This is a genomic window from Bradyrhizobium commune (assembly GCF_015624505.1).
GTDB classification, from domain to species: Bacteria; Pseudomonadota; Alphaproteobacteria; order Rhizobiales; family Xanthobacteraceae; genus Bradyrhizobium; species Bradyrhizobium commune.
On sequence record NZ_CP061379.1, the window covers coordinates 1759035 to 1871110 of the forward strand.

Below are 112076 nucleotides of genomic sequence, written 5' to 3' on the forward strand. Positions count from 1 at the left end.
AAGCTTCCGATCCTGGTCCTGCTCGGCGTGATCGGCGCCTCGCTGCTCTATGGCGACGGCGTTATCACGCCGGCGATCTCGGTGCTCTCGGCGATGGAAGGCCTCAAGCTGGTCGCGCCCGCCTTCGAGCATTTCATCCTGGCGGCGACGCTCGCCGTGCTGATCGGCCTGTTCATGATCCAGCGCCACGGCACCGGCAGCATCGGCAAACTGTTCGGTCCGATCATGGTGGTCTGGTTCGTCGTGATCGCCGTGCTCGGCGCGATCAATATCTGGCAGGCGCCGGCGATCCTGCACGCGGTCAATCCGCTGGAGGCCGTGCGCTTTCTGCTTGCCGATCCAAAAATCTCGTTCGTGGTGATCGGCGCCGTCTTCCTCGCGCTGACCGGCGGCGAGGCGCTTTATGCCGACATGGGCCATGTCGGGGCGACCGCGATCCGGCAGGCCTGGTTCGCCCTGGTGCTGCCGGCGCTGGTGCTGAATTATTTCGGGCAGGGCGCGCTGGTGCTGGCCGATCCCAGTGCCGCCGACAATCCCTTCTACAAGCTTGCACCCAGCTGGGCGCTGATCCCGATGGTGGTGCTGGCGACATTTGCCACCGTCATCGCCTCGCAGGCGCTGATCTCCGGCGTGTTCTCGCTGACGCGGCAGGCGATGCAGATGGGGCTCGCGCCGCGGGCGCGGATCACGCCGACCTCCTGGGACGAGGCCGGCCAGATCTACGTGCCCGCCGCCAACTGGCTCTTGATGACCGGCACGCTGCTCACGGTGATCATGTTCCGCTCGTCGGAGAACCTCGCCGCCGCCTATGGCATCGCGGTGTCCGGCACCATGCTGATCACCACCATCCTGCTCTACAACGTCGCGCGCTCGCGCTGGAAATGGTCGCGTCAGCTGGCGCTGCCGGTCATCCTCGTCTTCGGCGCGATCGACGCCACCTTCCTGGTGTCGAACTCGCTCAAGATCGTCGAGGGCGGCTGGTTCCCGCTGGTGGTCGGCACCATCATCGCGGCCTTCATGCTGTCCTGGCGCAGAGGATCGTTCGTCGTGCGCCATCGTCTCAACGAGATGTCGATGCCGCTGAAGCAGTTTCTCGGCTATGCCGACGCCGCCGTTGTCGGCCGCGCGCCCGGCATGGGCGTCTGGCTCACCAAGGTCGAGCATGGCGCTTCGCCGATGCTGTTGCGCCACATCGAGCACAACCGCGTGCTGCACGAGACGGTGGTGCTGCTCACTTACGTGTCGGATCGACGACCGCGCGTGCCGTTCAGCGAGCGGCACTCCGTGCATCGCCTCGGCCATGGCTTCTACGCCATCCAGGTCCGGCTCGGCTTCATGCAGACGCCGGACATTCCGCTGACGCTCGACAATTGCAACAAGCTCGGCTTCGACGCCGATCTCGAGCACAAGAACTATTATCTGGCACACGAGACCATCGTCCGCCGCGACGCCGGATCGGCGATCGATCCGGTCTCGTTCGCCATCTTCTCGTTCCTGAACCGGATCGCCAGCCGCGCGCCTGATTTCTTCAAGATCCCCCACGACGCGGTGATCGAGGTCGGCTTCCGCGTCGACGTGTGACGATCAGGCCTTCGTCTGCACCGCTGGCTTCACGGCCGCCGCCGGCTTCTTGCGCGAGCCGAGCCAGTTCTCGAACCGCTGCACCACCACGAAGAAGGCCGGCACGAACAGCACCGCGAGGCAGGTCGAGGCCAGCATGCCGGAGAACACCGTGATGCCGATCGACTTGCGCGCGCTGGCGCCGGCGCCGGTCGCGATCACCAGCGGCACCACGCCGAGGATGAAGGCGAACGACGTCATCAGGATCGGGCGGAAGCGGGCGCGCGCCGCCTCGATCGCACTTTCCAGCACCGGCTTGCCGTCGCGGCCGTGCAGCTCGAGCCCGACCTCGACGATCAGGATCGCGTTCTTGGCCGACAGCGCGATCAGGAGGATCAGGCCGATCTGGCAGTAGAGGTTGTTGTCGATCTTCAAGCCGTTGAGGATCAGCATCGGCCCGAGCAGCGACAACGGCACCGCGAGGATCACCGAGATCGGCGCATACCAGCTCTCATACTGGCCGGCGAGCACGAGATAGACCAGCAGCATCGCGAGCCCGAACACCCAGTAGATCTGGTTACTGACCGCCTTCTCCTGATAGGACATCGCGGTCCATTCGAAGCCGGTGCCGGGCGGCAGCGTCTTGTCGCCGATCTCCTCCATCAGCTTCAGCGACTGGCCGGAGGAATAGCCCTGCGCCGGCAGGCCGACGATGGTCGAGGAGGGATAGAGATTGTAGAGGCTGATCAGCGATGGGCCGGTGACCGGGGTGATCGTGGCGACGGTGCCGATCGGGACCATGTTGCCGTCCTGGTTGCGCACCTGCATGTTGGCGATGTCGCGCTCGGTGACGCGGAACGCCGGATCGGCCTGGGTGTAGACCTGGAACACGCGGCCGAACTTGTTGAACTGGTTGACATAGGACGAGCCGAGATAGGTCGACAGCGCCGAGAACACCGCATCCGTCGTCACGTGCAGGGTCTGGGTCTTGACGCGGTCGATCTCGACGTTGAATTGCGGCACCGCCGAGCGGAACGAGGACGAGACGCGCTGCAGCGCGCTCTGGCTCTGGGCGTTGCTGACCATCGCCCCGGTGATGGCTTGCAGCTTGCCGAAATCGCTGTTGCCGTCGCGCAATTCGACCTGCATCGAGAAGCCGGCGGCGTTGCCGATGCCCTGGATCGGCGGCGGCGGCAGCACCAGCGTGCGTGCCTCCATGATCACCGCAAGCTTGTCGTTCAACCCGTACACCAGCGAACGCAGGTCCTCGCCGGGGCCTTTGCGCGCGCTCCAGTCCTTCAGGATGATGTAGGCGACGCCGGCGTTGGCAAGGCTCGCGCTGCTGTCAAGCGCGGAGATGCCGGCAATCGTGATGACCTGCTGGACACCCGGCGTCTCCTTGATGATCTCGCTCGCTCTGTCGAGCACCTTCTGGGTCCGTTCGAGCGAGGCGCCGTCGGGCAGCTGGATGGCGGCGATCAGATAACCCTGGTCCTCGATCGGCAGGAAGCCGGTCGGCACCCGCGACAGGCCGTAGCCGCTGAGTCCGATCACCACCAGTGCAAATGCGACGGAGACGGTCGCGTGCTTGACCAGGAAGGTGATCAGCCGCGTGTAGCCGCGCTCGACCCGGTCATAGACGTTGTTGAAGCCGCGATAGAAGAAGTTGCGCTGCTCCGGCGGCACCGTGGGCCGCAGCCACAGCGCGCACTGGGTCGGCTTCAAGGTCGCCGCGTTGATGGCCGACAGCAGCGCGGTCGCCGCGATCACCAGCGCGAATTGCGAGTAGATGCGGCCGGTGAGGCCGGCGAGGAACGAGGCCGGCAGGAACACCGAGATCAGCACCAGCGTGATGCCGACGATCGGCGCGAACAGCTGGTCCATCGCCCTGATCGCGGCGTCATGGCCGTTCATGCCCTGCTCGATATTGTGGGCGGCGCCTTCGACCACGACGATGGCGTCATCGACGACGATGCCGATCGCGAGCACGATCGCAAACAGCGTCGACATGTTGATGGTGAAGCCGAGCGCCGCCATCGCGGCGAAGGCGCCGATGATGGTCACCGGCACCGTCGTTGCCGGCACCAGCATCGCGCGCCAGTCCTGCAAGAACACCAGGATCACGACCAGCACCAGCAGGCCGGCCTCGATCAGGGTCATGTAGACCTCGTGCACCGAGGCTTCCACGAACTTGGTGGTGTCGAACGGCGTGTCGTATTTGATGCCTTCCGGAAATCGCTTGGCGAGCTCCGTCATCTTCTTCTCGACGGCCCGCTCGACTTCGAGCGCGTTGGCGCCCGGCGACTGGAACACGCCGATGCCGGTGGCGGGCTGTTTGTTGAGCGAGAAGATCTGGCTGTAGGTCTGCGCGCCGAGCTCGACCCAGCCGACGTCGCGCACGCGCGTGACGTCGCCGCTGGTGCCGGTCTTGACGATGATGTTCTCGAACTGGCCGGTGTCGTCGAGCCGGCCGTTGACGTTGAGCGTGTACTGGAACGCCTGTCCCGGTGGCGTCGGCGGCGCGCCGACCTGGCCGGCCGAGACCTGCTGGCTCTGCTGCTGGATCGCCTGGATGACGTCCTGCGGCACCAATCCGCGCGCTTGCAGCTTGTTCGGATCGAGCCACACCCGCATCGAATATTGGCCGGCGCCGAACACCGTGACGTTGCCGACGCCGGGCAGGCGCGACAGCTCGTCGCGCAGATTGATCGTGGCGTAGTTGCTCAAAAACAGGCTGTCGAACCGCGAGTCCGGCGAGGTCAGCGTCACGAACAGCAGGATCGAGGTCGATCTCTTCTGGACAGTGACGCCCTGGTTCTGCACCGACGAGGGCAATTGCGACAGCGCGCTGGAGACACGGTTCTGCACCAGCACCTGCGCGAAATTGAGGTCGGTGCCGATCTTGAAGGTCACGGTCAGCGTATAGGTGCCGTCGGAGCCGCTGTAGGACTGCATGTAGAGCATGTCCTCGACGCCGTTGACCTGTTGTTCGATCGGCAAGGCCACGGTGTCGATCACGGTCTTGGCGCTGGCGCCGGGATAGCGCGTGGTGACCTGCACGGTCGGCGGCACCACGTCCGGATATTGCGCGATCGCGAGGTTGAACAGCGCCACGCCGCCGATCAGGATCATCAGCAGTGCGATGACGTTCGAGAGGACCGGCCGCTCGATGAAGAACTTTGAGATCATGGCGGGCGGCCTCTTACTTGCTCGCGGCCTGCGGCAGCTCGATCTTCGTCACCTGCGGATCGACCTTCTGGCCGGGGATCACCCGGAGCAGACCAGCGATGACCACGCGGTCGTCCGGCTTCAGCCCGCTTTGGATCACGCGCAGGCCGTTGTCGGATGAACCGATCTGCACCTTGCGCTGCTCGACGACATTGTCGGCGTTGACCACCAGGAGATAGCGACCGCTCTGGTCGCTGCCGAGCGCGGCGTCGGGGACGAGGAGGGCATTCTTGTCCTGGTCGAAGGGGACGCGGACGCGGGCGAAATAGCCGGGCAGCAGCACCCGCTTGTCGTTGGGCACGAGACCACGCACCGCGAGCGTGCCCGTCGATGAATTGAGAGTCGGTGCGACGTAGTCGAGGTGGCCTTCATGCGGATAGCCGGTCTCGGTCTGAAGGCCGACTTGAATTGGGAATTGCTTGAGGTCGGCCGACGTCAGGCCGCGGCGTTGTGCCTCGGCGCGAATGCGCAGCACGTCCTGCTCGTTGACGGTGAAGTTCACCCAGATCGGGTCCATCGCGACGATGGTGGCGAGCTGGGTCGGGGAGGAGACGCCGACGAGCTCGCCGATCGAGACCATATGCGCGCTGACGATACCGTCGAACGGCGCGCTCACTTTGGTGTAGCCGTAATTGACCTCGGCGATCCTGGTGTTGGCCTGGGCCTGCTGGAGATTGGCCTGGGCGTTGTCGCGGTTGGATGTCGATGTGTCGAGGGTGGCCTGCGACACGGCCTGGCGCTGCACCAGATCGACCTGCCGCTTGTAGTCGAGCTCCGCCTGCTTGAGCGAGGCCTGTGCGCCGGCCTCGGCCGCCTGCGCCTGGTCGAGCTTGAGCTTGTAGGTCTCCGGCTCGATCGTGAACAGCTGGGTGCCCTGCTTGACGAAAGTGCCGTCGGTGTAGTCGATCGATTGCAGGAAGCCCTGCACGCGCGCGACGAGATCGACGCTCTTGATCGGCGCGGTGTTGCCTGTCGCCTCGACATAGCGCGTGACCGGACGCTGCACCGGCGTGGCAACGTCCACCCTGGGCGGGGGCGGCGCCACGAAGGTGTTCTTGTCCTCGCAGCCGGCGAGCACGGTCATGGCCACTGCTGCGGCCAGCGCCCGCCCGATAGGTCTCCGCTCTCCGTTGCGCCGTGCGGGAGATGCGAGATTCACGCAGGTCATTCGACGGTCCCCGGTGGCAATGTGTCGGTGCGGCAGGCTAGCAACAAATCTCTGGCCGTGAAACACCATAGCCATGGCAGACATGGCCCCTGCACCGCAAACCGCCGCCATGGCCTTTGACAGTTTTGCCATGACAAAGCGCTTTCACCGAGCGCATGATCGACCACAATTGTGTCAAAGGCCGTGTGACGGAAATGAGCGGTCGGAAGAAGAGGTTGGGCGACATGCCAGCGCGTCTTTGGTCGATCCTTGCCGGGCTTATTCTTGCCGCGACAATTGCCATGCCTGCGCTCGCAGATGGCCTGAAAGACGAGATCGCGCCGACCGGCAAGCTCCGCGTTGCGATTGCAATCAGCCCGGCGGGCGGTGCGTTCTGGTCCACCAAGACGGAGGCCGGCTATGCCGGAGTCCCGGTCGATCTCGGCAAGGAGATGGCCGCGAGACTTGGTGTTGCCGTCGAATATGTCGTGTACCAGAATTCGGGCCAGATCACCGAGGCGGCCGGCAAGAACGCCTGGGACGTCACCTTCGTGCCCAAGGATCCCGAGCGCGAGAGCAAAATGCTGTTCGGCCCGATCTATGAGGTGAACGACGCCACCTATATCGTGAAGCCCGGCTCGAGCGTGACCAATTTTGTCACACTCGACCGGCCAGGCATCAAGGTTGCGGCCGTCAACAACACCACGACGATGCGCGGCGCGATCGCGCATCTGAAGAACGCAAAGGTCGCCGGTTACGAGAGCTATGACGAGATAGTTGGTCTATTGCAGAGCGGCGAGATCGATGCCTTTGCGCTCTCGCGCGACAAGCTCGACAGGATCGCGCTGAAGATTCCGGGCACGCGCGTGCTGGATGAGACGTTCAAGAAGACCGTCACCGCCGTCGCCGTGCCGCTCGGCCACGCCCAGGCGCAGGCCTTCGTCACCAAATTCATGAAGGATGCGATGACCAACGGCACCTTGCGCAAGGCCTATGACAATAATGGGTTGAAGGGTTCGCCGATCCGGACGGAGTAGGTTCGAGTGTCCTCGATGGGGTTTCGAAGGTTTGGTCATCCGCGAATATCATGACGCGTTAGAGGCCGTCGGCGGCAGCGTGCGTTGCGCGGCGTTCCCGGTGACGGTCATCGGCTGCGACTTTATCCCGACCGGTGGCGAGCGATCGCCGATCAATTCCTGGCCTCGCTCGACCGACAACATTGATCGGCGACGAAGTTGCCAAGCCAACCATTGAGGTTGCGACGGAATTTGATGCAGCGTGGCATGCGCGCATCCTGACAGGAGACCTGCCCTGTCGCGGGGGATCTGCTCGCAAAGAGTTCCTTCCGGGCAACCGCGCAAAGTGTCGCTTGCGCCAAACTGACACAGACCTGTCACCGGCCGTGTTTAGAATGTTTCTGCTCAAAAACATTCTTACTTCCTTCCGGGGCGTCAAATGAAAACCAAATTTCTGACGACGGCTGCGATTTTCGCGGCCGCGACGACACTTGCGTGCGCCATTCCGGTGCTCGCCAGCGATTTTGACCGCGATCATGATCGCGATCATCGCCATCCGCACGACATTCATACGGAAACGCCGATCAAGCATCTTGTTGTCATTTTCAACGAGAACCGCTCGTTCGACCATTATTTCGGAACCTATCCGAACGCAGGCAACCCGTCGGGCTCGATCCCCTTCGTGCCGAAACCGCATACGCCGAAGGTCAACAACCTCGTCACCGCCAATGTGCTGACGAACAACCCGAACAACAATGCGGCCAACGGCGCCGGCGCGACCGATCCGTTCCGCCTCGACCGTACCCAGGCCAACACGAAGTCGCAGAACCACGCCTACACGCCCGAGCAGCAGGCCGTCGACAACGGCAAGGATGACCTGTTCCCGAAATATACCGGCCGCGGCACCACCGGCAGCACCGGCGCCTTCGGCACCACCGGCCAGGTCATGGGCTATTTCGACGGCAACACCGTCACGGCGTTCTGGAACTACGCCCAGCACTTCGCCATGAGCGACAACAACTGGACCGACACGTTCGGTCCGTCGACGCCCGGCATGCTCGAGGTGGTCTCCGGCCAGACCAACGGCGCGCAGAACGTCCTCGGCACCTCGACCCAGACCGTTCCCGACACCCAGGGCGGCCTGACCCTGATCGGCGACACCGATCCGGGCAACGACGCCTGCTCGACCACGAATCCGGTGTTTGCGACGCTCCTGATGCAGGGCAAGAATATCGGCGACCTGCTCAATGCCGAGCACATCAGCTGGGGTGGCTTCATGGGCGGCTTCGACCTGACGCTCACGAATACCAACGGCACCACGGGCTGCGGGCGCACCACCTTCTCGACCGTCGTCGGTGCGGCCACTGCGGACTACATCCCGCACCACGCCTGGTTCCAATACTACAAGTCGACCGCCAACTGGACCCATGCGCGGCCGAGCTCGGTGCAAGCGATCGGCCACACCCATGACCTCAATGGCAAGGTCGATCCGGCCAACCACAATTACGACCTCGAGGATTTCTACGCTGTGATGAAGGCCGGTCATCTCCCGGCGGTCTCCTACATCAAGATGCCGGCCTACCAGGACGGTCATGCCGGCTACTCCGACCCGCTCGACGAGCAGTTCGGCAATGTCGATCTGATCAACGCTCTCCAGAAGCTGCCCGAGTGGCGCGAGACCGCCGTCATCATCACCTATGACGACTCCGACGGTTGGTACGACCACCAGTACATCGCTCCGAAGAGCGCCTCGTACGATCCGACCGCCGATCAGGTCAACGGTCCCGGCAAGTGCGGCCTTGGTGCGACCCAGCAGCCGGCGCCGAAGGGTCTGAACGGTCAGCCGGTGAACGGCCGCTGCGGTCCGGGCACCCGCGTTCCCTTCATCGTCATCTCGCCCTACGCCAAGACGAACTTCGTCAGCCACACCTACATCTCGCAGGCGTCGGTGGTGCGGTTCATCGAGGACAACTGGCTGCATGGCCAGCGTCTGGGCGGTGGCTCGTTCGATGCTACGGCCGGATCGATCATGGACATGTTCGACTTCGATCAGGACCACAGCCACGACTTCCGTACCGACGCGCTGTTCCTCGATCCGAGCACCGGTGTGGTCATGGTCAGCCCGCCGGACGACCATCATCATCACTAGTCCTACAGGACGTCATATGCACAGCCGCGCTTTGTGGCTCCTCGGCGCCGGCCTGCTCTCGCTGGCCGGCGCTGTCTTTGCGGTCGAGACGCAGGGACTGGCCGAGGCGAACTCGATTGGCCTCAATCCGAACCCCGTTCATCTCTATCGCCCGCCGGTCGAGCCGCTCTCGGCCATGGCGCAGCTCGGCAAGGAAATTTTCTACGACGTGTCGCTGTCGTCCTCCGGTGCGCTGTCATGTGGCTCTTGTCACAGCCCGGAACACGCCTATGGGCCGCCCAATGACGGACCGGTGATGCTCGGCGGCGCCGACCTGTCGCGCCAAGGCGCGCGCGCCGTTCCGTCGCTGACTTATCTCGAGCGCCATCCGAATTTCAGCATCGGCCCCGACAAGGGCGACGACGACAACGTCATCGACCTTGCGCAGATGGCGGCGCTCGGCCAGAAGACCGCGCGCACGACGAAAACCGCGGGCGGGAACACTGCGTCGGCGCAAAACATCGTGCCGCAGGGCGGCCTGTTCTGGGATGGCCGCGCCGAGACGCTCCAGGATCAGGCGCTGTTTCCGCTGCTCGATCCCAACGAGATGGACGGCGGCAGCGCCGAGATCGTCGTGGACAAGCTGCGCCGCGCGCCTTACGTCAACCGCTTCGTCGAGTTGTTTGGCGCCGGCGTGCTCAAAAACCAGCGGCTCCTGATCGCGGAGGCGATGTTCGCTGTGGCGCGTTATCAACTCGAGGAGCCGAGCTTCCATCCCTACGACAGCAAATTCGACTACTGGCTCGAGGGCAGGGCGCGGCTGTCCGAGAGCGAGCTGCGCGGGCTGCAATTGTTCAACGATCCCGACAAGGCCAATTGTGCCGGCTGCCATACCTCGGCGCCAACGCGCGACGGCTTGCCGCCGCTCTTCACCGACCATCAATACGAGGCGCTCGGCGCGCCGCGCAATGCCGCGCTCGCGAACAATCGCGACCCGAATTATTTCGACCTCGGCGTCTGCGGCCCGCAGCGCACCGACGTTGCCGAGCAGACGCAGTATTGCGGCATGTTCCTGACGCCGACACTGCGCAACACCGCGACCCGCCACGCCTTCTTCCACAACGGGGTCTTCAGCACGCTCGAACAGGTGATGGATTTCTACAATTTCCGCGACACCGATCCGGACAAGGTGTTCCGGCGCGCCGCCGACGGCACGGTGCAGAAATACGACGACATTCCACAAAAATATCACGCCAATGTCGATGTGACCGATCCGCCCTTCGATCGTCACCTCGGCGACAAACCGGCGATGACGGATCAGGACATGGTGGACATCATCGCCTTCCTGAAGACGCTGACGGACGGCTACAAGCCGGAAAAGTAGGGTTTCCCTCAGCGCGGCTTGATCTCCGCATATTTCGCCATCGCCTTCCCGAACTTCCGCTTGAACAGCCACATCGCACCGAGGATCTCGCGGAAGCTTGCCGAGCTTCGCGCCCGGTCGGCCTGCCCGAAGGCGAAGATGCTGTTGTTGCGCAGGTGCTTCATGATGGTGGGATTGGACACTCTGTAGTTCAGAAGATCGCCCGACTTGAGCGCGGACCGCGTCGGCGTCGGAATGATCTGGATCAGTTCGAACAGCTTCATCTGGTCGATCGGGTCGGGCAGCGTCTTCACGATCGCGGGGATTTCCGCAAACAGCTCCGCGTGCGCGTTCATCAGGCCGTTGCGCACATTGGTCCAATGGTTGAAGCGCTGATCGGTGCCGCGCGACCGCGCCTCCTCCTTGTCATCGCGCGCGCTTAGCCCGGGATCGTTCGCTGCAATCGCGCCCTTGATGGCGTCCCATTTCCTGCGGCCATTGCGGTCCTCCGAAGGGCCGGTCTGGAGGCTGCCCATATAGGTGTTCGAGCGCGCGTTGCGGACGTTCTGCTTGCCGTTGGTCTCGGCAAAGAACAGCCCGAGGCTGATCCGGCCGGCTGCGTCGGCGTGATCAGGTGTGAGCCCCTTGGCGCGCGCAATTGCTGCAGCGAGATCGAAGACGTCCTTGAACGGCGTCGCCGAGTTCTGCGCGCTCGCCGGCGGCGCCTCCATGATCTCGAAGAGGTCGGCGTATTCGTCGACCAGCGGCTCGATCGCGGCATCGAAATAGGCCGGGGGAATTTCGAACTTGTTGGGCTTGCCGATCCGGGACGGCATCGCGTCCGTGAGATCCTTGTAGGTGCTGATGACAGCGACGCGCGCGAGATAGAGCGTCTGGCCCGGCAGGTTCGGTAGCGGTTGCTTCGCCTCGATCTGGCTGCGTCGCTCGGCCAGGATCGATTTGAAATCGCCGAGCGCGCGGTCATAGGCCGCAAGCGCATCCGACTGCTTTGTCGTGAGCGTTTGCGCCTGGCTCGCGGCGAGAGTCGTGAGGAACAGTGCAAACCCCGCTATGGCAGCGGCGGCGTGATGTCTTGGTCGCATCGCGGGCTCCCGGGGCCTGTCGATTCGGCAGCTTTGGGGATCGTAAGCAGCAGCCCGGCCAGGCACAAATCCTGAGCGGCTTGCGGGTGCCGGACAAGGAGCCCGGCTTCGGACCTCCGTAGAACAACGGAGAAGCCGTTTCGGGTTGACAGCAAGCTCACAGGAGCGCCCTCCGAATTCCCAAGGCCTTTACGATTCAGTAGCGCCGTGTCTGCACTATGCACTGTCTTATCCGGAATGGCGTGAGTCGTCTGGTGGGGAGCTCATTATCTCCGCCGCTATGCGTTGGTCCGGGCATCCGTTTCGTCGCACTGTCCTGCAATTCATCTCAGTCGTTTCTCATCAAACAGTCGAGCGGGGGCTTGGCCATGGCAATTCTCGGAACGATCGACCGTCTTGGACGGCTGATGTCGCGGTGGAAGCGCGACACGGGCGCCAATGTCGCGGTCATGTTCGCGATCGCGCTGGTGCCGATCATTGGCTCGATCGGATGTTCCATCGACTACAGCATGGCGACGCGCATCAAGGCCAAGCTGCAAAGCGCATCGGACTCGGCGAGCGTCGCCTCGATCTCGGTCAACTCGGCCGGCTACACCGCTGCGATGGCCATGACGACAAATGGATCGGTTTCCGCCGGCGTCACCGAGGCGACCAACATCTTCAATGGAAATGTCTCGTCATTCGCCAACAGCTATACCAGTCTGGGTGTGACGAGCACCGTCACCAAGACCGGAAGCAAGCTGTCGTCGAGCGTGCAATTCAGTGCCAATGTGCCGGTCACCTTCATGCAGCTTTTCGGCTACCAGAACCTGAACGTGACCGGGGTCTCGTCCTCGACCACGACCTTGCCGCTGTATCTCGATTTCTACCTCACGCTGGACGTCTCGGGATCGATGGGCCTGCCGTCGACTACCGCGGAAGCGCAGCGCATGCAGTCGATCAGTCCCGACAACTACCGGCAATATCCGACGGGCTGCACGCTGGCGTGCCATTTCTCGCCGCAGAACAGCGCCTGCACGGATTCCGGAACGCAGGGTTATCCCACCAACAATTATTGCCTGGGCTATGCGATCTCGCGCGTCAGCCAGAGTGGTTACAAGGGCCTTCTCACCACGAAGGCCAGCAATCCCATGGGCGTTCAATTGCCGTCTTCGATCGTCTCGGGCCTGCCGAACTCGCTCTACTCGAACCTCGCGACGGTGGCGAACTGTCCGACCGACGGAACCGACGCGTGCATTCAGCTGCGACTTGACGCCGTCGGCTACGCGGTGAACCAACTGTTCACCACCGCGAACAAAACCGAGAAGGTGACAAACCAGTTCCGCATTGGTCTGTATCCCTTCATTCGCTATCTCTATTCGTATTTTCCCCTGACCAGCAGCATCAACGGTTCGACGACCAATCCGTCGACCATCAACTATGCTGCCGCCAATCTGGCGACCCTGCTCGATACCAACATAAATACCGATCTCGGCTCCGGCGGCACCCATATCGACACCGCGCTGTCGAGCGTGAACACCCTGATCACGAGCGTCGGCGACGGCAGTGCGACCAACAACACATTGCCCTACGTGTTCCTCGTGACCGACGGCGCGCAGGATCCGCAGGTGAAGGGCGTTCCGAACGGCTCCTGGTCGGGCAGCAACCACGCCACCACGATTGACCCGGCCACCTCGTGTACGCCGCTGAAGAACCGCGGCATCATCATCTCGGTGCTGTATATTCCCTACCAGACGATCAACCCGGTCAACACGTCCTTCGCCGGTGACGAGGACGATTACGCCAACTGGAACATCCCGAACATTCCGACGAGCCTGAAAAACTGCGCCTCGCCGGGATTTTTCTACACGGCAAACACGCCGGCCGATATCTCGGCGGCGTTGAACACGATGTTCAATCACGCCGTGGCGGAAGCGCGCATCACCAACTGATGGTCCGGCCGGCGAGGTAACGCGGCTGGGCGATGCCTGGAGCGTTTTCGAGCGAAGTGGATACCGGTTCGCGTCAAGGAAACGTGTCAAAACAAGAACCTAGAACCCCGTTCCGATTCCATCGGAACGGGAAAGGGTCTAGTCGTTGGCCTCCGGTGGCAGGAACTCGACCTCATGCAGGGCCGAGATGCGCACGACCTCGGCGGGGTCGGTCAGATTGTGGAGCTGGTTGAACAGCGCCTCCAGCTTCTGCATCGGCGAGACCCAGAACAACGCGCGGCACGGCTTGTCGGATTTGTTGAAATAGCCGTGCGGGATGCCGCGCGGCATACGGACGAGGTCGCCGGCATGGGCCTTGACCCATTGTCCGTCGAGCTTGAGGTCGAGGGTGCCTTCCTGCACCAGGATGAACTCGTCCTGGGTCGGATGGATGTGCACCGGCACGAACTGGCCGGGATCGCTGTTGGTCTCGAATGCGAAGGTCGATTCGGTGACGGCCTTGGGGAAATAGACTTGGCCGAGGATGTTCCAGGTCTTGCCGCCGTAACCGGTGCCGTTCGCGGTGATGCCTTTTTCGAGTGCAGTCATGTCTCGCCTCCAATGGGATTTTGGCTCTGTCGGAGTTTTGCGCAGGCAGCCGGCGGAGTCCATCGACGAGACACGTCAGCGCCCGTCTCGCTCGGATTTGCGCAAGAATCCCTCGAGCTCGGCCTGCACCGAATAGGGCGTCGGGATCGCATCGCCCGCGCCATCGACGGCGGTGTCGAGGGAGCGACGCAGCATGCGCGCGAGCTCGGCCTTGCGGTAGGGCTTTGTCAGAAGCGGCGCGCCCGCTGTCGCGCGGCCCTGCGCATGCTGTGAATCGTCAGCATATCCCGATGTGAACAGCACGCGCAGGGCGGGACGCGATGCGACCATCTGGTCGGCGAGCTCGCGGCCGTTGACGCCGCCGGGCATCACGATGTCGGTGAACAGCAGGTCGAACGGCTTGCCTTCCGCGGCGATGGCGAGGGCCTCGGTCGCATTGGCGGCCGGGATGACCTTGTAGCCGAGGCTCTCGAGCTGGACCGTGACGTATTGGCGGACGTCACGGTCGTCCTCGACGCACAGGATGGTCTCCGTGCCGCCCACGACCTTGCGCTCGTCATAGCCTGCGGGGCGCAGCGTAGAGGTCTCGGCTTTCGGCAAATAGATCGTGAATGTGGTGCCCCGGCCCTCCGCCGAGGAGACCTTGATGCCGCCGCCGGATTGCTTGACGAAGCCGAACACCATGCTGAGCCCGAGACCGGTGCCCTTGCCGACGTCCTTGGTCGAGAAGAACGGATCGAAGATGCGCTCGAGAATGGCTTGCGGAATGCCGGTGCCGGTGTCGGCGATCTCGATCTCGACATAGTCGCCGGCATAGCCCGCCCCGACCGCGACGGCTTCGCGCACGCCGAACACGACGTTGCGCGTCGCGAGCGTGAGCCTGCCGCCGTCGGACATCGCGTCGCGGGCGTTGATCGCGAGGTTGAGCAGCGCCGAGGAAAGCTGTCCGCGATCGGCGAAGGCGAGCCAGATCTTGCCGTCGAGCCGCGTCACGATCTCGATCTTCTTGTCGAAGGTTGCGAGCAGCAGCTTTGCCAGCTCTTCGAGCAGCTCGTTGACGTCGATCTCGGCCGGTTGCAGCGCCTGCTTGCGCGCGAAGGAGAGCAGGCTCGACGTCAGCGCGGCACCGCGGTCGGCCGCCTCGCTGATCAGCTTGGTGATGGTCGCAAGCGGCGGGTTGTCCTTCACCGCATCGGCAAGGATCTCGATCGTGCCGGTGATCACCGTGAGCATGTTGTTGAACTCGTGCGCGATGCCACCGGTGAGGTGGCCGACCGCCTCCATCTTCTGCGACTGGATCAGCTGCTCCTCGGCGGCGCGCTTTTGCGTCACGTCCTTGACGAAATTGTTGATGATGGTGCGCTCGCCGATGCGAAGCGCCGTGCTCGACGCCTCAATCAGGATCTCGTCGCCGTTCCGGTGCACCAGGCTCGCCTCGAAACGGATGCCGATCGGCGTATCCGACAGTTCCGGCAGGAGTCGCATCATGCGCTGCCTGAAGCCTGCGCGGAGCGGCTCGGCGACGAGCAGGTCGACGACGTCGGTGCCGACGGCCTCCTGCCGCGACCATCCGGTCAGGGCCTCGGCCTGAAAGCTCCACTCCAGCACGATGCCGCGTTCGTCGGTCTGAACGAAGGCGTCGAGCGCGGTCTTGATGACGGCTTGCGTCAGCTGCGCGCTCTGCGCGATCGCCTTGGCATGATCAGCCAGCTGCGCAGCGGCGCGCTCATCCTGCGACGTCTCGATCGCACGCAGGCAGAGACGCGCGAGCAGCATCGCGACGGCAGCGCTCGCCAGGAGCGCGATGATCTGGGGAATGCCGAACGCGCCGGCGGTTCCGGTGAGGGCGTGGGAGGCAAGCAGGGCGACAGCGGTCACGACGGCCTGCGCGGCCAGCGCGAGTGTCAGAAGCCTCCTGAGTTTCATGCGCTCACACCAAAGACGTCAGCCGCGGACCGCCCTCGGCCGCTCTGCCGAGGAGTCCGCCATCATGTGAGCTACAGATTCCGCGCTTCTGCGTCGAGGGACAATTTCCGGCAGGGCCGGGCGTGCCTCAACCTGCCGGCGAATCGGCCTGGCGCAGCGTCGTCACCCAGATCACGCGCGCGGCCTGCTGAGTGGGGTTGTCGAACATGTGGGGCACGATGCTCGGAAAGCGGAAGCTGTCGCCGGCTTCCAGCACATGGGCCTGGTTGTCGAGCCACAGCCGCAGGCTGCCGGACAGGATGTAGCCGGCCTTCTCGCCGACGTGCTGCAAAAAATCCGTGCCGGACGAGGCGCCGGGATTGAGCGTGAGCTCGTAGAGCTCGAGCTGGCCTTTTCCTTCGGGGGTGAGGGCTTCCTTGACGACGCCGCTGGCGGTGAGCCGCAGCAGCCGCCTGGAGCCCTTGCGCACGATGTAGCGCTGCACGTCGGCGGCATCGGTTGTCTCGAAGAAGTAGGAGATGGGCACGTCGAGCGCGATAGAGAGCAGGCGCAGCGTACGGATCGACGGCATCGCGCGCGCGCGTTCGAGCTGGCTGATCATGCCGTTGGAGAGGCCGGTCTTGTTGGCGACGTCCTGGATCGAGAGACCGGCGCGCTGGCGCAACAGCCGCACGGTTTCGCCGAGGCGCTGGTCGACCGCGTTGTCGGCCTCGATCGCCGCGGCGTCCTTCGGACCGTTGGTGTCGCCGCGACCGTCCATGTCGCTCTCCTATGCATCGTCGCGCCGCCGGACTGGCTGGCGGTGTGAAAAGGTCGCGCATCCTAGCAAGGCGATTGACAGCTGTATTTAGTCATGATGAAATTTTGGCTGAAAAATTTAGAAGCACTAAAGCCCACTCCTGTCCCCTTGCCGGGGTCTCGGGGCGCGAGAGACGGTGCCGCATGCGACAACGGAGAGTGGTCATGGCAGACGACACCGGCAAGTTCGGCGTTGGGTCAGTTCATCCGGGCATTCCGAATCGCCGTCAGTTCTTCCAGCTCGGCGCAGGCGCCGCGGCAGGATGGAGCCTTGCAGGTAGCGCGTTTGCGCAGACTGAGCGCCCCTCTAGTCCGCCGGACAAGCCGCGCGGCCAGGTGATCGCGGCGCTGTCGCAGGAGCCGACCGTCTTCCATCCACTGATGCCTGGCATCGAGGTCGATCAGGGTGTTTGGTGGCAGGTGTTCTCGACTCTCTGGTTCATCGATCCCGACGGCAAGTTCGTTCCCGATCTCGCCCGTGAAGTTCCGACCGTCGAGAATGGCGGCCTGTCGGCCGACGGCCTGACCTGGAAGATCAAGCTGCGCAGCGACGTGAAGTGGCACGACGGCACGCCGTTCACGGCCGACGACGTCAAGTTCTCGCTCGACCTGATCAACAATCCCGATTTCCGCGCTCGCAGCCGCGTCGGCCACAGTCTGGTGAAGGATATCAAGGTCATTGCGCCCGACGAGATCCATTGGCGAATGGAAGCTGCCTATTCGCCCTACATGTCGATCCTGGGGTCGCTGACCTTCATCGTGCCCAAGCACGTCCTCGATAAGGTGTCCGATCCGAACGCCTCGCCGTTCCACAATGCCCCTGTCGGCACCGGACCATTCCGCTGGGGCGAGCGCGTGCCTGGCGACCACATCCTGCTCAATGCCCACACCGGCTATCACGGCAAGGGACCTTACGTCGAACGCGTGGTCTTCAAATACATCCCGGATCTCACCGTGCTCTACACCCAGTTCCGCACCGGTCAGATCGATTACGCAGGCCTGCAGGGCATCCTGCCGAACTTCGTGCAGGAGGCGAAGACGCTGAAGGGTCGCAAGATCTTCGTCTCCTCGACCTCCTCGGTGGAGCATATCGCGCCCAATCTGGAATTCGGCCCCTTCGCCGATCGCACGGTGCGCGAGGCGCTCTATTTCGCCATCAACAAGCAGGCGATCATCGACGCGCTTAATTACGGCCTGCCGACCCAGACCGAGAGTTTCGTGCCGCAGCAGGCGTGGTCGTTCCAGCAGGGATTGCCTGAGCACAAATACGATCCGGCCAAGGCCAATGCGCTGCTCGATGCGGCCGGCTGGGTGCGCGGCGCCAGCGGCGTGCGCGAGAAGGGCGGCGTCAAGCTTGAATTCACCAACTCGACCACGTCAGGCAATGCGGTGCGCGAGCAGACTCAGCAGCTCCTGATCCAGGACTGGCGCGCGATCGGTGCTGCGATGCGCGTCAACAACATGCCGGCCGCGGTGATCTGGGGCGACTTCTGGCAGCAGTCGAAGTTCAATTCGGTGATCGTTGGCGTGAACTTCATGCTGGGCAGCGATCCCGACGTGACGCCGCGCTTCGGCTCGGGCGCCATTCCTGCCCAGGGCGGCCGCGGCTACAACACCTATCAGTACAAGAGCCCCGAGGCCGATCGGCTGCTTGCCGAGGGGGCCAGGCAGTTCGACCTGGCGCAGCGCAAGGCAACCTATGGCGAGTTGCAAAAGCTGATCCGCAACGACCTCGCGATCCTGCCGCTGTTCCAGGGTTTTATCGCCGAGGGCGTGAAGGAAGGGCTGCAAGGTTTCCGCCCCAATATCAACATGTCGATCAATTGCTGGAACATCCGCGAATGGTATTGGGCGTGATGCCCCGGGCGCGCTGGATCGCCTGAGATGGCCCGTTACGTCGCCAATCGACTGGCTCAGGCGGTCATGCTGCTGGTGATCGTTTCGGCGATCGGCTTCACCATCCTGCATCTGGCACCGGGCGGTCCGCTCTCGCAATTTGCGGCCTCCGCGCAGATGACGCAGGAGGATCTCGATCGCGTCACCAGGCAGCTCGGGCTCGATCGCCCTCTGCCGATCCAGTATCTCGAATGGTTCGGTCGCATGCTGAAAGGCGATTGGGGCAAGTCCTATCGCGACGGCGAAGCGGTGCTGTCGGTGATCTCCTCGCATCTCGGCGCCACCCTGGAGCTGATGGCGACGGCAACCATCATCGCGGTCCTGTTCGGCTGCTGGATCGGCGTGCTGGGTGCACTGCGCCGCTATTCGTTGTTCGACATGCTCGCAACCGTCGGCGCCATGATCGCGCTGTCGATCCCGACCTTCTGGTTCGGCCTCGTCACCATCTACGTCTTCTCGGTGAGGCTCGGCTGGCTGCCGGCCGGTAATCGCGAGACCGTCGGCGACGGCTCGCTGCTCGACCTCCTGCATCACCTGATCGCGCCGGCGCTGGTGCTGGCGCTGGTCGAGACCGCGATGTGGGGCCGCTTCATGCGCTCCTCGATGCTCGAGGTCATCAACCAGGACTATATCCGCACCGCGCGCGCCAAGGGCATGCCGGAGTGGCGCATCCTCACGGTGCACGGCTTGCGCAACGCGCTGCTGCCCATGATCACGGTGGCTGGCCTCCAGTTTCCCACCCTGCTCGGCGGCGCGCTGGTTGCCGAGACCGTGTTCACCTGGCCCGGCATGGGCCGCCTGTTCCTCGATTCCATCGGCTATCGCGACTATCCCGTGGTGATGGGCATCCTGATGTTCTCGGCGACGATGGTGCTGATCGGCTCGCTGCTCGCCGACATCCTCTATGCCGTCGTCGATCCGCGCATCCGGGTGGGCTAGGCGATGGCGACTGTGACCTGGTCCCATGTTCAGCTCGCGCCGGGCCAGGCCGCGTGGCGGCGATTTTGCCGGCACCGGCTCGCGCTTGCGGGCGCCGTGATCATCCTGGTGCTCGTCCTCGGCTCGGCGCTTGGTCCCTGTCTGCTGCCGTTCGACGACACCTATATCGACATCCTCAAGCGGTTCGCGCCGCCATTCTCGGGCGCGCATATCCTCGGCACCGACGAGCTCGGCCGCGACGTGCTGGCGCGCCTGATGATGGGCGGGCGGGTGTCGCTCTCGATCGGCATCGTCGCGATGGTGATCGCGATGGCGGTCGGCATCGTCGTTGGCGCCTTCGCCGGCTTCTATGGCGGCGTCGTCGGCGCGGTATTGATGCGGCTCGTCGATGCCGTGCTGTGCTTTCCAACGATCTTCCTGCTCTTGGCACTCGCCGCGCTCACCGAGCCCGGTCTCGTCACCACCACAGTGCTGATCGCGGCCACGGCCTGGATGGCCGTCGCCCGCGTCGTCGAGGCCCAGGTGCGCTCATTGCGCGAGCGTGAATTCGCAGTTGCGGCTCTGGCCTTCGGCTCGTCGAACCTGCGCATCATGTTCCGCGAGCTCGTGCCCAATGCGATCGCCCCGATCGTGGTGGCGGCGACGCTGAACGTCGCCAATGCGATCCTGCTCGAATCCTATGTCAGCTTTCTGGGCTACGGCATCCAGCCGCCGGCGGCGAGCTGGGGCAACATGCTCAACAACGCGCAGATCTATCTGACCAGTGCGCCCTGGCTCGCGATCGTGCCCGGCCTCGCCATCACGCTCGCGGTCACGAGCTTCAACTTCCTCGGTGACGGCCTGCGCGATGCGCTTGATCCCCGAATGAACATCCCATGACGAGCCAGGCTTGCTCGAACTGAAGTCCAGGAGTGTCCCATGTCCCCGCCGCTCAACCGTATCAACAGCGACGAACGCCTGCCGGTGCAGGCCGATGTCGTCGTCATCGGCGGCGGTGTCATCGGCGTGTCCGCGGCCTATCATCTGGCGAAGAAGGGGCTGTCCGTCGCCCTCGTCGAGAAAGGTCATGTCGGCGGCGAGCAGTCGAGCCGCAATTGGGGCTGGTGCCGCCAGCAGGGTCGCGCGCGCGAGGAAATTCCGCTCGCCCGCGAAGCGCTGCTCCTGTGGGAGGACATGCAGAACGATGCTGGCGTCGATGCCGGCTTCCGTCGCACCGGCGTGTTGTTCCTGACCAAGAGCAAGGACGAGCTCGCCGGTTGGGAGCGCTGGGCCGCGACGGCGCGCGAGATGCAGGTCCATTCGACCGTGCTGACGCCGGCAGAGGTCGCCGAACGCATGCCAGGGAATACCGACAAATGGGTTGGCGGCCTGCACACGCCGAGCGACGGACGCGCCGAGCCGTCGATGGCCGTGCCCGCGCTCGCGACGGCCGCGCGAAAACACGGCGTCACCATCCATCAGGGCTGCGCCGCGCGCGGGCTGGAGACGCAGGGCGGGCGCGTCAGCGCTGTCGTCACCGAGAAGGGGACCATCCGCACGCAGTCCGTGCTGTTGTCGGGCGGCGCCTGGTCGTCGCTATTTTGCCGCCGCCACGGCATCGAGCTGCCGGTCGGCCTCGTCAATGCCACCGCGTGCCGGACCACGCCGGGGCCGGAGATCACGTCCGGCGCGCTTGGCACCGATTTCTACTGCATCCGCCGCCGCCTCGATGGCGGCTTTACGCTGGCGCTGCGCAACCGCGGCACGGTCGAGCTGTCGCCCGACCTGTTCCGCTACGCCCGCACCTTCTGGCCGACCTATCTGCATCGCCGCAACGGATTGAAGATGTCGCTCGGCAAATCGTTCTTCGACCAGATCGTGCGCGGCACCAGCTGGGGCTTTGACAAGCCGTCGCCGTTCGAGGCCGAGCGCGTGCGCGATCCCGCGCCGGACATGTCGCTGGTCAATGCGGCGCTCGCCGCGCTGATCAAGTCGAATCCCGAATTGAAGGACATCGAGATCGCGGAAGCCTGGGGCGGCACCATCGACTGCACGCCCGACACGATTCCCGTGATCTCGCCGGTCGACGCGCTGCCGGGCTTCTTCCTTGCGACCGGCTTCTCCGGCCACGGTTTTGGCATCGGCCCCGCAGCCGGCAAGCTTGCCGCCGACATCGTGACCGGCTCGACGCCGTTGGTCGATCCCGCCGCCTACAGCCACAAGCGCATGATCGACGGCCGCCGGCTCGCGCCGGTCAGCCCGTTCTGAAAGCGGCGGTCGGCGAGATGGCATTCCTTTATAAGGCCAATCTGGTTCGCGGTGCCGAATGGGCGCGTCTCTTCGCGGAGCGCGCGCCCGATCTACCGTTCCGGCTCTGGCCCGATATCGGTGATCCCACGGAGGTACGCTATCTGGTGGCCTGGCAGCCGCCGGACGACATCGCGAAAACATTCCCCAATCTCGAGCTGGTGTTCTCGGTCGGCGCCGGCGTCGATCAGTTCGACATCACCAAGCTGCCTCCGCATGTTCCGCTGGTCCGCATGATGGAGCCCGGCATCACCGAGCGCATGGTCGAATATGCCAGCATGTCCGTGCTGGCGTTGCACCGGGATCTGGTGCAGTTCATCGCCCAGCAGCGCGACCAGGTCTGGCGCGAGCTTCCCGCGACGTACACGAGCGAGCGGCGTATCGGCGTGATGGGGCTCGGCCTGCTCGGTCAGGCCGTGCTCGAGCGGCTCAAATCGTTCGGCTTTCAGCTTCTAGGCTGGAACCGTTCGCCGCGCCGCATCGAAGGCGTCACCTGCTATGCGGGCGCCGACGCATTGCCGGATTTCCTCGCGCAGACCGACATTCTGGTCTGCCTGCTGCCGCTGACGCCGGAGACGCGCGGCATCCTCGACGCAAAGCTGTTCGCGCGTTTGCCGCGCGGCGCCCGGCTGCTCAATGTCGGGCGGGGCGGGCATCTGGTCGAGGCCGACCTGATCGCGGCGCTCGATGGCGGCGTGCTGTCGGCCGCCGTGCTCGATGTCGCCGAGCCTGAGCCGTTGCCTGCGGGCCATCCGTTCTGGAGCCATCCACGCATTCTTCTGACGCCGCACATCGCCAGCACGACGAAGCCGGAGACGGCCGTCGAGTACGTGCTTGACACCATCGCGCGTCATCGCCGTGGCGAGGCGTTGCCGGGGCGTGTCGACCGTGAGCGCGGCTATTAAGGTCATCGCATGAGCATCGGCGCAAGCAGACCTGACCAGATCGTTGCCGAGGCGCAGGCGCCGGTGCTGTCGGTGTCAGGCCTGACCACGTCCTTCATGCGCGAGCGGGAGTGGATCCCCGTCGTCCGCAACGTCTCGTTCGACATCGCTCCGCGCGAGACCGTGGCGATCGTCGGCGAGTCCGGCTCGGGCAAGAGCGTCACCGCGCTCTCGATCATGCGGCTCGTCCCGAAGGAGAGCGGCCGCAGCGAGGGCTGCATCATGCTCGCCGGCCGCGATCTGCTGACGCTGCCGGAAGCGAGCATGAAGGACATTCGTGGCAACGAGGTTGCCATGATCTTCCAGGAGCCCATGACGAGCCTTAATCCGGTGCTCACCATCGGCTTCCAGATTGCGGAGGCGCTGATCCAGCATCGCGGCCTGTCGCGCGCGGGGGCGGAAGCAGAGACCATCCGCCTGCTCGATCGCGTCCGGATTCCTGCCGCGAAATCGCGCTTCCACGAGCATCCGCATCGCTTCTCCGGCGGCATGCGCCAGCGCGTGATGATCGCGATGGCGCTCGCCTGCAAGCCGAAGCTGTTGATTGCGGACGAGCCGACCACGGCGCTCGACGTCACCATCCAGGCCCAGATCCTGGAGCTTCTGAAGGAGCTCCAGCAGGAAGAGGGGATGTCGATCCTCTTCATCACCCACGACATGGGCGTGGTCGCCGAGGTCGCGGACCGCACCGTGGTGATGTATGGCGGCCAGGCGGTGGAGACTGACGCGACGTCGCGCATCTTCGCCGCCCCCGCGCATCCCTATACGCGCGCGTTGCTCGCCGCCGTGCCGCGCCTAGGCTCGATGGACGGACGCCCCCGGCCGATGCGCTTTCCCGTCGTCGACAAGGTCACGGGCACTTCGGACGCGCCGACCGAGACGCCGGACACCGTCTCGACCACCGAGCGGCCGCTGCTCGAAGTCGCGAACCTCACCACGCGCTTTCCGATCCGCTCGGGTCTGTTCGGCAAGGTCTCGGGCCGCGTCCACGCCGTCGAGAACATCTCCTTCACGCTGCGCGCCGGTGAGACGCTGGCACTGGTCGGCGAATCCGGTTGCGGCAAGTCGACGACGGGCCGCTCGATTCTGAAGCTGGTCGAGCCGGACGCCGGCACCGTCCTGATCGACGGTCAGGATGTGCTGACGATGGGTGGCCGCGCCTTGCGCGACTTCCGCAAGCACATGCAGATCGTGTTTCAGGATCCGTTCGCAAGCCTCAATCCGCGCATGTCGGTGGGAGCGGCGATCGCGGCGCCGCTGCTCGCCAACGGCCTTGCCACCGCGTCGCAGGCGCGCGACAAGGTCGCCGACCTGCTGGCGCGCGTCGGTCTCGCCGCCGACATGGCCGCGCGCTTCCCGCACGAATTCTCCGGCGGCCAGCGCCAGCGCATCTGCATCGCGCGCGCGCTCGCGCTCGGGCCGAAGCTGATCGTCGCCGATGAAGCGGTCTCCGCGCTCGACGTCTCGGTCAAGGCGCAGGTCGTCAATCTGATGCTCGACCTTCAGGCCAGCATGGGCCTTGCCTATCTCTTCATTTCCCACGACATCGCGGTGGTCGAGCGCATGAGCCACCGCGTCGCGGTGATGTATCTCGGCGAGATCGTCGAGATCGGTCCGCGCGCCGCATTGTTCGCCAATCCGCAGCATCCCTACACCAGGAAGCTGATGGCCGCCGTGCCGGTCCCGGACCCTGAGCGTCGCGGGACGAAGCGCGGGGTCGCCAACGACGAGGTCAGAAGTCCGGTGCGCGCGCCCGACTATCAGCCGCCGGTCCGGCAGTATCGCGAAGTCTCGCCCGGCCACGTCGTCCAGGTCTGGGGCGAAGAGTGGTCGGCGTAGCGAGCGAAGGCCGCGAGTGGCCTTCAGCTGCGATTGATTTCAATAACGCACGATGACATTGCGCTGTGGTCCGTCCGACAGGTCAAGGCTGACGTCGCTCGCGAAGCCGTGCCTGTGAAATCCCGCTGAAATTACACTGAAAATCATCTTGTCGCGACACGGTGCGACAGCGCGCCAAAACAACTTCATTGTGATGTGGTGAAGCTGGACCCTGGCCGTCGATCTCCGATAATGCATCGGCCTTGGAAGGCAGAAACGTGCCTTCACCGGACGGGTTTATCGACATGACACAAGCAGGCGTCTACGGACAAAGGCTCGGGCAGGGCTTTCACCTGAAGCAGGCTCCGGTGCTGATCGCGCGCTCGCTGCGCAGCGCCGAGCTCGCGGTCACCGAAGTCCGCCATGACGATCCGGCGCCCAATCTGTCCGGCTCCCTGCCTGCGAACGATGCGTATCTCGTCAGCCTGAAGCTTCGCGATTATCCGGATTGCGAATGCTGGGAACGCGGCCGCTGCGTCGCCAAGGCGGATGTCCGCGCTGGCGCGACCTATCTCTACGACCTCAAGCGCGACCCGCGCTACGTGATCGACAAGCCGTTTCACTCGCTCTTCTTCTATCTGCCGCGCTCGGCGCTCGATGACATTGCGAGGCAGCCCGGTGCGCCGCGGATCCGCGAGCTTAGCTATGAGCCAGGCGACGGCCACGACGACGGGGTGATCCGTCACATCGGTGCCTCGTTGCTGGAAGGGTTGCGGCGGCCGGACGAGACCAACCCGCTGTTCGTGGATCACATGATGCTCGCGCTCACCGCGCACGTCGCCCAGACCTATGGTGGGTTAAGGCCCGCCGCCGAGGCGAACCGTGGCGGCCTTGCGCCGTGGCAGGTGAAGCGCGCATGCGATCGGCTCGACTCCGACCTCGCCGGCAAGGTCGCGTTGCAGCAGATCGCGGCCGAGCTCGGGCTTTCGGTCAGTCATTTCTCACGTGCATTCCGGATCTCCACCGGCCTGCCGCCGCATCAATGGCTGCTGCGCCGGCGCGTGCATGCGGCTCAACAGCTGATGGCCGTCCGCGAGCTGCCGTTGTCGGAGATCGCGATCTCGGCCGGATTTGCCAACCAGAGTCATTTTACGCGGGTGTTCTCGTCGATCGTCGGCGTCAGCCCGGGCGCGTGGCGCCGCGATGCGCAAGGCGGCGGGCCTCTGGCTTAACTGCAGACCTGCGTTCAGGCTTCGGCCGGCTCCTGTGTCTTTTCTGAAGCCGCGGTGTTTTTGTCAGATCGCGACAGGCGGCGCTTGGCCGAGCCGCGGCTCACATTCGGGCGCGATCGAAGCCCGCATGTGACGAGCTCCTGAAGTTGTCTTGTGTCGCAAGCCAGGTCGGTGCATCGCATCAACGCGCGCACAGAATCTTCGATAGAAGATTTCTCTTTTATAATAGATAATTTCTGCTAGGCTTCGTTTCGTGAAGGCGCGGATCAAGACGCCATCCAGGGACGACCACGCAAACGGGGAGGCAGCCGTGAGACTGAGGTCAGCGGTATCGGCCGCAGCTTGGCTGCTGGCCGCGGGAATGCCTGTTGCCACTGCGCAGGCGCAGCAGTTCAGAACGATCTACGGGTTCGGCGACAGCCTGCTCGACGTGTCGCGCAATTGCCCGATTGCCTTTCCGCAATCGGCGCCGTATGGCGCCTGCGGCAACGGCCGCGGTACGCTGCAATGGCTGTCGATGCTGACCAGTTACAGTTTCGACAAGGCCAACGACTACGCCTACAACGGCGTGGGCAATGGCGTGTTTCCGGCGTTCAACGGCGGTCCGACCGTCGCGCAGCAGATCGTCGAGTTCACGAGCGCCGGCAGAAGCTTCCAGCCCAGCGACCTGATCGTCGTTGGCGGCATGCCAAACAACCAGGCGGCGACCTTCCTGGGTATCCTCGACGCCAATGGCCAGCCCTACACGCCGCAAACGCTCGCCAACGCAACGCTCGCGCAGCAATACACCAACATCTCCCAGCTCATCAAAGCGGGAGGACACAATTTCATCGCGGAGAACAGCTTCTCCTCTGCGAGCTACAACTTCTATCAGATCGGCGGCTTCTATCCGTTCGGGCCACCCTATGTGTTTCCGAACATTCCGGGCGCCAGCGAATTCTTCGGCCAGGTCAATGCAAACCTCGCGGCAACGCTGGCGCCGCTGGCGCGGCCGGGCGTGCGGATTCACGTCGTCGATCTCGCAGCGATCTACACCAAGGCGTACACCGATCCGGCGAGCCTCGGCTTCAAGACCGGGACGGCCTGCATCTTCGACGGCAATTGTCTCACGGCGTCGAAGGACGTGCAGAACCAGCATTTCATGTTCGACCTGCACCCGACCGATGCGGGCTATGCGGTGATCGCACGCTACGAGGCCAATCTGCTGGCCGCGCAGGACGGGCTCGCCGCCCAGGCCGATATCGCGCAGCTCACCGCGCAGAATTTTTCCAATACGATCTTCTCGCGGCTGGATGCCTATCGCGCCGACGATCCGCGCGTCACCAGCGGCGGGACAGCGGACCAGGCCTATGCCTCGATGGACAGGCCGCGGATGGCAACCAAAGCGCAGCCACCGCGTCAGGCATCCGAGCTGCCATTCTCGGTCTATCTTGCCGCAGCCTATGGCAGCGGCAGCCGCGGCGATCGGTTCAGTGCCGACGGCAACGCGATTGGCTTCGACTATACGATGGCGGGCGGCACCATCGGTGCAGAGTACAAGGTCGATCCCAACATCCGTGTCGGTGCCGCGCTCAACTACACCAATCCGATAGCCAATCTGCATGGTGGCGCGGGTCATTTGAACCTCGACAGCTACCAGGTCGGCGGCTTTGCCTCCTTCACCTATCCGCATCTCCTGACTGACGTCGTCGCGACTTACGGCTACAACAACTACCGCATCGATCGTCCCGGCGTCGTCGACACGATCTTTGGCAACACGCGGGGCGATACTTTCACCGCCGGGTTCAAGTCCGTCTATCTGTTCGACGTCGGCCGCGTCCGCCTCGGGCCCCTGGTCGGGCTCCTCTACGACTACACCAATGTCGATCCCTACACCGAGACCGGCGACCCCATCATCACCCAGTTCGTCGCGCGGCAGAAGCTCGAGGGCCTGACGGGCAGTGCCGGCGTGCAGTTCCGTGCGCCATTTGCGGTCGGGGCGCATGCCTTCAACTCCTTCGTCAACCTGACGGCCGAGCACGATTTCCTTGGTGGCGCGCGCACGCTGCTTGCGGCCGAGACGGTGGCCCTTGCGCTCCCGATCTACACGTTGGTGCCCGGCAATCCCGACCGCACCTACGGCAAGATATCGGGCGGCCTGACGACGGCGTTCGCCGGCAATGTCAGCGGCATGCTGACGGCGGCCGGCACGTTCGGAAACAGCAATCCGCAGTTCGCCGTGCAGGGTGCGGTGAAGGTGGCGTTCTGAGAGCGATGAAAATGAAAAATCCGCGATCCACCAGGGAGGGAAATATGATCGTATCACTGCTTCGCGCGACGTCTCTCGCAGTCCTGCTCGGCGCTGTTCCCGTTGCCGCCTCTGCCGAGGATGCGCCGTTCCGCATCGGCGTGATCGACGACATGTCCGGCGTCTATTCCGGCAATGGTGGGCCCGGCACGGTGCTGGCCGCCAAGATGGCCGTGGAAGATTTCGGCGGCAAGGTATTGGGGCGGCCGATCGAGGTGGTTTCGGCGGACCATCAGAGCAAGCCCGACATCGGTGCGGCGCTGGCGCGTCAGTTCATCGAGCAGCAAGGCGTCAGCGCCATCATTCCAGGCGGCGCGAGCTCGGTCGGGCTTGCCGTGCAGGCGATCGCGCGCACGTTGAAGAAGACCACGCTGGTTAGCGGCGGTTATGCCGCGAATTTCAGCGGCGACGGCTGCTCGCCCTATGGCACGCAATGGGCGCCCTCGACCAGCGAGCTCTCCAAGACCATCGCCAAGGGCATCGTCGATGCCGGCGGCAAGAAATGGTTCTTCATCGTCGCCGACTATGTGTTCGGCAAGAATCTCGCCGCAGACGCCGGCGAGACCGTGAAGGCCTCCGGCGGCCAGGTGATCGGTCAGGTGCTGCATCCCCTCAACGTCACCGACCTCGCCTCCCAGCTTCTGGCGGCGCAAGGCTCGGGCGCCGACGTGATCGGGCTCGCCGATGCCGGTCCGGATCTCGTGCTCGCGATCAAGCAGGCCAGGGAGTTCGGCGTCAGTGCCAAGCTCGCGACCATGCTGGTGTTCGAGAACAATGTCACGGCGCTCGGCCTTTCGACCGCGCAGGGCCTGCGGCTCGCAGCTTCGTTCTACTGGGATCTGAATGACGAGACCCGCGCCTGGTCGAAGCGCTTCATGGCCCGCAACGGCAACGCGGTCCCGACCATGGGCCATGTGCTGGCCTATCTCGCCACCACCCACTACCTGAAGGCGGTGGCGGCCGTCGGCTCCGACGATGCCGCGCAGGTGCAGGCAAAAATGCTGGAGCAGCCGATCGAAGGCAATCTGATCCAGCACGCGCATATACAGGCCAACGGCCGCGTCGTCTCCGACATGCACATCTTCGAGGTGAAGAGCCCGCAGGAGTCGAAGAGCCCGGCCGACCTCTACAAGCTTGTCGCGACGTTGCCGGGCGATGGCCTGTTCGTTGCGGCCGGGAAGAGCGGATGTCCTTACCTCGCCGTGAGGTAAGCCGGATTGGGAATTGAGGTGCTGCCATGACTGCGGACGGTTCGACGCGCACGATGTCGCCGGAGGAGGCGGTGCGGGGCAATGCCCCGCATCAGCTCGAGGCGTTCAAGATGTATATCGACGGTGAGTGGTGCGAGTCGGCCTCCGGGCGCTGGCTGGAGACCAGGAATCCGTACACCGGCAAGGCCTGGGCGGTGATCCCGAGAGGCGGCGCCGACGACATCGACCGCGCGGTGCGGGCGGCAAACCGCGCCTTCGTCAGCGGTCCCTGGGCCAGCATGCATCCGAGCGACCGAGGCCTCCTGTTGAGCCGGGTTGCTGAGCTGATCGCGGCAAATGCGGAGCGGCTCGCCGAGCTGGAAGTGCGCGACAACGGCAAGCTCAAGGTCGAGATGCTCGGCCAGATGAGATATTTGCCGCGCTGGTTTCAGTATTTTGGCGGGCTTGCCGACAAGATCGAAGGCCGCATGCCGCCGACCGACAAGAAGGGCATGCTGCACTACGTCAGCTACGAGCCGGTCGGCGTCGTCGGCGCGATCACGCCGTGGAATTCGCCGCTGCTGCTGACCGTCTGGAAGCTTGCGCCGGCACTCGCGGCCGGCAACACCGTGGTGATCAAGCCCTCCGAATTTGCATCGACGTCCCTGCTCGCCCTGGTCGAGCTGTTTGCGCAGGCCGGCTTTCCGAGGGGCGTCATCAACGTGGTCACCGGCCTCGGCGCCGAGACCGGCGAGCCGCTGGTCGAGCATCCCCTCGTCGACCGGATTGCCTTCACCGGGGGCAACCTCGCCGGCCGCAAGATCTATGAAGCCGCAGCGCGGCAGTTCAAGCGCGTCTCGCTCGAGCTCGGCGGAAAATCCCCGAACATCGTCTTCGCTGATGCCAGCATCGAGGATGCGGTCAAGGGCGTCATCTCCGGCATCTTCGCCGCGAGCGGCCAGACCTGCATGGCAGGATCGCGGTTGTTGCTGCACTCCTCGATCCACGACGCGTTTCTCGCGCGTCTCGTCGAGGTGATGAGCGCGGCGCGGCTCGGCGATCCCAACAGCCCCGACACCGACGTCGGACCGGTCGCAACCGAGCAGCAGCTCGGCAAGGTGCTTCAATATATCGAGCTCGCCAAACAGGAAGGCGCCCGCTGCATCCTCGGGGGACGGCGGGCGACCCGGCCCGAATGCGGCGATGGCTGGTTCGTCGAGCCGACCATCTTCGCCGACGTCACCAACGACATGCGGATCGCGCGCGAGGAGGTGTTCGGCCCCGTTCTGAGCGTGATCAAGTTCGATACCGACGACGAGGCGATCGCGCTCGCCAACGACACGCCGTTTGGTCTCGCCGCGGGTCTGTGGACCACCGATCTGGCCCGCGCCATCGCGATGCCGAAGCGGCTGCGGGCAGGAACGGTGTGGGTCAACGCCTATCGCGTGGTGAGCTATCTCTCGCCGTTCGGCGGGTTCAAGGAATCCGGGCTCGGGCGGGAGAACGGAATCGAGGCGATCTACGAATATCTGGAAGCCAAGAGCGTCTTCATCAATCCGACGCCGTCGATCTCCAATCCGTTCACGCTGCAATAGGGCGCAGCGGCAGGCTCAGAGGCGGCGTCGTCGAATGACGAGATAGTAGGCGCACGGAGTCTTGCCGGCATTGATGAAACGATAGGACTCGCGCACATCGAAATAGAAGGAATCGCCGGTGTCGAGAACGTAGCTGGCTTCACCCGTCTGCACGGTGAGCTGGCCCTGATGCACGACCAGATATTTTTCCGTCGGCACCTTGTAGGGCGGCAGCTCGCCGGAGGATTCTCCCGGCGGAATCCTGTGCAGCAGGAACTCGAGGTCGTTGTCCAGATGCGTCGGGGACAGGTTGTGGCGCTCGAAGCCGGTTTCCGGATCCGTGAAGGCCAGTCGATTGGCTTTCCGGATCACCGTGACCTGCGCAGCATCCGGCTCCGCGCCCATCAGCGCCGACATCGAGACGTTGAGTCCCTTGGCGATCCGCACGATGATCGCAAGTGTCGGGCTCTTCTCGCCGCGTTCGACCTTCGACAGCATTGCGCGGCTGACGCCGGACTGCGCGGCGAATTCCTCGAGCGTCAATCCGGCTTGCGTCCGCAGCCGCTTCACCCGGCTGCCAACCTCGATCACGATGGCATCGTCGCCGGCGCGGCCCGCCCGCGGCTGGCGCTGCGATTTCACCGAAGCTTTGCGGGAAATTTCGCCCTCTTTTCCGGAGGCTTCCGAGGTCTTGTGTCGCCGTGTGGGCAATCTATCGTGCATGCGGCGCATATTTTCAGAAGTCGAGGCGCCTCACAAGGTTGTATGCGGCCCTACTCTCGCGGAAGCGCTGCTCCGTGGCACCGGATCGCCGGGGACCGTCCTTCTCGCGACCGGGCCGCGGCGGCTGGCCTCACGAATTGACGTGCACGAAATCCCGCAGCAGCGGATAGATCTCGTTATTCCAGCGCTTGCCGGAAAACACGCCGTAATGGCCGACGCCGGCCTGCATGTGGTGGACGCGGCGATAGGCGCGCACGCCGGTGCAGAGGTCCTGGGCGGCAAGCGTCTGGCCGATCGAGCAGATGTCGTCCTTCTCGCCCTCGACCGTCATCAGCCCCATTCGGCCGACGGCCTTGGTGTCCACCGGCCGGCCCCGGTGCATCAGCTTGCCCTGCGGCAGCAGATGCTCCTGGAACACGTCGCGCACGGTCTCGATGTAGAATTCCGCCGGCAGATCCATCACGGCAAAATATTCGTCGTAGAAGGTCTTGATGGTCGCCGCCTTGTCCTTCTCGCCCTTGGCGATGTGGTTGGCGAGATCCATATGCTGCTTGATGTGGCGCTCGAGATTCATCGAGACGAAGGCGGTGAGCTGCACGAAGCCCGGATAGACTTTGCGCAGCGCGCCACGGCACTGCACCGGCACGTAGTTGATCAGGTTCTGCTCGAACCAGTCGATCGGCCGGCTCTTGGCGAACTCGTTGACCCTGGTCGGCTGGATCCGCGTGTCGATCGGCCCCGCCATCAGCGTCAGCGTCGCCGGCCGGGACGGATGGTTGCCCTCGCACATGACGGCGGCGGCCGCGAGCGCCGAGACCGACGGCTGGCAGATTGCCACCATATGCGGCCGTGGGCCGAGCTGGCCCAGGAAGTCGATGAGGTGATCGGTATAGTCGTCGAGGCCGAAGCGGCCCTCGCTGCGCGGAATGTCGCGCGGATTGTGCCAGTCGGTGATGTAGACGTCGTGGTCCTGCAGCAGCGTCTTCACGGTGCCGCGCAGCAGCGTGGCGAAATGGCCGGACATCGGCGCCACCAGTAGCATGCGCGGCTGCTCGGCCACGCCCTCCTTCCTGAAATGCAGCAGCGAGCCGAACGGCGTCGCGTAGGCGACCTCCTCGCGAATGGCGACCTCGCGGTTTCCGACCATGACGCTGTCGATGCCATAGGCTGGACGGTCATAGGTCAGGGTGGAGCGCGAGATCAGCTCCAGCGCCGCCGAGAGCCGGCCGACCACCTGGTCGGACATGCCCTGGGGCACCAGATTGAGGAATTTGAGTGCGGACGAGGCTCCCGCCCGAAACGGCGCCGTCAAATCCATGTGGTTCTGAAAGGCCTGATAGTACATCGACATCATTCTGAAACGCCCACCTGTCCCGTGCTGCTATGCAATATCGAAGCCAAACCGGAGTCAAATCGCCCCCAAAATTGGCACGTCGCTTGCTGCTCATTTGTGGGAAGCACAGGTAATGGGCACCGCCGCGGGCCGGGCGGGGTGCAGTCACAGGCGTGAGGGAAGAGCCATATGGCGAAGGCGACACTGACCATCAGCAGCAAGAACTACTCGTCCTGGTCGCTGCGTGGCTGGCTGCTGACGAGATTTTCGGGGCTCGATTTCGAGGAGGTGATCACCGCGCCGGACGATGCGTCCGCGCGTGCCGAAATCCTGCTGCTGTCGTCCTCGATCCTGGTGCCGTGCCTGCGGCACGAGGGCGCCACCGTCTGGGATACGCTGGCGATCGCCGAATACCTCAACGAGGCGATGCCCGAGGCCGGGCTATTGCCGGCCGACCGCGTCCAGCGCGCCCATTGCCGCTCGATTTGCGGTGAAATCCATTCCGGCTTCACCACCCTGCGCGCCTCCCTGCCGGTCAATCTGAAGGGGCACTTCCCCGGCTTCAAGATCTGGTCGCGCGCGCAGGCCGACATCGACCGGGTCTGGTTCATCTGGCGCGACTGCCTGGAGAAGTCCGGCGGTCCGTTCCTGTTCGGCCAGCAGCGCACCATGGCGGACGCGATGTATGCCCCCGTGGTGACGCGCTTCGTGACCTATGACGTCCAGCTCGAGCCGCGTCTGAAGGCCTATGCCGACACCATCATGGCGATGCCCGAGATGCAGGAATGGATCGCGGCGGCCAAGGAAGAGCCGGCCGAGATCGAGGAGCTCGAGGTCGAATATTAGGCAGGTCGGGCGTCGTCCTGCCCGTTTCGGCGGCGGAGGCGGCCCACGCGCTGCCGGGAGCCATGCGACCGCCGCAATTAACTTTTGCTGCCGATCGCTTGTCCGTACCCGGTCGCATGCCTCGCAGATGTTGTACGGGCGAGCGGGGTGCCTGCGACATCTAGCCGTGAACAGGCGTGGACGGAGCTCTACGGCCGATTCGGACGCGATTCGTTCGAACCGCGTTCCGAAGGTTAAGACGGCGCGCGGCGCCGTTGCATTTTGACACAGGCGCTAGGCCGCTCCGGTGTGCTTGACGCGCGGCAGGCGCCAGCCGATCACGGTTGCTTCCACCGCGACGCCGGCTGCGTCATTTTGCCAGCGTCCCTCGACATAGCGGCAGGCGAACGGCAGTTGATACGTTCCGCTGTGATCCTCGCACAAAACTTCGACCGGCAGGCCAGGTGGCGGTTCTCCGGCGCCATCGAATTCCGCCAGACGTCTATCGCGCGTAGCCATTGCAAAAATCTCCCCTAATCAAAGCCGCGGAAAGAGCGCCCACTTCTCCCGCGCGCGGTTCAGTGCTCCCCGTCCAAGGGAACACGCCAAGCTCAACGCGAGAATGCGGTACGAGTGTGGTAGCCTCCCTGCATTGGCTGCGCGCAATCGGCGCACATTGCTGTGATCGACTTTGGCCGTGATCGATTTGACGAGGAACCGGAATGTTGCGCACGACCGCTGCCGTTTGTTTCGCGATGTTGCCGCTCGTCGCGCCGGTGCGCGCGCAGGACGTGCCCGGCATCGAGATCTGCACGGTCGAGAAGACCATGGAGCGGCGCACCAGCTGTCTCCAGAGCAACGTTGATTTCCTCCAGAAGACGATCACCAAGCTCAATGTCGATCATCAGCAAAAGATCGACGCCGCCAACCGTCAGATCGATGCGCTGAAGGTGACGGTCGTAGGCCTCCAGAAGACGCTCGGCGATCTCCAGGCCGCGCAGGCGAAGCTGGTGGAGGACGTAAAAAAGAAGCAGGACGCGCCGCCTGCGAAGGACAAGTAGACTACGCAGGGTGGGCAAACCGTAGCGTGCCCACCATGCCAGCGGCGGGTGCGGACAGATGGTGGGCACGGCGCAAGTGCGCCTTTGCCCACCCTACGAGTCCGGCGTTCGCGGCACGAGAGCAATCCGGATCAAGCGCGCTGCGGCGGCGGGGCGCATCATTCGCCTTGCTTCGAACGAGAGGCGTAACCCATGAACCCAGCCCACCGCGCGCTCTGGTACATCGAGAGCCACCTCGCCGAGCCGATGACGCTCGACGAGATCGCTGGCGTCGGTGGCGTGTCGCGGTTCCACATGGTGCGTGCGTTTGCCGCAGCCACCGGTCTGCCGGTGATGCGCTACGTGCGCGCACGCCGGCTGAGTGAAGCGGCGCGCAGTCTTGCCAAGGGCGCGCCGCACATTCTCAGCATCGCGCTGGAGGCGGATTACGGCTCGCACGAAGCATTCACCCGCGCGTTCCGCGACCAGTTTGGCACCACGCCCGAAGCGGTGCGGGCGGCAACGTGCATCAGCGATCTCCAGCTTCAGGAGCCGATCCTCATGGACTCCACCATGCTCGACAACCTCAAAGCCCCACGTTTCGAAACCGCAAAGGCCTTCCTCGTCGCAGGCCTCGCCGAGCGCATCACCTGCGAGAATGGCGCGATCATCCCGGGCCTGTGGTACCGCTTCCATCAGGAAGTCGCCGATACCCCAGCGCGCGTCGGCAACGTGGCTTACGGCGTCTGCTGCAACGGCGATGATTCCGGCAATTTCGATTACATCGCCGGCGTCGAGGTCGCGGACTTCTCTGACCTGCCGCGCGGGCTCGGCCGCATCCGTATCCCCGAGCAGCGCTATGCTGTGTTCACCCATTCAGACCACGTCGCCTCGATCCGCCGCACCGTCAACACGATCTGGAATCAATGGCTGCCGACCTCGGGCCTCAAAGCTGCCGACGCGCCGAACTTCGAGCGCTACGATGAAAAATTCGACCCCATGACCGGCAATGGCGGCTTCGAGATCTGGGTGCCCGTCAGGGAGTAAGCATGATCCGGAGAGTCTAAAGCGCGATATCTCATCGCGCTTTAGACTGCAACGCAGCATTGCGCCGGCTTGCTTGGCAAGCCCCAACGACTTTGTCATAACCGCTGGCAAAACTTGCCTGCGGGGCCCGTGCCGGACATCCCGAGCAAGCCATAACAAGCAGCCGGGAGGGTCCCCCAATGTCCAGTGCCACGCCCAACATGCGCGTTCTCGCCACCGACCTCGAATTCCCCGAAGGACCCGTGGTGATGCCGGATGGTTCGGTCGTGCTGGTGGAAATCCGCGGCCAGCGGCTGACCCGCGTTTATCCCGACGGCCGCAAGGAGACCGTCGCCAAGGTGCCGGGCGGCCCGAACGGCGCGGCGCTGGGCCCCGACGGCAAGATCTACATCTGCAACAATGGCGGTTTCTCCTGGATTCCGACCCGCAACACGATCATGCCGGGACCGCAGCCCGACGATTATCTCGGCGGCTCGATCCAGTGCGTCGATCTGCAATCCGGCAAGGTCGAGACCGTCGTCACCAAATGCGGCGAGCACGATCTGCGCGGGCCGAACGATCTGGTATTCGACAAGCAGGGCGGCCTCTGGTTCTCCGACCTGGGAAAACGCCGCGCCCGCGAGATGGACGTCGGCGGCATGTACTATCTCAAGCCCGGCATGAGCGAGATCGTCGAAGTCGTGCACGGCGTGCTGCCGGCCAACGGCATCGGTCTCTCCCCGGACGAAAACACCGTCTACATCGCGGAGACGCCGACGGGCCGGCTCTGGGCCTACGAGCTCTCCGCGCCCGGCACGCTGAAGCCGCGCGACGTGATCTATCGCGGCGAGCGGGGCAAGCCGATCTGCGGCCTCGGCGGCTACCAGATGTTCGACTCGCTCGCGGTGGAAGCGAACGGCAATGTCTGCGTCGCCACGCTCGTCTCCGGCTGCATCTCGGTGATCGCGCCCGACGGCACGCTGGTCGAGCAGGTCCCGACCGGCGACCGCGCCACCACCAACATCGCCTTCGGCGGCCCCGAGCTCAAGACCGCCTACATCACGCTGTCCGGCAAGGGCGAGCTCGTCGCCATGGACTGGCCGCGCAGCGGTTTGCCGTTGAATTTTCTGAATAAGTGAGCCAAGCCGTCATCGTACGGGAGGCGAGGCAACTCTCAGACCCTCACCCTGAGGAGCGCGCCCTTCGCGCGCGTCTCGAAGGGCGAGGCCACCAGCCGGGCCTTCATCCTTCGAGACGCGCGTTCCGCGCTCCTCAGGATGAGGAGTTGGCAGTCTGGATTGCTTCGCTTCGCTCGCAATGACAACGGAGAGAGACTTCGATGCCCTGGCCTGATCCCATCACCCTGCGCGGACAGCACGCCCGTCTCGAGCCGCTGTCGCATCAGCACCGCGAGGCCCTGGTGGAGGCCGTCAAGGACGGCGAGCTCTCAAAGCTCTGGTACACCGCGATCCCGCTGCCGGAGAACATGGGCAAGGAGATCGACCGCCGCCTCGCGCTTCAGACCGCGGGCTCGATGCTGCCCTTCACCGTGTTCGACGCCGATGGCGCGATCGTCGGGATGACGACCTACATGAACATCGATGCCACCAACCGCCGCGTCGAGATCGGCTCGACCTGGTACGGCAAGAGCGCGCAGCGCGGCCCGCTCAACACGCAGTGCAAGCTGCTTTTGCTCAGGCACGCCTTCGAAACCTTGAACTGCATCGCGGTCGAATTCCGCACGCATTTCTTCAATCACCAGAGCCGCCGCGCCATTGAACGTCTCGGCGCCAAGCAGGACGGCATTCTGCGCAGCCATCAGATCGCGCCGAACGGCACGCTGCGCGACACCGTCGTGTACAGCATCACCGCGGCGGAATGGCCGACAGTGAAGGCGCATCTCGAATTTCAACTCAACGACAAGCCGCGCTAAGGGCGGCCGGAGCACCATGGATAGATTTGACTATGTGATTATCGGCGCGGGCTCCGCCGGTTGTATCCTCACCAGCCGGCTCAGCGAAGATCCCGGTACCAGCGTCTGCGTGCTCGAAGCGGGTCCGAGCGACTGGCATCCCTACATCCATCTGCCGGCGGGGTTCATCAAGACCTTCCACATGAAGAGCATCAACTGGGCCTACCAGCAGGAGGTCGGGCCCTATACCGGCGGGCGCAGCATCTATGCGCCGCGCGGCAAGACGCTCGGCGGGTCGTCCTCGATCAACGGCCACATCTACAACCGCGGCCAGCGGATGGATTTCGACACCTGGGCGCAGATGGGCAATCGCGGCTGGGGCTATGCCGATGTGCTGCCCTACTTCAAGCGATTGGAGAAGCGGGTCGGCGAGGGCGACAACACTTTTCGTGGGCGCGACGGCAACCTCACCGTCACCACCATGGAATGGCGCGATCCGCTCTGCGAAGCTTTCATGGAAGGCGCCGTGAGCCTCGGCATTCCCCGCAACCCCGACTACAACGGCAAGACCCAGGAGGGCGTCTCCTACTGCCAGCGCACCATCAACAATGGCCTGCGCGTCTCCGGCTCGACCGCGTTCCTGAAGCCCGCGATGAAGCGCCCGAACGTGCATGTGCACACCCATGCGCACGCGACCGAGATCATCTTCGAGGGCAAGCGCGCCGTCGGCGTGCGCTACATGAAGGGTGGCCGCGGCGGCACGCCGTTGGAAGTCCGCGCCAACAAGGAAGTGATCCTGTCCGGCGGCACCTATAATTCGCCGCAGCTGCTCCAGCTCTCCGGCATCGGCTCGCCCGATCTGCTCGGCGCCCACGGCATCGCCGTGCGTCATGCGCTCCCCGTCGGCGAAGGCCTCCAGGACCACTACGCCCCACGCACGGTGGCGCGCGTGAAAGACATCCAGACCATCAACCAGCTCCGCCGCGGTTGGCATCTCTGGGTCGAGGCGCTGAAATGGGCGACCGCGCGCCGCGGCCTGCTCTCGCTGTCGCCGACCATGGTCTATTGCTTCTGGCACTCCGGCGAGAGCGCCGACAGCTCCGACCTCCAGCTCACCTTCACGCCGGCGAGCTACAAGGAGGGCGTGCAGGGCCAGCTCGAGGACGAGCCCGGCATGACGGTCGCCTCCTGGCAGCAGCGCCCCGAGAGCCGCGGCTATGTCCGCATCCGCTCCTCCGATCCGTTCGCGCCGCCGATCATCCAGACCAATTATCTCGACGCCGAGCTCGACCGCCGCGTCATCGTCGGCGGCATGAAGCTCGCGCGCAGGCTTTTGAAGAGCGCGCCGCTGTCGCCCTATTATGCCTACGAGGATTTCCCCGGTCCCAACATCAACACCGACGACGAATTCCTCGCCGCCGCCACCGAGCGCGGCACCACCACCTTCCACCCCGGTTGCACCTGCCGCATGGGCCCGGCAGATTCGACCTGGGCCGTGGTCGACGACCAGCTCCGCGTCCACGGGCTGGAGGGCCTCCGTGTCATCGACGCCTCGGTGATGCCGCGCATGATCTCGGCAAATCTGAACGCCTCCACCATGATGATCGCCGACCGCGCCTCGGACCTCATCCGCGGCAAGCAGCCGATGGAAGCCGCGCGCGTTCCGGATGCGGCGGTGGCGTGAGGATTTGTAGGGTGGGTTAGCGTCAGCGTAACCCACCACGTCTCTCGACGCGGAGAAAGAAGAGGTGGGTTACGCTGACGCTAACCCACCCTACGAGCTAACCACCTTACGGGTCTTTTCCGGAGCTGTGACGCGATGCCGACGAGGTCCGAACTGATCGATCGATGCCGGGCAATGATCGTTGCCGGGAATGGCGCGGGAGACGAGCTGATAGCCTATCTTCGAGCCGAAGGATGCCACAAGATTGAGAGCATCGCGGTTCTGCGCGAAGTCTTGAACGTCAATCTAGGTGAGGCAAAACGTCTGGTGCATTGCAGTCCAACATGGGCTGATGTGCGGCAGCGAGACGACAAATTTCATGATCAATTCTCGACAATCCTCGGAGAGCAGGAAGAGTAGTGATATGAGCAGGAAGTGGCGGCTCTTGGCTCACGAGTCGAATGAAAAGATCGAGTTCGAGAACCAGGGAAGCTTCGATGAACTCATCGTCGGTGATTGGCTGCACGTCGAGCAGATGGACGATAAGGTCTGGTGGCTTCGCGTCGGGGATGCTCGGATCTTTGTGACATTGCGGGGCGGGGAAGAGCCAATGGTCGATATCGAGCGCGGGTTCTATGGACCGGCGAACGGAATCACCAAAGTTCCGTAGCCCCGTCGGGCAAAACACCCCGCCGCCCCGTCAACCCCTCTCCACAAAAATATTCCACTTTACCGAAATTCGGAATTGCGGCATAAGTCGAAACAGCCCGGCCCGACGAAGAGGGGCGGTTCGCGAGTCGTTCGAAACGCGGGCCGGGTTGCGGTGGACGCGGCAGCGTCGTGTGCGAGTATGCGGGCAGGGCGGATTGCTCTCCGTGAGCCCGAGTCCTCGTGCGGACGAGCGATGCTGAATGCGTACGGCAAAACCGTGTGGTCCCGACCGTCGTCGCTACGGTCAAGCTCTTGCGAACGCGGCAGTCGCGTCAACCGGCGTGGTGTCGGTGAATTTCGCGGGGCGAGGGAGGCCAGAAGGAACTCGGCTCCCGGGAGAGCACGGCATAAGCCGTCCGACCACTGCGCAGGGAAGGCCGTGTGTTCGGCCGCACCTGTATGCCGCTGTGCAATTCCTTTTGCGCTACAAGCGCACAGCGGACCGCGGGTGCCAAGCCGGCACCCGGCCTTCCCTGCGCCCTCTTTCTTTCGAGGGCGATGGAGAGAGCAAAGCTCGGGCGAGATGCGCCGCGAGGCTGCGAAGGTGTGTCTGCGAGGCCGTAGGATGGGTAGAGCACTTGCGAAACCCATCAATCCGCCGCCGAGGAAAAGTTTGATGGGTTTCGCTTCCGCTCTACCCATCCTACAAGTCCTTCTACACTTCCCGCCGACTCAAGAACGCCAGCCGCTCGAACAGATGCACGTCCTGCTCGTTCTTGAGCAGCGCGCCGTGCAGCGGCGGGATCAGTTTGCGCGGGTCGCGCTCGCGCAGCTGTTCGACGCTCATGTCCTCGTTGAGCAGCAGCTTGAGCCAGTCGAGCAGCTCCGAGGTCGAGGGCTTCTTCTTCAGGCCAGGCACTTCGCGCACCTCGAAGAAGATCCGCAGCGCTTCCTCGACCAGGCGCTTCTTGATGCCGGGGAAGTGGACGTCGACGATCCGGCCCATCGTGTCGGCATCGGGGAACTTGATGTAGTGGAAGAAGCAGCGGCGGAGAAAAGCGTCGGGCAGCTCCTTCTCGTTGTTGGAGGTGATCATCATGATCGGGCGCTGCTTGGCCTTGATCGTCTCGCCGGTCTCGTAGACATGGAATTCCATGCGGTCGAGCTCGAGCAGCAGGTCATTCGGGAATTCGATGTCAGCCTTGTCGATCTCGTCGATCAGCAGCACCGGGCGCTGCTCGGCGGTGAAGGCGTCCCACAGCTTGCCGCGCTTGATGTAGTTCTTGATGTCGGACACGCGAGCATCGCCGAGCTGGCTGTCGCGCAGTCGCGACACCGCGTCGTATTCGTAGAGGCCCTGTTGCGCCTTGGTGGTCGACTTGATGTGCCAGGTCAAAAGGGGCGCGTTCAGCGCCTTCGCCACTTCCTCGGCAAGCACGGTCTTGCCGGTGCCGGGCTCACCCTTGATGAGGAGCGGGCGCTCCAGCACGATCGAGGCATTGACGGCGACCTTGAGATCGTCGGTCGCAACATAGTCCTTGGTGCCGGTAAATTTCATCGCGCGTCCTTGTTGGTCGTTGGCCGAAGCATTGCCAGTTTGTTGGCCCCGGCTGCGACATGGGAACGGCCGCACGTGGCGGCCGTTCCTGGTTCGGTCAGGCTTTCAGACCCGTTTTATCAGCGAAAGGATGACAAGCACAATCACCGCGCCAACCGTGGCATCCACGATGGAGCCCAGCGTGCCCGTGGCGAGCGCAATGCCGAGCTGCGGCAGCACCCAGCTCGCGACCAGTGCACCGATGATGCCGACGACCATGTTGCCGATCAGCCCAAATCCCGCCCCGTGGACAATCTTGCCGGCAAGCCAGCCGGCGATCGCGCCGATAATCAGTGCTGCGAGAATTCCCATTGCAAACGTCCCCAAAACAACCTCGTGAGGCGGTCAATTCTAGTGCAAAAAGCCTTCCGGTCCAGCGCCCGGCGGCGGTCTCCGCCCCTTGACGCCAGCCATCCGAAAGGCAATCTGTCACCCATGTTCCTGCAATTCTTTACTTCTCTGCGCGATGCGCAGGTCCCCGTGACGCTGCGCGAATACCTCACGCTGATGGAGGCGCTCGACGCTGACCTCGCGGACTACACGGTCGAGAACTTCTATTATTTGTCGCGCACCTCGCTGGTGAAGGACGAGCGCAACCTCGACAAGTTCGACCGCGTCTTCGGCACCGTGTTCAAGGGGCTGGAAAGCCTGCTCGATGCCATGGACAAGGCGGAGATCCCCGAGGAGTGGCTGAAGAAGCTCGCCGAGAAATACCTGACGGAAGAAGAGAAGAAGCAGATCGAGGCCATGGGCTGGGACAAGCTCATGGAGACCCTGAAGAAGCGCCTCGAGGAGCAGAAGGGCCGGCACCAGGGTGGCTCGAAATGGATCGGCACCGCCGGCACCTCGCCGTTCGGCGCACACGGCTACAATCCCGAAGGCGTCCGCATCGGCCAGGAGAAGAACCGCAACAACCGCGCCGTGAAGGTGTGGGACAAGCGCGAGTTCAAGGATCTCGACGGCAATGTCGAGCTCGGCATCCGCAACATCAAGGTGGCGCTGCGCCGCCTGCGCAAGTTCGCGCGCACCGGCGCGCCGGACGAGCTCGATCTCGACAACACGATCCGCGAGACCGCCAATCACGGCTATCTCGATGTGGTGATGCGGCCCGAGCGCCGCAATGCGGTGAAGCTCCTGGTGTTCTTCGACATCGGCGGCTCCATGGATTCGCATATCGAGCAGGTCGAGGAGCTGTTCTCGGCGGCGAAGAGCGAGTTCAAGCACATGGAGTATTTCTACTTCCACAACTGCCTCTATGAGGGCGTGTGGAAGCAGAACAAGCGCCGCTTCACCGACCGCACGCCGACCTGGGACGTGCTGCACAAATACCCGCACGACTACAAGGTCGTGTTCGTCGGCGACGCCTCGATGTCGCCCTACGAGATCATGGTGCCCGGCGGCTCGGTCGAGCATGTCAACGAGGAGCCCGGCTCGATCTGGCTCGACCGCATCATCCGCACCTATCCGCATACGGTGTGGCTGAACCCCGTGCAGCAGAAGCATTGGGACTATTCGGAATCGACCACCATCATCAAACGGATCTTCGCGAACCGCATGTACCCGATCACGATCGAGGGGTTGGAAAATGCGATGAAGGAATTGACGCACTAGCTGCACGCGCGGCCGAGAAGAGGGAGAAGCACATGCCCCAAAACATCACCCGCGGCATCAAGGCGCTGATCGACGAGGCCAATGCCGAGATCGAGACGCTCACCGCCAAGGACGCCATCGAGATCTCCAAGAACGGCGACGTCGTCATTGTCGACATCCGCGACCCCCGCGAGATCGAGCGCGACGGCCGCATCCCAGGCGCGTTCGCCTGCACCCGCGGCATGCTCGAATTCTGGATCGATCCGCAGAGCCCCTACGCCAAGCCGGTGTTCCAGGAAGACAAGAAATTCGTGTTCCACTGCGCCGGCGGATTGCGCTCCGCGCTCGCGGCCAAGACCGCGCAGGACATGGGCTTAAAACCCGTCGCCCACATCGCCGGCGGCTACGCCGCCTGGCGCGATGCCGGCGGCCCTGTGGAGCAGTGGGAGCCGAAGAAGAAGGGGTAATCGCTCTCGTCATTCCGGGGCGCGACGAAGTCGCGAGCCCGGAATCCATTCATCTACAACTCCGCGGCCCGATGGATTCCGGGTTCGCGCTTCGCGCGCCCCGGAATGACAAGAAAGACCTTGCATGACCACCGATCCCCTCGTCTCCACCGAATGGCTCGCCGCCCACATCAACGATTCCAACGTCAAGGTGCTCGACGCCAGCTTCAAGCTGCCGGGCGTGCTGCCGCTGCCGAAGGACGACTATCTCGCCGCGCATCTGCCGGGTGCCGTGTTCTTCGACGTCGATGCGGTGTCGGATCATTCCAACCCGCTGCCGCACATGTATCCGAGCGCCGAGCAGTTCGGCCGCGACGTCGGCAATCTCGGCATCTCCAATGCCGACACTGTCGTGCTCTACGATGCCGGTGGCTGGGTCGCCGCTCCCCGCGCGTGGTGGATGTTCCTGGCTTTCGGCCACGGCAACGTGCGCATCCTCAATGGCGGGTTGAAGAAATGGCGCGTCGAAGGGCGCGCCGTCGAGAGTGGGGAGGTGAAGCCGAAGCCGCAGACCTTCAGGGCGAGCTATGATGCGAAGCGGGTACGCAGCATCGAGCAGATGATCGCCAATGTCGGTACGAAGGCCGAGCAGGTGATCGACGCGCGCGCCGCCGAGCGTTTCGAAGGCCGTGCCCCGGAGCCGCGTGCGGGCATCCGCGCGGGCCACATTCCCGGCGCGCGCAACGTGCCTTACAATCTCCTGTTCGATGCCGCGACCGGCACGATGAAGCCGCTCGAGGATTTGCGCGCCGCCTTCGCGAACGCCGGCGTCAAGCTCGATGCGCCGATCGTCACCAGCTGTGGCTCCGGCGTCTCCGCCGGCGTGCTGACGCTCGCGCTGTATCGCTTGGGCGTCACCGACACCGCGCTCTATGACGGCTCGTGGTCGGAATGGGGTCAGGAAAAAGGTCCGCCGATCGCGACCGGGCCGGCGTGACGTCAGCGCGTGCGCGTGGCCGTCGCGGCGAGCGTCGGCTGTTGCTGCTGTCCGAACGGATCAGCCGACTGTTGGAGTTGCTGAGGCGGCGGGCGCCGCACGATGCGGTGACGTTTCTTCGGCTTGTGCGCACGCGGCTTGCTGTCGGGCGCCGCGCTGTCGGCCTTGGTCTTCGGCGGTGCGAGGTCGTTCAGCGCAGCGATCCTGGCCGCAGCGATGTCCGCCACGCGCGATGCCAGCGCCGGCGTCGCGGTTCGCGGCACGTCGGTGGCGCTCACTGCCGTGGCGGGCGTCGTCGTGGCGGCGGAAGCCGTCGTGTCGGCCGGGGTGAGTGTGTCGGCAGGCGCAGCGTCGCGCGCAATTTGGCTCTTGGCCGGCTCGGGCGCTGGCGCTTCAGTGGCGGGCGGAGCCGTCTCCGCAGGCGGCGTGACGGAGGCGACCTGAGGCTCAGGCTGTGCGTTGCTCTCGAGTGTCACTGCGGCCATCTGCTCGGGCGTGGTTTCGATCGCGGGAAGCCCAATGCTCGGGACCTGGTCCTGCATCGCAGGCGGCGCCTCATTGGCGGCCGGCGCGACCGGCTCCACGCGCAGCGCCGCGAGCACCGGCTGGGCCGGCTCGGAGGCTTGCGCGAACACCTGCTCCTGCGGACCGTTCCGCCAGGACGGGTTGCTGACATATTGCTCGTGGCTCGCCCGCAGCAGCGAGGCAGCCCCTAGGCCGAACACCAGGATGGAGGTTGACAGCAGGATCGCGGCAAGCAGGAAGCGAAAGCCGGGAAGCATCGGACGGGTTACGAATTTCCGCCCCGGCGGCGTGGAGACCAGGGCCCATGAGCCATCTGAACGCGGTGACGGTACTGATCGCCGCGTTCGCCGTGCGGGGAATTTGAGCTCAAAGCGGCGGCGAATCAGGCTGATTCGACCATATCGCAAGGCTCAAGCACCGTTCCGTAAAAATCAGGGCCCGAGACTCCGGCCATCTACGGCGTGATGCGATTTCCGTTCCGTGATGCAACGGAGCAACGGTGCGTCAGTACATCACAAATCGGCCAATCGACCCAAATAAGCCTGATATGTCTTGAATGTGCCGCTATCTTCGGTCATCTGGCCGTTAGCGGTCCGATAGGGCTTGGGGACTATAATAGAGCGATGATGATCAAACACTTTCTGACGATATGCGCTGCCGCAACAGTCGCTGCGGCGGGAACCTCGCTCGCACAGGCCCAGTCCTATCCGGTGCAACAGGCGCCGAGCTATGGTGCTCCGGCCGAATATCGCCCCGGCGACCGCGCCCCGAATTTCGACGCGCTGGAAGATGACGACGACGCGATGCCGCAGGCATCGCTGCCGCCGCCCGGCCAAGACCCCCGCTATCAAGACCCGCGCTATGGCCGCCCGCCCGGCGCGCCGGTTTATTCCGCTGCCCCGCCGCAAGGTCCGGTAATGTCGCCGGATGATCCGCGTTATGGTCGCCCCGCTGGCGCTCCGCCGGTCTATTCTGCGGCACCGCCGCAGGGTCCGGTGATGTCGCCCGACGATCCCCGCTACGGCCGCCCGGCCGGCGCGCCGCCGGTCGTCTATGCCGACCGTCCGGCCCAGGCGCCGGGCAGCGACGGCATGCGTCCGCCCGAAGCGGTCGGCGGTCCGGCCGCGACCGGAGCAGTCTCGCAGCCGCCCGCCGTCGGCGCCGATGGCCGGCCGATATCGATCGCCGCGCTGCCGCCCGAGGAGCAGCCTGACGCCGCCCCGGCGCAGCTGGCACCGAACCTGCGCCGCCAGGAAGTGTCGCTCGCGACCAAGGAGCCGGCCGGCACCATCATCGTCGATACCCCGAACACCTATCTCTATTACGTGCTCGGCAATGGCCGCGCGATCCGCTACGGCGTCCGCGTCGGCCGCGACGGTTTCACCTGGACCGGCGTGCAGAAGATCACCCGCAAAGCCGAGTGGCCGGATTGGCATCCGCCGGCGGAAATGATCGAGCGCCAGCCCTATCTGCCGCGCTTCATGGCCGGCGGTCCCGGCAATCCGCTTGGCGCGCGCGCGATGTATCTCGGCTCGACCGTGTACCGCATCCACGGCACCAATCAGCCCTCGACGATCGGCAAGTTCGTCTCGTCCGGCTGCATCGGCATGCTGAACGATGACGTCTCGGATCTGTTCGAACGCACCAAGGTCGGCACCCGCGTGGTGGTGATGCCGGGCAATCCGCCGCCGGGTACGGCGACAGCATCGGCCGCGCCGGCGCCGGCTCCGATGGCGGCCCAGGCCGGCCCGGTCCCGGGGACCCAGCCGACGGTGGTGCCGCCGCTGCCCGCGCCGGTCACCGTGCGTTAAGCGCTTCCAGATCATTCAGAATGCGAGAGGGCGTGCCATCGGCACGCCCTTCGTCGTTTATGCGAGCTTCCGCGGCAGCTCATTGCCCTTGGTCCAAACGTCGATCGCATCGACCATCTGGGTGTAATGGATCCGCAATCCGTCCTCGGTCGCGTAGCCGAGATGCGGCGTCAGCACGAGATTGTCGAGCTTGCGGAAGGGATGGTCGACCGGCAGCGGCTCGACCGAGAACACATCGATGCCGGCGCCGGCGATCTTCTTCTGCTGCAACGCTTCGAGCAGCGCCTGCTCATCGACGATCGGCCCCCGCGCGGTGTTGACCAGGAAGGCGGTCGGCTCCATCCGCGCGAGGTCTTCGCGGCCGACCAGCCCGCGGGACCGTTCGCTCAGCACCACATGGATGGTGACGATGTCGGCCCTGGCGAACAGCTCCTCCTTGCTGGCGTAGCCGACGCCCGCCGCGGCGCACTTCTCCGGCGTCAGGTTCGGGCTCCAGGCGATCACGTTCATACCGAACGCTTTGGCAATGCCCGCCATCTTGCTGCCGAGCTTGCCGAGCCCGACGATGCCGAGCGTCATTCCCTCGATCTCGACGCCGGCAAAGGTCTGCCAGGGCTCGCCGGCATGCATCCGCGCGTTCTCGCGGCCGATGCCGCGGGTCAGTTCCAGGATCAGGCCCATGGTGAGGGGCGCGGTCGGGTCGCGGGAATATTGCGTGCCGCCGATGGAGACGCCGCGTGCCTTCGCGGCCTCCATGTCGATCGACGCGTTGCGCATGCCTGAGGTGAGCAGCAGCTTCAGCTTCGGCAGCTTGTCGAACAGGCTCTTGGGGAACGCGGTGCGTTCGCGCATCGCGCAGACGATCTCGAAATCGGCCAGCGCGCTCGCTGCGGCCTGTTCGGAGGCAAAGGAATGGCTGAACACGGTGACGTCGACGCGATCGGAAAGTTTCGGCCAGTCGGCGACATCGAGGGCGAGATCAAAATAGTCGTCGAGAATTGCACAGCGCAGCCGCGACATCAGCGTCCATCCATGGCCAGAGGTGACGGCGCGAGCGGGGCGCCATCGTCGTAACCGGGCCATGGTTGCGCGCAATCACGCCTGCGCGCAAGACGCTCTCGTCTTCAAAAATCCGATAGGGCGGAGGCCTTAGAGGTCGCGGGGTTTCAGCCGGATCGGCGCATCCATGCCGTGCTTGGCGCGCCAGGCCGGGCCGGGGCCGCGCATGTAGTGCAGCTCGGGCCGGTAGGGGTTGAAGGCGGTGGCGAAGAAGCGCTTCCAGAAGCCCTTGACCCCGGACACGAGTCCGGCGGCGTTCCCGGCTTCGACCGGAACGGCGATGGAGTGGGTCTCGATCAGAGCCATGATGGGCCTCGCTGTTCTCCCCGTTCATTCTGAGCAGGGGGCGCTTGTGTCCGCGCATGACCGAGCTTTGGCCTGATTTATTAAAAGATAGTTTCAATTGTCCGGATTGGGCTCCGGATGGTGTCCGTCCCGTATTCATCCGTGGTGAACGGAGGGAAAACATTGCCCTTTGGGGACGGGATCGCTACATCGGCAGCAAGCAAATTTCCTCAAATCGAAGGTTTCACGGGACCGATGGCGCGCCAATTTGTCTACTTCATGGACGGCCTGACCAAGAGCTACCCGACCCGCAAGGTGCTCGACAACATTCGCCTCAGCTTTTACCCGGACGCCAAGATCGGCGTTCTCGGTGTCAACGGCTCCGGTAAGTCGACCCTGCTCAAGATCATGGCGGGCCTCGACAAGGAATACACCGGCGAGGCCTGGGTCGCCCAAGGAGCGCGCGTCGGCTATCTCGAGCAGGAACCGCAGCTCGATTCGAAGCTGTCCGTGCGCGAGAACGTCATGCTGGGCGTCGCCAAGCAGAAGGCCATCCTCGATCGCTACAATGAGCTGGCGATGAATTATTCCGAGGAGACCGCCGACGAGATGACCAAGCTGCAGGACGAGATCGAGGCCCAGGGCCTCTGGGATCTCGACAGCAAGGTCGACCAGGCCATGGACGCGCTACGCTGTCCGCCAGACGATGCCGATGTGACGAAGCTCTCGGGCGGTGAACGCCGCCGCGTCGCGCTGTGCAAGCTGCTGCTCGACCAGCCCGAGCTGTTGCTGCTGGACGAACCGACCAACCATCTCGACGCAGAATCCGTGTCGTGGCTGGAAGGCCATCTGCGCAGCTATCCCGGTGCGATCCTGATCGTCACTCACGATCGTTATTTCCTCGACAACGTCACCAGCTGGATCCTTGAGCTCGATCGCGGCAAGGGCATTCCCTACGAAGGCAACTATTCGTCCTGGCTGGTGCAGAAGCAGAAGCGCCTCGAGCAGGAAGGCCGCGAGGACGCCGCGCACCAGAAGACGATTGCGCGCGAGCAGGAGTGGGTCGCGTCCTCGCCGAAGGCACGCCAGGCCAAGTCGAAGGCGCGTTACCAGCGCTACGAGGAATTGCTCAAGCAGGCGAGCGAGAAGCAGACCCAGACCGCGCAGATCATCATCCCGGTGGCCGAGCGGCTCGGGGCCAATGTGGTCGATTTCGAAACCCTGAGCAAAGGCTATGGCGATCGCCTGCTGATCGACGATCTCACCTTCAAGCTGCCGCCCGGCGGCATCGTCGGCGTGATCGGAGCCAACGGCGCCGGCAAGACCACCCTGTTCAAGATGATCACCAAGCAGGAAACGCCGGACAAGGGCACGATCACGGTCGGCGAGACCGTGCATCTCGGCTATGTCGACCAGTCGCGCGATGCGCTCGACGGCAGCAAGAACGTGTGGGAGGAGATCTCCGGCGGCAACGAGTTGATCCTGCTCGGCAAGAAGGAAGTGAACTCGCGCGGCTATTGCTCGTCGTTCAACTTCAAGGGCGCCGATCAGCAGAAGAAGGTCGGCGCGCTCTCCGGCGGTGAACGCAACCGCGTGCATCTGGCAAAAATGCTGAAGTCCGGCGCCAACGTGCTGCTGCTCGACGAGCCGACCAACGACCTCGACGTCGACACGCTGCGCGCGCTCGAAGAGGCGCTGGAGGATTTTGCCGGCTGCGCCGTCATCATCAGCCACGATCGCTGGTTCCTCGACCGCATCGCGACCCACATCCTCGCCTTCGAAGGCGACAGCCACGTCGAATGGTTCGAAGGCAACTTCCAGGACTACGAGAAGGACAAGATGCGCCGTCTCGGCCAGGACAGCATCATACCGCACCGTGTAAAGTACAAGAAGTTGACGCGATGACGTTCGTTTCATGAGCCCGCGGAGGGGCGATCTGGTTGGTGCGCTTGTGCTTGGGCTATTGCTCGGCACGCCAACCGAGACGCGGGCCAATGACACGATGGCTACGGTTGGTGCCGGCGGCCTGAGCTTCCAGAAAACCGCCGAGCTGGAGATGACGTCTGAGGAACTATACCTTAGCCCGAAGCAAGTTCGCGTTCGCTACGTGTTCAACAATCTGACCAGTCACGAGGTCTCGGGGACGGTCGCCTTTCCGCTTCCCGAGATTTCGGTGGCTGACATGAGCGAAGCGCCCCATGAATTCCACAAATCCTACCTTCGCGGGGACGTCTTTGATTTTCACGTCGAAGCGGGAGGACGTCCGGTCACGCCGCTGGCCGACATTCATGCTGTGGTCAAGGATCGTGAGGGGCGCGAGAAGGACGTAACCGATTTGTTGAACGAGTATCGATTGCCTGTGTTGGATCCCGAGGCCGGCATTGGGGCACTCAGCCCCGAGGCGATCAAGACTCTTGTCGCCGCCGGCGTCCTGGAGGACGACGGCGATCACCATCCGCGTTGGTCCGTCAGGACGGCCTTCCATTGGAATCAAGTCTTCCCGGCTCGTCGCTCGACTGTCGTTGTCCATCGATACCGGCCGGTCATCGGTGGTTCTCATCTCGCGCGCGAAATGATCGCAGACGATGTAGGCGGCAATCTCGCTGAGTGGTGCCTGGACAGGGGATTCCTGAATTCGGTGAAAGGGCTACCTGCCGACAACGATGGCTTGCTTCTGACGACGACGCTCGAATATGTCCTGAAGACTGGTGCGAATTGGGCTGGGCCGATCCGCAGCTTCAGGCTCGAAATCGACAAAGCTGGTGCCGACCTTGTCTCCCTCTGCCCAATTCCCGGATTGAAATTGCAGCGGCAAGGACAGACCTTCGTTGCCAAGGCGTCGCAGTTCATGCCTGCGGGTAATCTCAAATTGCTGTTCGTCTATCGGGGGTGCGACAAGGCTCCCTGCGGTCTCGAACCAAAATGGCCTGGTTATCCGCGCTGAAAACTGTTTGAGAGAGGACTGTCCGCGTTGAGCAAATTGAGAGGCGTCTTGATTTGGTTGGCGCTTGAACGGATGTCCCGGTTGACGCTCCGGTCCGTCGTCCTTGGCATCGTGTCGCTGTTCTTGGCAGCACTTGCTATTCAGCCTGCTCGCGCGGCCGATGCCGCCTTCACGCAGTTCATCGCTTCGCTGTGGTCTGAAGCGGAGGCCGCCGGTGTATCGCGCGCGACGTTCGATCAACAGACGCGCGGGCTCGAGCCGGACTACAAGCTGCCTGATCTGATCCTGCCCGGACGGCCGGCGACCGGCGCGCCGTCGCAGGCCGAGTTCGTGCAGGTGCCGGCCGATTACATCAAGGAAGCCGCGATCGCGAACCTTGCCGGCGAGGGGCAGCGGCTGCTGCAAAAATACCGCGCTCAGCTGAACGAGATCGAGAAAAGCTCCGGCGTGCCGGCCACCGTGATGCTCGCGATCTGGGGCCGTGAGACCGACTATGGCCGCTACACGCTCCCCTACGATCTCGTGCGTGTGCTGGCGACGCAGGCCTATGTGGGCCGGCGCAAGGACACCTATCGCAACGAGTTCATCCTCGCGTTGAAGATCCTTGGCGAGGGCGTGGTGACGCGCAAGGACATGCGCTCGTCCTGGGCGGGCGCCACCGGGCTCACGCAATTCCTGCCGTCGGAGTATTACAAGCACGGCGTCGATTTCGACCATGACGGACGCATCGACATCTGGCACTCGGTGCCGGATGCGTTGGCCTCGGCTGCGCAGCAACTCGTCAACAAGGGTTGGCAGAGCGGCCTGCGCTGGGCTTATGAGGTGCAGGCGCCGGCCAAGGTCGATTGCACGTCGGGTGTGCCCGAGGTGACGAAGCCGATCGGCCAATGGTTGCGCGAGGGCTTTGTGCCGGTGCGTGGACAAAAGCTCAGTGCCGCCGAGCAGGCGCAGTCGGCCTCGCTGCTCCAGCCTGAAGGCATCTATGGTCCGTCGTTCCTGACCACGACGAATTACTTCGTCATCAAGGAGTATAATTTCTCCGACCTCTACGTGCTGTACGTCGGCCATCTCAGCGATCGCATGACGAGCCCGCAGCCGTTTGCGACGCCATGGTCGGCTTCGAAGCAATTGCGAACAAAGGATGTCGAGGCGATGCAGCGCGGGCTCACGCGCGTCGGGCTCTACAAGGACAAGATCGACGGCAAGGCCGGCATGCAGACGCGTGCCGCGCTCGGTGCCTATCAGAAATCGGCAGGGCTCAAGGTCGATTGCTGGCCGAGTGAAGAGGTGCTGCGCTCGATCCAGGCGGTGCGCTAGCTAGCCAAGCCCTGCAAAAGAAAAAAGCCCGGCCGATGCACTCGGCCGGGCTTCGATCGCGGCGCTCGCGCGCCCTGCGATCAGATCAGTAGCAGACGCGAACCGGGCGGATGACCCAGCCATAACCGTCCCAATAGCGTTGACGCTGCCAGTAGCAGGGCGGCGGGGGCGGAGCGGGCTCGGCAACGTAAACCGGACCACCATAGGCCGGACGGCTCGCCGCGATGGCGCCGCCGACAATGGCTCCGCCGATCAGGCCGGCTGCGATGCCGGCGCCGACGCCGTCATGGGCCTGGGCGGGCGGCGTGGCGGTCACCAGCGAACCGGCGACCGTCGCAACCGTGAGGGCGGCAACAATAGTCTTCTTCATGCTCTTGGCTCTCCTATGGACGCACCTTGTTAGAAGCGTCCGGGGTTCAAAGGTTCACGCACACGCGAATGGAATTGGCCTTGCAGCTAGGAAGCGCGCAAATGGTCAATCCACGGTAAACGCACACGGAGCCGTGACGAGAAAAAGCGGTCTTTTTCGGGCTCCGAGATGAACGGCGCATCCGTAGTCAACCGGCTTCGCGCACCTTAGCCGCAGACTCTGACGCGACGAACGCGCCAGGCGTAGCCGTCCCAGAAGCGCTGCTTCTGCCAGACGCAGCCGCCGCCGTAATAGTCGTCGGCGACATAGCCCGGGCCCGGCGCGTAGTAGCGGGGCGGATAGTAGCCGGGGCCGTAACCCGGACCATAGGCGTAACCCGGACCGGGTCCGTAATAATACGGGGAGGCCAGCGCGCCGCCGACAATGGCGCCGCCGATGATCCCGGCGGCCACGCCTGCAGCGACACCGCGCTGTGCATGCGCCGGAGACCCGGCCGTCAGGACCAGGGTGGCAGCGGCAGCGACTGCCAGGAGCGACTTCTTCATTGGCTCAACCTTTCACGCCCAAATACACGGAACTCTTACCGCCAAAGTTCCATACTTCGCTTGAACGATCAATGAACGGCATCTCTGCCGGGTGCGACCAATTGGTAGAAGTCGTGGCTTTTGGCCCTGAAATTTGCCTTGGGAGACGATGATGAACGGCGTCCTGACCAGTGCCCTGATCGCCGCCGGGGCCACCGGCATTATTGGTTATGCCCTGATCAGCTATTTGCAAAGCCGCAGCCCGCGCTCGCGTGCGAGAGCCGGCGGCGATGGTGGCGGTGTCGATAGCTATTCTGATACGAGCAGTGACGGATTCTCGCTGGGCAGCTGGTTTTCCAGCGACAGTTCGGGCAGCTCGACCGACAGCGGTAGTTGCTCCACGAGCGATAGCGGCGGGGGCGGGGATTGCGGAGGCGGCGGCGATGGTGGGGGAGGCGGTGGCGGCGACTAGGCCCGGATCCGGCTCGATCTTGATCCCGCGCAAGGCCGTTTTTTAGAGCCGTTCTAGGCTATTTCCGGGCCAGTTTGGATTAGCTCCAAATACCGGTTTTTCCTTTTGCATCCGGCCGGCCGCTTAAATATCGATGATGGCGCATCACCGAAGGGCCTGCCGCTTCCCATGATCGTCTGTTCCTGTAATGTGCTGAGCGATGACGACATCCGCGCCGCCGTCGCCGAGTCCGACGACGCTGTGCGCCATGCGAAGCAGATCTATGGATGCCTCGGCTGTAGCGCCGAATGCGGCCGCTGCGCGCGCACCATCAAGACCATCATTGATGAAGCGCTTGGCCCCTGCGCCAAGTCCTGCTGCTCGGGCTGCCCGCACAGCCACACCGTGGCCGCCAACGACGAGACGGCCGAGCCCGCCCAGTTCGCCCTCGCGGCCTGCTGACAACCCTTCCCCACCATCGGCTGAGCTTATCCCCGGCTGCGTCGGGGTAGCCGATTGCCCTCGTTCCCAAACTGTTTTAGAAGCGTTCTAAATTCGGTTTAGGACCGAATTGGGCGGCAATATCTGGAGTGAATCATGCAGGGCGACGCAAAAGTTATCGACTATCTCAACAAGGCACTGCGTCACGAGCTGACTGCGATCAACCAGTACTGGCTGCACTATCGCTTCCTCGACAATTGGGGCCTCCTCGACATGGCCAAGGTCTGGCGCAAGGAGTCCATCGAGGAGATGGAGCACGCCGACAAGCTCACCGCGCGCATCCTGTTCTTCGACGGTTTCCCGAACATGCAGGTGCTCGATCCCCTGCGCATCGGCCAGAACGTCAAGGAGATCATCGAGTGCGATCTCGCCGCCGAGATGAGCGCGCGCGCGCTCTACCAGGAAGCAGCGACCTATTGCCACGGTGTCAAGGACTACGTCACGCGCGACCTCTTCGAGAAGCTGATGAGCGACGAGGAGCACCACATCGACTTTCTCGAAACCCAGCTCGATCTGATCGGCCGCATCGGCCTCGAGCTCTACACTCAGAAGCATGTCGGCGGGCTCGAAGGCGAGGGCCATTAGTTTCGGGCGCTAACGTCGCACAATCCCCGTATCGTCCCGGATTGGCGCTCCGCCTCGCTGCGCTTGTCCGGGACGACAGCATTGTTGGAACGGCACGCCTCAGAGCTGCGTCTTGTACCGCGCTTCCACGACGTCCTGGCTCTCCGGCTCGCCCAGGCTGGTCTGGTCGTGGATGACCTCGCTGATGCTCGGCATCACCGAGCGCTGCACCTTTTCGGCTGCCCACAGCTTTGAGCGCATCAGCGCCTTGCCGCAGTGGAAATAGACCTCGCTGACGGCGACGCTCAGCACCGCGCGCGGCGGCTTGCCGAATTCCACCATCGAGGCGAGCAGATCCGGATCGGCCGACAACGTGCCGCGCCCGCCGACACGCAGCGTCTCGTCGATCCCGGGCACAAAGAACAACAGATGCACGAAGCCTGAGCCTTCGACGACGTTCCGAAAGCTGTCGATCCGGTTGTTGCCGGAACGGTCGGGCATCAGCAATTGGTCTGGTCCGGCGACATGGACGAAGCCAATGCTCCCTCCGCGCGGCGAGGCGTCGACGCTGCCGTCGGCGCCCGATGTCGCGAGCACGCAGAACGGCGACATCTCGATGAATTTCCTCGCATGCACGTCGATCGCGGGACGTGCTTTCGCGATCACGCGCGGGGTGGGTTTCGGATAGATGGTTGCGAGGTCTTCGGTGCGAAGGTCGGTCAATGGTGTGCCTCCGAAACGGCTTTGCGCCAGACTATCCGATCCGGAGGGGCGCAGCTAATGGAATCGGCCCCGTGGCGTTGGGCTACACCGCGTCTGCCGGCACGAAGCAGCTGATGATGATGGCGCCGCGGTGGTGGACGTACCACACCACGGCCTGTCCAACCGGATTGCCACGATCGCGGATGATGGCGCGGTCAGGCACCGCCATCCACTGTCCCTCGATTGGCACCCAGTAGCTGCCGGCGCGCACGTCATATTCGGTGCGGTGACCGTCGGAGATGTCGCAGCAGGGGACGCCGTTCGGCGCCATCACGCTCTTGAACCAGGCGCGGATGTCGGGCGCGACGTTGTCGTATTGGCCATTGTCGAAAGCGAATGCCACGCTGGTCAGCGCCGTCATCGTGGCCAGCCAAACGCACAGCGCAAGCCTGTGCATGCGATCCTCCTCATCGCGTAGTACCAGTCGCGCGCGATTGCCCCGCGCGTCGATTCGTATCGTTGATGTGATTAAGCCCGAGCTGTCAGCTCATTGCATGCTCAAATTATATGCGGCGCCGACGCGCCGCATATAATGCGCTGCGATATGAGGACGCAGTTCGTCGTCTCCTACATCGTGCGTTGCCGTCGTGCGAGGCTTCCCGCTGGTAGATAAGTCGTTGGCAACCGCCGTGCGTTTCCGTCACCATGGGCCGATGTCGAAGTGTCCGGAACGATGTAGGATTTCGGTTCCGCCGTCCGTCTTCAAGGAAATTACCGGAGAGACTGCATGTGCCGCAATATCAAGACGCTGTTCAATTTCGAGCCGCCCGCGACAGAGAACGAGATTCACGCCAGCGCGCTCCAGTTCGTGCGAAAGCTTTCCGGCTTCAACAAGCCGTCGCAGGCCAATGAGGCGGCTTTCGATCGTGCGGTCGCCGAGGTCTCCGAAACCGCGCGAAAGCTGCTGATCTCGCTGCACACTCACGCGCCGGCGCGGGATCGCGAGGTCGAGGCGGAAAAGGCGCGGGAACGCTCGCGTCAGCGTTTCGGCTGACCAGCTGCTCCGTGACGTGGCTCACGGAAAAACTGATCTCAGCGCGCGATGATGCTCGCCGGGTAATTGACCCGCCCGGAGCATGATTATGAGCCGTCCCCTTCTTCCCCTGAAAGCAGGTGCCATTGTTCTCACGCTATTGTGGACGGCGTGGATCATGTGGTGGAGCGGCTCGTTCTCGGGCGTCAGCGTGGTGATCCTCGCCTCGTGCGGCGCGGCAGTCGGCTATCTCTGGTACCGCGCCATGCGCTGGCAGTTCGAGCGCATGGGCATGCTGCCGCGCCCCGAGGATCAAGCGAAGTAGACGTGCTGCTAATCCTTTTGGCCGTGCTTCTTCTTCTTCTTCTTTTTCTTGTGCTCGTCGCCTTCGCCGTCGTCCTCATTATCGAGCGACGCCTCCTCGGCTTCATGCACGGCGGCTTCGAGCGCGGCGCGCTCAGCGGCTTCCAGCTCGCGCTGGCGGCGACGCTCGTCCCAGGCGTCGAAGAGCTGCTCCAGCCATGGCAGCACCTGCTCGATCGACGGCATTTGGCCGGGCGGACCGGCCTCGCCGCGAGGACCTTGTGGGCCTGCGGGACCCTGCGGCCCGGCGGCTCCCCGCGGACCGGCATCGCCCGCCTTGCCCGGCAGACCGGCCTTGCCCAGCGCGCCCGCCTTTCCGGCCGGCCCGGGCTTGCCCTGCGGACCCGGCTTGCCGCGCGCGCCGTCCGGTCCGCGCTTGCCCGGATGACCCTGCGGTCCGGGCCGCCCCGGTTCGCCCTGCCGCCCGCGCGGCCCTTGCCGTCCCTGATCGTCTGCCACGCCGCTACTCCTCTGCTCAAGCAGGCTACTTAGCGGCGTTTGACGACAGCGGCAATTCCGTCCGTGCATCGCGGCGGGCTTGATCAACATCAATCGGCGGCACGGGTCGCCGTGTCATTGGATGGGCACGGCCACAATTTCGCGAGGAGCGACGATGCGCGCAGCGTGGGAGATCTTTTGCCTGTCGGCGGTCATCTTCGCGACTGCGCTCGGCCTCGCTCATCTGCTCGTGCCCGATGTCGTCCCCGTCGGCTATGCCGAGGAACCGCAGGCCTCATGGGCCGTGCTGACGGCCTTCTTGCTGCGCGCAATCGAGCTGACCGCGGCGTGGGTCGCGATCATCGCTTTGGCGCTGCTCGCCGGCGCCAAACTGTGGCAGACGTTTCGGCACGCGGCATCGCGCGCGGAATGATCGCAGCCTCACGCGCTAGTCGTGATAGGCGGGCACGTCGATGCCGGAGGCGGCGTAGAGCCTGATCTTGTTGCGCAGCGTGCGCACCGACAGGCCGAGCACGCGCGACGCGCGCGTGCGGTTACCGTCGCAGCGCGCGAGCGTCTGGAGCACGAGCTCGCGCTCGACCTCTCCGACGGTCGCACCGATCAGCAGCGGAACGATTTCATTGGGGGCAAGGAATTGCGCGCCCTGCTCGGGCGCCGCGACATGAACAGTGGTCATCAACAAACTCCCCGATCAACGCCCGCTTCCAGCGTTGGAAGCGGATCGAGAACAAACGACCCCCAGGCCGTATTTGTACGGTGGGTGGGTTTGGTTAATGAAAGGTTAATTGCGCCATGGTCGCACCAATTGACCTTGGGAATGCCGCCGCGCCGCCGCGATTGGCACAGGATGCATAGCGATGCGGACCGATCTCGGGTCGCGCTCACACCGTGCGATATCCGCCATCCACCATCACGATCGTTCCCGTGACGTAGGACGACAGATCCGACGCGAGGAAGATCGCGGGTCCCACGATATCCTCCGGCTTGCCGGTGCGCGCGAGCGGGGTGTGGTCGACGAAGGCCTGCACCAGCGCCGGATTGGTGGCGCGCACATGGAGGTTGATGTTGGTCTCGATGAAGCCCGGGCCGATCGCGTTGACGCGCACGCCTTCCTTGCCGAGCTCGACAGCGAGCGCCTTGGTGAAGCCGAGCACGCCGTGTTTCGAGGTCGTATACGCCGCCGAGCTCGGCGTGCGCAAATGCACGAAAGACTGGATCGAGCCGATATTGACGATGCGGCCTTTGCTCGCGCGCAACGGAGCGAGAAACGCCTGCGTCACGTTGAAGACGCCGTTGAGGTTGAGCGAGATGATGTCGTTCCAGTCCTTCGCGACCGTCTCCATCTCCGCGGTGAAGGCGTTGCGGCGGGTGATGCCGGCATTGTTGACGAGGATCGAGACCTGCCCGACCTTGTCGGCGATCTGCTTTGCCATCGCGAAACAGTCGTCACGCCTGGTCACGTCGAGCGCAAAGCTCTCGGCCTTGCCGCCGGCCTTGCGAATCTCCTGGGCTGCTTCAGCAACCGTCTCCGCGTTGACGTCGAGCAGCACCGCTTGCGCGCCCTCGCGGGCGTAGCCGGCCGCGATCGCGCGGCCGATACCGGAACCGGCGCCGGTGACGACGGCGATGTGGTTTGCAAGCAATGCCATGACATTTTCCTCCCGGATTCGTTTCTAAGTTTCATGAAAGGCTAACTCGAAATTAAGGGGTCGGAAACGGCGGCCTTGGCATACTGTTCTTCATTGCTAAACGTTGCGCGCATGATGGAACGGCTGGACTCCTGGAAACTCGCTCTCGATCGCCTTCGCTCGGCGGATGGCGCTGACTGGCTAGATGCGGCCCGGCTTGTGGCCGAGATCGCGCGGATGAGCACGGATGCGACGTTACGGCAGGCCGCAGAACAGGCGCTTCCCGTGCTGCGCCAGGCCGCCGACAATGACGATCACAATGTCGCCGTGGCTGCGCGGCGCCGGATCGGCGTGATGCTCGACGTCGTCCATGATCTGACCGCGCCGCGCTTCGGCCGCCGCAACGCGATGCCGAAAAAACTCTCCAGCGAGGATCGCGCCCGCAAAGTCCTCGGTCTGCCGCTCGCCGTACAGCTCACTTGCGACGAGATCCAGCAGGCCTATCGCCGCGCCGCCAAGGGCATGCATCCCGACCAGGGCGGCAGTTCCGAGGCTTTCATCAACCTCGCCGCCGCGCGCGACATCCTGATCCATCCCGGCGCCCACAAGGACGCGTGAGAGCGCCTCAGCTCTTGTTGACGCAGCTCGGATAGGGCGCGGCCTCGCCTGCGATGATCGGGCAGAGATCGATCGGGCTCAGATCGCGCAGGCGCGCCTGCCAGCGTTCGTCGTTCACCGGCGGCTCGTCGCTCTCGTCGCCGCGCTCGGCCCATTGGATGGTGTAATAGTCGGTCGCGCCCTTCAGCGTGATCAAGAGCGCGGTCTCGCTGTGCCGGGTCGGGCCGCTGTCGATGCGGCCGCAGCCGATCACGGCGACGAAGCCTTCGTGGCGGCCGAAGTTCATCTCGCCGAACGGTTTTGCCGCAAAGCTGTCGGGGCAGGACGATCTGAAGCCACCGGCGATCGAGCCCGCGAACTTGTCCGGTGAGCTACCCGGCGTCAGCGTCATGCCCTTCTCGCCGGTCACCGTGATCATCTGCGTCCAGAGCTCCGGTGTCTCGCCCTTGAGCACGGCCTCGCGGATGTAATGGCCGCCCTTGGTGTTCTCGAACACCGCGGTGAAATGCGACGGCATCGTGAAGCTGACGAGCTGGCCGAAGATCGGCGAGATCACGCGAAACGATTGCGGGGCCTGTGCCTGTGCGATGGAGGTCAGCGCGAGCGCTGCGCCCAGGACCGCTGCTTTCATGGTGAGCGCGCGCATGGAGTTTGTCCCGCGAGTGAGTTGAAACGCGACCGGGCAAGGATGCTAGCATCGCATCCTTGCCCGGCCCTTGTCGTCCGCCGATCGAATTTTACCAGGCGCAGTGGCCGTCCTTCAGCGCCGCGTCCTTCAGCATGAGTGCGTCGAGGAAGGTCGGAACGGTCGCGCTGACGCGATGATAGTCGGAGGGCCACGGCGTGGTCGGGATGCTCTCGTCCCAGATCTGGCAGAAGCCGCCATTCTGCCAGCGGATCAGATGATAGCCGGCCTCGGCCGGGCTTGCGGCGACGAGGGCGGCAATGGCGAGACCGGCGGCCGCGCACAGCACGGAAATACGACGCATGGATCAGCTCCTTAAATGAAAAGACGTGATGCGCCTCCCGACAATGACGGGAGGGGTGGTGCGGGGCCCCTGGAACCTGCGCCCCGGACACGATGTGAGTAGTTCCGCGCGCTGATGAGGTTCAAACCGCGCGCATGGGAATTCGCCCAGCCAGCCAGCCGCCGGCGCCGGCGCAAAAAGCAAAGGCGGGCTGCTCGCGCAACCCGCCCTCGAATTGGATTGGCTTAAGGCCCGCTCAGAGCGTGCAGCGGCGCTCCGCGCGCATCTTGATCTGGAGCTCGGAGGCCTGCGTGAAGGTCGGCAGCGGCTTGCTGACCACCTTGTAGGTCGACACGCCCCACTGGAACGGCTTGTACCTCAGGTCCTCATTCCAGACCTGGCAGATGCCAGTGTTGTCCCACCGGATCACGTAATAGCCGACCTTCGCGGACGCGGGCACGGCGAACACGGAAGAGGCGATGCCGGCAACGGCACAAAGGGCGAAAACGCGACGCATGAGAAAAATCTCCTGATGAGGACGTGAGGCGGAACTGGTGCGGCAAAACGTTGCGGCTGGCAAGCCGCCCCGGGGTCGATCACGGATATGTCAGATGAGACCGATCAGCCGTTTGACCTTTTGGACCGGCAATCTAGGATTGAAGGGGGATTTCAGGGGGCGGGCATATGACAGACAAGATCGTGCTTTCTTCCGACGGCGGCTTTTACCGGGTCGCGGCGCCGGAGCTACTCGTCGTTCTCCTGCATCGGTATAACGCGACACCGGTCACGATGCAGCAGATTGCGGAGGTTGTCCGCGACGAATATCCGCAGAGCGACATCTTTGCGCCGTGCCTGCCGGTCACCGTCAGCTCGTTCTCGTCTCCCGATGAGCTGGCGAGATCCATCGCCGGGGACATCAGTTCACTTCCGTCGATTGGCGCCTATTCTGGGATCATTTTTATCGGGCACAGTCTCGGCGCAGTGCTGGCACGGAAGGTGTGGGCGCTGGCGCACGGCGCGACGCCTGAAGCGACGGTCGATCCGGAGCGGCGGCCGCTTCCCTGGGCGGGCAAGGTCGAACGAATTCTCCTGCTCGCCGCCGTGAGTCGTGGCTGGACGGTGTCCTCGGCACTCAAGCCGCTGGACCGGCTGTTGTGGACGATCGGAACGGCGTGGGGGAATTTTTGCCGGCACGTGCTCGGCAAGGAGCCGCTGATCTTCGGCTTTCGCCGCGGTGCGCCGTTCCTGACGACGACCCGGCTGCAGTGCCTGGCGATCAAGGAGGCCGGTGTCAGGCTGCCAATCACCGTCCAACTCATCGGCACGGACGATGACTTCATCGCCCCGACCGACAATCTCGATCTCGCGACCGGTGAGAACTTCTACTACATGGAGGTTACCGGCGCGAGCCACGCCGCCATAGCCGATTTGCCGACCGACGGGGACGATCACAGTGCGCGATCGCGCTTTCGCCTGGCGCTGACGGCGAATGAGACCAAATTGAAAGAGAGCTCCGCGTCCGCCGACGACGTCTTCGACGGGTACGATGCGATCGACGATTTCGACGAGACGCTGCTTCCGACGATCCGTGACGAGGTGAAGCGCGTCGTGTTCGTCATTCACGGCATCCGTGACCGCGGGTTCTGGACCCGGCGCATCGCCCGTAAGGTGAAGTCCGTTGCGGGTCGCGGGGTGTGTCGTTCGGTGACGTCGACCTATGGCTTTTTCCCGATGGGGCCTTTTCTCCTGCCCTGGGTCCGTCGAAGCAAGGTGGAGTGGCTGCTGGATCAATATGTCACGGCGAGATCGCTCTATCCGGACGCGAGCTTTTCCTACATCGGGCACAGCAACGGCACATACCTTCTCGCGAAGGCTCTCGAGATCTGTCCGGCGATCCGTTTCGAGGACGGCGCGATCTTCTGCGGCAGCATGGTTCGTCGCGATTTCGAATGGTCGAAATATATTCCGCGCCAGATCGGCCGCATGCTGAACTACGTCGCCACCAATGACTGGGTCGTCGCGATCTTTCCCTACGGTCTCGAACGCATGCGTTTGCAGGACGTCGGCGGAGCCGGCCATCTCGGCTTCCTCGACCCGGACAGCGCCAATATTCGTTTCGCTTCGGGTGAGCACAGCGCGGCGCTGGCGCCGGACAAGTGGGAGGAAATGGCCCAGTTCATCCTGAACGGCAAGGATCCTGAGCATCGCGTGCACGGCGTCTCTCCGAATCCGGCCAACCTCGCGCGCGGGGAATGGTCACGGCTGATCTGGGGCCTTCTCGTGGTCGGCGTGCTCGGCATCGGCGCCGCGATGCTCGCGCTGTTGTGGTGGCGTGCGGGCTGGCGGGGACCGGTCATCACATTGGGGTTCTGCTTGTACGTTTACATTGTCAAGGTCGTGCTGACGCGGGCATGAGCCGGCTCAACCTGGCCATGATCGCCGTTTGCAACGGTCACTTCGCCAGCGAGGCCACCGCCTCGATCTCGATCAGCATTTTCGGATCTGGCAGCGCCTGCACCACGCAGGTGGTGCGGGCCGGATAGGGCGGAGGCCCGAACGCGCCGGCATAGAGCGCGTTCATGGCGGCGACGTCGGAGGCGCGGGTCAAGAGCACGTTGACCTTGACGAGATCGCGGGTCGTGGCACCGGCCTCGTCCAGCACGCGCTTGATGTTGACGACGACGTTTCCGAACTGCGCCTCGAAACCATCAGGCAGCGCGCCGGCCGCGTCGAAGCCGGGAATGCCGGAGACGAACAGGAGGTCGCCGACGCGCGCGGCAAAGGACAGCGGCGGTGCCTTGACGTGCGGCGGGGGCGCGAAGTGCTGGATCGGCATGGGTCACCTCGGGATCGTGTCGGGCGCATGAGCGTAGCGGCGAGACAGGCTCACTCCAACAAAAAACGCGAAAACAACCCCATGCACAGTAGAAATGATAGGCGAAGATGAAATTCGGGAAGGCAGAAATAATGTTTGATTCGTCGGGCAAAACAGGAGCATAATGGCAGGGTGGGGATGAGCGCCCGCGAAGGCCGGCGAAGGAGTTGCCGGAGCCCGTCCACCCCGTCATTGCGAGCGCAGCGAGGCAATCCAGGCTGTCTCCGCGGAAAGACGCTGGATTGCTTCGCTACGCTCGCAATGACGGAGAGTGAGAACGTTCCGCGAGTCCCGCTGTCGCCGCTTCGCTGAGGCAGCCCCTCACCCCAACCCTCTCCCCGTAAGAGCGGGGCGAGGGAGCAGACTGAGCCTCATCATTTTGCCGCCGCGATCCATGGGTTAGATTCGCTGCATCTGATTCGCATCCCTCCTTGAAAAATAGCCCCCGGAGACGCCCCATGAAGATCGCATCCACCCTGCGCGCCGCGCTGGTTGCCATTGCCGCCCTGGCCGGCCTTTCGACCGCGGCGCGGGCCGATGGCGGCACGGTGGTGCTGACGATCTACAAGGCGGGCTGGATCATCGGCGGCTCGGGTGGCTCGGGCGTGCTGAACTTCCGCGGCCGCGCCTATTCGCTCTCGACCGGCGGGCTCGACTACGGCCTGGTGTTCGGCGGCTCCAAGACCGTGCTGCGCGGCCGCGTCTCCAACATCAACCGTCCGTCGGACGTTGCCGGCGTCTACGGCGCCGCCGGTGCCGGCCTTGCCGTCGGCCGCGGCGCCCGCGCCATCGTGCTGACCAACCAGAAGGGCGCGGTGCTGGAATTGTCGGGCTACCAGACCGGCCTGATGGCGAATGCGGATCTGAGCGGGTTGGCGATCACGATGCGGTAGAGGCTTGGCGCATCAAGGGGTCTTCAACGTAAAGGGCTCTGGCAGCAGTCTGCCGAGAGACGTTTGACCGACGCCATCGACGATGACGGTGGTGTCGGGAGAAGCGAATTCCGCGATGACCTGACGGCAGGCGCCGCATGGCATGCGCGAGGAGGGCTCGGCATCCGGCGCCGCGTCGATGCAGGCAACCGCGACTGCGTCGATCCTGCGATGTCCCTTGGTCACCGCATTGAAGATCGCGGTTCGCTCGGCGCAAACCGTCAGCCCGTAGGAGGCGTTCTCGACATTGAAGCCGGTGAAGATCTCGCCATCGGCCAGCACGGCGGCGCCGACGCGGAATCGGGAGTAGGGCGCGTAAGCCGTCTCGGCAGCCGATCGGGCCTTCTTGAGCAGCTGGTCCAGGGTATCGGCCGCGACTTTCGTGCCTTGGTTTTCCGACGTCACTTTTTTCGCAACTGTTCGGCAAAGTCGTAGGCGCCGTTGACGGCCCAATCGCTCTGCTCCGGTGTGGATGCTTTCGCGTCGGCGAGGCTGGACCCGACCGTGATCAGGCCGCTCGGCAGCAGGGTGCCGTGCAGATGCGTTACGCTGCCGTCGTCGATCTCGAAGGTGGGAGTCGTCTTTGCATCGTCTGGCATGTCTTGCTCGCTGGTTAACGATTCGTTAGGGAGCGTCATGTCGTGAGTGCCGAACCGATCGTCAAGGCGCCTGCCTGCATAATAGCCGAAATTGCCCTGATGCGCGAGTCGGCGGACTGCAGGTCCGGATCGGGATTGAGATCAATGCGCCCGTAGTTCCACGCGGCGTCGATATTGAGCACACCGAGCAAGGGACCCCGCAGGCCGATTCCGAGATCGCAGGTCGCAATCGCCGCCGGTCGTCGCATCCGGGCTGCCTGCGGCAGAACCTTGACTTCATGGGGATCGAAGATCGGGACGCTCATGAGCCAGGTCCTGTCCTTCTTGATCCGGTTCTGCATTGCGTCGGTCATATTGAAGAGACGATTGTAGGCCGCGAGGTTGGTTGCGCGCAGTTGTGCGACTTTTTCCAGGTTGCACACCAGCGTCGTGCTGAGCTGATAGCAGGCCCCGGTGACGCCGGTCGACAGGTCCGGGAATTGGATCTTGTCGTCGTCGTCATTCTCCATGTTATGGCTGAACAGCATGGCGAGTGAGTTCTTGACCGGAATGAAGATGTTGGCGCGAAACCTGGGCTCGACCCCGTCCCCCATGACGCGTTCGCATTCCTGCACGATGAAGCGCAACCGTTCCGACATCACCTCGGTAAGATCTGGATTGACGGTGTAGATGCCCGGCGCGCCGCATTTCTTCAATTCCAGCGCTGCAGCGCATTCTCCGAGATCGACCATCTTGCCGATCCTCGCGGCATCGACCTCGCCGACCGCGAGAACGCCGGGGCACTCGGTGTTTGAAGTGAACTGCTTGATGACGATCGAGCGCGGATCCTGCGTGACGAGAATTTCCTCGAGTTCGTTGCGTGCACCACCAGCAAGCATGCTCATCAGCGCCACGAAATAGCGATCCGGATTAGCCAGATTTTCCGGGGCTTCGACGTCACCCACCACGCGCAGCCCAATCCGGAGCCACGGTCGCCAGGCATAGGCGCTGTAGAATTCGGATTTCGAGATCTGCTCGCGGAAGGCGTCGGAGAAGGTCCAGATCGGAAAGTTCGAGATCATGCCGCCGTCGACGAACCATTCCGGCTTCTGCGCGTCGCCGAAGGCGCGCGGGCGAAAGAACAGCGGAAATCCGGCGGAGGCGCGCACCGCCGCGGCGATCGGCATCGCGTGGTAGCGTTCTTCGACCGAGTTGATCAGCTCGAGCCGGCGCCGGGACAGGTTCGTCGCGGTCAGCAGCAAGGGCGGCCGGTAAAAACCCCGGTTGCTCTTCATCATCGCATGGACATGGCCAAAGGTGATCGGGTCGTTTTTCGGCGGGAGCCCGACCCGGTCGCCGAGGCCCTTGCGGATGAGGTCGTCAATGACTTGCTCGAGCTTCTCGCCCCTGAACAGGCCGCGATTGCGGATGTGCGGCTGGATCTGCTTCCAGAGCCCCCAGGCGTCGAACGTCGCCTCCGCGGCCCGCCACAGGCCCGGGATTGCACCTGTCGCCCTGCCAATCCAGCCAGGCTTTTCCTGCGCCTCCGTCGCCGGAATGCTTGCAAGCGCCTGCTTCACCCTCTCCTGGAGCCGGAGGAAGGCGGCGTAGTCGAAATGGGGATCTGACGGCGCTTCGAACGGCGACAGCAGCGACAGCAGGGCCGCCGGGTCGTGCGTCACCATGCCCGTAAATTCGTCCTGGATCTGCTGCGGGCTGAGGCCGCTCCACAGCAGGCTCGCCAGAATGGCCCCGCCCGATGTGCCGGCAAAGGCCAGCGGAATGTAACCATGGTCGAGAACGGCCTTGGCCTGGCCCAGCAGCGACAGCGCGTATACGCCGCCGCCCTGGATGGCGATCACGGCCTCGCGATTGCTGTCCATCCTGCCTTGTCCTTTTGGCGAAATCCGCGACAGCCGAGATTAGCCGGACGCAGAACCAAGCATACAACCGGAAGATGATGCGCCGATGGCAGCCGGTCGGCCCGAAGGCTCTCAGCCAAGTGCGAGTTCACCATGGCGGCCATCGACCATCCCATGAATCCGTTCGCAATGCGCAACGAGATTTTGGTGCGCGTCGACGAAGGCCTTCAGCGGCGTCGGGATCGGAAAGTAATAGATGTTGGCGACAAAACCATAGATGCCGGCATCGAGGCTGGTCGGCGTCGCGCGGTGCACGAAGCCTGCTGCGGGCACGATCTCGGCCAGCACCTGCAGATCGGCCAGTCCCCGCGCATAGGCCTGCTCGGGCGTGTAGCGGCCGATGCCCTGGAAATGATAGCGCTGCGCATTGTAGGCTTTTGCCTTCTCGAATCCGGCCGCGTCGATCTGCGGGTGCTGTGCGATGAAGCCGTCGCGGAACGCCGGATAAAAGCGCTCGTCCTTCCAGCGCGAATACGACATCACCCAGTAGAGATCATCCAGCATGCGGGTGACGAGATGATTGGTGCGGCGCTGCTCTGCGGAGAGACCGGCATCGATGGTCAGCTGATATTTCCTGATCGCGTGTGCGATGATGGTCTCGCTGTCGCCGATGGTCTCGCCGTCATCGACGACATAGGGCAGCTGCCCGCGCGGTGCCGTGGAGGCATCGAAGACGTGCTCGTGCACGAACGGCACATGCGCGAGCTTGAGGAAGGCGTAGACCTTGAGGCCATAGCCGTTGTTGTCGGCGACGCCGAACAGCTTTGGGTAGGAATAGAGGGTCAGCATGCTCGCTCCCTTCAGCGGGTCGGCGCCTTGGCCTGATCGTCAGTCTTTGCCGCTTGCGCTACCTTGCTGGCGCGGATCATCAGGAACGATCCTGATGTGCCGGGCAGCCGCCAGCGGCCGTCGATCTCGGTTGCCTCGGCGTTGGTCGTGCCCTCGTAGTGGACCGTGTCAAAACCGTAGCCGGGCGGCTCATAGCGCTTGACGAACGACACAATGTTGCCGGAGCGATGGCCCGTGATCGAGGAATTGTGGGTCTTGAGTGGACAGCGCGGATTGGAGCAGGGCTCGGTGACGTGGCCTGCGAGCGCGCCATTGGATTCGACGAGGGTCGCGGTGAACGTGACCATTCCCGCGCCGGGTTGGATGTAGGTGCCGTCCCATACACCGGAGAGATCTTCGCTCATGGTGGCGGCCCCCTCAATCTGACGTGCGCCGGATGTTTCCCGGTTCTTCCACCCCAAGTCGTATCGCCGCCGCGACGCCCTTGCAACAGGCTCGCGCAGTGTGCGCGATGTCCTTCGATCGGAGGAGGCCTGGCGTCACCCGTTCGTCGTATTGGAGGATGTGCCGGTTCGCGTCAGGAAGGTGGGAGAACGCGGCCTTACGACGTTGATGCGGCGGTAAAAACCGCCAGTTGAGCGTCGAAAGCGCGACGGAAGGCGGGCCGCGCTTCGCCGCGCGCGACATAGGCGGAGAGGCTGGAATATTCGTGCAGGATCCGCGATCTGTTCAACCGGCGCAGTACCGTCACCATCAGGAGATCGCCCGCGCTGAACGCGCCATCCAGCCAGTCGGCATCGCCGAGGCGATCGGACAATTCGCCGAGGCGAACGCGGACGCGATCCTCCAGCATCGGCAGGCGCTCTTCATACCAGCTCTCGTCACGTTCAAGCAGCATCGCCATGCCGAGCTCGACGATCGGCGGTTCCATGGTGTTGAGCGCGGCAAACATCCAGGCGATGGCGCGCGCCCTGGCATTCGGCTCGACCGGCAGCAGCCCGTCATGATGCTCGGCAATATGGAGCACGATGGCGCCGGTCTCGAACAGCGCGAGATCGCCGTCCTGATAGGTCGGAATCTGCCCGAACGGATGCAGAGCAAGATGCGCTGGTTCTTTCATCGCCTCGAACGACACCAGGCGAACGTCGTAGGGCTGGCCCACTTCCTCCAGGGCCCAGCGCACCCGCATGTCGCGCGCCTGTCCCCGGCCGCGGTCGGGCGAGCTTGCGAAGGCGGTGATGGTGGGCATGTGGGGTCTCCGGGGTGATCGCGGTTCGGATCAGAGGACGAATGGAAGGGGCGGGCTCCGACAGCTTTCTCTCTTTCGATTTGCTTGCACGGTGTTGCCTGGTCAACGGTGTCGTCCCGGCGAAGGCCGGGACCCATACCGCGGAATTTCTCGGGTGTGATCGGTAGGAGTACCGAACAACGGGTCTTCGTCAAATGTCGCCCTGTGGTTATGGGTCCCGGCCTTCGCCGGGACGACACCTACGGGGTGGAAAAAGTGGGACTCCCTGTCGGAACGTCGTGCCCCGCGGCGTCCTTGGGGTAGCGTGCGGTCGCGCGCCCGGTTCGAGGAGGATTTTTGTTCATGACCACGATCACGCCGTTTCTCTGGTTCGACAACAACGTGCCCGAAGCCGTCGCGTTCTACAAATCGGTGTTCCCCAACGCGAAGGTCGAGACCGTCAGCGACTTCATGGCGGTGTTCGAGCTCGAAGGCCAGCGCTTCCACGCACTCAACGGCGGGCCGCAACACCGCTTCAACGAGGCGGTGTCGTTCTTCATCAGCGTCGAGACGCAGGCGGAGGTGGATTATTTCTGGGACAAGCTCACAGAAGGCGGCGCGGAATCTCGCTGCGGCTGGCTCAAGGACAAGTTTGGCTTGTCCTGGCAGGTGGTGCCGAAAGCGCTCGGCCGCTATCTCGGTGATCCCGACCGCACCAAGGCCAACCGCGTCATGCAGGCGATGATGGGGATGCGGAAGATCGTGATTGCGGAGTTGGACAAGGCGTATGCGGGGTGAGGGGGACGACGGTGCCGTAGGGTGGGTTAGCCCTGCAGATGCGTGAAGCGCATCTGCAGGGCGTAACCCACCATGCTTCCGCGGTCGTCGAACGAAGTTGGTGGGTTACGCCGAGCGGACTGCGCTTTGCGCATCCGCACGTCTAACCCACCCTACGCTGCGATCCATTTGGCGAGCTCCCGCCACGGCGCGATCGTCCAATGCCCGGACGCCGCACCCGACGGCGACGGCAGCACGAATATCTCCGGCCCGCTTCCATCCCGCTGCTGCCGCCCCAGTGCAATCCCGCGCGATGGCCTGCCATAAAACAAGCTCGCCGCCTTCTTGCTCGTGAACGCGATCGTCCGCGGCCGATACTTTTCGATCTTGGCCCTGAAGCCGGGCACGTCGATCGACGCAGCCGCGATCTGGTGATCCATCCCCGCGCCCGATTTGGAAAGATCGGTGAAGCCGATCCCTAACGCGAGCAACTCAGCGAACTCGCCGGGCTGATACCGCCGCGGCGTGATGCCGGCCTCATGGATCGCGCGCCAGAAGCGGTTGCCGGGATGGGCGTAGTAGTGCCCGAGTTCGGCCGAGCGCGTCGAGGCGGCGGTGCCGACGAAGACGAGGCGGAGGTTGGGGCGGAGCTGGTCGGGGAGGCGGTGGGGGGCGGGGTTGAGCACATCGATCATCCGTGGCTGTAGCCCGCATGAGCGGAGCGATCTGCGGGACGACAAAGGTCGCGTATGTCGCTTCGCTTATTCGGGCTGCGCCTACAGCACGTGTGTCGGCATTCGTTGAGAGATGACGTCGCAGTCGGTGCGCGCCTCTCCTGTTTGATCCCTGAGGATGCCGGCTGCGATCAGCAGGGCACGGTCACCCGCGCAGAATTCAGATGATTTTCGATCCAGTTCCTCAAGGCTTCTTGGAAACGCAAGAACGCAGGCATCGGGGCTACGAAGGCCAGCTACCCGCGCAATCGATTTGAGGATCAGTTTATACGCGCGCACGGCCGTAACTTCGTAGCCTTCGCGATGTTGCCGCCTTGGATTTCCCGGATCGAGGCGAGCGGTGGAGACGACGCCAACATGAAAGGGTGTCGTTTCGTTGCCGAAACTGGTGGAGAAGACATAGCGCCAAGGATCATCCTTCAGGTCGAAGGGAACGATCAGATACTTGAAGGATGGTTGGGTTCCACTCCCGGTAGTCGTCCGGACGAACCGATCCGCGACCTTGCGAACGTCAAATTGTGTTGGCGTTGCGAGCAGTTCGGGCCCAAGCGGAAGGTCAAGGGTTTGCGTGGAGACGGGGGCTGCCAATACCCGCTGAAGCGCGCAAACCAGTGGCTGGACGAAGTCTGTGCTCTTCAAGTCCGAGTGGACATAAAGCACGACCTCCGCGGGGGCGACCAGACTGCTGCCAGCCTTGCGGTTGGTGTCTTCGGCTGACGCAGTCAATGCGCCGGCAAGAAGCCATACTGTGGCGAGCACGTGCCGGCGCATTCTGCGATTCAGTCGGTCTAGCATCTGAATTACAGCACCCGATTGCTCTCCTTCACCTTCTCCGCATCCAGATATAGGCTCTCGCCCATCTCCTTGAACTTCGCGCTCATCTGCTTCATGCCGTCCTCGGCCGTCCCGCTCAGCGACATGCCCACGCTGTTCGGATCATTCAGCGTCGCCGCGTAATCGCGCACGTCCTGCGTGATCTTCATCGAGCAGAATTTTGGGCCGCACATCGAGCAGAAGTGCGCGACCTTGTGGGCTTCCTTCGGCAGGGTCTCGTCGTGGAAGTTCTTGGCCGTGTCCGGATCGAGGCCGAGGTTGAACTGGTCGGTCCAGCGGAAGTCGAAACGGGCACGGGAGAGCGCGTCGTCGCGCAGTTGCGCGGCGGGGTGGCCCTTGGCGAGATCGGAGGCGTGGGCGGCGATCTTGTAGGTGATGACGCCGACCTTGACGTCGTTGCGGTCGGGCAGGCCGAGATGCTCCTTCGGCGTGACGTAGCAGAGCATGGCGCAGCCGAACCAGCCGATCATGGCCGCACCGATGCCGGAAGTGATGTGGTCATAGCCCGGCGCGATGTCGGTGGTCAGCGGTCCAAGCGTGTAGAACGGCGCTTCGCCGCACTCCTTGAGCTGCTTGTCCATGTTGATCTTGATCTTGTGCATCGGCACGTGGCCGGGGCCTTCGATCATGACCTGGCAGCCCTTGTCCCACGCAATCTTCGTCAGCTCGCCGAGCGTCTCCAGCTCCGCGAACTGCGCGCGGTCGTTGGCGTCGGCGATCGAGCCCGGACGCAGTCCGTCGCCCAACGAGAAGGAGACGTCGTATTTGCGCATCAAGTCGCAAATTTCCTCGAAGTGGGTGTAAAGAAAACTTTCCTTGTGATGCGCCAGGCACCACTTCGCCATGATCGAGCCGCCGCGCGAGACGATGCCGGTGACGCGGTTGGCGGTGAGGTGGATGTAGGGCAGGCGCACGCCGGCGTGGATAGTGAAATAGTCGACGCCCTGCTCGCACTGCTCGATCAGCGTGTCCTTGTAGAGCTCCCAGGTCAGCTGCACGGGATCGCCGTTGCACTTCTCCAGCGCCTGATAAATCGGAACGGTGCCGATCGGCACCGGCGCGTTGCGCAAAATCCATTCACGGGTGGTGTGGATGTTGCGGCCGGTCGAGAGGTCCATCACGGTGTCGGCGCCCCAGCGGATCGCCCACACCATCTTCTCGACCTCTTCCTCGACCGACGAGGTCACCGCCGAGTTGCCGATATTGGCGTTGATCTTGGTCAGGAAGTTGCGGCCGATGATCATCGGCTCCAGTTCTGAATGGTTGATGTTCGAGGGGATGATGGCGCGGCCGCGCGCGATCTCGCTGCGTACGAATTCCGGGGTAATGAAGGCGGGGACCTCCGCGCCGAAGCTCTCGCCGTCGGCGAGCGCTGCCTCCGCGCGTTCGAGCTGCTGCTTGCGGCCGAGATTTTCGCGGGCGGCGACGTAGATCATCTCCTTGGTGATGATGCCGGCCCGGGCGAATTCGAGCTGGGTGATCTTGTGGCCGTCCAACCCGCGTAGCGGCTTGTGATGGGCGCTGAACGAGCGCGCGGCGTTGTCGGCTGAGACGCTGCCGTTGTCCTCCGGCTTGATCTGCCGGCCCTCATATTCCTCGACGCCGCCACGCTCCAACACCCACTGTTTGCGGCCGCGCGCGAGCCCGGCATTGACGTCGATGGTGACATCAGGATCGGTGTAGGGGCCCGAGGTGTCGTAGACCGGCAGGTTCGGCTCGCCGGCACCCTCGGAGAGGATGATCTCGCGCAGCGGCACGCGCAGGTCGGGCGCGGCGCCGGGCGCGGCGAAGATTTTTCGCGAGGACGGCAGCGGGCCGGTGGTGACGGCGGGCACGGTCTTGTCGGGGTTGGAGCGGATGTTCATGGGGATCCTCCGGTTACTTCGTATGCATTTGCGTCGGAACGACGCCGGTGAGTTCTTGCTCCGTCATTGCGAGCGTAGCGAAGCAATCCAGAATCCCTCTGCGGAGACAGTCTGGATTGCTTCGTCGCAAGGGCTCCTCGCAATGACGGGTGGAGAGAGTTAGGCGCAGCATCAAGCGGCCTCCTTCTGGCCGAGCCATTGCCGCACGCGGGCATCCGGGTCGGCATTTTGCGTGACATCGGACACCACGGCGATGGAGTCCGCGCCCGCCGCAAAGATCTCCGCGGCGTGCTCGAACTTGATGCCGCCGATCGCAACCAGCGGGATGGCGCCGATGCGCTGCTTCCATTCCGTGATTTTTGGAATGCCCTGCGGTTCGAAGCGCATCGATTTCAGCGTGGTGAAGAAGATCGGGCCGAGCGCGACGTAAGCCGGCTTGGCGGCGAGCGCCGTCGCAAGCTCGTCGTCGTCATGGGTGGAGATTCCGAGCGACAGGCCGGCCTCGCGGATCGCCTTGAGGTCGGCGTCGGCGAGATCTTCCTGGCCGAGATGCAGATATTTTGCGCCCGCGACGATCGCCGCGCGCCAATAGTCGTTCACGACGAGCTTGGCTTGCGTGCCGTTCGTGATCGCCAGCGCATCGGTGACGATCTGGAGGGCCTGTGAATCGTCGAGATCCTTCGCGCGCAACTGAATCGTGCCGACGCCGAGCTTGGTCAGGCGCTCGACCCATTTGAGGCTGTCGACGACAGGATAGAAGCGATCAGGATACGCGTTGCGATCAGGATACGGCATGCCAGAACGGGGTCCCAACGACAGGGGTTGAAGGGGAGGCGAAATCGCGGGCGTTCATCAGCCCGGCTTCGTAAGCGATGCGGCCGGCATCACAGCCGAGGCGGAAGGCGTTGGCCATCGCGACGGGATCGGCGGCCTTGGCGATGGCGGTGTTGAGCAGCACGGCGTCATAGCCGAGCTCGAGCGCGTGCGCCGCGTGGCTGGGCGCGCCGAGGCCGGCGTCGACCACCAGCGTGATGTCGGGCAGCCGCTCGCGCATCAGCTTGAGCGCGTCGCGATTGATGATGCCCTTGGCGCTGCCGATGGGCGCGGCCCACGGCATCACGACCTTGCACCCCGTTTCGACCAGGCGGTTGGCGACCGAGAGGTCTTCGGTGCAATAGGGGAACACCTCAAAGCCGTCCTTGATCAGGATGGCGGCGGCTTCGACCAGGCCGACGACGTCGGGCTGGAGCGTGTCGTTGTCGGCGATGACTTCGAGCTTGATCCAGCTGGTGCCGAACAATTCGCGCGCGAGCTTTGCGGTGGTCACGGCCTCGCGCACGCTGCGGCAGCCGGCGGTGTTCGGCAGCACGGTGACGTCGAGCTCGCGGATCAGCTTCCAGAACGCATCGCCGCTCTTGCCGCCGGCGGACTCGCGACGGAGCGACACCGTGACGATGTTCGAGCCGGAGGCGCGGATCGCGTCCTGCATGATCGCGGGCGATGGATAGAGCGCGCTGCCGATCAGCAGGCGCGAGGCGAAGGATTTGCCGTAGAAGGTCACCATGATGGAGTTTCCTCAATCAATGCCGTCGTCCCGGCGAAGGCCGGGACCCATACCGCTCGATTTCTCTTGGGGCGCGCGGGGAGAGACCGGCCGATACAACGAAGCCCTGTGATTATGGGTCCCGGCCTTCGCCGGGACGACGAGGAGAGAGTGTGTGGCGGATGCTTCATCACCTCACCCTCCCTGCCGCGGCGTGATGATCTCGATCTCGTCGCCGGCTTTCAGCGCGGTCTCGGCCCAGCGGCTTTTCGGCACGACGTCGTAATTCAGCGCGATCGCGAAATGGGTGCCCTCGTAGTCGAGCTCGCTGAGCAGCGCGTCGACGCTCAACGAAGCCACCTCGCGCTGCTCGCCGTTTATGATCAGAAGCATTGCATCACCTCATTGTCGATCTGGCCGCGCTCGACGAAGGCGAGTGTCAGCTCGGCGAGCGCCGGGGCAAGCAGGAAGCCGTGGCGGTAGAGACCGTTGACGGCGATGGTGTCGCCGCGGACGCCGATGCGCGGCAGATTGTCGGGATAGGCCGGGCGAAGGCCCGAGCCGAATTCGACGATGCGGGCCTCGCCGAAAGCGGGATGCACGGCATAGGCTGCGCCCAAGAGCTCCAGCGCGGAGCGCACGCTGACGCCGGTGTCCTCGGCCTCGATCGAGGTCGCGCCCAGCATGAACAGGTTTTGCTCGCGCGGGATCACGTAAAGCGGCCAGCGCGGATGGATCAGCCGCACCGGGCGCGACAGCTGCACCTCGCGGGTCTCGATCAAAATCATCTCGCCCTTGACGCCGCGAAGCTCCGGCTCCTCGCCGCGCGCGGCAAGGCCGCGGCAGTCGATCACGATGCCCTTAGGATTAAGGTTTGCGAGATCGTTGGCGCTGACTTCGCTGTCGAACTTGATGGTGCCGCCGGCAGCAACGATGCGCTCGTGCAGCTTTGGCAGCACGCGGCGCGGCTCGACATGGCCCTCCGCCGGGAAGAACAGCGCATCGTGGAAGCGGCCCTCCAGCGACGGCTCGAGCGCGGCAAGCGCGGCGGCATCGAGCCGGCGGTGGCCCTCGGTCATGCGGGCAAAGCGCTCGAAATCGTTGCGCTCGCGCGGGTGCGCCACGACCAGCGAGCCGTTGAACGGCGTATCCGGCAATTCGCGCCGCCAGATGTCGAGGGAGCGCAGGCCGAGGCGGCTGATGACGGGTTCGGCGACCTCCGCCTCGCAATAAGGCGCCAGCATGCCGCCGGCCCAATGGCTGGTGGCATCGGTCATTCCTGCGTCACCGCGCTCGTGTAGCGTCACGGAATGGCCGGCCTGCGCGAACAACAGCGCCTGCCAGGCTCCCGCAATACCTGCACCGATGATGGATACCGGAGAATCCGGTCGCTTGGTCGTCTGCAACATCCCTGTCCCTTCGCCGGCATGACCCGGATCAGGTTCAAAGGGTCACCGCGGTCCTGGGCGTTCCCATCTCTGGGCTTGCCCATTTAGCGGTATCTCAGCTCCTCCTCGGAGCACCCCTCGGAACGGCTCTAATGTAGGCCAGTGGAGCCCTGTGTCAACGCATGTTCCCGGGAACCTGCGCCCGCGCGTTGCGGATGCCTTGGGTGAGCTTTCGGTGCGGTGCACCGAGCATCGGCTGCGGATTGCCGTTCGGCTCGAGCGGAGCCTCGAAGCTCGCCTCTCGCACCATGGCCTGACGCTGCTGCTTTGCGGCATAGTAATAGCCGCCTGCATAATAACGAATGGCTCGGGCGTGGTCGCCGTTGGCGGCGTGGTAGGCGCCGGCGAGATATTTGACCGCGTAGGCGAGATTGGTGTCGGGATCGCGCAGGCCTGCGGCATCGCCGGTGTAGCCCAGCCCACGCGCCGTCGCGAGCTTGATCTGCATCAGGCCGATGGTGCCGCCGTGGCCGATCAGCTGCGGCTGATAACGGCTCTCGCGCATGATGACGCGGTGCACCAGTGCCTGCGGCACGCCGTTGGCGCGCGCATGGGCTGCGACCATCTCGGCATACTCGGCCTCGCCGGCGAAAGCGGCCTGCGACGACATCAGTCCGGCCGCAATGAGCGCGGCAACACGTAAAATTTTCATCAGATGTCCCTGAGTGACCTGCGCCGTTCGCCCTTATTGTCTGGCATGATCTTTCCGGAAAACCGCTGCGCACTTTTCCGGATCATGCCTTAGGCCTGCCGAACGCGGCGATGATGTGACCAAACGCCGCCGCTTGCGATTTTGCGGCGCAGAGCCGTCGTGATGACTCAATGCCCGCGTATGGTTGTCCCTGGGCGGACGAACCCCGCTCGCGACAGCACGACTGTCTATTCGCGCCGGTGCGCGAAAGCGAGTAAGAAGCGGCTAGCGAATCGGGAGAGGTGCCATGACAAAAATCAACATGGCGACAGCACACACCGGCGACATCCCCAGACAGAACCCCTGTGCCCAATGCGGCACGCCGATCCCCGAGCCGGACTGGATCGAGCCGGGCGAGGGACGCATCTCCTATCTCTGGAATTGTCGCGCCTGCGGCTATCGTTTCGAGGCGGTGGCGATCTTTGACGAGATCGCCGTCGAGCACCCGCCGCTCGCTGCCTAAATCAAGCTACGCCGCCAGCCGCGGCTGTTGCCAGGTCGGCAATTGCATCCGCACGATCAATCCGTGCGGCGCGCGGTCGTGCAGCGACAGGTCGCCGCCATGGGCGAGCGCGATCGCGCGCGCAATCGAGAGGCCGAGGCCGAAGCCGGTGGAATCGTCCATGGTGCGCGCATCGTCGCCGCGCACGAACGGCTCCAGCATCTCCTGCTTGCGCGCATCCGAGATGCCGGGGCCATCGTCCTCGACATCGATGACGAGCTTGGTGCCGACGATATCGAGGCGGATCGTGACTTCGGCGCCGAAGCGCACGGCGTTCTCGACCAAATTGGTGACGCCACGATGCAGATCGTCGGGACGCGCGGCGGCGGTCGCCGACAGCGGTCCCTCGTAGTGCACGACATGGCCCATGTCGCCGAACTGGTCGGCGATCAGCTGGAGCGTGCTGGCGATGTCGACCAGCGTCACCGCCTCGATCTTGCGATCGTTGCGGAGCAGAGAGAGCACGCTTTCCAGCATCGAGCGCATCTGGTCGAGATCGATCAGCATGCGCTTGCGGTTGCCCTCGTCCTCGATGAACTCGGCGCGCAGCCTGAGCCGCGTGATCGGGGTGCGCAGATCGTGGCTGATCGCGGCCAGCATGCGGGTGCGATCCGACATCAGCCGCGCGATCCGCTCATGCATGCGGTTGAGCGCGCGCGCCACCGAGCGGATCTCTTCCGGGCCGCGCTCGGGCAGCGGCTCCGCTCCGCCGTCCAGACTGAAATTCTCGGCCGCCTTGGCGAAGGAGGACAGTGGAGTCGCCAGCGCGCGCGCCGCCCACAGGCCGAGCACGGTGATACAGATGAAGGCGGTCATCAGCGTCACCAGCCACGGCGCGCCCCAGAACCATGGCCGCGGACCGTTCTCGACATGACCCGCGATCATGGTGCCGTCAGGCAATACCACGCCGATGCGATGGGCGTCGCCGTCAGGCGCGAGCTGCATCACCTTGTAGCCGCGGCCGAGATGGCGGTGGAATCCGTGCAGATGCTGGCTTTCGCTGTCCTCGATCCCGGTCGCCGTGCCCGGCGCTGATATCTCGATGTTGAGCTTTGGGAAGGCGCGCGCGAGATCTGCGGTAAGACGCGGCCGGTCGTCCGGCCTGGCCGAGCCGAGCAGCAGTGCTGCATCCATCAATTGGGGCGCGCCGTCCGGCGGCGCGTCCGGCCGGTCGGGCCGGCTGATCAGGAAGGCGGTGGTGACGACGAGATGCAGCGCGACGGTCGAGCCCAGCACCAGCGCGGCGATCTGCCCGCCGATGCCCTTGAGGTGGAAGAACCCGAACGGCCTCATCGTCTTACGCCCCGTCAGTTGCTCAGGGGCGTCGTCACCGCTTCCGTTCTGGGCGTGAACAAATAGCCGCCGGAGCGCACCGTCTTGATGATGGTGGGATCGGCCGGATTGGGCTCGATCTTGCGGCGGATGCGGCTGACCAGCACGTCGATGGAGCGCTCGAACGAGCCGGTGTTGCGCCCCTGCGTGAGGTCGAGCAGGCTGTCGCGCGATAGCACGCGGCCGGGCCGCTCGCAGAAGGTCCTGAGCAGATCGAACTCGGCGCTGGTCACCGCGACGCGCGCGCCTTCGGGATTGCGCAATTCCCGCAACCGCAGATCGATGCGCCAGCCTTCGAAGGCAAGCGTGCTTGCGCCCTCGATCGAGCTTGCGGCCTGTGCGGAGGCCTGGCGGCGCAGCACAGCGTTGATGCGGGCGAGCAGCTCGCGCGGATTGAACGGCTTCGGCAGATAATCATCGGCGCCCATCTCGAGGCCGACGATGCGGTCGACGTCCTCGCCGCGCGCGGTGAGCATGATGATCGGCGTCTGCGCTTCGGAGCGGACCTTGCGGCACAGGCTGAGACCGTCTTCGCCCGGCAGCATGACGTCGAGAACGATGAGGTCCACGCGGTGATCGGCCATGGCGCGCGACATCTCGCGGCCATCGCTCACGGCGGTGACGTTGCAGGCGTTGTTGCGGAGATATTTCGCAATCAACGTCCGGGTTTCGCGGTCGTCCTCGACGACCAGGATGTTCGGGGAAGGAATGGCCATGCGCTTTGTTTGTCCAAGATTCGGGCCAAAAGGCGAAGATTTTTGTTTCAGTTTGTTTCTGTTTGTAAAACCGCAATACCGGGCAACACCCGGGACAGTGGAACGGCAAGGTCTCGTTAAGGCCGTTAACCATACCGTGGCGCAGTTGTGTACGAAACCCCGCAAACCCACGGAGCCATCATGACTTCGATTTCGGCGGCCTCCGCCGGTAACTACCAGTCGCCTCTCCAGCGACTGCAACAGGAATTACAATCGGAAGTTTCCGACGGCACGATTTCGTCGTCCGACCAGTCCGCGCTCACGACGGCGCTCCAGGACATCGACACGGCGCTCCAGCAGAGCCGCTCCAGCGACCAGTCGAGCGGTACCAAGCCGTCCAAGGACGGCCTCAAGTCGAAGATCGACGACCTCATCTCCAACGAGGTCACGAACGGGACGCTGACGTCGGACCAGGCCGACGAGCTGAAGGGCGTGTTTCAGTCCGCTTTCGCCAAGGGTCCCGAGGGAAAGGGTCCCGGCGGGCCCGGTGGTGCGGGTGGCCCGCCGCCCGGACCGCCGCCGTCGGACGACAGCCCGCCTTCGGATTCGTCGACGACGGATTCGACGAGCAGCAGCTCGACCGATTCCAGCACGGCGAAAATCCTCGAGCAGTTCCTCCAGGCGCTGCAACAGTCGCAGTCGTCGAGCTCGTCCTACGGTGCCAATGGCACGACGAGCTCTTCGAGCAGTTCGGATTTTTCTGCGCTTCTGATCGACTACCAGAGCTGACCCGCGCGACGCAGGTCGGCGCGTTCCTCGCCGCGATCGTGCTTCACCCAGGGCGCATGATCGTCGGCGGGTAAACCGCACATCGCGTATCGTTCCTGAGTGACACAGGAACCTTCGTCGCGATGCAGCGTGGAGCAACGAAATTGCCGCAGCTCAGGAACCGCAAGGGACCGTGGCTGTTCTCCCCGCACAAGTTTTCTGCTGAAGGAGAGGACAACCATGTTGATGAAATCGATCGCCGCCGGTCTTGCCGGCACCGCTTTGCTTGCGTCCGTTGCGTTTGCGCAAAACCCGACCACCACCACGGACAAGTCGCCAACCGCGGCCACCGCGACGACCACCACCACAACCGCGTCCGGCGAATGGCGCGCCTCGAAGATGGCGGGCGTGAAGGTCTATAACGACGCCAACGAGAACATCGGCTCGATCAACGACCTGCTGATGGACAAGACTGGCGCCGTGAAGATCGCCGTGATCGGCGTCGGCGGCTTCCTCGGCATGGGTGAGCATCTCGTCGCCATTCCGTACGAGAAGCTGAAATTCGTCAACGAGGCCGTGGCCTATACCGGCGCGACCGGCACGAGCGCGAACCCCAACGCCAGGCCCGCCGCGAGCACTACAACGGGCGCCGCGACCGGCACCGAGAAGACGACCACGTCGTCTTCGTCGAAGTGGTATCCGGACCACGCCGTGTTCAACGCATCCAAGGACGAGCTGAAGAACATGCCCGAGTTCAAGTACTCGGAGTAATGCGGCTCCCGTGACGGCCTGAACGAAGCGCGCCCGGTTTGCACCGGGCGCGCCGTCGTGCCTCTTTCGTCATTGCGACGAGCGCTTGCGACGAAGCAGTCCAGAGCTATCTCCGCGGATGCATTCCTGGATTGCGTCGCTTCGCTCGCAATGACGAAGGGCGCGCCTCAATTCCCCTTCACCAGCGGGCAGCCGCCCTTGTCGAGCGGGCGGAAGGCTTCGTCGCCGGGCACGGTGGCGATCAGCTTGTAGAGGTCCCACTCGCCCTTGGATTCTTCCGGCTTCTTCACCTCGAACAGATACATGTCGTGGACCATGCGGCCGTCGATGCGGATCTTGCCGCCCTTGGCGAAGAAGTCGTTGATCGGCGTCTTGCGCATCTGCTCCATCACCTTCGGCGCTTCATCGGTCTTGATGGCGTCGATCGCCTTCAGATAATGCATGGTCGCCGAATAGAGGCCGGCCTGGATCATGGTCGGCATGTGGCCGACCTTGTCGTTGAAGCGCTTGGAGAAGGCGCGCGTCTCGTCGTTCATGTCCCAGTAGAACGCGTCGGTGACGATCAGACCCTGCGTCGCCTTGATCCCGAGCGAGTGTGTATCGGTGATCTCCTGCAACAGCGCGATCATCTTCTGGCCGCCCTGCACCAGACCGAATTCGGCCGCCTGCTTCAGCGCATTGGTGGTGTCGCCGCCGGCGTTGGCGAGCGCGACCACCTTGGCCTTGGAGGCCTGGGCCTGGAGCAGGAAGGAGGAAAAGTCCGACGAGTTGAGCGGGTGGCGGACGTCGCCAAGCACCTTGCCGCCGCTCTCCTTGACCACGTTGGCGGCGTCGCGTTCGAGCGCCATGCCGAAGGCGTAGTCGGCTGTGACGAAGAACCAGCTGTCCTCGCCGCGCTTCACCATCGCTCGGCCCGCGACGTTCGACAGCGCATAGGTGTCGTAGGTCCAGTGCACCGTGTTGGGCGAGCAGGCGACGCCGGTGATGTCGGAAGATCCGCCGCCGGAATTGATGTTGATCTTGTTCTTCTCGCGCGTCAGCGCGGAGATCGGCAGCGCCACCGAGGAGGTCGGCACGTCGAAGATCGCGTCGACCTTCTCGTTGTCGTACCAGTTGCGGGCGATGTTGACGCCGACATCGGGCTTGTTCTGGTGATCGGCGGCGACGACCTGGACCGGCTTGCCGGCGACCTTGGCGCCGTAATCGGCGACCGCCATCTCGACTGCGGCGAGCGAACCCTTGCCGGTCGCGTCCGCATAAAGGCTCGACATGTCCGTGAGCACGCCGATCTTGACGACGTCGTCGGAAATCTGCGCCTGCGCCGCGCCCGATGTGGCGGCGATGGCGAGACCGGCCGCGACCGCGGCAATGAGTTTGTGCATGTAATTTTCTCCCTCAGCGTTGTTGTTTGGGCGTTGTTGCGGGGCCTGTTCTAGCGACAAACGGTCGCGGCCGCAAAGCGCTCGGCGCCATAGCGGAATGCAAAAAGAGAAGGGGCGGCCCGTGTTCTTACCCTCGCCCCTTGTGGGAGAGGGTGGCTCGCCGCGTAGCGGCGAGACGGGTGAGGGGTTCTCTCCGCGCGCACCCATCTTGCATTTGACCTGCGGAGAGATACCCCTCATCCGGCGCTTCGCGCCACCTTCTCCCGCAAGGGGAGAAGGGAGAAGAACACCACCAATCAGGCGCTACTGCCCTTCAGCCGTTCGTTGCGTCGGCGCAAGCCTTCCAGGGTGGCGAGGAGGATGACTGAGACCGTCGTCAGGATCACCGCCGCTGCCGTGATGGTGGGGCTGATGTTCTCGCGGATGCCGCTGAACATCTCGCGCGGCAGGGTGCGCTGCTCAGGCCCCGCCATGAACAGCACGATCACCACCTCGTCGAAGCTGGTCGCGAAGGCGAACAGCGCGCCCGACGCCAGCCCCGGCAGGATCAGCGGCAGGATCACGCGGCGGAACGCATAAAGCGGCGAAGCGCCGAGCGAGGCGGCGGCGCGGGCCAGATTGGTGTCGAAGCTTTGCAGCGTCGCGCCGACCGTGATCACCACAAAGGGCGTCGCCAGCGCGGTGTGCGCCAGGATCAGGCCGAGATAGCTGCCGGTCAGCCCGATCGGCGCGAAGAAGAAATACAGACCGACCGCGGTGATGACGCCGGGCACGACGACCGGCGACAGCACGAAAGCCAGCACCAGCGGCTTGAACCGGCTCTTCCATTGCGCCAGCCCAAGAGCTGCCAGTGTGCCAAGCAGCATCGACAGCAGAGTCGAGGCGACGCCGATCATCATGCTGTTCTTCAGCGAATTCATCCAGCGCGGCGACGTGATGAAGTCGTCGTACCAGCGCAAGGAGAGGCCCGGCAGCGGATAGGTGAGGTAGGAGCCTGAGCTGAAGGACAGCGGCATGATCGCAAGGATCGGCGCGATCAGGAAGATGAACACCAGCGTGGAGACGACGATGGTCGCGGTCCAGGCGATGCGCTGGCTGGGCGTGCGGAGCGAGGCATTGTCGCTCAATTCTTCATCCCTCCCGTGACCTGCTGGCCCTGCACCAGCCTGCCGTAGACGAGAGCGAGCAGAACGGTGGCGAGCAGCAGCACCGCTCCCAGCGCCGAAGCGAGGCCCCAATTGGCGGTCTCGGTCGTGTAGAGCGCGATGAAATAGCTGATCATCTGATCGGCGGCGCCGCCGACGAGCGCCGGCGTGATGTAGTAGCCGAGCGCCAGGATGAAAACGAGCAGGCTTCCCGCGCCGATGCCGGGCAGGGTCTGGGGCAGGTAGATGCGCAGGAAGGCGGTGAGGGGTGGCGCGCCGAGCGAGGCGGCGGCACGCATGTAGGCCGGCGAGATCGCCTTCATGCTGCTGTAGAGCGGCAGGATCATGAACGGCAGGAGGACGTGGGTCATCGCCACGCAGACGCCGAAGCGGTTGTAGATCAGGCGCAACGGCTCGTCGATGATGCCAAGCCAGTGCAGACTGTCGTTGACGACGCCCTTGCTCTGCAACAGCACGATCCAGGCGCAGGTGCGGACCAGAAGCGACGTCCAGAACGGCAGCAGGACGAAGATCATCAGCAGGTTCGACCGTCCCGGCGGCAGCGTCGCCAGGAGGTAAGCGACCGGGAAGCCAAGGATCAGGCAGAGGGCCGTGACGCCGAGGCTGATAAGGAAGGTGCGGGCGAAGATTTCGCGATAGATGGCCTGATCCGGCGAGGCTGCGACGATCGCGCCGTCCAGGTTCCGCGTTAGGTCGAGCGCTGCCAGAAGGTAGAAGCCGGTGACGGGGCCGCCGGCGTCCTTGATCGTCGTCCAGGTCGCGCGGTCGCGCCAGGCCGGGTTGATCTTGCCCAGTGTCTCCCTGGCCGTGCCGGGCTCCGGCGCAGCCTTCAGATTGCGTGCCGTGCTGGTCAGGATCGTACGAAAACCGTTCAGTGCGTAATTGAGCCGCTTGGCTGCGATCGCGACGGTGCCGGCGGCGCGTGCTGCCAGGATGTCGCTCGCCAGCGCTGCGTAGGCCTTTTCGTCCGGCAGGTCCTTGCCGTCCCAATCGGCGAGCGCAGCGACTGTTTGCGGCAGAGCCTGACGCACCTCCCGGTCATCGACCGCACGCCACAGCATGCCGGCGATCGGTCCTGCGAAGGTGAAGAGCAGGAAGACGAGAAGCGGCATGACGAGTGCCAACGCCTTGATCTGCCGCGCGCGCTCCGCCTGCTTCAGGCGACGCTTGAGCGGCACGTTGGCCAACGCATCGGCGCCGGTCGGGCAGGCTGCCGTCATCAGGAGAGCCTCCTTGACCGGGTATCCGAGCAAGCGCCTCGTCCTTCGAGACGACCGCTTCGCGGTCTCCTCAGGATGAGGCTCATCGAAAGCAGTGCCTGTGAAGCAGTCGCCGCATGCTCTGTCCTCATCCTGAGGAGCCCGCCTCCGGCGGGCGTCTCGAAGGATGGCTGCAACGAAATTGCTCTCAACGCGCGCCGCACGCCGGTTCGGCCACGCGCTACTTCGCGGCCCATTTGTTGAAGCGCTCGGTCAGGCGGTCGATGTTCTCGAGCCAGAAGGCGACGTTGATCTCGACCGCGTTCTTGATGTTGTCAGGCGCGGTCGGCAGGTTCTTCAGGACGGCCGGCTGGATCAGGGCGGCTGCGTCCTTGTTGGAGGTGCCGTAGGCGATGTTCTCGGACAGCTTTGACTGGTTCTCCGCCTTGCCTGCAAAATCCAGGAACTTGTAGGCCGCGTCCTTGTTCGGGCTCCCCTTCAGGATGACCCAGCTGTCGAGGGTGAAGAGCGCGCCGTCCCACACCATGCCAAAGTTCTTCTTCTCGTTCTTGTTCGCGGTGTCGATGCGGCCGTTGTAGACCGAGGTCATCGCCACCTCGCCGGAGGCGAGCAATTGCGGCGGCTGGGCGCCGGCCTTCCACCAGACGATGTCGCCCTTGATGGTGTCGAGCTTCTTGAAGGCGCGCTCGACGCCCTCGTCGGTCGCCAGCACCTTGTAGACGTCCTTCGGGGGGACGCCGTCGGCCATGAGGGCGATCTCCAGCGTGGTCTTCGGGCCCTGACGCAAGGCGCGCTTACCCGGAATCTTCTTGGTGTCGAAGAAGTCGGCCCAGCCGTTGGGCGCCTCCTTCAGCTTGTCCTTGTCGTAGCCGAGCACGAAATCGTAGAGGATGGCGCCAACGCCGCAGGGGTTGATGGATGGCGGGATATAGGCGGCCTCGCCGCCGATTTTGGCATAGTCCAGTTTCTCGAACAGGCCTTCCTCGCAGCCGACCGCCAGTTCGTCGCTCTCGACCTGGACGACGTCCCAGGTGGCGGCGCCACCCTGCACCTTGGCGCGCAACACGCCGACGCCACCGTCCCAGGACTCGTCGTTCATCGCAACGCCGGCCGCCTTCTTGAACGGCTCGAAATAGACCTTCTTCTGGGCATCCTGATACGCGCCGCCCCACGACACGACGGTGAGGTCACGCGCCTGCGCGACCGTGGCCAGCGCAGCGCTGGCGCTGAACGCTGCGGCGAAACCCAGAGCAATCTTGCCAGTCTTGCGCTTCAGCATGGTCTTGGTTCCTTCTTCATGTGCGTTGCGTTGGTCGGATCAGACGGGATCGAGGGCCAGGCAGTCCTCGGGACGGAAGGTGATGAACACGCTTTCACCAGGTGTGAGACTGTCATGCGCCACGGGCTGAAGCTTGACCATGAACTCGGCGTTGCCGGCGACATCGAGCACGGCCAGCGCGTGGTCGCCGAGATAGATGGTGTTCTGCACCCTGGCCGGCAGCCGGTTCGGCCCGTCGCCGGAGGCGCCGTCGGGGACGATCGCGATGCGCTCCGGCCGTACCGACAGGGAGGTCGATGCGCCTGCGCCTGAGACGTTGACCGCCCGTGCGTTCACGACGCCGCCACCAGCCAGCGCGACGCGGCAATAGTCCTTGTCGACCGTCTCGACGGTGCCGGTCAGCACATTGTTCTCGCCGATGAAGTGGGCGACGAAGCTGTTGACCGGATGCTCATACAGTGCGTCGGGCCTGTCGATCTGCTGCACGATGCCGTCGTTGAACACGGCGATGCGGTCCGACATGGTGAGCGCTTCACTCTGGTCGTGGGTGACGTAGACGACGGTGATGCCCATCGTCTCGTGCAGTTGCTTGATCTCAAGCTGCATCTGCTCCCGCAGGCGCTTGTCGAGGGCGCCGAGGGGCTCGTCCATCAGCACCAGTTGCGGATTGAAGACCAGCGCGCGGGCCAGCGCCACGCGCTGCTGCTGACCGCCGGACAGCTGCCCGGGCCGCCGCTGCGCCAGCGTCTCCATCTTGATCATGCGCAACGCCGCCGCTACGCGCTCCTGCGTTTCCGCCTTGCTCGTGCTGCGAACGGAAAGCGGGAACGCGATGTTCTCCGCGATCGTCAGGTGCGGGAACAAGGCATAGTTCTGGAACACCATGCCGATGTCGCGCTTGTGCGGCGGCACGTTCTTCATCGGCCGTTCCGCGAGATAGATATCGCCCTGGGTCGGAACCTCGAAGCCAGCCAGCATCATCAGCGTGGTCGTCTTGCCCGAGCCCGACGGGCCGAGCAGGGTGACGAACTCACCCTTCCTAATGTCGAGATCGAGGTTTTTCACCACGAGATGCTCGCCATCATAGGTTTTCTGAATGCCGGAAAAGCGCACCAGTGCCGGCGCAGGCGTGACCATGCCGGCTTTCATGTCGTCCTCGCGTTGTCCCCTACAGTGCCGTCCCACCTCGTCTGAGGTCGCGAAGCAGCTTAGCATCCTCCGATGGGAATGCCAGCGGCGCCAACGGGGCGCGCGCGGGTCCGATGCGCGAAGGCGCGCTACATCCCCGACAGCTTCGTCACATACACGTTCAGCGAGCCGCCGGCCTCCGCGACCACGCGCAGTGTCTTGGAGTCGAAGGCGATGTCGGCGAGCGTCAGGCTGTCGATCTTGGCGTCCACGCGCAAGCCGTCCTCGCTTTTCTGGAAGTCGGCGATCGCAGCCGCGATCTTGTCGCGCGCGTTCGCGGCGATCGGCTTCAGATCGAGCGTCGCCTTCTGCACCAGTGCCTGCTGCATCTGCGGCACCACCGCGCGTGCGGCGGCTCCCAACAGGCCGAACGCCGCCTCAGATTCGACCGCGAGCTGGATGTCGGCGAGCCGCAGCGTCTGCTGCGCCTGGTCGAGCATCGGCCGGCCCCAGATGTGCACGGTTGCCTCGGCGCCGAGCCCGAGCCAGCTCTTCTTCTCCTTGGCGCGCACCAGCAGCGAGATCAGGAGCCGGTCGCCCGACGGGACCACGTCGACGCTCTTCACGGTGACGTCGACCGGGCCGGAGCCGTCCTCGGGATAGGTCTTGCCCACCATTTGCGCTGCAATCAGCTTGTTGATCTCGGTGAAGGGCACATCGATCGGAACGCCGATGTTCACGCCGGTGCCGGTCGGGGGCACGATCGAGATCTTGTCGGGGAACGGGCAATCCGGTTTGGTTTGCGTGGAGGTCACGCGCGTCTCGGCCTCGAGGCCGAGCAGCAGCGTCACGGCCTGCGCGTCGACGCGCGGCTGCGCCGCAATCGCCCGCACCGGCTTCATCTCGAGCCAGAGCGGCGGCAGCGTCGCCGAGGAGCCCGTGCCTTGCAGCGGGATCGAACGGCACGCCTTGGCCCATTGCACCTTGGCGTTCTCGCGCAGGCTGGGATCGTTACGGATGCGTTCGGCGACGACGTTGAGCTGCTCGCCGACTGTCTTGTCGATCAGCGGCTTCACCTGCGCCGGCACGTTCACCTTGGCGCCGGCGACGTTGAGGTTGGTGTCGCCGAGATTGACCTGCGCGCCGAGATTGGGCTCGAGATGCCAGGCGGCGGCGAGTTTCGGCCGCGAGGTCACGACCACATTGCCCTTGATCTCGGCGCTGGCGTTCAGGTTCTTGATGTTGACCGCGCCGATCCGTTTCGCCGCATCGCCGCCGAGCACGCTGCCGAGCGCATCACCGAGCGCGCCGGTGGCTTTCGACGACAGCGAGCCCGTGACGTTCAATTTTCCGGTGAGCGGCGTCGACAGCGTCAGCACGTCCTTGTCGCCGGTGGCCGACATCGGTCCGCGCACGGCGGACCAGCCGATGTCGGCGTCTTGCAGGATCTGCGAGATCGGGTTCTCGGCCTTGCCGGCGAAGTTGCGCGGCGAGGCCTTCTCGGCCTGGTCCCGGATCGCCGACAGCGCGATTGCCACCGGCGCCACCACGATCGAGTTGCGCGAGACCGGCGGCAGCGGCGGCAGTTGCACAACCGGCGGCGCCGAATTGGTCGCGCGCGGCGACAGCCAGTCCATGATCTTCAAGCTGATGACGAACGACGCCGCGAGCACCGCGACGGCGATCAGGATAGTCTTCACGTTCAACGTCAGACGCATCAATCCCCCAAGCCGCCCCGGCCGGAGTCTACAGGGCGGGCGAGGGGGGCGCTAGAGCGCACCGATGGGGTGGAATTGGGGCGAATGTGTTAACGGCCGCGGCCGTGCCGTTGACGTTTGTTATCGTGGCGCCGTGCGCCGGGGACGACGGACCGCTCTCACATTGCCGCGATCTCCGCCGCCGCAGAAAAGGCGATCTCCGCCATCGGACTCCAGCCCCGAGACCATCGTCCCTGCCGGCAGGTCGAGCTGCTCCAGCACCCTGCCCGTGTCAGGATCAATCCGTCGCACGTCGCTGTCGTCGCCCTCCCAGGTGCCATGCCAGAGCTCGCCGTCGACCCAGGTCACGCCGGTGACGAAGCGGTTGCTTTCGATGGTGCGTAGAACCTTGCCGGTCGCCGGATCGATCTGATGGATCTTGCGCTCGCGGTATTGACCGACCCAGAGCGAGCCCTCGGCCCAGGCCAATCCGGAGTCGCCGCCGCCGCCAGGTGCCGGGATGCTCGTCAGCACTTTTCCGGTCGCGGCGTCGATCTTCTGGATGCGGTCTTCGGCGATCTGGAACAGGTGCCTTCCATCGAACGCCGTTCCCGCATGCGCGGCGACATCGATCGAGCGCGCGATCTCTCCGCTCGCAGGATCCACCGCATTCAACTTGTCGCCGGATGCGAACCAGACATGGGTGCCGTCATAGCTGACGCCATGCACGGCTTTGACGCCCTCAAAGGGTCCGTACTCCCTGACAATCTCGGCGGCTGAACGCTTCATGTGGTGATCCCTCTGACCTGGCTCATCTTACGTCTTCAGGATCGGCCCGGGGAGTAACAAGCCTGTCGGGAAACCGGGGACGGGCGGCGTCATCCAGCGGCGTGCGCGCCCCTGCCCGAAGGACTGCACCTTGTTCGATCGCGCGAGCTCTTCAAGGGATCGCTGCACTGTGCGCGCGCTCGTTCCCAGCGCCAGCGCGAGCGCCGAGCTCGACCAGGGCTCGCCATCGGAGAGGAGGGCGAGCACGTCGGCGTGCTTTTCTTCGACGGGCCGCGCCAGCACGAGGACGTCGCGCGTCTTCCGCGGCGCCAGCACAAAACCCTGCTTCGTCGCGCTGATGTCGGCCAATGGCTTGAGCTGGGTGCGAAGCCGTCCGATCTCGACGCGCAACCGCGCGCGGTGCGACTCATCGGCGTTCTTCGCTTGAAATGGGCCCGCAATCAGCGCCTCTCGCGAGACATCCGCAGGCCACGCCTGCGCCAGGATGCGGGCGAGCGCGAACAGCACCGGGCGCGTTCCGAGCGACACGACCACGTCCTGCTTGCGCACGGAATGATGGAACGTGTCCACGACAAGCGCCGCCGAGGTCGCCAGCTTTTCGACCTCCCCGAGCAGCAACGGGTGCTCGCTGCCGCGCGCGATCAGGCGCGCTGTCGGCGTGTCGAGGACGAGGTTTGCGCTGTCGACCTCTGCCGAGAGTGCCGGGATTTTTGCCTGCCGCGCGGCGCGAGCCGCGCGGTCGAGCGCGGCGCGCGCGTCTTTCGTCCTGAGCCGCCTGATTGCGATGCCGGCGATTACGAGCTCGCGGACGACCTGCGATGCAGGCAGGAGCGGGGAGGTGCCGATCTCGGCCAGCGTGCGCTCCGCCTCATCGGCGCGTCCAAGCAGGAGAAGGCGGCGGGCCTCGATATGGCCGGCATGGGCGGCGTTGGCGAGATCACCGTGCTTTTCGAGCGTTGCGCGTGCGGCTGCGAGCGTTTTCACCGGCCAGCTCAGGTCACGCGACACGAGCGCGATCTCGGCTTCGGCCACCACGCACCTTGCGCGCGCGACTGCTTCTCGCGGGCCGAAGGCGCGCGCAGCGTTCCGCAGCAGTACCTTGGCCTTTGCGAGATCGCCAAGCTGCGCCATCGCGATGCCGCGCAGCGCGAGCGAGGGGGCATCGTTGCGCAGCGCCACCCGGTTCAGCGCGCCGAGCGGATCGCCGGCCTCGAGTGCGCGCGCCGCGGCCGTGATCAGCGACTCCATGCAAATCCCGCCACACTTGTTACTCCCACCGCGCGACGATCCGATGCGAGAACAGGCTCACGACCGACGATGTGCGGCGAGACGCGCTTCGGTCTGCGCCGATCAGGCGCAGGACGATCGCCCAAGCAAAGGGTTTGGAGAGCCATGACGACAGCCACTCAATCAGCCAACAACGGACAGCCCGCCATGCAAACACCGCCAGTGGTGTCGCCGCAAGACTGGGAGGCAGCCCGGCAGCAACTGCTCGTGAAGGAAAAGGCGCATACCCGTGCCCGCGACGCACTCGCTGCCGAACGCCGGCGCATGCCGTGGATGGAGGTGGACAAAACCTACGCATTCGAGGTGCCCTCGGGCAAGGCCAGTCTGCTCGACCTGTTCCAGGGTCGAAAGCAGCTCATCCTCTACCGGGCCTTCTTCGAGCCGGGCGTGTTCGGCTGGCCGGATCACGCCTGCCGCGGCTGCTCCATGGTGGCCGACCAGGTCGCCCATGTCTCCCATTTGAACGCCCGCGACACCACGCTGGTGTTCGCCTCGCGTGCGCCGCAGGCCGATATCGCGCGGCTGAAGCAGCGGATGGGCTGGGAGATCCCGTGGGTCACCATCACCGACAGTTTTGACGCCGATTTCGGCGTCGGCGAGTGGCACGGCACCAACGTGTTCTACCGCGACGGGATGCGCATCTTCCGCACCTATCTGATCAAGAGCCGCGGCGACGAGCAGATGGGCGGCACCTGGAACTACCTCGACATCACCCCGCTTGGTCGCCAGGAGCCCTGGGAGGATTCGCCGGCAGGCTATCCGCAGAGCCCGACCTACAAATGGTGGAACTGGAACGACAGCTACGCGGAAGGTGCTGCGCCCGACAAGAAATGGGTCGAGGTGTCGGACGCCGGCGAGAAGGCGCTGCGCGAGAAGGGCGCGCAGTGACCGAGGTCTGTTCAGTCAGCGCGGCCGCCGATGGCGGCCGCGCTGGCAGGGAAGCGGCATCGCGCCTCGCCAGATGGCTCGGTCTTGCGGCCACGCCGACCTTCGCGATCATGGCCGCGCTGACGGCCGTTCTCGGCGATGGTCCGGCCGACATGCTCTGTGCCGCCGGGCACGGGTCGCTGCTCGGCGGGATGGTGCCGATGTATCTGCTGATGAGCGCGTTTCATGCTTCGGCGTGGCTGAGGTTAGTGTCGAGGTGGCGGCGAGAGGGCTCCAGTAAGAGGCTTCCGCCTGTGTGAACGCCTCGTCCTTCGAGACGACCGCTTCGCGGTCTCCTCAGGATGAGGCTAATCGGCATCGGCGCCCCAGCGAAAGCGCGCCGCGCACTCAGCCCTCATCCTGAGGGCCCGCCGAAGGCGGGCGTCTCGAAGGATGATGCGATCCGCGCTGCGCCAGTTCATGCAGTTCGGAAAAATCACTGCGCATGAAGGCTTCCTTCTTGGCGCGGCTCCATTTCTTGAGTTTTCGTTCGCACTCAATCGCGTCGGTGATGTTATTGAACCATTGTGAGAAGATCAGCGTCACGGGTCTGCGCGACTTTGTATAGCCGCCGAATGTGCCGGCGTTGTGCTGCGCTACTCTGATCTTGAGCTCTGTCCGTGTCGTACCGATGTAGTAGCTGCCATCAGCACATTTGAGAATGTAGATCCACGCGCCTTCGGTCATCGTGAACGCCTCGTCCTTCGAGACGACCGCTGAGCGGTCTCCTCAGGATGAGGCTAACTGGCATCCGTGGCTTGCTGCAAGCATCAAGCCGCACACTCCGACCTCATCCTGAGGAGCCCGCCTCAAGCGGGCGTCTCGAAGGATGGCCACCAATCACCAACCCAAACGAAAACGGCCCCAGGCTTGCCGGGGCCGTTCGCATCTCAATCCTGCTCGCGGCTTACCGCGTCGCGGTGCCGAGCTCCGCGCGGCGCTCGGTCATTGGCAGCACGATCACCTTGGTGCCGACGTTGACGCGGGAATAGAGGTCGGAGACGTCTTCATTGGTCAGGCGGATGCAGCCGGAGGAGACGTGCTTGCCGATGGTCTCGGGGGCGTTGGTGCCGTGGATGCGGTAGACGGTGCCGCCGAGATACATGGCGCGGGCGCCGAGCGGGTTGCCGGGGCCGCCGGCCATGTGGCGCGGCAGATAGGGCTGGCGCTGAATCATTTCCGGCGGCGGGGTCCAGTCCGGCCACTCGGCCTTCTTGGTCACCGACTGGGTGCCGGACCAGGTGAAACCGTCGCGGCCGACGCCGATGCCGTAGCGAATCGCCTGGCCGTTACCGAGCACGTAATAGAGATAGGTGTTGGGCGTATCGATGATGACGGTGCCCGCCGGCTCGCGGGTCGCGTAGCTCACCGTCTGGCGGCGGAAGCGGGCCGGGGTCTCGACGGCGTCCTGATCCTCGGACGGCGCGGCCTGGTAAGGCGTCGCCTGATAGGGCTGGTAGGGCTGAACCGGCTGCGGCGCGGTCATCGGCGGCAGCGGCTGGAAGAACGGAAACAGCTGCACGGGCGCGGCCTTGGCCGGACCGGAGAACGCGATTGCGGTCACGGCCATTGCAGTGAAAGCAACGGCGCGCGAATACGTCTTGAACGTGTCCAGATTAAACATTTGTCGCCCCTGTTTGCGCGGTGTTTCTTGGTCACCCCGGCACCGTTTCGGTGCTCTGTTGCCTAATTCACTAACGACAAAAAGTTTCGGGACGTTTGCGCGGAAAACCGAAAACGGTTTCGTCGCGGCAAGGATTGTTTCATGACAGTTTCGTGGCCGGGTGCCGCCGTTAACGAACAAAACAGCGGGCCGACATTTATGTGACGTCACACGCCTGAAATATCCGTGGTTGATGGTCCTCAGCCGAGAATCATCAAACTCTCGGGATTCGCCCATGCGGGTATTAATCGCGACTGACGCCTGGCATCCGCAGGTTAACGGTGTGGTCCGGACGCTGACCTCGCTGGCGGCCGCCGCCAAGGCCCTCGATGTCGAGATCGACTTCGTGACGCCGGACGGCTTCCGGTCCTGGCCGCTACCGACCTATCCGGGTATTCGAATTGCGCTGCCGAGCGGCAAAGAGATCGCGCGGCGGATCGAGAAGGCGGCGCCGGAGGCCCTGCATATTGCGACCGAAGGTCCGATCGGCTGGGCCGCGCGGGCCTATTGCCGCCGCAACCGCCTCGCCTTCACGACGTCCTACACGACGCGTTTCCCCGAATATGTCTCGGTGCGGACCGGCATCCCTGATGCCGTCGGCTATGCCGTGCTGCGCCACTTCCACGATGCCGCCGCCATGACCATGGTGGCGACCCCGTCGCTGCGGCAGGAGCTCTCCGGGCGCGGCTTCAAGCGGCTCGGCTTCTGGGGCCGCGGCGTCAACACCGAGCTGTTCCATCCTGATTCGCCCGCCACGCTGGATCTGCCGCGGCCGATTTTCATGACCATGGGCCGCGTCGCTGTGGAGAAAAACCTCGAAGCGTTCCTCTCGCTCGATCTGCCCGGCACCAAGGTCGTCGTCGGCGACGGCCCGCAGAAGGCGGCGCTCGAGAAGAAGTATCCCAATGCCGTCTTCCTCGGCGAGAAGAAGGGTGCGGATCTCACTTCGCATCTTGCGGCTGCCGATGTGTTCGTCTTCCCAAGCCTCACCGACACGTTCGGCGTGGTGCAGCTGGAGGCGCTCGCCTGCGGCACGCCGGTTGCGGCCTTCCCGGTGACGGGTCCGAAGGACGTCATCGCCGATCATCCGATCGGGGCGATCGATCACGATCTGCGCACGGCCTGTCTGCGCGCGCTGACCATGTCGCGCGAGACCTGCCGCAACTTCGCGCTGGAGCGCTCCTGGGAGAACAGCGCGCGCCAGTTCGTCGGCAATCTCACCTCACTCCAGCCCAGCCGCATCCTGCGCGCCTCGCCGGTCATGGCGCGGCGGCCGGTGCGCGGCTGATCCAAAAACGTTTGAACCACAGCGAGAACCTCATCGATGGCTAAGATCATGAACCTTGACGACACCCAGCAGCTCGACCTCACCCGTGGGACGGTCGAGCAGGCTTACGACCGCTGGGCGCCCGTCTACGACCTCGTGTTCGGCGGCGTGTTCGCCAAGGGCCGGGCCGCGGCGATCGCAGCCACCAACAAGATCGGCGGCCGCGTGCTCGAGGTTGGCGTCGGTACCGGCATCTCGCTGCCGATGTATGCGCCGCATCTGCGCATCTTCGGCACCGACATTTCGGAAGCGATGCTGGACAAGGCGCGTCAGCGCGTCGCCGACGGCAATCTCAAGAACGTCGAGGGTCTCGCGGTGATGGATGCCGAGAAGCTCGAATTCCCCGACAATTCCTTCGACGTCGTGATGGCCCAATATGTCGTTACCGCGGTACCGAACCCGGAGAAGGCGCTCGACGAATTCGCCCGCGTGCTGCGTCCGGGCGGCGAGCTGATCATCCTCACCCGCGTCAGCGCCGACGCCGGCATGCGCCGCTTCATCGAGCAGAAGCTCCAGCCGGTGGTGCGTCCGCTCGGCTTCCGCACCGCCGAGTTTGCCTGGTCGCGTTACGCCAAGTGGCTGTCCGGCGCCCATGGCATCGAGCTCGCCGAACGCCGCCTGATTCCGCCGCTCGGCCATTTCTCGCTGGTGCGCTTCCGCAAGGTCGACGTCGCCAAGGCAGCCTGAGTGAGGCCGTGAGAACGGCGGCTTGGTCCGCCGCTCACGCGATCGCGTGCGTCATCGCGTCGCTGCCCATTGTCACATGACAAAATGATGATGTCACACGGCGTACATCGAATCCCTGTAAATCCCTTACCCGAAAGCCTTTTGGGGGAAAGCATGATCAAGAATTACCTCGAGCAGCTGCGGATTCAGCGCTGGGACGACCATCGCTACTATCACCACAGCCGCATCAATCAGAGCCTGCACTTCGTCAGCGCGATGAGCTTCCTTTTCGCCTATGTCTGGCTGTTCGTCGATCCCGCGATCTCGGCGCTGGTCGGCTGGCTGGTCTCGATGACCTCGCGCCAGGCCGGTCACTTCTTCTTCGAGCCGCATGATTACGACCACATCAACCAGGCCACCCACGAGTACAAGGAAGACATCAAGGTCGGCTACAACCTTCAGCGCAAGGTGGTGCTGATGGTGATCTGGGCTCTCTCGCCGCTGGTGCTGGTCGTCGATCCGACGCTGTTCGGCCTGTTCACGCCCTGGGCTTCCGCAGCCGACTTCATGCGGCAGGTGGCCAAGATCTGGCTCGTGATCGGCGGCGGCGGTCTGCTGTTCCGCACCGTGCACCTGTTCTTCATCCGCGACGTTGAGACCGGCCTGGTCTGGATGACCAAGATCCTCACCGACCCGTTCCATGACCTGATGCTTTATCGCAATGCGCCGATGGCGCTGATGCGCGGCGAGCTGATGGATCCCGGCCTGCACCTCAACCCCGAGCACACGCTGGGCTTGATCTCCGAGCCCGTGCTCGAAGAGCAGCACGCCTGAGCGCGCCGCTCTCACATAACATTCCGATGTCTGATGGTTACGTCATGCCCGGCCTTGTGCCGGGCATCCACGTCTTGAGGGATGTCTCTTCGCCTCTCCCCGCGTGCGGGGAGAGGCCGGCGCGCGCAGCGCGACGGGTGAGGGGGAGTCTCCGCGGGGGTGTTGCTTGCAATATGCCTGCCAACGCTCACCGCGCCCGCGGAGACTCCCCCTCACCCCGACCCTCTCCCCGCAAGCGGGGCGAGGGAGAGGAGAGGGCGGTGCTCGAGGCGAAGAATGGTGAAGCCTCAGCGCCCAAAGCGCTTGGCCAGCATCTCTTTCAAGATCTGCCGCTTGATGTTCTTGTTGGTGAGCGCGCCGTCGTGCCACCAGAAGCCGTCGGCCTTCATCCTCTCGGCGGCGCGGACGAAGCGCTCGGCGACCTCGGTGAAGTCGGCATCGGTGTAGTTGAGGCTGAAGATCAGCCGGCCGGTGCCGACCCAGCTCAGCGACAGGCCCTCGGCGCGCAGGTAATATTGCAGCATCCAGTTGTAGCGGGACGGGGTGGTGTATTTCACAGTCCAGATCGACGACAGATTGGCGAACTGCACCGGCAGCTTGGCGTCGGTCATCATCTGGTTGAGCTTTTGCGCGCGGCCGTTCCAGGTCGCCTCCAGCCCGTCATAGATGGCGCGGAAGTTCGGGCTCGCGAGCCGGCTCAGGAACTCGTCCATCGCCGTCATGACGTAGGGATGCGAGTTGAAGGTGCCGCGGGCGAAGCAGATGTCGGCGGGGCGATCGTCGCGGAAGCGGCGCATCAGTTCGCGTTTGCCGCAGACCACGCCGACCGGCAGGCCGCCGGCGAGGCTCTTGCCGTAGGTCACCATGTCGGCCTTGACGCCAAAATATTCCTGGGCACCGCCGGCGGCGAGACGGAAGCCGACGAAGACCTCGTCGAAGATCAGCACGATGCCGCGCTCGGTGCAGACCTCACGCAGCTGCTTCAGCCATTCCGTGTACGCCGCGCGGTCGAAATTGCCGCCGCGGGACGAGTCGACCAGCGAGGAATCGCCGGGCGCGTTGGCATTCGGATGCAGGCCCTGCAGCGGGTTGACCAGCACGCAGGCGATGTCCTTGCGCGTGCGCAGAACGTGCAGCGTCTTCTCAGACATCTCGGCGAGGGTGTAGGTCTCGTGCGCGGCGATCGGATTGCCGACGCCGGGCTGCACGTCGCCCCACCAGCCGTGATAGGCGCCGGCGAAACGAACGAGATGGGTGCGCTTGGTGTGGTAACGCGCGAGCCGCACCGCCTGCATTACGGCTTCGGTGCCGGACATGTGGAACGAGACCTCGTCGAGGCCCGAGATCTGGCAGAGCCGCTGCACGTTCTCGAGGATGACGGGATGGTAGGGGCCGAGCACCGGTCCGAGAGCATGCGCCCGCTTCTCGGAGCCCTCGATGCATTCCTTGTAGAAGTCGTTACCGAAGATGTTGACGCCGTAGGAGCCGGTGAGGTCGTAGGAGGTGTTGCCGTCGACGTCCGTGACGGTGACGCCGCTGGACGATTCCATGAAGGTCGAGGTGCCCAGATGCTCGCGGACGAGACGCGAGAACTGGAACGGCACGCGGTAGCTCTCGGTGAAGTTCAGGTCGGAGATCGTCTCCGCCGCTTCCCTGGTCATCGCGCGGCCCTTGGGGTAGCGATCGGCGTAGAGGCGCGCGAGGCGGAAGAAGGCGTCCTTGCGTTGCATCACCACATTCGCCGGCGCACCGTCGCAGCCGAAATACGCATCGCCCTCGAACTCGTAGAACGGCAGCAGCCGCGCCACCCGCCGCGACATCTTGGAGTGCCCGGCGAGCGAGCGGTGTTTGGCGCGGGAGAGCGCGACGCGCGCCTTGAGCTTCGGGAAGACGGCGGCAGCGGACGCTGCGGCGGCCACGGAAAATGAGAGAATCGGGAGTGTCGTTTCCATGACAACAAGCGCTAACCGGACCAGCTGACAGATTCATGACAGTCAAAGCCCTCATCGCCTCTTTCACCCAGCAGGAAGACCTCAACTTCCTGTTGACCAACCGCATCCCCCGCGCGGCCGTGACCCGCTTCATGGGCTGGTTCTCCAAGATCGAGAATCCGCTGGTGCGGGATGGCTCGATCGCCCTGTGGAGGCTGTTCTCCGACCTCGATCTGTCGGAGGCGCGGAAAACCCATTTCGAGAGCCTGCACGACTGCTTTACCCGCGAGCTGAAGCCCGGCCTGCGGCCCTTTGATCCCGACCCTTCCGTCGTCGCCAGCCCCTCGGACGGCATCGTCGGCGCCCATGGCCGGATTGCCGATACCGAGCTGTTCCAGGTCAAGGGTGCGCCCTATTCGCTGCTCGATCTCTTGGGCGATTCCGCCCTGGTCGACCAGCATCGCAACGGAAGCTTCGTCACGCTGCGGCTGACGTCGAGCATGTATCACCGCTTTCATGCGCCCTGTGATGCGCATATCGAGCGTGTCACGCTGATCCATGGCGACGTCTGGAACGTCAACCCGATCGCGCTGAAACGGGTCGAGCGGCTGTTCTGCAAGAATGAGCGCGCGGTGATCCGCACGCATTTGTCGACCGGCGAGGCGGTGACGCTGGTGCCGGTCGCTGCGATCCTGGTCGCAAGCATCCGTCTGCACTTCCTCGACATGGTGCTGAACGCGCAGACCTGCGGCCCGGTCAATTTTCCCTGCGATGTCAACGTGACCAAGGGCGAGGAGCTTGGCTGGTTCGAGCATGGCTCGACCATTATCATCCTCGCACCCGGCGATTTCACCTTCTGCGACGGCATTGCCGAAGGCATGCGCATCCGCGCCGGTCAAGCACTGCTGCAAAAAAACTAGCCTTCAATCTGCCGTTTCGGCCGCCTATATCGTCCGCGGGGACGAATCGATCGACACGGGTTTGGTGATGGCGCGGGCGCCGGTAATGGCGGCGGGTGGTATTGTGCTGCGGCGTGGCGACACGCCGCTGGTTGCAATCGTGCGCCAGCGCAAGCGCAATGAATGGGTCCTGCCCAAGGGCAAGCTCGACGACGGCGAGACGCCGAAGGAAGCCGCCCATCGCGAGGTGCTGGAGGAGACCGGCCACGACGTCGCCATCCACGAATTTCTGGGCACGATCGCCTACCAGTCCGGCGGCCGCTCCAAGATCGTGCATTTCTGGCGGATGGAGGCCGAGGGCGGCCCGGTTCGCAAGCTGATGAACGACATCAAGGCGGTGGACTGGGTGCCGCTGGAGGACGCGATCGCGCGACTGTCGCGCGAATATGAGCGCGCCTTCCTCACCCAGATCGGCCCGGTCGCCATTGCAGCCTCAGGTCTAGCGTCTTCGCCCGCGCCCGAGCCGACCCCGCCGCTCGCTGCCGACGACATCGACGCCGCCTTGCAGACGTTGACCCCTGCCGAAGCCGCCTCCGTCGACGAACTGCACCACGGCCTGCTGCAAAAGGTGAGGGCGTGGCTCCGCGGCGAGGCGTGAGGTCTCTTCACCCTTGGTGAATATTCGCGCGTGGGCCTGGTCGGGTTAGCGTCAGCTGCCTCCAAATCGTCATTGCGAGAGAATCTTTCCGCGGAGGGACTCTGGATTGCTTCGCTGCGCTCGCAATGACGGAGAGGAGACGGCGGATCGAGCCTCTCTTGCAGAATTTTCGCAGAAGCTACCGCCTCTTCTTCTCTTTCGGAGCCAGCGCGGGTTTGCGCGCCGCGGCGGGGCGCTGTGCACCTGGCAGGCGCTGCTGCAAGCCGGGTTGACGCTGCACGCCGCCTTGTTGCGGCTGGACCGCTGGTTGCGCGCCGGGCTGTCCGGGCTGCAATCCCGTGCGCGGCGTTTGCGGCGTGGCGCCTTGTTGCGTCGGTGATGCGCCGCCGGGCTGCGTGCCTTGTCCGGTGCGCGGCTGGCCGGCCGGCTGTCCGGGACCCTGACCTTGTTGCTGCCCCTGGCCCGCGCGCGGCGTGCCCGGTTGCACAGCGCCGCCTTGTCCCTGCCGCTGCGGCGTCTGCGTGCCGGGTTGCGTTCCCTGGCGGTTCGGTGTTCCCGGCTGCTGCTGCTGACCCGGACGGTTGTTCTGACCCGGCTGGCCGTTCGGCCGCTGCGGCTGTTGTTGGCCCGGCGCGGTGTTCGGCCGCAATTGTTGCTGTTGCGGCGGCTGCGCCGGCCGCGGAATACGGCTGATAGCCGCCGGGTTGGCGCGGCGGAAGTCGCGCTGCTCGGTGACGATCTGCCGGCCCGAGGTCTGAGCTGCGTGCACCTGGCTGACGAAGCCGCGGTCGCGCGCAAGCTGCTGCGGCGGGATCGTGATCGGCACCGCGGCGAAGCGCATGCCAGCGGGGCCACCAGTACCCGGACGAATCGCAAAGCCGCTCGATCCTTGCGTCAGCGCGCCGAGACGTACGCCACTGGTGCGGTCGTTGACGTCGATATGCCCGACCCGGCCATCGGCGTCGGGATAGAGCTTGATGTTGACGTTGTTCGCAGTGTTCGCGGTCAGATTCTCGGGCACGTCGACGACGCCGGTGGTGCCGCGGATGCCGAGCGTCGCGGTTGGCGTTGCGATCTTCATGTCGCCGGTCTTTGCTACCGCCGCCGCAACGAAGGCGACCGTACCCTTGCCGATGTCGAAGATCGCGGAATTCTGCTTGCCGCCGTCCTCGTATACGTAATTGTCGATCGTGATCCTGGCGCTGGCCGAGAGATTGAACGTGGTCGCGTCGTTGAAGGTGATGCCGAGCGAGGAGTTCGACGAGGTCCGCACGACATCGTTGAGATAGATGTCGTCGCGCACCTTCAGCGGATATGAATTCTTGTCGCGGATCACGGTCGCAATTCCCGTCACCGTCGCGACGTTGCCGATCGGTTCGACAGCGGTGGATTGCGCGTCCGTTGCCGGCGTCGGTGTGGCAGCCGGCGCCGGCGAGGCCGCAGGCGCCGGGTGTGCTTGCGGCTGCGCCTGCGCAAGCTCGATCGCCTCAGAGGCGCACGCATCCCTTGAGCCTGCCAGCGGCAGCGCCAGCAGCGGCAAAGCAAGCACGACGCGGCGCCAAGCCACTATCAAAGCCACGAATGAGGTCCCGGTAAGAACGCGAGGCGAGATCGGCCGATATCAGCCGGATGTGGCTGAATGGCGGATGAACATCTGTCGCATGGGACGGGCCAACGCTCAAACGCCACGTCCCATGTCGGGGACGTGGCGCCATCATAGGAACAAGAACACTTGCCAGCGGCGGACGCCGCCCTGCGTCAGCTCACGCGCTTCCACGTCTCGCCGCCGCAGACCATGCCGCCCAAGGCACAGCCCTGCACGCGCAGCGCGTCCGGGCTCTTCAGCGCGATCGTCGAGTCGTAGTTCTTGCCGGACCTCGGATCGCGGATGCTGCCACTCCACTTGGCGCCGTCGGGCTTCATATTGATCAGGATCAGCTCGTGGTTCTTCTCGGCATAGCCGCAGAGATTGGAGCCGCACTGTTCGACGCGGACATTGCCCTTGTTCTGTTCGGTCGCCCATACGCCGATTGGCGTATTCGCGGTCGGCGCGGACGCGGCGGCCACCGGAGCGGGTGCGGCAGGCGGCGCAGGAGGTACAGCGACCGGCGCGGGCTGCGTCGTCTTGTCGAAGCCGACTGACGGAGCGGCAGCAATCGTCGTTGCGGGAGCGGGAGCCGCGGGCGCGGCTGGCGCGGTCGCCTGAACCGGCGCCTGCTGCGCTGGAGCTGGTGCGGGCGGCGCGGCGGCGGGAGCCGGCGCGTCGTCGTCGTGCTTGGACCCAAGGTTGTTGAGATTGATGTCGTTCAGCTTGATCGGCTTGTCCGACAGGCTAGGGGCCACGACGGTGACGCAATTGAGCGAGGCGCAATTGCGCGACCTCTCGATGCGGATATTCTGGCCGTCGACCTGGAACGAGATCGAATTGCCGGCATGCGCGACGGCGGTCGAAGCGAGGAAGAGTGCAGTGGCGGCGATGGTGAGCTTGTTCATGACAGCCTCCAAAATTGCGTGATCCCGTGATGGCCTGAAGTCGCCGACGCGGTGAATGTGGTTCGGACCCTATGCCGGGCTTGTCCGGACTTCTGTGATGGATGTCACAACGGCTCGCGCCGCTCCTCGGTGAGGCAGCGCACATTCAGCCGCGGTTCATCGGCGTAACGTCGTCGCGACACGAAGGAGGCGTCGATGAAGCGGCTTGCGACTTCGCTTGGCATTTTGATCGCACTGACGGCGATTGCGCCCGCGGCACACGCCAATTCCTACGACTTCGCGTTCCGCGGCCGAAGGTTCCACGTCGAAGCCCCACGCAACTGCCGTTCGGCATCTTGCGTTTCGATCTCCTCAACGCGCGGCATCCAGCCATCCCAGGGCGTCGACACAACCCCGGTCTCACCTCCTGCGCCGGTGCCGGTGGCTGCGACGCCGCAGCCGAACTGCCCGCCAGCCCCGATCAGACCGCCTCAAGCGACCGTCGTGCCGCAACCGGCACCACCGCCTGCGCCCGTCCTTGCAGCCACGGCGTCCCGGCCCGCCACCCTGTCACCCACGCCGAGCCTCGCGCCGCCGCACATCGACCCGCCACAAACGATATCTCTCGATCCGCCGCGCATTGCGCCCGCGCCTGTCGCGATCTCACCGCCGAGTGCCGATGAGCCGGCCGATTCACCGCTCGGCCAATGGGAGAGCGCAGGCGCCAAGAGTGCGGTCCGCATCGAACGTTGCGGTCCCGCGCTGTGCGGCTATGCGCTGACGGAGGCTTCAACCAAGGGCGAGAGCGTGCTCGTCAACATGATGCCGAAATCGGACGGCGTCTGGGCCGGTAACATCTACAGCCGTGCCAGCGGCCACACTTATTATGCGACGATGAGGCTGAAGGCATCCGGCAAGCTCCACGTCGAAGCCTGCGCCCTCGGCCATTTCTGGTGCACCGGCAACGACTGGACGCGGGTCGAGGAGGGGCGTGAGCCGGTGATCACGAGATCGCGGCAATGGAGTGCGCGGTCGTAATCGATGAATTTCTCTTACCCTCCAGGGCAGGGTGTAAATCCCCTATCCAATTTGTCATCGTCCTACACCGAACCTGCCGCGCGGCAGGGGCGCGCTGCTGTTTGACGGCGCGGTCTGCGATGCGCAGTTCGGTGCGCCGCAGAACGGTACGGCGACATCGGCCGAGTACAAGCGCTGCATGCGTTCGCGCCGCTGGCGCTTCGATCACACCAGGCGCGAGAAGGACGATCGCTATCCAGATCCAGATAATCCCGGCATGATGTGCCGCGATTTCAAGATCGGCGGCATCACCGGATCGGACTGCTCCAACTTCTGAAGCGACTTTGCCCGGTCGCGCGCATTGCGGGCGGCCGGCATGGTTAACCGAAACTGAAATCGAAACGCTAAAGAGTCTTTAAGTAAATTCACCGAACCTGCCGCGCATGACGCGCGGAGTTCGTTTGTATCTCGTCGGCTCCATCGTCCTTGTATCGCTTGCGGGTTGCGGTCGTGGCTTCTTCCAGGCCGAACGCGAACCGTGGCGGGCCGAGGCCGAAGCAGCGTGCCTGAAATCCGGTGCGGTGAAAGAGAGCGCGGACATCGTCCGCATCGATCCGATCTCCGGTCCCGGCATGTGCGGCGCCGAGTTCCCGCTGAAGGTCGCCGCGATCGGCGACCCCTCCTCGAGCTATGGCTTTGCCGACGAGGAGCTGCGCCCGCCCGGGAGCATCGGCAACCAGCCGCGCTGGCCGATGACGCAGCCGCAATCGAACTATCCGGCGTCCGGCTATCCGCAGCGACAAAATTATCCCGAAGCGGCCGTGCGCCAGCCCACCGGCTATGGCGCGTCCTCCGGCCCGGTCTCGCTCAGCGCGCCCGGCGTGGCGCCGCAGGAAGACGAGATCGACCTGCCGCCCGAGGGCACCGACGCCGCAGGAGCGGCGCGCTACATGAACGCGCCGAGCTATCCGGCGCGACAGCCGGCACCCTATTCGCAGGCTCCGGAGCAGCAGCCGCTGCCGCGCCTTGGCCCAGTGCAGGGCAATCCCGTCACCGCCGTCGGTCCCGTCGCGGTGAAGCCGACCGCGACGCTCGCCTGTCCGATCGTGTCCGAGCTCGACCGCTGGTTTGCCGACACCGTGCAGCCTTCGGCGATGCGCTGGTTCGGCCAGCGTGTGGTCGAGATCAAGCAGATCTCCGCCTATTCCTGCCGCGGCATGAACGGCAATCCGCACGCCCACATTTCCGAGCATGCCTTCGGCAATGCGCTCGACGTCGCCGGCTTCACGCTCGCGGACGGCCGCCGCATCTTGGTGAAGGATGGCTGGCACGGTCTGCCTGAGGAGCAGGGCTTTCTGCGCGACGTGCAATCGGGCGCCTGCGCACATTTCACCACGGTGCTCGCGCCGGGCTCCAACGTCTATCACTACGATCACATCCACGTCGATCTGATGCGCCGCGCCAGCCGCCGCCTGATCTGCCAGCCGGCCGCCGTCTCCGGCGAAGAGGTCGCCGCCCGCGCGCAGGGGCGTAACCCCTACGCCAACACCCGCGATCCCTACGTCACCGGCTCGCTCGGCGCGCGCAAGAGCGGCAAGCACGAGAAGATCAACGAGGAAGACGAGTTCTCGGACGATTAGTCTAGCGCCTCGCCAGTAGCCCGGATGGAGCGAAGCGCAATCCGGGACAGCATCCCCGCATTTCGCTTCGCTCCATGCGGGCTACGACCACGTCAACGAGATGACCTCCATCGTCCGCTATCTCACCCATCCACAGGTGCAAATCGATCCCGCTGTGCCGGTTCCACAATGGGGCCTGAGCGAGGTCGGGTGCGCGCGCACCGAGACGGCGGCGAAGGCGAGCTGGCTTGCGAACACAAGGCAGATCGTCTCCAGCGGCGAGCGCAAGGCGATCGAGACCGCCGAGATCGTCGCGAGCCGGCTTGGCCTCATGATCGAGATCCGCGAGGCCATGCATGAGAACGATCGCTCGGCGACGGGCTTTCTCGTGGCGGCCGAGTTCGAGCAGGTTGCCGACCAGTTTTTCGCTGAGCCTCATCTCAGCATTCGCGGCTGGGAGCGCGCCATCGATGCGCAGGCGCGTATCGTGCGCGAAGCGGAAGCAGTGCTCGCGCGCAATCGCCCGGGCGACATTCTCTTCGTCGGCCACGGCGCCGTCGGCACGCTGCTGTTCTGCCATTATGCCGGCCATCCCATCGATCGCGTCCACGATCAGCCGGCCGGTGGCGGCAGCTGCTTCGCGTTCGCACGAGACGGGCGCCGTGTCCTGCATGGCTGGCGCAGAATGGAAGATGTCTGAGGGCTAGCTCGCCCGATACGCCGCCAAGAACATCCGCGTCGCGCTGTCGATCACTTCAGCCATGCGCTCTTCCGACGGCGGTGGCGCGGCCTGGAAGACGAAGGGCAGGAAGAGCGAGGCCTTGCACAATTCCATGAACTGAGAGGCGGCGAGGTCGCAATCGTCGATCTTGAGATCGCCGGAGGCGACATGGGCTTTGAGATATTCGGACAGCCGGTTGATGGTCTTGTCCAGCACGCGCAGGTAATAGCGGCGGCCGACGTCGGGCATGCGCTCGGCGATCGCCATCACGGTGCGGATCGCCGATCCACCGCCGGGCCGGCACAGCAGATGGAGATAGGCCGCGCCAAATTCCTTCAGCGTGGTCTCGGCGTCGCGCACCGGATCGAAGTTGAACACGACCTGGCCGTGCTGGAGCGCTTCCTCTTCGAGGATCGCTTCGAACAGGGCGCATTTGTCGGCGAAGTAGACGTAGAGCGTGCCCTTCGAGACCGCGGCCGCGCGCGCGATCTCGCCCATACTGGACCCGTCAAAACCGAGATCCATGAACACCTTGCGGGCGCCGTCCAGGATCTGGCGGCGCTTCGAGCTGTCCTCTTCGGAGACGACGTGCAGATGTTCGCGGTCGGCTGCAACCATTGGTTTAGGGTCTCGAAAGGTTTTGGGCAGGGTCTCGAACCATGAAACCCGAATAAAGGATTCGGGCCAGTAGGGTCCAACGCGGGAATAATGTATATTGACCGAACCGTTCGGTCAATGGTATTTGGGGTGGATGACCGGGAGGAGGCCGCGTGGCGGCCCGTCCTGCATCGCGCTTTTTTATTGGGGAGGCCTTTATGGCCACATCGAGAGACCAGGCTGCGCGCGTCCTTCGCCAGGAAGCGGTGGAGACGAGTTCGGCGAACGGTGACGCGGCGACCGAGAAATCGGCCGCGCTGGCCGAGCAGCTGCGATCTCATGTGGCCGAGGAAACCAAGCGCCGCCCCGGCGAGGCGCCGGAGAAGCCTGCGACCGACAAGCCGGCCGCTGATCAGCCCGCCCCCCAGGCGGCTGCTGCCGCGCCAAAATCCGGCAAGCGCAAATTCGTCATGATGGGCATCGGCCTCGTGCTGGCGCTCGCGGCCGCGAGCTATGCCGGCTACTACACGCTGGTCGGCCGCTTCTATGTCTCAACCGACGACGCCTATGTCCGCGCCAACAACACCATGCTCGGCGCGCGCGTGGCCGGCCATATCTCCTCGATTCTCGCCGGCGACAACACGCTGGTGCATGCCGGTGACACCATCCTTCGTATCGACGACGGCGACTACAAGATTGCGGTCGACGCGGCTGCGACCCGGATCGGCACCCAGCAGGCCACCATCGATCGCATCGGCCGCCAGATCGCGGCGCTCGACAGCCAGGTCGTGCAGGCCAAGGCGCAGCTCGTCTCCGCCGAAGCCGGTCTCAAGCGCGCCGATCTCGACTATGAGCGCCAGCAGGCGCTGAGCAGCAAGGGCTTTGCCTCGCGCGCCACGTTCGAGACCTCGGAAGCCGGACGCGACCAGGGCGCTGCCGCCGTCAAGGCCGCACAGGCCGCCTACGACGTTGCGGTCAGCAATGTCGACGTCGCCAAGGCCCAGCAGGCCGAGGCGCAGGCGCAGCTTGCCGAGCTCAAGACCACGCTGGCCAAGGCCGAACGTGACCTCTCCTTCACCGCGGTGCGCGCGCCCATCGACGGCATCTTCTCTAACCGTCTCGTCAGCGCCGGCGACTTCATCGCGGTCGGCCAGCGTCTCGGCAATGTTGTGCCGCTCGACGACGTCTATATCGATGCCAATTTCAAGGAGACCCAGCTCAAGCGGATCCGTCCCGGTCAGCCGGTCACGATCAAGGTCGACGCCTACGGCATGCGCAAGTTTGCCGGCGTCGTCGAGAGCATCGCGGCCGGCTCCGGTTCGGTGTTCACGCTGCTGCCGCCGGATAACGCCACCGGCAACTTCACCAAGATCGTGCAGCGCGTGCCGGTCCGCATCCGCGTGCCGAAGTCGGTCGCCAGGCAGAACCTGCTCCGCGCCGGCATGTCGGTCTACGCGAGCGTCGACACCAACAAGGGTGCCGCCGACGCCGACAGCGAGATCGACCTCGACGATCCCACCATGATCCATCCGCAGTAGGACGTACTGCGATGAGGTCTCACGCCCCCTTGCCCCGCGCGCAGGTGCGCTCCCTCTCCCGCTTGCGGGAGAGGGCTGGGGAGAGGGTGTCTCCGCCGGCGAGACTCCCCAAGAGGATAGAGCCCTCACCCGCCGCGCTCTTTGAGCGCGTCGACCTCTCCCGCAAGCGGGAGGGGGGTACCCAACTCGCAGCTTGCTTGGATCAGAGCTGATACCATGGCGAACGCCACGACTGCTTCACCTGCCATGATGGCGGCCGCCGCTTCGGAGCGCATCGCGCCGAAGCGGCTGTTTGCCTTCATCATCATGGTGTTCGGGATGTTCATGTCGATCCTGGACATCCAGATCGTTTCGGCGTCCCTGAGCGAAATCCAGGCCGGCCTGTCGGCGAGCTCGAGCGAAGTGTCCTGGGTCCAGACCGCCTATCTGATCGCCGAAGTCATCGCGATCCCGCTGTCGGGCTTTCTGTCGCGCGCCTTCGGCACGCGGCTTCTGTTCGCGATCTCCGCGGCCGGCTTCACCATCTCGAGCCTGCTATGCGGCTTTGCCACGACCATTGAGGAGATGATCCTCTGGCGCGCGCTCCAGGGCTTTCTCGGCGCCGGCATGATCCCGACGGTGTTCGCCTCAGCCTACACCGTGTTCCCGCGTTCGAAATTCCACATCGTCGGTCCCATCATCGGGCTCGTCGCGACACTGGCGCCGACCATCGGGCCGACCGTCGGCGGCTATATCACCGACCTGATGTCGTGGAACTGGCTGTTCTTCATCAACGTCGTCCCCGGCATCGTCATTACTCTTGGTGTGTGGGCGCTGGTCGATTTCGACGAGCCGCATTTCGAGCTGCTCGATCGCTTCGACTGGTGGGGCCTGATCTTCATGGCCGGCTTCCTGGGCACGCTGGAATATGTGCTGGAGGAGGGCCCGCAATATGAATGGTTGCAGGACACCTCGGTCGCGATCTGTGCCGCGGTCGGCGCCATCTCGGCGATCGCCTTTTTCTGGCGCGTGTTCACGGCGGCTGAGCCGATCGTCAATCTGCGCACCTTCTCCAACCGCAATTTCGCGGTCGGCTGCGTGCTCCAGTTCTGCATCGGCATCGGCCTCTACGGCCTGACCTACATCTATCCGCGCTATCTCGCCGAAGTTCGCGGCTACAGCGCGCTGATGATCGGCGAGACCTTGTTCGTCTCCGGCATCACCATGTTCCTGGTCGCGCCTTTGGTCGGCCGTCTCATGGTGAAGCTCGACATGCGCTACATGATCGCGTTCGGCCTGATCGTGTTCGCGATCGGCTCCTACCAGATGACCTGGATCACCCGCGATTTTGATTTCTACGAGTTGCTTGTGCCGCAGATCCTGCGCGGTATCGGCATGATGTTCGCGATGGTGCCGACCAACAACATCGCGCTCGGCACGCTGGCGCCGGAGCGGGTGAAGAATGCCTCGGGCCTGTTCAACCTGATGCGCAATCTCGGCGGCGCGGTCGGGCTTGCCGTCATCAACACCGTGCTCAACGACCGCACCGACCTCCACATCACCCGTCTCCAGGAGCGGGTGACCTGGGGCAATGCGACCGCGACCGAGACTCTGACCATGCTGGCGCAGAAGTTCCAGGGGCTCGGCGACGCCTCGCTGATGGCGATGAAGCAGCTCAGCCAGATCGTGCATCGCCAGGCCGCGGTGATGAGCTTTGGCGATGCCTTCTTCGCGTTGACGCTGTTCTATCTCGGCCTCAGCCTGTTGGTCACGCTGTTGAACAAGCCGGCCTCGATGACCGGCGGCGGCGACGCGCACTAAATTGCAACACTCGCGCGTGATTGCGCGCGAGGCCGTTGCAAATCATCGGCGACGCATCTATAAAGCCCACCTCATTCATTCGAACCGGGGAGGGATTTGCATGATTTCGTTGCACTCGCAGATCGCACGCTCGCGTTCGATGACCTCGCTCGGTGTGTGCTCGGCCCTTTAGAGGCCATTTCCGCCAGCTTCGATTGGGCCAAGGTTTCGACCGAGAGTCCCGATCGCTCCGCTTCCCAAGTCAAAGCCAAGTTTAGCTGACGCCGCCTCGGCCTTCGTGGCCGGCCTGCGTTCATCGATGGGGCCGGCCCGCATAAGCGGCCGGATGATGCCATGACCGCTCTGTCAAAAAAGCCCGCGGCGATCCGCGTGGTGTTGCCCTTCGTGTTCCGGCACTGGCTGAAGCAGCCAGGGCGGACGTTCGTCATCGCCGTCGGCCTGCTGGGCGCGACCGTCGCCGACCTGTTCATGCCGGTCTTCTCGGGCCATCTGGTCGACGCGCTCACGCGCGGGCCGTCCGATGTCGAGGCGCGTCATGCCGCGCTCGTGGCCTTGGGCGGCATCGTGGCGCTGGGCGCGACCTCGATGGTGATGCGGCTGGCCGGCCTCCAGGTGATCGTGCCGTTCACGCTCAAGATCATGTCCGAGGTGGCGCAGGATGCATTCATGCGCGTGCAGCGGTTTTCGACCGACTGGCACGCCAACTCCTTTGCCGGCTCGACGGTGCGCAAGATCACCCGCGGCATGTGGGCGCTCGACCTGTTGAACGACACCCTCCTGTTGGCGCTTCTGCCGTCGCTGGCCGTGCTGATCGGCTCGATGATCCTGCTCGGTGTGCACTGGGCCTCGCTCGGCGCGGTGATCGCGCTTGGCGCGGCTGCCTATGTCACGATGACGGTGCTGTTCTCGACGCGCTACATCGCACCGGCCGCGCGCGTGTCCAATGCGTGGGACACCAAGGTCGGCGGCACGCTGGCGGATGCACTGACATGCAACGCGGTGGTGAAATCATTCGGCGCGGAGATGCGCGAGGATGCGCGGCTCGCCCGCGTCATCAAGCGCTGGCGCGTGCGGGTGCGGCGGACCTGGTTTCGCTACAACTACACCGCTATGGCGCAGCTTTCGCTGCTGCTGTGCCTGCGTGCGTCCGTGATCGGCGGCTCGGTGCTGCTCTGGATGTACGGGCATGCCTCGCCCGGAGACGTCACCTATGTGCTGACGAGCTACTACGTCATTCACGCTTACTTGCGCGACGTCGGCATGCACATCAACAACCTCCAGCGTTCGGTCAACGACATGGAGGAGTTGGTGGCGATCCATGACGAGCCGATCGGCATTGCCGACGCGGCGGACGCGCTGCCGATTGCGATCGAGCGCGGTGAGATCGTGTTCGACGACGTCACGTTCCACTATGGCGGCCATCGCGCGCCGCTATATGACGGGCTATCGGTCAGGATCCGTGCAGGCGAACGTGTCGGCCTCGTCGGCCGTTCCGGCTCCGGCAAGACCACTTTCGTCAAGCTGGTGCAGCGGCTCTACGACGTCACCGCCGGTCGTGTGCTGATCGATGGGCAGGACATCGCCCTGGCCACGCAGCATTCGCTGCGCAGCCAGATCGCGATCGTGCAGCAGGAGCCGATCCTGTTTCACCGCACGCTTGCCGAGAACATCGCCTATGGCCGGCCGGGTGCGAGCCTCGAGGCGATCGAGCAGGCGGCGCGGCTCGCGAACGCGCACGACTTCATCCTGCGCCTGCCGAAGGGCTACGGCACCCTCGTCGGCGAGCGCGGCGTGAAGCTGTCGGGCGGCGAGCGGCAGCGCGTGGCGCTGGCGCGCGCCTTCCTGGCGGATGCGCCGGTGCTGATCCTGGACGAGGCGACCTCCAGCCTCGATTCGGAATCGGAGGCGCTGATCCAGCAGGCGATGGAACGGCTGATGAAGGGACGGACCTCGATCGTGATCGCGCACCGGCTCTCAACGGTCCGCAGTCTCGACCGGATCCTGGTGTTCGACCGCGGCGAGATGGTCGAGCAGGGCACGCATGCCGTGCTCGCGGGCAAGCCGGGCGGCATCTATCGCAGCCTGTTTGAGCGCCAGGTGGTGGAGCTCGGGCAGATCGCAGCAGCGGAATGACGCGCGTGGCCGGCCGACGAGGGCCGGCCACGCCGCCAGAGGATGGAATGAGATGAAAGACCTGACGCACGGCTCCGTCGTGAAGCACATCCTGGCCATGGCGCCGCCGATCATGGCCGGCATGATCTCGATCATGATCTGCCAGCTGGTCGATCTGTATTTC

At 64.4% G+C, this 112076-nt stretch carries 113 protein-coding genes and 1 riboswitch (2 of these 114 cut by a window edge); of the genes, 58 read left to right on the top strand and 55 right to left on the bottom strand.

The window, feature by feature from the left end:
* Window positions 1-1581 carry the 3' portion of a potassium transporter Kup gene (locus tag IC761_RS08310; RefSeq protein ID WP_210338524.1) on the top strand. Its footprint begins 393 nt before the window's first position, so the window shows 1581 of its 1974 coding nt (coding positions 394-1974); its start codon lies beyond the left edge, outside the window; it ends in the stop codon at window positions 1579-1581.
* A 3-nt stretch (window positions 1582-1584) separates the two neighbouring features.
* On the opposite strand, the gene IC761_RS08315 is transcribed toward IC761_RS08310, so the two are convergent.
* On the bottom strand, window positions 1585-4749 hold the full coding sequence (locus IC761_RS08315) for an efflux RND transporter permease subunit (protein WP_195802774.1): 3165 nt from the start codon (window positions 4747-4749) through the stop codon (window positions 1585-1587).
* Window positions 4750-4762: 13 nt separating this feature from the next.
* A complete protein-coding gene (locus IC761_RS08320; protein WP_195802775.1) occupies window positions 4763-5956 on the bottom strand; it encodes an efflux RND transporter periplasmic adaptor subunit in 1194 nt (397 codons plus the stop codon).
* A gap of 224 nt (window positions 5957-6180) precedes the next feature.
* Here IC761_RS08320 and IC761_RS08325 point away from each other — a divergent pair, with 224 nt between their 5' ends.
* The 3 genes from IC761_RS08325 (at window position 6181) to IC761_RS08335 (ending at window position 10463) form a co-directional block, all read left to right on the top strand.
* Complete coding sequence (locus tag IC761_RS08325; RefSeq protein ID WP_195802776.1) at window positions 6181-6972, top strand: transporter substrate-binding domain-containing protein; 792 nt, start codon at window positions 6181-6183, stop codon at window positions 6970-6972.
* A gap of 418 nt (window positions 6973-7390) precedes the next feature.
* The gene (locus IC761_RS08330) at window positions 7391-9100 is read left to right on the top strand and encodes a phospholipase C (RefSeq protein WP_195802777.1); all 1710 of its coding nucleotides are present in this window, start codon (window positions 7391-7393) and stop codon (window positions 9098-9100) included.
* 16 nt (window positions 9101-9116) lie between these two features.
* On the top strand, window positions 9117-10463 hold the full coding sequence (locus tag IC761_RS08335) for a cytochrome-c peroxidase (protein ID WP_195802778.1): 1347 nt from the start codon (window positions 9117-9119) through the stop codon (window positions 10461-10463).
* 8 nt (window positions 10464-10471) lie between these two features.
* Here IC761_RS08335 and IC761_RS08340 read toward each other — a convergent pair whose 3' ends face one another.
* The gene (locus tag IC761_RS08340) at window positions 10472-11545 is read right to left on the bottom strand and encodes a hypothetical protein (RefSeq protein ID WP_195802779.1); all 1074 of its coding nucleotides are present in this window, start codon (window positions 11543-11545) and stop codon (window positions 10472-10474) included.
* Between the two features lie 368 nt (window positions 11546-11913).
* Between IC761_RS08340 and IC761_RS08345 the strand changes: the two genes are divergently transcribed.
* Window positions 11914-13476: a TadE/TadG family type IV pilus assembly protein gene (locus IC761_RS08345; protein WP_195802780.1), complete on the top strand. Its 1563-nt coding sequence runs from the start codon at window positions 11914-11916 to the stop codon at window positions 13474-13476.
* Between the two features lie 138 nt (window positions 13477-13614).
* Here IC761_RS08345 and IC761_RS08350 read toward each other — a convergent pair whose 3' ends face one another.
* The 3 genes from IC761_RS08350 to IC761_RS08360 all read right to left on the bottom strand — a co-directional run bounded on the left by IC761_RS08350 (window position 13615) and on the right by IC761_RS08360 (window position 16750).
* Complete coding sequence (locus IC761_RS08350) at window positions 13615-14064, bottom strand: cupin domain-containing protein (RefSeq protein ID WP_195802781.1); 450 nt, start codon at window positions 14062-14064, stop codon at window positions 13615-13617.
* 75 nt (window positions 14065-14139) lie between these two features.
* Window positions 14140-15990 carry an ATP-binding protein gene (locus IC761_RS08355; protein ID WP_195802782.1) on the bottom strand — a complete coding sequence of 617 codons (1851 nt, stop codon included), beginning with the start codon at window positions 15988-15990 and terminating at the stop codon, window positions 14140-14142.
* Window positions 15991-16117: 127 nt separating this feature from the next.
* Window positions 16118-16750 (bottom strand): cupin domain-containing protein, encoded by a 633-nt coding sequence (locus tag IC761_RS08360; RefSeq protein WP_195802783.1) that lies wholly within the window; start codon window positions 16748-16750, stop codon window positions 16118-16120.
* Between the two features lie 203 nt (window positions 16751-16953).
* Between IC761_RS08360 and IC761_RS08365 the strand changes: the two genes are divergently transcribed.
* The 10 genes from IC761_RS08365 (at window position 16954) to IC761_RS08410 (ending at window position 30975) form a co-directional block, all read left to right on the top strand.
* On the top strand, window positions 16954-18645 hold the full coding sequence (locus tag IC761_RS08365; protein WP_195802784.1) for a peptide ABC transporter substrate-binding protein: 1692 nt from the start codon (window positions 16954-16956) through the stop codon (window positions 18643-18645).
* A 27-nt stretch (window positions 18646-18672) separates the two neighbouring features.
* A complete protein-coding gene (locus IC761_RS08370) occupies window positions 18673-19623 on the top strand; it encodes an ABC transporter permease (protein ID WP_195802785.1) in 951 nt (316 codons plus the stop codon).
* A gap of 3 nt (window positions 19624-19626) precedes the next feature.
* Window positions 19627-20502, top strand: a complete 876-nt coding sequence (locus IC761_RS08375) for an ABC transporter permease (protein ID WP_195802786.1) — start codon at window positions 19627-19629, stop codon at window positions 20500-20502.
* A 39-nt stretch (window positions 20503-20541) separates the two neighbouring features.
* Complete coding sequence (locus tag IC761_RS08380; RefSeq protein ID WP_195802787.1) at window positions 20542-21870, top strand: NAD(P)/FAD-dependent oxidoreductase; 1329 nt, start codon at window positions 20542-20544, stop codon at window positions 21868-21870.
* Between the two features lie 17 nt (window positions 21871-21887).
* Complete coding sequence (locus IC761_RS08385; RefSeq protein WP_195802788.1) at window positions 21888-22814, top strand: 2-hydroxyacid dehydrogenase; 927 nt, start codon at window positions 21888-21890, stop codon at window positions 22812-22814.
* 9 nt (window positions 22815-22823) lie between these two features.
* Entirely contained in the window at window positions 22824-24692 is a 1869-nt protein-coding gene (locus tag IC761_RS08390; RefSeq protein WP_195802789.1) for an ABC transporter ATP-binding protein, read from the top strand.
* Between the two features lie 284 nt (window positions 24693-24976).
* Window positions 24977-25903: a helix-turn-helix domain-containing protein gene (locus tag IC761_RS08395; protein WP_195802790.1), complete on the top strand. Its 927-nt coding sequence runs from the start codon at window positions 24977-24979 to the stop codon at window positions 25901-25903.
* Window positions 25904-26213: 310 nt separating this feature from the next.
* Window positions 26214-28151 (top strand): autotransporter domain-containing protein, encoded by a 1938-nt coding sequence (locus tag IC761_RS08400; RefSeq protein ID WP_195802791.1) that lies wholly within the window; start codon window positions 26214-26216, stop codon window positions 28149-28151.
* 44 nt (window positions 28152-28195) lie between these two features.
* On the top strand, window positions 28196-29401 hold the full coding sequence (locus IC761_RS08405; RefSeq protein WP_195802792.1) for an ABC transporter substrate-binding protein: 1206 nt from the start codon (window positions 28196-28198) through the stop codon (window positions 29399-29401).
* A 53-nt stretch (window positions 29402-29454) separates the two neighbouring features.
* Window positions 29455-30975: an aldehyde dehydrogenase gene (locus tag IC761_RS08410; protein WP_195804591.1), complete on the top strand. Its 1521-nt coding sequence runs from the start codon at window positions 29455-29457 to the stop codon at window positions 30973-30975.
* A 15-nt stretch (window positions 30976-30990) separates the two neighbouring features.
* Here the strand turns inward: IC761_RS08410 and IC761_RS08415 are convergent, their stop codons facing one another.
* Both IC761_RS08415 and IC761_RS08420 read right to left on the bottom strand, forming a co-directional pair.
* The gene (locus tag IC761_RS08415; protein ID WP_210338525.1) at window positions 30991-31596 is read right to left on the bottom strand and encodes a helix-turn-helix domain-containing protein; all 606 of its coding nucleotides are present in this window, start codon (window positions 31594-31596) and stop codon (window positions 30991-30993) included.
* Window positions 31597-31807: 211 nt separating this feature from the next.
* Window positions 31808-33031, bottom strand: a complete 1224-nt coding sequence (locus IC761_RS08420; RefSeq protein ID WP_195802794.1) for a polyhydroxyalkanoate depolymerase — start codon at window positions 33029-33031, stop codon at window positions 31808-31810.
* Window positions 33032-33199: 168 nt separating this feature from the next.
* Here IC761_RS08420 and IC761_RS08425 point away from each other — a divergent pair, with 168 nt between their 5' ends.
* Window positions 33200-33856, top strand: coding sequence for a glutathione S-transferase family protein (locus IC761_RS08425; RefSeq protein WP_195802795.1), 657 nt, complete (start codon window positions 33200-33202; stop codon window positions 33854-33856).
* 273 nt (window positions 33857-34129) lie between these two features.
* On the opposite strand, the gene IC761_RS08430 is transcribed toward IC761_RS08425, so the two are convergent.
* Window positions 34130-34354: a hypothetical protein gene (locus IC761_RS08430; protein WP_195802796.1), complete on the bottom strand. Its 225-nt coding sequence runs from the start codon at window positions 34352-34354 to the stop codon at window positions 34130-34132.
* Window positions 34355-34557: 203 nt separating this feature from the next.
* Here IC761_RS08430 and IC761_RS08435 point away from each other — a divergent pair, with 203 nt between their 5' ends.
* The 7 genes from IC761_RS08435 to IC761_RS08465 all read left to right on the top strand — a co-directional run bounded on the left by IC761_RS08435 (window position 34558) and on the right by IC761_RS08465 (window position 40146).
* On the top strand, window positions 34558-34896 hold the full coding sequence (locus IC761_RS08435; protein ID WP_195802797.1) for a hypothetical protein: 339 nt from the start codon (window positions 34558-34560) through the stop codon (window positions 34894-34896).
* Window positions 34897-35088: 192 nt separating this feature from the next.
* Window positions 35089-35922: an AraC family transcriptional regulator gene (locus IC761_RS08440; protein ID WP_195802798.1), complete on the top strand. Its 834-nt coding sequence runs from the start codon at window positions 35089-35091 to the stop codon at window positions 35920-35922.
* A 179-nt stretch (window positions 35923-36101) separates the two neighbouring features.
* The gene (locus IC761_RS08445; protein ID WP_195802799.1) at window positions 36102-37040 is read left to right on the top strand and encodes an SMP-30/gluconolactonase/LRE family protein; all 939 of its coding nucleotides are present in this window, start codon (window positions 36102-36104) and stop codon (window positions 37038-37040) included.
* 200 nt (window positions 37041-37240) lie between these two features.
* On the top strand, window positions 37241-37834 hold the full coding sequence (locus tag IC761_RS08450; protein WP_195802800.1) for a GNAT family N-acetyltransferase: 594 nt from the start codon (window positions 37241-37243) through the stop codon (window positions 37832-37834).
* A gap of 16 nt (window positions 37835-37850) precedes the next feature.
* A complete protein-coding gene (locus IC761_RS08455) occupies window positions 37851-39497 on the top strand; it encodes a GMC family oxidoreductase (protein WP_195802801.1) in 1647 nt (548 codons plus the stop codon).
* A gap of 135 nt (window positions 39498-39632) precedes the next feature.
* Window positions 39633-39896: a hypothetical protein gene (locus IC761_RS08460; RefSeq protein ID WP_195802802.1), complete on the top strand. Its 264-nt coding sequence runs from the start codon at window positions 39633-39635 to the stop codon at window positions 39894-39896.
* 4 nt (window positions 39897-39900) lie between these two features.
* Complete coding sequence (locus tag IC761_RS08465; RefSeq protein ID WP_195802803.1) at window positions 39901-40146, top strand: hypothetical protein; 246 nt, start codon at window positions 39901-39903, stop codon at window positions 40144-40146.
* Window positions 40147-40842: 696 nt separating this feature from the next.
* Here IC761_RS08465 and IC761_RS08470 read toward each other — a convergent pair.
* Window positions 40843-41685: an AAA family ATPase gene (locus tag IC761_RS08470; RefSeq protein ID WP_085405171.1), complete on the bottom strand. Its 843-nt coding sequence runs from the start codon at window positions 41683-41685 to the stop codon at window positions 40843-40845.
* A gap of 105 nt (window positions 41686-41790) precedes the next feature.
* Window positions 41791-42036: a GlsB/YeaQ/YmgE family stress response membrane protein gene (locus tag IC761_RS08475; protein ID WP_195802804.1), complete on the bottom strand. Its 246-nt coding sequence runs from the start codon at window positions 42034-42036 to the stop codon at window positions 41791-41793.
* 123 nt (window positions 42037-42159) lie between these two features.
* On the opposite strand from IC761_RS08475, the gene IC761_RS08480 reads away from it, so the two are divergent.
* The 3 genes from IC761_RS08480 to sseA all read left to right on the top strand — a co-directional run bounded on the left by IC761_RS08480 (window position 42160) and on the right by sseA (window position 44757).
* The gene (locus tag IC761_RS08480; protein WP_195802805.1) at window positions 42160-43335 is read left to right on the top strand and encodes a vWA domain-containing protein; all 1176 of its coding nucleotides are present in this window, start codon (window positions 42160-42162) and stop codon (window positions 43333-43335) included.
* Between the two features lie 32 nt (window positions 43336-43367).
* Window positions 43368-43781, top strand: coding sequence for a rhodanese-like domain-containing protein (locus IC761_RS08485; protein ID WP_045002167.1), 414 nt, complete (start codon window positions 43368-43370; stop codon window positions 43779-43781).
* 124 nt (window positions 43782-43905) lie between these two features.
* A complete protein-coding gene (gene sseA, locus IC761_RS08490) occupies window positions 43906-44757 on the top strand; it encodes a 3-mercaptopyruvate sulfurtransferase (RefSeq protein ID WP_195802806.1) in 852 nt (283 codons plus the stop codon).
* A 2-nt stretch (window positions 44758-44759) separates the two neighbouring features.
* Here sseA and IC761_RS08495 read toward each other — a convergent pair whose 3' ends face one another.
* The gene (locus IC761_RS08495; protein ID WP_195802807.1) at window positions 44760-45539 is read right to left on the bottom strand and encodes a hypothetical protein; all 780 of its coding nucleotides are present in this window, start codon (window positions 45537-45539) and stop codon (window positions 44760-44762) included.
* A gap of 369 nt (window positions 45540-45908) precedes the next feature.
* On the opposite strand from IC761_RS08495, the gene IC761_RS08500 reads away from it, so the two are divergent.
* A complete protein-coding gene (locus IC761_RS08500) occupies window positions 45909-47093 on the top strand; it encodes a L,D-transpeptidase family protein (RefSeq protein WP_195804592.1) in 1185 nt (394 codons plus the stop codon).
* A gap of 57 nt (window positions 47094-47150) precedes the next feature.
* Here the strand turns inward: IC761_RS08500 and IC761_RS08505 are convergent, their stop codons facing one another.
* Complete coding sequence (locus IC761_RS08505; RefSeq protein WP_195802808.1) at window positions 47151-48113, bottom strand: D-2-hydroxyacid dehydrogenase family protein; 963 nt, start codon at window positions 48111-48113, stop codon at window positions 47151-47153.
* Between the two features lie 129 nt (window positions 48114-48242).
* Complete coding sequence (locus IC761_RS08510; RefSeq protein ID WP_195802809.1) at window positions 48243-48458, bottom strand: hypothetical protein; 216 nt, start codon at window positions 48456-48458, stop codon at window positions 48243-48245.
* Between the two features lie 234 nt (window positions 48459-48692).
* On the opposite strand from IC761_RS08510, the gene ettA reads away from it, so the two are divergent.
* The 3 genes from ettA to IC761_RS08525 all read left to right on the top strand — a co-directional run bounded on the left by ettA (window position 48693) and on the right by IC761_RS08525 (window position 52698).
* Window positions 48693-50342, top strand: coding sequence for an energy-dependent translational throttle protein EttA (gene ettA / locus IC761_RS08515; RefSeq protein WP_195802810.1), 1650 nt, complete (start codon window positions 48693-48695; stop codon window positions 50340-50342).
* 10 nt (window positions 50343-50352) lie between these two features.
* The gene (locus tag IC761_RS08520) at window positions 50353-51381 is read left to right on the top strand and encodes a DUF4424 family protein (RefSeq protein ID WP_195802811.1); all 1029 of its coding nucleotides are present in this window, start codon (window positions 50353-50355) and stop codon (window positions 51379-51381) included.
* A gap of 72 nt (window positions 51382-51453) precedes the next feature.
* Window positions 51454-52698, top strand: a complete 1245-nt coding sequence (locus IC761_RS08525) for a lytic murein transglycosylase (protein ID WP_246791467.1) — start codon at window positions 51454-51456, stop codon at window positions 52696-52698.
* A gap of 85 nt (window positions 52699-52783) precedes the next feature.
* Here IC761_RS08525 and IC761_RS08530 read toward each other — a convergent pair whose 3' ends face one another.
* Both IC761_RS08530 and IC761_RS08535 read right to left on the bottom strand, forming a co-directional pair.
* Window positions 52784-53068: a hypothetical protein gene (locus IC761_RS08530; protein ID WP_195802812.1), complete on the bottom strand. Its 285-nt coding sequence runs from the start codon at window positions 53066-53068 to the stop codon at window positions 52784-52786.
* 206 nt (window positions 53069-53274) lie between these two features.
* A complete protein-coding gene (locus tag IC761_RS08535) occupies window positions 53275-53613 on the bottom strand; it encodes a hypothetical protein (RefSeq protein WP_195802813.1) in 339 nt (112 codons plus the stop codon).
* A gap of 148 nt (window positions 53614-53761) precedes the next feature.
* On the opposite strand from IC761_RS08535, the gene IC761_RS08540 reads away from it, so the two are divergent.
* The 3 genes from IC761_RS08540 (at window position 53762) to bfr (ending at window position 55129) form a co-directional block, all read left to right on the top strand.
* Window positions 53762-54064: a hypothetical protein gene (locus tag IC761_RS08540; RefSeq protein WP_246791468.1), complete on the top strand. Its 303-nt coding sequence runs from the start codon at window positions 53762-53764 to the stop codon at window positions 54062-54064.
* A gap of 168 nt (window positions 54065-54232) precedes the next feature.
* A complete protein-coding gene (locus IC761_RS08545; RefSeq protein WP_195802814.1) occupies window positions 54233-54505 on the top strand; it encodes a (2Fe-2S)-binding protein in 273 nt (90 codons plus the stop codon).
* A gap of 135 nt (window positions 54506-54640) precedes the next feature.
* Window positions 54641-55129: a bacterioferritin gene (gene bfr / locus IC761_RS08550; protein WP_011089420.1), complete on the top strand. Its 489-nt coding sequence runs from the start codon at window positions 54641-54643 to the stop codon at window positions 55127-55129.
* A 99-nt stretch (window positions 55130-55228) separates the two neighbouring features.
* On the opposite strand, the gene IC761_RS08555 is transcribed toward bfr, so the two are convergent.
* Together IC761_RS08555 and IC761_RS08560 are read right to left on the bottom strand one after the other, a co-directional pair.
* Window positions 55229-55831: an MSMEG_1061 family FMN-dependent PPOX-type flavoprotein gene (locus tag IC761_RS08555; protein WP_195802815.1), complete on the bottom strand. Its 603-nt coding sequence runs from the start codon at window positions 55829-55831 to the stop codon at window positions 55229-55231.
* Window positions 55832-55913: 82 nt separating this feature from the next.
* On the bottom strand, window positions 55914-56267 hold the full coding sequence (locus tag IC761_RS08560) for a hypothetical protein (protein ID WP_195802816.1): 354 nt from the start codon (window positions 56265-56267) through the stop codon (window positions 55914-55916).
* Between the two features lie 330 nt (window positions 56268-56597).
* Between IC761_RS08560 and IC761_RS08565 the strand changes: the two genes are divergently transcribed.
* Both IC761_RS08565 and IC761_RS08570 read left to right on the top strand, forming a co-directional pair.
* On the top strand, window positions 56598-56864 hold the full coding sequence (locus IC761_RS08565; RefSeq protein ID WP_195802817.1) for a DUF2277 domain-containing protein: 267 nt from the start codon (window positions 56598-56600) through the stop codon (window positions 56862-56864).
* 88 nt (window positions 56865-56952) lie between these two features.
* Window positions 56953-57168 carry a hypothetical protein gene (locus IC761_RS08570; RefSeq protein WP_195802818.1) on the top strand — a complete coding sequence of 72 codons (216 nt, stop codon included), beginning with the start codon at window positions 56953-56955 and terminating at the stop codon, window positions 57166-57168.
* 8 nt (window positions 57169-57176) lie between these two features.
* Here the strand turns inward: IC761_RS08570 and IC761_RS08575 are convergent, their stop codons facing one another.
* Window positions 57177-57665, bottom strand: coding sequence for a collagen-like protein (locus tag IC761_RS08575; protein WP_195802819.1), 489 nt, complete (start codon window positions 57663-57665; stop codon window positions 57177-57179).
* A 154-nt stretch (window positions 57666-57819) separates the two neighbouring features.
* Between IC761_RS08575 and IC761_RS08580 the strand changes: the two genes are divergently transcribed.
* The gene (locus IC761_RS08580) at window positions 57820-58077 is read left to right on the top strand and encodes a hypothetical protein (protein ID WP_195802820.1); all 258 of its coding nucleotides are present in this window, start codon (window positions 57820-57822) and stop codon (window positions 58075-58077) included.
* A gap of 15 nt (window positions 58078-58092) precedes the next feature.
* On the opposite strand, the gene IC761_RS08585 is transcribed toward IC761_RS08580, so the two are convergent.
* Both IC761_RS08585 and IC761_RS08590 read right to left on the bottom strand, forming a co-directional pair.
* The gene (locus tag IC761_RS08585) at window positions 58093-58341 is read right to left on the bottom strand and encodes a helix-turn-helix domain-containing protein (RefSeq protein WP_195802821.1); all 249 of its coding nucleotides are present in this window, start codon (window positions 58339-58341) and stop codon (window positions 58093-58095) included.
* Window positions 58342-58546: 205 nt separating this feature from the next.
* Complete coding sequence (locus IC761_RS08590) at window positions 58547-59314, bottom strand: SDR family NAD(P)-dependent oxidoreductase (protein ID WP_195802822.1); 768 nt, start codon at window positions 59312-59314, stop codon at window positions 58547-58549.
* Window positions 59315-59425: 111 nt separating this feature from the next.
* On the opposite strand from IC761_RS08590, the gene IC761_RS08595 reads away from it, so the two are divergent.
* Complete coding sequence (locus IC761_RS08595) at window positions 59426-59911, top strand: J domain-containing protein (RefSeq protein WP_195802823.1); 486 nt, start codon at window positions 59426-59428, stop codon at window positions 59909-59911.
* Window positions 59912-59918: 7 nt separating this feature from the next.
* Here the strand turns inward: IC761_RS08595 and IC761_RS08600 are convergent, their stop codons facing one another.
* The 3 genes from IC761_RS08600 to IC761_RS08610 form a co-directional block, all read right to left on the bottom strand.
* Window positions 59919-60557, bottom strand: coding sequence for a hypothetical protein (locus IC761_RS08600; RefSeq protein WP_195802824.1), 639 nt, complete (start codon window positions 60555-60557; stop codon window positions 59919-59921).
* A 91-nt stretch (window positions 60558-60648) separates the two neighbouring features.
* Window positions 60649-60900: a hypothetical protein gene (locus tag IC761_RS08605; protein ID WP_195802825.1), complete on the bottom strand. Its 252-nt coding sequence runs from the start codon at window positions 60898-60900 to the stop codon at window positions 60649-60651.
* Between the two features lie 235 nt (window positions 60901-61135).
* On the bottom strand, window positions 61136-61396 hold the full coding sequence (locus tag IC761_RS08610) for a hypothetical protein (RefSeq protein WP_195802826.1): 261 nt from the start codon (window positions 61394-61396) through the stop codon (window positions 61136-61138).
* Window positions 61397-61563: 167 nt separating this feature from the next.
* Between IC761_RS08610 and IC761_RS08615 the strand changes: the two genes are divergently transcribed.
* A complete protein-coding gene (locus IC761_RS08615; protein WP_195802827.1) occupies window positions 61564-63294 on the top strand; it encodes a lipase family protein in 1731 nt (576 codons plus the stop codon).
* Window positions 63295-63331: 37 nt separating this feature from the next.
* Here IC761_RS08615 and IC761_RS08620 read toward each other — a convergent pair whose 3' ends face one another.
* Window positions 63332-63715 carry a RidA family protein gene (locus IC761_RS08620; protein WP_195802828.1) on the bottom strand — a complete coding sequence of 128 codons (384 nt, stop codon included), beginning with the start codon at window positions 63713-63715 and terminating at the stop codon, window positions 63332-63334.
* Window positions 63716-64212: 497 nt separating this feature from the next.
* Here IC761_RS08620 and IC761_RS08625 point away from each other — a divergent pair, with 497 nt between their 5' ends.
* Complete coding sequence (locus IC761_RS08625) at window positions 64213-64647, top strand: hypothetical protein (protein WP_195802829.1); 435 nt, start codon at window positions 64213-64215, stop codon at window positions 64645-64647.
* A 12-nt stretch (window positions 64648-64659) separates the two neighbouring features.
* Here the strand turns inward: IC761_RS08625 and IC761_RS08630 are convergent, their stop codons facing one another.
* The 6 genes from IC761_RS08630 to IC761_RS08655 form a co-directional block, all read right to left on the bottom strand.
* The gene (locus tag IC761_RS08630) at window positions 64660-65091 is read right to left on the bottom strand and encodes a cytidine deaminase (protein WP_246791469.1); all 432 of its coding nucleotides are present in this window, start codon (window positions 65089-65091) and stop codon (window positions 64660-64662) included.
* Window positions 65088-65285 carry a hypothetical protein gene (locus IC761_RS08635; RefSeq protein WP_195802831.1) on the bottom strand — a complete coding sequence of 66 codons (198 nt, stop codon included), beginning with the start codon at window positions 65283-65285 and terminating at the stop codon, window positions 65088-65090. Before IC761_RS08635 ends, IC761_RS08630 begins: the two co-directional genes overlap by 4 nt.
* Window positions 65286-65320: 35 nt before the next feature.
* Complete coding sequence (locus IC761_RS08640) at window positions 65321-67147, bottom strand: patatin-like phospholipase family protein (RefSeq protein WP_195802832.1); 1827 nt, start codon at window positions 67145-67147, stop codon at window positions 65321-65323.
* A 111-nt stretch (window positions 67148-67258) separates the two neighbouring features.
* Window positions 67259-67975, bottom strand: a complete 717-nt coding sequence (locus tag IC761_RS08645) for a glutathione S-transferase family protein (protein WP_195802833.1) — start codon at window positions 67973-67975, stop codon at window positions 67259-67261.
* Between the two features lie 11 nt (window positions 67976-67986).
* Window positions 67987-68379 (bottom strand): hypothetical protein, encoded by a 393-nt coding sequence (locus tag IC761_RS08650; RefSeq protein ID WP_195802834.1) that lies wholly within the window; start codon window positions 68377-68379, stop codon window positions 67987-67989.
* 197 nt (window positions 68380-68576) lie between these two features.
* Window positions 68577-69224, bottom strand: coding sequence for a glutathione S-transferase family protein (locus IC761_RS08655; RefSeq protein WP_195802835.1), 648 nt, complete (start codon window positions 69222-69224; stop codon window positions 68577-68579).
* Window positions 69225-69566: 342 nt separating this feature from the next.
* Here IC761_RS08655 and IC761_RS08660 point away from each other — a divergent pair, with 342 nt between their 5' ends.
* On the top strand, window positions 69567-70001 hold the full coding sequence (locus IC761_RS08660) for a VOC family protein (RefSeq protein ID WP_195802836.1): 435 nt from the start codon (window positions 69567-69569) through the stop codon (window positions 69999-70001).
* Window positions 70002-70153: 152 nt separating this feature from the next.
* On the opposite strand, the gene IC761_RS08665 is transcribed toward IC761_RS08660, so the two are convergent.
* The 8 genes from IC761_RS08665 to IC761_RS08700 all read right to left on the bottom strand — a co-directional run bounded on the left by IC761_RS08665 (window position 70154) and on the right by IC761_RS08700 (window position 77056).
* Window positions 70154-70675, bottom strand: a complete 522-nt coding sequence (locus IC761_RS08665) for a mismatch-specific DNA-glycosylase (RefSeq protein ID WP_195802837.1) — start codon at window positions 70673-70675, stop codon at window positions 70154-70156.
* An 81-nt stretch (window positions 70676-70756) separates the two neighbouring features.
* Window positions 70757-71485 (bottom strand): zinc metalloprotease, encoded by a 729-nt coding sequence (locus tag IC761_RS08670; RefSeq protein WP_195802838.1) that lies wholly within the window; start codon window positions 71483-71485, stop codon window positions 70757-70759.
* 29 nt (window positions 71486-71514) lie between these two features.
* Complete coding sequence (thiC, locus tag IC761_RS08675; protein WP_195802839.1) at window positions 71515-73413, bottom strand: phosphomethylpyrimidine synthase ThiC; 1899 nt, start codon at window positions 73411-73413, stop codon at window positions 71515-71517.
* 171 nt (window positions 73414-73584) lie between these two features.
* On the bottom strand, window positions 73585-74208 hold the full coding sequence (locus IC761_RS08680; RefSeq protein WP_195802840.1) for a thiamine phosphate synthase: 624 nt from the start codon (window positions 74206-74208) through the stop codon (window positions 73585-73587).
* Window positions 74195-74977 carry a thiazole synthase gene (locus IC761_RS08685; RefSeq protein ID WP_195802841.1) on the bottom strand — a complete coding sequence of 261 codons (783 nt, stop codon included), beginning with the start codon at window positions 74975-74977 and terminating at the stop codon, window positions 74195-74197. Before IC761_RS08685 ends, IC761_RS08680 begins: the two co-directional genes overlap by 14 nt.
* A 174-nt stretch (window positions 74978-75151) precedes the next feature.
* On the bottom strand, window positions 75152-75349 hold the full coding sequence (gene thiS, locus IC761_RS08690; RefSeq protein ID WP_195802842.1) for a sulfur carrier protein ThiS: 198 nt from the start codon (window positions 75347-75349) through the stop codon (window positions 75152-75154).
* Window positions 75340-76365 (bottom strand): FAD-dependent oxidoreductase, encoded by a 1026-nt coding sequence (locus tag IC761_RS08695; RefSeq protein WP_195802843.1) that lies wholly within the window; start codon window positions 76363-76365, stop codon window positions 75340-75342. Before IC761_RS08695 ends, thiS begins: the two co-directional genes overlap by 10 nt.
* A riboswitch (TPP riboswitch) is annotated at window positions 76353-76493 on the bottom strand. Its footprint overlaps the gene before it by 13 nt.
* A gap of 26 nt (window positions 76494-76519) precedes the next feature.
* Window positions 76520-77056, bottom strand: coding sequence for a transglycosylase SLT domain-containing protein (locus IC761_RS08700; RefSeq protein WP_195802844.1), 537 nt, complete (start codon window positions 77054-77056; stop codon window positions 76520-76522).
* 286 nt (window positions 77057-77342) lie between these two features.
* On the opposite strand from IC761_RS08700, the gene IC761_RS08705 reads away from it, so the two are divergent.
* Window positions 77343-77558: a hypothetical protein gene (locus IC761_RS08705; RefSeq protein ID WP_195802845.1), complete on the top strand. Its 216-nt coding sequence runs from the start codon at window positions 77343-77345 to the stop codon at window positions 77556-77558.
* A 6-nt stretch (window positions 77559-77564) separates the two neighbouring features.
* Here IC761_RS08705 and IC761_RS08710 read toward each other — a convergent pair whose 3' ends face one another.
* Both IC761_RS08710 and IC761_RS08715 read right to left on the bottom strand, forming a co-directional pair.
* Window positions 77565-78890, bottom strand: a complete 1326-nt coding sequence (locus IC761_RS08710; RefSeq protein WP_195802846.1) for an ATP-binding protein — start codon at window positions 78888-78890, stop codon at window positions 77565-77567.
* Between the two features lie 14 nt (window positions 78891-78904).
* The gene (locus IC761_RS08715) at window positions 78905-79645 is read right to left on the bottom strand and encodes a response regulator (RefSeq protein ID WP_195802847.1); all 741 of its coding nucleotides are present in this window, start codon (window positions 79643-79645) and stop codon (window positions 78905-78907) included.
* Window positions 79646-79825: 180 nt separating this feature from the next.
* Here IC761_RS08715 and IC761_RS08720 point away from each other — a divergent pair, with 180 nt between their 5' ends.
* Window positions 79826-80413, top strand: a complete 588-nt coding sequence (locus IC761_RS08720; RefSeq protein ID WP_195802848.1) for a hypothetical protein — start codon at window positions 79826-79828, stop codon at window positions 80411-80413.
* A 219-nt stretch (window positions 80414-80632) separates the two neighbouring features.
* A complete protein-coding gene (locus IC761_RS08725; protein ID WP_195802849.1) occupies window positions 80633-81163 on the top strand; it encodes a PRC-barrel domain-containing protein in 531 nt (176 codons plus the stop codon).
* Window positions 81164-81330: 167 nt separating this feature from the next.
* Here IC761_RS08725 and IC761_RS08730 read toward each other — a convergent pair whose 3' ends face one another.
* From IC761_RS08730 to IC761_RS08765, 8 genes are all read right to left on the bottom strand, one after another.
* The gene (locus IC761_RS08730) at window positions 81331-82545 is read right to left on the bottom strand and encodes an ABC transporter substrate-binding protein (protein WP_195802850.1); all 1215 of its coding nucleotides are present in this window, start codon (window positions 82543-82545) and stop codon (window positions 81331-81333) included.
* Between the two features lie 296 nt (window positions 82546-82841).
* Window positions 82842-83672, bottom strand: coding sequence for an ABC transporter permease (locus tag IC761_RS08735; protein ID WP_195802851.1), 831 nt, complete (start codon window positions 83670-83672; stop codon window positions 82842-82844).
* Entirely contained in the window at window positions 83669-84931 is a 1263-nt protein-coding gene (locus IC761_RS08740) for an ABC transporter permease (RefSeq protein WP_195802852.1), read from the bottom strand. The genes IC761_RS08735 and IC761_RS08740 overlap by 4 nt, the downstream gene beginning before the upstream one ends.
* A 220-nt stretch (window positions 84932-85151) precedes the next feature.
* The gene (locus IC761_RS08745; protein ID WP_195802853.1) at window positions 85152-86210 is read right to left on the bottom strand and encodes an ABC transporter substrate-binding protein; all 1059 of its coding nucleotides are present in this window, start codon (window positions 86208-86210) and stop codon (window positions 85152-85154) included.
* Window positions 86211-86249: 39 nt separating this feature from the next.
* Entirely contained in the window at window positions 86250-87359 is a 1110-nt protein-coding gene (locus IC761_RS08750) for an ABC transporter ATP-binding protein (RefSeq protein WP_195802854.1), read from the bottom strand.
* Window positions 87360-87487: 128 nt separating this feature from the next.
* Window positions 87488-89056 (bottom strand): DUF4403 family protein, encoded by a 1569-nt coding sequence (locus tag IC761_RS08755; protein WP_195802855.1) that lies wholly within the window; start codon window positions 89054-89056, stop codon window positions 87488-87490.
* 120 nt (window positions 89057-89176) lie between these two features.
* Window positions 89177-89824 carry a Vgb family protein gene (locus IC761_RS08760; RefSeq protein ID WP_195802856.1) on the bottom strand — a complete coding sequence of 216 codons (648 nt, stop codon included), beginning with the start codon at window positions 89822-89824 and terminating at the stop codon, window positions 89177-89179.
* Window positions 89825-89851: 27 nt separating this feature from the next.
* Window positions 89852-91072 carry a helix-turn-helix domain-containing protein gene (locus IC761_RS08765; RefSeq protein ID WP_195802857.1) on the bottom strand — a complete coding sequence of 407 codons (1221 nt, stop codon included), beginning with the start codon at window positions 91070-91072 and terminating at the stop codon, window positions 89852-89854.
* A gap of 144 nt (window positions 91073-91216) precedes the next feature.
* Here IC761_RS08765 and IC761_RS08770 point away from each other — a divergent pair, with 144 nt between their 5' ends.
* Both IC761_RS08770 and IC761_RS08775 read left to right on the top strand, forming a co-directional pair.
* Window positions 91217-91999, top strand: coding sequence for a DUF899 domain-containing protein (locus tag IC761_RS08770; protein ID WP_195802858.1), 783 nt, complete (start codon window positions 91217-91219; stop codon window positions 91997-91999).
* Window positions 91996-92298 carry a hypothetical protein gene (locus IC761_RS08775; protein WP_195802859.1) on the top strand — a complete coding sequence of 101 codons (303 nt, stop codon included), beginning with the start codon at window positions 91996-91998 and terminating at the stop codon, window positions 92296-92298. Before IC761_RS08770 ends, IC761_RS08775 begins: the two co-directional genes overlap by 4 nt.
* Window positions 92299-92386: 88 nt before the next feature.
* Here the strand turns inward: IC761_RS08775 and IC761_RS08780 are convergent, their stop codons facing one another.
* Window positions 92387-92725 carry a GIY-YIG nuclease family protein gene (locus IC761_RS08780; RefSeq protein ID WP_195802860.1) on the bottom strand — a complete coding sequence of 113 codons (339 nt, stop codon included), beginning with the start codon at window positions 92723-92725 and terminating at the stop codon, window positions 92387-92389.
* Between the two features lie 220 nt (window positions 92726-92945).
* On the bottom strand, window positions 92946-93662 hold the full coding sequence (locus tag IC761_RS08785; protein ID WP_195802861.1) for a L,D-transpeptidase: 717 nt from the start codon (window positions 93660-93662) through the stop codon (window positions 92946-92948).
* Between the two features lie 274 nt (window positions 93663-93936).
* On the opposite strand from IC761_RS08785, the gene IC761_RS08790 reads away from it, so the two are divergent.
* The 3 genes from IC761_RS08790 to IC761_RS08800 all read left to right on the top strand — a co-directional run bounded on the left by IC761_RS08790 (window position 93937) and on the right by IC761_RS08800 (window position 96528).
* Window positions 93937-94989 carry a glycosyltransferase family 4 protein gene (locus IC761_RS08790; protein WP_195802862.1) on the top strand — a complete coding sequence of 351 codons (1053 nt, stop codon included), beginning with the start codon at window positions 93937-93939 and terminating at the stop codon, window positions 94987-94989.
* A gap of 36 nt (window positions 94990-95025) precedes the next feature.
* On the top strand, window positions 95026-95715 hold the full coding sequence (locus IC761_RS08795; RefSeq protein WP_195802863.1) for a class I SAM-dependent methyltransferase: 690 nt from the start codon (window positions 95026-95028) through the stop codon (window positions 95713-95715).
* A 153-nt stretch (window positions 95716-95868) separates the two neighbouring features.
* Window positions 95869-96528, top strand: a complete 660-nt coding sequence (locus IC761_RS08800) for a hypothetical protein (RefSeq protein ID WP_195802864.1) — start codon at window positions 95869-95871, stop codon at window positions 96526-96528.
* A gap of 287 nt (window positions 96529-96815) precedes the next feature.
* Here the strand turns inward: IC761_RS08800 and IC761_RS08805 are convergent, their stop codons facing one another.
* Entirely contained in the window at window positions 96816-98480 is a 1665-nt protein-coding gene (locus IC761_RS08805; RefSeq protein WP_195802865.1) for an aminotransferase class III-fold pyridoxal phosphate-dependent enzyme, read from the bottom strand.
* A gap of 35 nt (window positions 98481-98515) precedes the next feature.
* Between IC761_RS08805 and asd the strand changes: the two genes are divergently transcribed.
* Window positions 98516-99379, top strand: a complete 864-nt coding sequence (gene asd, locus IC761_RS08810) for an archaetidylserine decarboxylase (RefSeq protein ID WP_195802866.1) — start codon at window positions 98516-98518, stop codon at window positions 99377-99379.
* 67 nt (window positions 99380-99446) lie between these two features.
* Window positions 99447-100016 carry an NUDIX hydrolase gene (locus IC761_RS08815; protein ID WP_195802867.1) on the top strand — a complete coding sequence of 190 codons (570 nt, stop codon included), beginning with the start codon at window positions 99447-99449 and terminating at the stop codon, window positions 100014-100016.
* A 178-nt stretch (window positions 100017-100194) separates the two neighbouring features.
* Here the strand turns inward: IC761_RS08815 and IC761_RS08820 are convergent, their stop codons facing one another.
* Together IC761_RS08820 and IC761_RS08825 are read right to left on the bottom strand one after the other, a co-directional pair.
* A complete protein-coding gene (locus IC761_RS08820; RefSeq protein ID WP_195804595.1) occupies window positions 100195-101586 on the bottom strand; it encodes a FecR family protein in 1392 nt (463 codons plus the stop codon).
* Window positions 101587-101774: 188 nt separating this feature from the next.
* Complete coding sequence (locus IC761_RS08825) at window positions 101775-102509, bottom strand: DUF2147 domain-containing protein (protein ID WP_195802868.1); 735 nt, start codon at window positions 102507-102509, stop codon at window positions 101775-101777.
* 195 nt (window positions 102510-102704) lie between these two features.
* Between IC761_RS08825 and IC761_RS08830 the strand changes: the two genes are divergently transcribed.
* From IC761_RS08830 to IC761_RS08845, 4 genes are all read left to right on the top strand, one after another.
* A complete protein-coding gene (locus IC761_RS08830) occupies window positions 102705-103526 on the top strand; it encodes a DUF2147 domain-containing protein (protein WP_195802869.1) in 822 nt (273 codons plus the stop codon).
* 178 nt (window positions 103527-103704) lie between these two features.
* On the top strand, window positions 103705-103842 hold the full coding sequence (locus IC761_RS08835) for a hypothetical protein (RefSeq protein ID WP_195802870.1): 138 nt from the start codon (window positions 103705-103707) through the stop codon (window positions 103840-103842).
* A gap of 106 nt (window positions 103843-103948) precedes the next feature.
* On the top strand, window positions 103949-105145 hold the full coding sequence (locus tag IC761_RS08840) for an extensin-like domain-containing protein (protein WP_195802871.1): 1197 nt from the start codon (window positions 103949-103951) through the stop codon (window positions 105143-105145).
* A 100-nt stretch (window positions 105146-105245) separates the two neighbouring features.
* Window positions 105246-105824 (top strand): histidine phosphatase family protein, encoded by a 579-nt coding sequence (locus tag IC761_RS08845; protein ID WP_195802872.1) that lies wholly within the window; start codon window positions 105246-105248, stop codon window positions 105822-105824.
* A 3-nt stretch (window positions 105825-105827) separates the two neighbouring features.
* Here IC761_RS08845 and IC761_RS08850 read toward each other — a convergent pair whose 3' ends face one another.
* On the bottom strand, window positions 105828-106463 hold the full coding sequence (locus IC761_RS08850) for a TetR/AcrR family transcriptional regulator (RefSeq protein WP_195802873.1): 636 nt from the start codon (window positions 106461-106463) through the stop codon (window positions 105828-105830).
* Between the two features lie 197 nt (window positions 106464-106660).
* Between IC761_RS08850 and IC761_RS08855 the strand changes: the two genes are divergently transcribed.
* The 4 genes from IC761_RS08855 to IC761_RS08870 form a co-directional block, all read left to right on the top strand.
* Entirely contained in the window at window positions 106661-107980 is a 1320-nt protein-coding gene (locus IC761_RS08855; RefSeq protein ID WP_195802874.1) for an HlyD family secretion protein, read from the top strand.
* A gap of 216 nt (window positions 107981-108196) precedes the next feature.
* The gene (locus IC761_RS08860) at window positions 108197-109780 is read left to right on the top strand and encodes a DHA2 family efflux MFS transporter permease subunit (RefSeq protein ID WP_195802875.1); all 1584 of its coding nucleotides are present in this window, start codon (window positions 108197-108199) and stop codon (window positions 109778-109780) included.
* A gap of 333 nt (window positions 109781-110113) precedes the next feature.
* Window positions 110114-111913, top strand: coding sequence for an ABC transporter ATP-binding protein (locus tag IC761_RS08865; protein ID WP_195802876.1), 1800 nt, complete (start codon window positions 110114-110116; stop codon window positions 111911-111913).
* 52 nt (window positions 111914-111965) lie between these two features.
* Window positions 111966-112076: the beginning of an MATE family efflux transporter gene (locus IC761_RS08870; protein ID WP_195802877.1), read on the top strand. The gene runs 1296 nt beyond the window's last position; only the first 111 of its 1407 coding nucleotides appear in the window; its start codon is at window positions 111966-111968; its stop codon lies off the right edge, out of view.

Coding starts and splice junctions, on each gene's coding strand:
- IC761_RS08315 (WP_195802774.1), bottom strand. CDS start 4,749: ATGATCTCAAAGTTCTTCATCGAGCGGCCGGTCCTCTCGAACGTCATC.
- IC761_RS08320 (WP_195802775.1), bottom strand. CDS start 5,956: ATGACCTGCGTGAATCTCGCATCTCCCGCACGGCGCAACGGAGAGCGG.
- IC761_RS08325 (WP_195802776.1), top strand. CDS start 6,181: ATGCCAGCGCGTCTTTGGTCGATCCTTGCCGGGCTTATTCTTGCCGCG.
- IC761_RS08330 (WP_195802777.1), top strand. CDS start 7,391: ATGAAAACCAAATTTCTGACGACGGCTGCGATTTTCGCGGCCGCGACG.
- IC761_RS08335 (WP_195802778.1), top strand. CDS start 9,117: ATGCACAGCCGCGCTTTGTGGCTCCTCGGCGCCGGCCTGCTCTCGCTG.
- IC761_RS08340 (WP_195802779.1), bottom strand. CDS start 11,545: ATGCGACCAAGACATCACGCCGCCGCTGCCATAGCGGGGTTTGCACTG.
- IC761_RS08345 (WP_195802780.1), top strand. CDS start 11,914: ATGGCAATTCTCGGAACGATCGACCGTCTTGGACGGCTGATGTCGCGG.
- IC761_RS08350 (WP_195802781.1), bottom strand. CDS start 14,064: ATGACTGCACTCGAAAAAGGCATCACCGCGAACGGCACCGGTTACGGC.
- IC761_RS08355 (WP_195802782.1), bottom strand. CDS start 15,990: ATGAAACTCAGGAGGCTTCTGACACTCGCGCTGGCCGCGCAGGCCGTC.
- IC761_RS08360 (WP_195802783.1), bottom strand. CDS start 16,750: ATGGACGGTCGCGGCGACACCAACGGTCCGAAGGACGCCGCGGCGATC.
- IC761_RS08365 (WP_195802784.1), top strand. CDS start 16,954: ATGGCAGACGACACCGGCAAGTTCGGCGTTGGGTCAGTTCATCCGGGC.
- IC761_RS08370 (WP_195802785.1), top strand. CDS start 18,673: ATGGCCCGTTACGTCGCCAATCGACTGGCTCAGGCGGTCATGCTGCTG.
- IC761_RS08375 (WP_195802786.1), top strand. CDS start 19,627: ATGGCGACTGTGACCTGGTCCCATGTTCAGCTCGCGCCGGGCCAGGCC.
- IC761_RS08380 (WP_195802787.1), top strand. CDS start 20,542: ATGTCCCCGCCGCTCAACCGTATCAACAGCGACGAACGCCTGCCGGTG.
- IC761_RS08385 (WP_195802788.1), top strand. CDS start 21,888: ATGGCATTCCTTTATAAGGCCAATCTGGTTCGCGGTGCCGAATGGGCG.
- IC761_RS08390 (WP_195802789.1), top strand. CDS start 22,824: ATGAGCATCGGCGCAAGCAGACCTGACCAGATCGTTGCCGAGGCGCAG.
- IC761_RS08395 (WP_195802790.1), top strand. CDS start 24,977: ATGACACAAGCAGGCGTCTACGGACAAAGGCTCGGGCAGGGCTTTCAC.
- IC761_RS08405 (WP_195802792.1), top strand. CDS start 28,196: ATGATCGTATCACTGCTTCGCGCGACGTCTCTCGCAGTCCTGCTCGGC.
- IC761_RS08410 (WP_195804591.1), top strand. CDS start 29,455: ATGTCGCCGGAGGAGGCGGTGCGGGGCAATGCCCCGCATCAGCTCGAG.
- IC761_RS08420 (WP_195802794.1), bottom strand. CDS start 33,031: ATGATGTCGATGTACTATCAGGCCTTTCAGAACCACATGGATTTGACG.
- IC761_RS08425 (WP_195802795.1), top strand. CDS start 33,200: ATGGCGAAGGCGACACTGACCATCAGCAGCAAGAACTACTCGTCCTGG.
- IC761_RS08430 (WP_195802796.1), bottom strand. CDS start 34,354: ATGGCTACGCGCGATAGACGTCTGGCGGAATTCGATGGCGCCGGAGAA.
- IC761_RS08435 (WP_195802797.1), top strand. CDS start 34,558: ATGTTGCGCACGACCGCTGCCGTTTGTTTCGCGATGTTGCCGCTCGTC.
- IC761_RS08440 (WP_195802798.1), top strand. CDS start 35,089: ATGAACCCAGCCCACCGCGCGCTCTGGTACATCGAGAGCCACCTCGCC.
- IC761_RS08445 (WP_195802799.1), top strand. CDS start 36,102: ATGTCCAGTGCCACGCCCAACATGCGCGTTCTCGCCACCGACCTCGAA.
- IC761_RS08450 (WP_195802800.1), top strand. CDS start 37,241: ATGCCCTGGCCTGATCCCATCACCCTGCGCGGACAGCACGCCCGTCTC.
- IC761_RS08455 (WP_195802801.1), top strand. CDS start 37,851: ATGGATAGATTTGACTATGTGATTATCGGCGCGGGCTCCGCCGGTTGT.
- IC761_RS08460 (WP_195802802.1), top strand. CDS start 39,633: ATGCCGACGAGGTCCGAACTGATCGATCGATGCCGGGCAATGATCGTT.
- IC761_RS08465 (WP_195802803.1), top strand. CDS start 39,901: ATGAGCAGGAAGTGGCGGCTCTTGGCTCACGAGTCGAATGAAAAGATC.
- IC761_RS08470 (WP_085405171.1), bottom strand. CDS start 41,685: ATGAAATTTACCGGCACCAAGGACTATGTTGCGACCGACGATCTCAAG.
- IC761_RS08475 (WP_195802804.1), bottom strand. CDS start 42,036: ATGGGAATTCTCGCAGCACTGATTATCGGCGCGATCGCCGGCTGGCTT.
- IC761_RS08480 (WP_195802805.1), top strand. CDS start 42,160: ATGTTCCTGCAATTCTTTACTTCTCTGCGCGATGCGCAGGTCCCCGTG.
- IC761_RS08485 (WP_045002167.1), top strand. CDS start 43,368: ATGCCCCAAAACATCACCCGCGGCATCAAGGCGCTGATCGACGAGGCC.
- sseA (WP_195802806.1), top strand. CDS start 43,906: ATGACCACCGATCCCCTCGTCTCCACCGAATGGCTCGCCGCCCACATC.
- IC761_RS08495 (WP_195802807.1), bottom strand. CDS start 45,539: ATGCTTCCCGGCTTTCGCTTCCTGCTTGCCGCGATCCTGCTGTCAACC.
- IC761_RS08500 (WP_195804592.1), top strand. CDS start 45,909: ATGATCAAACACTTTCTGACGATATGCGCTGCCGCAACAGTCGCTGCG.
- IC761_RS08505 (WP_195802808.1), bottom strand. CDS start 48,113: ATGTCGCGGCTGCGCTGTGCAATTCTCGACGACTATTTTGATCTCGCC.
- IC761_RS08510 (WP_195802809.1), bottom strand. CDS start 48,458: ATGGCTCTGATCGAGACCCACTCCATCGCCGTTCCGGTCGAAGCCGGG.
- ettA (WP_195802810.1), top strand. CDS start 48,693: ATGGCGCGCCAATTTGTCTACTTCATGGACGGCCTGACCAAGAGCTAC.
- IC761_RS08520 (WP_195802811.1), top strand. CDS start 50,353: ATGAGCCCGCGGAGGGGCGATCTGGTTGGTGCGCTTGTGCTTGGGCTA.
- IC761_RS08525 (WP_246791467.1), top strand. CDS start 51,454: ATGTCCCGGTTGACGCTCCGGTCCGTCGTCCTTGGCATCGTGTCGCTG.
- IC761_RS08530 (WP_195802812.1), bottom strand. CDS start 53,068: ATGAAGAAGACTATTGTTGCCGCCCTCACGGTTGCGACGGTCGCCGGT.
- IC761_RS08535 (WP_195802813.1), bottom strand. CDS start 53,613: ATGAAGAAGTCGCTCCTGGCAGTCGCTGCCGCTGCCACCCTGGTCCTG.
- IC761_RS08540 (WP_246791468.1), top strand. CDS start 53,762: ATGATGAACGGCGTCCTGACCAGTGCCCTGATCGCCGCCGGGGCCACC.
- IC761_RS08545 (WP_195802814.1), top strand. CDS start 54,233: ATGATCGTCTGTTCCTGTAATGTGCTGAGCGATGACGACATCCGCGCC.
- bfr (WP_011089420.1), top strand. CDS start 54,641: ATGCAGGGCGACGCAAAAGTTATCGACTATCTCAACAAGGCACTGCGT.
- IC761_RS08560 (WP_195802816.1), bottom strand. CDS start 56,267: ATGCACAGGCTTGCGCTGTGCGTTTGGCTGGCCACGATGACGGCGCTG.
- IC761_RS08565 (WP_195802817.1), top strand. CDS start 56,598: ATGTGCCGCAATATCAAGACGCTGTTCAATTTCGAGCCGCCCGCGACA.
- IC761_RS08570 (WP_195802818.1), top strand. CDS start 56,953: ATGAGCCGTCCCCTTCTTCCCCTGAAAGCAGGTGCCATTGTTCTCACG.
- IC761_RS08580 (WP_195802820.1), top strand. CDS start 57,820: ATGCGCGCAGCGTGGGAGATCTTTTGCCTGTCGGCGGTCATCTTCGCG.
- IC761_RS08585 (WP_195802821.1), bottom strand. CDS start 58,341: ATGACCACTGTTCATGTCGCGGCGCCCGAGCAGGGCGCGCAATTCCTT.
- IC761_RS08590 (WP_195802822.1), bottom strand. CDS start 59,314: ATGGCATTGCTTGCAAACCACATCGCCGTCGTCACCGGCGCCGGTTCC.
- IC761_RS08595 (WP_195802823.1), top strand. CDS start 59,426: ATGATGGAACGGCTGGACTCCTGGAAACTCGCTCTCGATCGCCTTCGC.
- IC761_RS08600 (WP_195802824.1), bottom strand. CDS start 60,557: ATGCGCGCGCTCACCATGAAAGCAGCGGTCCTGGGCGCAGCGCTCGCG.
- IC761_RS08605 (WP_195802825.1), bottom strand. CDS start 60,900: ATGCGTCGTATTTCCGTGCTGTGCGCGGCCGCCGGTCTCGCCATTGCC.
- IC761_RS08610 (WP_195802826.1), bottom strand. CDS start 61,396: ATGCGTCGCGTTTTCGCCCTTTGTGCCGTTGCCGGCATCGCCTCTTCC.
- IC761_RS08615 (WP_195802827.1), top strand. CDS start 61,564: ATGACAGACAAGATCGTGCTTTCTTCCGACGGCGGCTTTTACCGGGTC.
- IC761_RS08620 (WP_195802828.1), bottom strand. CDS start 63,715: ATGCCGATCCAGCACTTCGCGCCCCCGCCGCACGTCAAGGCACCGCCG.
- IC761_RS08625 (WP_195802829.1), top strand. CDS start 64,213: ATGAAGATCGCATCCACCCTGCGCGCCGCGCTGGTTGCCATTGCCGCC.
- IC761_RS08635 (WP_195802831.1), bottom strand. CDS start 65,285: ATGCCAGACGATGCAAAGACGACTCCCACCTTCGAGATCGACGACGGC.
- IC761_RS08640 (WP_195802832.1), bottom strand. CDS start 67,147: ATGGACAGCAATCGCGAGGCCGTGATCGCCATCCAGGGCGGCGGCGTA.
- IC761_RS08645 (WP_195802833.1), bottom strand. CDS start 67,975: ATGCTGACCCTCTATTCCTACCCAAAGCTGTTCGGCGTCGCCGACAAC.
- IC761_RS08650 (WP_195802834.1), bottom strand. CDS start 68,379: ATGAGCGAAGATCTCTCCGGTGTATGGGACGGCACCTACATCCAACCC.
- IC761_RS08655 (WP_195802835.1), bottom strand. CDS start 69,224: ATGCCCACCATCACCGCCTTCGCAAGCTCGCCCGACCGCGGCCGGGGA.
- IC761_RS08660 (WP_195802836.1), top strand. CDS start 69,567: ATGACCACGATCACGCCGTTTCTCTGGTTCGACAACAACGTGCCCGAA.
- IC761_RS08665 (WP_195802837.1), bottom strand. CDS start 70,675: ATGATCGATGTGCTCAACCCCGCCCCCCACCGCCTCCCCGACCAGCTC.
- IC761_RS08670 (WP_195802838.1), bottom strand. CDS start 71,485: ATGCGCCGGCACGTGCTCGCCACAGTATGGCTTCTTGCCGGCGCATTG.
- thiC (WP_195802839.1), bottom strand. CDS start 73,413: ATGAACATCCGCTCCAACCCCGACAAGACCGTGCCCGCCGTCACCACC.
- IC761_RS08680 (WP_195802840.1), bottom strand. CDS start 74,208: ATGCCGTATCCTGATCGCAACGCGTATCCTGATCGCTTCTATCCTGTC.
- IC761_RS08685 (WP_195802841.1), bottom strand. CDS start 74,977: ATGGTGACCTTCTACGGCAAATCCTTCGCCTCGCGCCTGCTGATCGGC.
- thiS (WP_195802842.1), bottom strand. CDS start 75,349: ATGCTTCTGATCATAAACGGCGAGCAGCGCGAGGTGGCTTCGTTGAGC.
- IC761_RS08695 (WP_195802843.1), bottom strand. CDS start 76,365: ATGTTGCAGACGACCAAGCGACCGGATTCTCCGGTATCCATCATCGGT.
- IC761_RS08700 (WP_195802844.1), bottom strand. CDS start 77,056: ATGAAAATTTTACGTGTTGCCGCGCTCATTGCGGCCGGACTGATGTCG.
- IC761_RS08705 (WP_195802845.1), top strand. CDS start 77,343: ATGACAAAAATCAACATGGCGACAGCACACACCGGCGACATCCCCAGA.
- IC761_RS08710 (WP_195802846.1), bottom strand. CDS start 78,890: ATGAGGCCGTTCGGGTTCTTCCACCTCAAGGGCATCGGCGGGCAGATC.
- IC761_RS08715 (WP_195802847.1), bottom strand. CDS start 79,645: ATGGCCATTCCTTCCCCGAACATCCTGGTCGTCGAGGACGACCGCGAA.
- IC761_RS08720 (WP_195802848.1), top strand. CDS start 79,826: ATGACTTCGATTTCGGCGGCCTCCGCCGGTAACTACCAGTCGCCTCTC.
- IC761_RS08725 (WP_195802849.1), top strand. CDS start 80,633: ATGTTGATGAAATCGATCGCCGCCGGTCTTGCCGGCACCGCTTTGCTT.
- IC761_RS08730 (WP_195802850.1), bottom strand. CDS start 82,545: ATGCACAAACTCATTGCCGCGGTCGCGGCCGGTCTCGCCATCGCCGCC.
- IC761_RS08740 (WP_195802852.1), bottom strand. CDS start 84,931: ATGACGGCAGCCTGCCCGACCGGCGCCGATGCGTTGGCCAACGTGCCG.
- IC761_RS08745 (WP_195802853.1), bottom strand. CDS start 86,210: ATGCTGAAGCGCAAGACTGGCAAGATTGCTCTGGGTTTCGCCGCAGCG.
- IC761_RS08750 (WP_195802854.1), bottom strand. CDS start 87,359: ATGAAAGCCGGCATGGTCACGCCTGCGCCGGCACTGGTGCGCTTTTCC.
- IC761_RS08755 (WP_195802855.1), bottom strand. CDS start 89,056: ATGCGTCTGACGTTGAACGTGAAGACTATCCTGATCGCCGTCGCGGTG.
- IC761_RS08760 (WP_195802856.1), bottom strand. CDS start 89,824: ATGAAGCGTTCAGCCGCCGAGATTGTCAGGGAGTACGGACCCTTTGAG.
- IC761_RS08765 (WP_195802857.1), bottom strand. CDS start 91,072: ATGGAGTCGCTGATCACGGCCGCGGCGCGCGCACTCGAGGCCGGCGAT.
- IC761_RS08770 (WP_195802858.1), top strand. CDS start 91,217: ATGACGACAGCCACTCAATCAGCCAACAACGGACAGCCCGCCATGCAA.
- IC761_RS08780 (WP_195802860.1), bottom strand. CDS start 92,725: ATGACCGAAGGCGCGTGGATCTACATTCTCAAATGTGCTGATGGCAGC.
- IC761_RS08785 (WP_195802861.1), bottom strand. CDS start 93,662: ATGTTTAATCTGGACACGTTCAAGACGTATTCGCGCGCCGTTGCTTTC.
- IC761_RS08790 (WP_195802862.1), top strand. CDS start 93,937: ATGCGGGTATTAATCGCGACTGACGCCTGGCATCCGCAGGTTAACGGT.
- IC761_RS08795 (WP_195802863.1), top strand. CDS start 95,026: ATGGCTAAGATCATGAACCTTGACGACACCCAGCAGCTCGACCTCACC.
- IC761_RS08800 (WP_195802864.1), top strand. CDS start 95,869: ATGATCAAGAATTACCTCGAGCAGCTGCGGATTCAGCGCTGGGACGAC.
- IC761_RS08805 (WP_195802865.1), bottom strand. CDS start 98,480: ATGGAAACGACACTCCCGATTCTCTCATTTTCCGTGGCCGCCGCAGCG.
- asd (WP_195802866.1), top strand. CDS start 98,516: ATGACAGTCAAAGCCCTCATCGCCTCTTTCACCCAGCAGGAAGACCTC.
- IC761_RS08815 (WP_195802867.1), top strand. CDS start 99,447: ATGGCGCGGGCGCCGGTAATGGCGGCGGGTGGTATTGTGCTGCGGCGT.
- IC761_RS08825 (WP_195802868.1), bottom strand. CDS start 102,509: ATGAACAAGCTCACCATCGCCGCCACTGCACTCTTCCTCGCTTCGACC.
- IC761_RS08830 (WP_195802869.1), top strand. CDS start 102,705: ATGAAGCGGCTTGCGACTTCGCTTGGCATTTTGATCGCACTGACGGCG.
- IC761_RS08835 (WP_195802870.1), top strand. CDS start 103,705: ATGCGTTCGCGCCGCTGGCGCTTCGATCACACCAGGCGCGAGAAGGAC.
- IC761_RS08840 (WP_195802871.1), top strand. CDS start 103,949: ATGACGCGCGGAGTTCGTTTGTATCTCGTCGGCTCCATCGTCCTTGTA.
- IC761_RS08845 (WP_195802872.1), top strand. CDS start 105,246: ATGACCTCCATCGTCCGCTATCTCACCCATCCACAGGTGCAAATCGAT.
- IC761_RS08850 (WP_195802873.1), bottom strand. CDS start 106,463: ATGGTTGCAGCCGACCGCGAACATCTGCACGTCGTCTCCGAAGAGGAC.
- IC761_RS08855 (WP_195802874.1), top strand. CDS start 106,661: ATGGCCACATCGAGAGACCAGGCTGCGCGCGTCCTTCGCCAGGAAGCG.
- IC761_RS08860 (WP_195802875.1), top strand. CDS start 108,197: ATGGCGAACGCCACGACTGCTTCACCTGCCATGATGGCGGCCGCCGCT.
- IC761_RS08865 (WP_195802876.1), top strand. CDS start 110,114: ATGACCGCTCTGTCAAAAAAGCCCGCGGCGATCCGCGTGGTGTTGCCC.